Below are 115,343 nucleotides of genomic sequence, written 5' to 3' on the forward strand. Positions count from 1 at the left end.
AATCACAAGCCGCCCGGGACAAGACGGTGTCATCAACGGCATTTTGGTTGAAGAATAATTTTTTTAAATAAAAACTCCAAACTCTGTTTGGAGTTGCTTTTCTTTTTTGTTTCTCCTATTTGTTTTCATTTTGATTTTATTCTATTTCATCGCTCTTTTCATTTTGATTTTATTCTATTTTCGTTGTTCGCTTCATTTTGATTTTATTCTATTTTCGTTGTTCTTTTCATTTTGATTTTATTCTATTTTATCTTCCATTTTATTTTCCAAATTCGCATTATTTTCATCCAAATCATTGTCGTTTGGGTTTTTCATTTCGCCAATGAGATGACGGCTGTTTTTTTGAGTTTTTACTTTCCAATACCGTTCAAAAATTAAAATGACGGCCGCTGAAAAGAGAATTCCGATGATGGCACCACCGATGACATCGGACGGATAATGTACCATTAAATAAACACGGGCAGCCGCCGCAATAACAGCCAGTGCGACCGCCGGAACAGTCCATTTTCTAAAATACCAAATCATGACAACAGCCGTTGAAAAAGCGGACGCGGCATGGCCGGACGGAAAAGACATGTACGGCGACGCATAGACTAAAATGTCCGATTTCGGAATATTGAGTTCCACAAATGGACGTGGGCGGTCGACATAAATTTTTAAGAGAAAAACAATCAGATTGCTGAGCAGAAGCGCGAAAACAATGACGTAGGAATATTTCCGGGTTTCTTTGCGCATAAAAAAATAGACCGACAGAAGAATCGCCGCCAGACGAAGCGTTCCGGTATACGACAAAAAGACACACAATCTATCTAAAAATGAAGTGCCTCCCCAATTATAAATCCAAAGAATGACGGATTGGTCAACAGATTGAATGATTTCAAACATTTTTTTTCAGCCTTTTTTGATTTTTTGATTTTGCTCTTTTCGATTTTTTTTTGTCGATTTTTCTCGTTTCGATTTTTTTTGTCGATTTTTCTCTTTTCGAATTCACATTTTTCCATCAATTAATATCCATTTTCTCGTTTTATTTATTATTCTCAATCATTTATTTTTTATTTTATATTTGTTTCATTTTATTTTACTCTTATTCATTTTTTTTCTTTTTCATCCATTTTATTTTACTTTTTCAGCTGCCTGATATTTTCGAATGAATTTTCCATGAGTCTCCTATTTATATTTGAATTAATTATATAGTATCATTTCAAATTGGTTTAGCTCAACAAAAAAATTGTGATTCATATGAAAGCCGGCCTGATGACTTTAACGCATTGTCAAAACCCTGCGGGTTTTACAAAAACGTTTCGTCATCGAATTCTTTTAATAATCCCGCTTCAGCTTCCTTGAAAAACAATACGCAAAAACCTGAAAACCAATTCATGTTTTGTTTTTTAAAACGCGGAGAAGTGTTACTGTATGTTACGGATGAGTTCCGCCCGAGTCGAAAATAAATCATGAATTATAAAATTTCCAAAAATAAAGAACCTGTTGGAATTGAGTAGAATTTATAAGAATAAAATCAAAAAAGAATCCATTTAAGTTATCCGATTAATATTTCTCAAATTATCAGAATACCAAAATATGAATGGACGGTTTTTGAAAAATGTTTCAAAAACCAATATGGAGAGTGTATGTTATGGCAGACGAAAGACCCCGTGATTTTAAGAATCCTTCATCCGTTTCTTCCTTTGAACACAAAAAGCATGTCCATCCCAAGCCGGAGAGCGGCGAACGCGAAGAATGGGTTTGGATTTTAGATTACCTCCCGTACGGAAAAGAAGAGGACACGCGTCCGGTGTATATGAAAAAACCGTTGATTCAAGCACTGGGAAACAGCAAATTTATCTTATTCGACCTCATCCCGGTAGAAGGAAAAGTGCCACCCGTTCATATAAAAACGCATATCGGTTCCGGAAGTGAAGAATACGTCGAGCGGGTCAAGGCCCGAATTATGTATGAAGAATTATCCCGGGGCGCTAAATTAGAACTTCCATTGGCGATTTCTTCTGCCGTTAAAGAACAAGAAAGCCGATTCATCCAATTTTACAACGAAGCCCGGCCGGTTTCCATGCGCCAAAACAGCTTGGAACTTTTGCCGGGAATCGGCAAAAAACTCATGTTGGACATCTTGGGCGAAACCAAGAAAAAACCGTTTGACAACTTTGAGGATTTGAAAAAGAGAGTGCCGGCCATTCGGGACCCGGAAAAACATATCATCGACCGCATTATTGAGGAAATGAAAGGCGGACAAAAGTATTATGTGTTTACAGCGCCGCCGAAAATGAAAAGAGAATAAACTCTCTTTTCATTTTTTCCCGTTTCTTTGTTTTTTTTCTGCCGCGCCACCGCGCGCGTTATCGCAACACATTTTTTCGTTTTTGATTCAAAATTGCTCCTCTGCTTTTTGAAATGACGGAAAAAAACATCCGTAAAGTCAAATCAAATCTGAGCCATGGCACAGACCAACGTAAACCTCGATTTTTCCTATTCTTCCAATTCGATATTTTTCCAATTCCATTGGATTACCCTTATATCTTTTTGAACAGATTTCCTAATAATCCGGTGCTTCTCATGGTTCGACAAATTCTCAAAGATTATCATGTCAAAGGCGGTCGCATGGACCAGCATTTTCTCATTGATGCGCACGTGTTAGATTCCATTGCAGACGCCGCGTCGCTTGAGCCGGACGACGTTGTCCTTGAAATCGGCGGCGGAATCGGAAATTTAAGTGAGCGGATCGCCCCCAAAGTTCAAAAATTAATCATTGTCGAACTCGACCCCAAAATGATTGCCGTTTTAAAAGACCGGCTGTCCGTATTTTCAAATGTCGACATTCTTCACAAAAATGTGATGGATATCGATTTTAATTCCCTTCCTTTTAACAAAATTGTCGCAAATTTGCCGTATTCAATTTCCTCCGACATTACCCTCAAAATATTGTCGTCCGATTTTGATTCAGCCGTTCTCATGTACCAATTGGAATTTGCCAAAAGATTGGTCGCCAAAGAAGGCGGAAAGGATTACGGCCGGCTGTCCGTTCATACACAGTACAAAACGGACGCCAACTACTTATTTAAAGTTCCCAAAGGTGCGTTTGAGCCGGCACCGAAAGTGGATTCGGCAGTCATCCGGCTGGTTTCCAAATCCAAATCCGATCCGGCAGAACTTGGAAATTCAAATTTGAATTCAAATTTGAATTCAAATTTAAATTCAGTCCCTTCTTCGTTTTCGGTTCAAAATGAAGACTTTTTCTTCGACGTGACCAAGGCCCTATTCAGCCAGCGCCGGAAAAAAATAAAAAATACGCTGCTGAGCAATTCTTCTCTTCTCAATATGCCGAATTTAAAAAATATTCTGGGCAGGATTGGGCAAAAACCCTTTGAATCAGCCGGTTTTTTTGAATCCGAAAAAACCGTTGCCGATATTTTGGAAATGCGAGCGGAAGAGTTGGCGCCGGCGGCAATTGCACATCTGGCGGATTTGCTTTATTCTATAAAATCCAATAGTGATTCCGACTGCGAATCTAACAATGCGTCCGACCGTGAATCTAACAATGCGTCCGACCGTGAATCTAACAATGCGTCCGACTGTGAATCCAATAATGATTCCGACCGCAAATTCAATAATGATTCCGACCGCGAATCCAATAATGATTCCGACCGCGAATTCAATAATGATTCCGACCGCGAATCCAATAATGATTCCGACCGCGAATTCAATAATGATTCCGACCGCGAATCTAACAATGATTCCGACTGCGAATCTAACAATGATTCCGACTGCGAATCCAATAATGATTTCGACCGCGAATCCAATAATGAACCCGGCTGTGAATTCAACAATGTGTCTGTCCCCTATGTTGAATTTGACGTCGAATCTCAATTCCATCCGGAATCCTTTTCCGTTACGGTTTACGGAGAAGTTTATGAGCCGGCGGAAGACACTTATTTGATGGCCAAATCCGCTGCCGCTTTTATTCATCAATGTTTATCGGCCCCATCCGGCCGAAAATCCGGCTCCTTCTCCGGCTCCGGCTTTAAAGTTTTGGAAGTCGGCTGTGGAAGCGGTTTTATTTCCGCCTACCTGTTGTCCGAATTCGGATCCGTTCCCGGATTTTCTTTGACCGCCGTTGACATAAATCCGGAAGCGGTGGCTTGTTCCCGGGAGAATGGGGTTTTTGCACAGCAATCAGACCTGTTTGAAATTTTTGAGAAAAACGGGCATCCGGTCTTTAATGTCATTTTATTTAATCCGCCGTATTTGCCGACATCACCGGATGAAAAAGTGCCGGGATGGCTGAATTACGCGTTTGACGGAGGAATTTTCGGACGCGATACCATCGACCGGTTTTTAAGAGATGTGTCGGAGTATTTGGCGCCGGACGGCGCGTTTTTACTTTTAATTTCCTCTTTAACAGGGTCCGCCGAAGTAATTTCGGAAATGGAAAAAAACAAATATTTTGCGGAAATCACCGCATCGGAGAAATGTTCTTTTGAAGAACTGATGGTCATTTTAGGACGGCGAAAAACAAAATAAACAACAAATTTAAGAAAAAAATTAAAAGAACAAAAACAAAAGAATTATGAATTTTAAAAGTATTCAAATTAATATTTCAAATTCATTTTATTTTCGTTTCTATTCATTGATTTAAAGGGTGGCAGAGGGTGGAAAAGATGACAGAGAGCCGAAAAAAATCCGAGACGGTCCCGTCAAAAGTTTATTTTATGAATTTTCGGGCACATAAAACGTCTCAGAGCAAAGTCAAAAAAGTAGAGCAAATTTTCAAAAAAGCAGGCTTTGAGTCCCTGTTTTCAAACCGCGACCTCACCGCCGTAAAACTTCATTTCGGAGAGCGGGGAAATGACGGCTATATTAATCCTGTTTATGTGCGTGCGGTGATGGACTGTATCAAGAATACCGGTGCTCTACCCTTTGCGACGGATACCAATACGCTTTACGAAGGCTATCGCAAAAACGCAGTAGAACACATCGAAACCGCCATTCTTCACGGATTTAACTATTCCGTATTGGGAACACCTGTCATTATTGCGGACGGACTTAAAGGCGACAACGAAGTTTTAGTCGATGTCAACTTAAATAAATTCAAAACCGTTAAAATCGCGCGCGACATTGAAGAAGCGGATGCGATGGTGGTTTTGACACACTTTAAAGGACATATGCTGTCCGGATTTGGCGGCGCTCTAAAAAATTTAGCCATGGGATGCGCATCTGTTGCCGGAAAATGGGAGCAGCACTCCTCTTCCCGGCCGGAAGTTGACCAAGAAAAATGCACAAAATGCGGCGCGTGCATCAAAGCGTGTCCGGCACAATCCATCGTTATGGAAAAAGACGGTGCGCGCATTCTCCGAAAAACTTGCCTGAGCTGCGGTCACTGCATGATTTGCCCCCGCGACGCCGTCTTTTTTGATTGGAAAGATGTTCCTGATTTTGTTGACCGGATGATCGAATACGCATATGGCGCCGTTAAAAACAAAAAAGGAAAAGTGTGCTACATTTCTTTTGTCATGAATGTAACGCCGGATTGCGATTGTACACCGTGGAGCGACTCCCCGATTGTCCCTGACATCGGAATTTTGGCGTCGACCGACCCGGTGGCACTTGACCAAGCTTGTTTGGATTTGGTGAATAAATGCGTCGGTTTTTCAGACAGCAATTTGCGGAAAAATCATAAAGCCGGCGAGGATAAATTCAAAGGCGTTTTTGAAAATACAGATGGGGCCCGCCAACTGGAATATGCCGAAAAACTCGGGATGGGGACTCGAAAATATGAACTCATCGAATGAAATCAATTCATTGAAAAATAAAATGGATTCATTGAAAAATGAGATTGAAAGGATTTGAGTGAACTGAAAAATTGAGTGAGTGAACTGAAAAATTAATTGAATGAACTGAAAAATTGATTGAACTCGTGAAATGATTTTTTTCCGCAAGATAAAATTAAAATAGCAGCCCGGGAGTATAAAAAAGAAATGACGCGAAAAATTAAACGGTCGGATTTGGATAAAATTATCCGAAATCTTCAGCCGGCGGACGAAGAAATTGATGCGGACGCCCTTCTTTCTAAATTTAAAAGTACGGCACACTCTTTGGGATGTGAAACAGACAACGAGCTGAGCGCATCTATTCCCGTTTTTCCTTTAAAATTTCAAGTAAAACCGTTCGACACATTTCGTTTACCGGTGCAAGAGGTTGTTTTGGGCGCAACCCAAAGCGAAGGCGGAAGCCGGAAAAAATCTGTCACAATCGGTGGAGAGCGGACAATGCCTTACTTTTTTGACGCGGTGATGCCCAATCCCCCTCGAGTGACCATGGATGTTTTTGACATGCCGCTAAATTTGGCGAAATCCGTTCGTGAAAACTATGAAGATGTTATTGGGGACCCGGCCGAATGGGCCAAAAAGGTAGTCCGAGACTTTGGGGCGGACATGGTCACCATTCATTTGATTTCCACCGATCCGGCCATTTCCGATACGTCTGCCAAAGACGCCGCCAAGACGGTGGAAGATGTTTTGCAAGCGGTCGACGTTCCGATTGTGATTGGCGGAAGCGGCAACCCCAAAAAAGATCCGGAAGTTTTGGAAAAAGCGGCGGAAGCGGCGGAAGGCGAACGTGTTCTCTTGGCGTCCGCCAATTTGAATATGGACTACCGGCGCATCGGAGATGCCGCCAAAAAATACGGACATGTGATTTTGTCCTGGACGCAAATGGACATCAACGCACAAAAAGAACTCAACAGAAAGCTGATGCGGCAGTGCAATATTTCCCCGGACAGTTTGATTATGGATCCGACGACAGCGGCGCTCGGATATGGATTGGATTACGCGTATTCCAATATGGAACGCATCCGAATGGCAGGACTTTCGGGCGACAAAGAACTCGCGTTTCCGCTCTCGTCCGGAACGACCAACGCCTGGGGCGCGCGCGAATCCTGGATGATTTCTTCTCCCTTGCCGGATGATTCGGATTGGGGCGACCGCAAATACCGCGGTCCGATTTGGGAGATCACAACCGGCCTTTCGTTGGCGCTGGCCGGAAACGATTTATTTATGATGATGCATCCCAAAGCTGTTTCGGCACTTAAAGAAATGCTGAATCTTTTAAAAAACGCGCAACAAAAGCCGGAATCTTATGATTTTTCCGATTCCTCCGGTTTATTTTCGGATGCGGATCCAGACGGATGGATTTTGGAGGTGTATGACGCATGAGAAAAGCAAAGAGCCCGCTGGATGTGTACATGTATCTTCCGGCCGACAGCGAAAAGCGTTTTGGGAAATCTAAAATGGCGGTTGCGACGGATTTGGTCGGACGAAAAATGAAATTATCAGAAATAAAAGACGCTTTTCTCTCTCCGGATACAGATGGCGCCAAGCGGGACTTTCAAGCGCTGTCCGAACTTTTAGAGCCGTCCATTCGCGAAATTCATATCGGCGCAAAAGAACGCCAAGTCACCCTCGGTGGCGACGATGTGATGTTTCGGCACACGCTTTCCTTTTACAACAAAACCCCGATTGCGGTGGACGTTTGGGATACGATGCCCGAAGATGCACTTTTGGAGAGAATTCAAAAAATTCAAACGTTTCGGAAATTTTATGTCGGAGATTTTTTATATTTGGATATGATTGCGGTGCGCTGTGTTTCAAACGATCCGGACGTGTTTGGAAAATGTATCCAAACAATCCTCTCAAAAAGCAATCTGCCGCTTGTGTTGTGTACGAAAAATCCGACCGTGATGCGGCGGGGTCTTGAAGAATCTTTGGGACAAAAACCGTTGATGTATGCTTGCGATCAGAAAAACCGGATGGAAATGACAAAGCTTGCACTTGAATTTGAAGTTCCGGTGGTGATTTCTGCCGGCGGTAATTTGGATGCGCTCAAATCCCTGTCCGCCGCGCTTCAAAAGGACGGTGTTTCTCAAATCGTACTTGATCCCGGTGCCGGAAGGACGGATGCCGAAATCGGTCAAACGTTTTTAAATTTCATCCGGATTCGAAAAGCTGCGTTGGATGGAGATTCTGACCTCGCGTTTCCGATGATTGCGCTTCCGATTGCGTCTTACGGCAAAACCGGTAAAAAACATCAGGGAAATGGTGAAAAAAGAGCGGAAGAATCCGCAGAAGCGGCCTATTTTGAGACCATGGTTGCTACGGCAATGACGGTTCGGTATGCGGATTTAATGATTATTCACGGACTTGAGCCGTATGAAATTCTGCCGCTTGTTCACGTGACCAAAATGATTTACACCGATCCGCGAACGCCGGCATCTGTCGAGCCGAAAATGTATAAAATCGGAAATCCTGGACCTGACTCTCCGGTTCTTTTTACGACCAATTTCGCGCTGACGTTTTACACGGTGGAAAGCGATTTGGCGTCCTCCAATATTGATTGTTATTTGCTGTCGGTCAACACCGGCGGCCTGGGCGTTGAAGCGGCCGTTGCCGGCGGGCAGCTGACACCGGATGTGGTGAAGGCAGGATTTGAAAATTCCGGATTTGATCTTCAATCCACCACCCTGCAGACATTGATTTTGCCGGGACTCGCCGCCCGTCTTCAAACCGGCCTTGAAAAGGAAATGAAAATTTCAACATTAGTCGGACCGACGGATTCCGGGCGTTTGTCCAAATGGCTTTTGGAAAACTGGCCGCCGAAAAAATAAATAATCGGAGGCGGCAAAAAATTCACTCCTGATTTACGAAATTATGAATTTACGAAATTATGAATTTACGAAATTATTAAAATTATAATAATTTAGGAATAAAAATGACTTCTTTAGCACCCACACCTAAAATTCCGAAAAAATCCGGTTCGGAAAAAGGCAAAAAAACGGATAAAGAATCCGTTCTTTGTGATTTGATTTGCCCGGAATGCGGCAAAGAGACGGATATTTTGGTTAAAAATATTTGCCGGGATTGTTTTTCCCAAAAATTTAATTTGTTTGAGTTGCCGCTCGTGCTTCACGCGCGTGTTTGTCCGCAATGCGGTGCCCACTATCACAAAAGCAAGTGGAACGATTTTGAGAATATTGAAGAAATCGTGATGTTGGCCGCCCAAGAAAATATGCTGGTCCAAAGTGGTCTTCAAAATGTGTCTGTCGGCATGCATCCCCATCCGCGTTCCCCCTACATTTATGATGTTTTGGTGGACATGGAAGCGGAAGTGGAAGGCGTTAAACTTTATAAGGACGCGAAAACGGAAGTTCGGATTAAGCGGGAAGCATGCGATATGTGCAGCCGCCGCGCCGGCGGGTACTTTGAAGCCATCATTCAAATTCGGGCCGGCAACCGCATGCCGACCAAAGAAGAAGTCAATCAAAGCCTTCATCTGATTAATGAAACCATGATCCACATGCTGAAAAAAGGAGATAAATTGGCGTTTGTCACGGATTCAATGACGTTTAAGGATGGCGCCGATATTTTTATCGGCTCTACCAATGCCGGGCGCCACGTTTGTAAGCGAATTATCGAAGTGATGGGGGGTTCCGTTTCCGAATCCTACACGCTTGCGGGTGTTAAAGATGGGAAAGAAATTTTTCGAACAACCTTTGCCATGCGGCTTCCCGAATTTAAAAAAGGAGATGTCATCTTTGTGGATGGCAAAGTCGTTGAAGTTCGCAATTGCGCAAAAAGACTGACCGGGGTTTGTTTATCGGACTCGTCGAGTTATTTTACGGACAGCGAAAATTTAAAAGACGCGAAGCACTTGGGAAATGTTGCCGACGCGCAAAATGCCGTTTTGGTAGATGTTGAGGAAAACGCGATTTTGATTTTGGATCCGGTCACTTATGAAACGGTCACCATTAAAAAACCGATTTCCTTTAATTCGGTGCCGGGAAGCGAAATCAAAGTGTTCCGGACAGAATACGGAATTTTCGCGCTGTAATTTTTCAAGAGGTCACTTTATCTGTTGTGACAAATTTAATCTGTAATTATAAATATTTGAAAAATATCTTATGGGAAAGAATTAAGACTCAATTTTTGTTTTAGGATTTTATAGATTTGTTTATCGTTTTGTATGGATTTTATAGGCTTGTTATCGATTTGTATAGATTTTATCGATTTGTTTGTTACGATGATATTTTGAAAAAGAGGCTGTGATTGATTTGATTGATTTAGAAGATCCTTTAATTGCCGGTTATTTGAAGCGTTTGATTGGAGAAGACGGAATTACTTTAATTCAGAACATGCCGGATGGCGAAGTGACGGATGAGGAAATCTGCAACGTCTTAAACCCGTTAAAGACGGTTTCAAAAGAAGCGGAAGACAAAGTCAAAAAATTAAAAGCCGAAATGAAAGCTGTCGGCGACAATCCGACGGAAATTAAAAGGTTGGAAAAAGAGTTAAAAAAAGCGGAAAAAGATGCCGCAAAAGCCAAAGAAGCATCGGCGGAAGAATACGAAATTACGCTCAATACTGTCCGTAAGATTTTGTTCATTTTGTATGAGAACAAATTCACAATTTGCCGGCGTGAGCGTGACGCCAACAGCGGATGGCTGACGTTTCGGTGGCAAATCAATATGGATGGGATTGATTACCAAATTGAGCGGGAAAAGAAAAAATTGTACCGAAACCTGCTCAAAAGAAAAGCATATGAGGACACGAATATATTTTACGCGTGTCCGCAACACTGTCTCCGGCTGATTTTTGACGAAGCGGTCCAAACGGATTTTATCTGTCCGGTTTGCGGAGAAGACTTGGTGTTTGAGGACAACGAATTGTTCAAGCAATTGATTGATGGGCGCGTTGAGGAATTTGGAGAAATGCCGAAATAAATAATTTTGACATTTTGATATTTTTTCGTTGATTTTTCACTCTTCACTTTTTACTTTTCACTCTTTACTTCTCACTCTTTACTTCTCACTCTTTACTTCTCACTCTTTACTTCTCACTCTTTACTTCTCACTCTTTACTTCTCACTCTTTACTTTATTTTTTTCATTTAGTTTTTCATTCATTTTATTTTCATTCATTTCGATTGGTTGTGTTTTTATTTACCTCGATTCTCAATTTCCCGGAGGGATTCCAATGATTTCTCGTGAAAAGGCTTTGCAAATTTTAAAAGAAGAAGGTTGCGAAGAGAAAGTTATTGCTCATTGCTGTGTGGTTTCCGAGGTGGCTGTATGCTTGGCCCGAAAAAACATTGAAGCCGGGCGGGATGTGAATGTCGAATTCGTGGAAATCGGTGGATTGTTGCATGATTTGGGGCGTGCGCGTTCTCATGGGATGGATCATGCCGTGATTGGTGCCGAGTTGGCTCAAAAGTACAATTTGGACGACGCCATTTTAAAAATTATCAAAAAACATATCGGCGCCGGACTGACGCCGGAAGAAGCGAATTATTTTGGTCTTCCCGCAGACGATTACATGCCAAGGACATGGGAAGAAAAAATCGTTGCTCACGCGGATAATATTGTCAAAGGCGATGAAGTCATTTCGTTAAAAAAACGGCTTAAAATTCTGAAAGAGCGCGGTGTTGACAAAGAAAGCCGAAAGCGTGTCAAAGAATTGGCGCATGAAGTAGATTTTGAAACGTCGGATGAGATGGATGACAGAATAAAAGATAAATCCCCTGTGTTCATAAAAAAATAAAAAGAGTTGAAAAAGGGAAATTTATATATATTGAAATGAATATGGATTTAATCTGTCAGCGGTTAGAAATACCCAAGTAAACTTTTTTGAAAAAGATTTTTTTTCAATGAAATTTTTCCACTTTAAATTTTTCCACTTTAAATTTTTCAATTCTTCATATTGTTTTTCCAATTTATCTTTATTATTTATTCTTAAAATTTAATTTTCATTCTTACATTTTATCAAAATCGTTTCTTAAAATAATTCGTGAATTATCTTATTAACGCATGCAGACTTTTTCCAAAATATTTCGGGAAAAGACAATTCGAAACATTTATCTGATATCTATCGTTTTCCCATTTATTTTATGATTTTATTGATTTTAAATACAAATCAATTAACAAAACAACAATTTAACAAACCCCAGGTTTTCAAATTATGACCGAACAAAATAATTATTTGAAAGGAACCACTACCGTCGGCATCATTTGCGCAGACGGAATCGTCTTGGCCAGTGAAAAGCGCGCAACGATGGGAAATTTCATTGCCAGCCGCGAGGCGAAAAAAGTTTATCAGCTTGGCGACCGGATTGGTCTTACCATTGCCGGATCGGTCGGCGACGCGCAGCAAATTGTTCGCGGGCTGACGGTTGAATCCAAACTTTACGAGATGCGGCGCAAGGAATCTGTTACCATTCGCGGGCTGACCACACTCCTTTCCAATTTACTCAATTCCAACCGGTACTATCCGTATGCGGTGCAGTTGCTCATCGGCGGCGTTGACAAAAACGGTGCCGGACTCTACTCTTTAGACGCAATGGGTGGAACAATTGAGGAAACAAAAGCGGTTTCCACAGGTTCCGGATCTCCAATCGCGTACGGTGTTTTGGAAGATCATTACAAAGACAACATGTCGATTGACGAAGGTGCCAAATTAGCAATCCGGGCTCTTCACACCGCCATGAAACGCGACTCTGCGTCCGGCGATGCCATCAGCGTTGTTAAGATTACGAAAGACAGTTTTTTGAGAATGGATGATGAAGAAGTTCTCAAAATCCGGGAAAAGCTGAACTAAAAAAATTCAGCATTTTTCAAATATATTTTTTTTAGTTTTGTGTATGTTTTGATTGAAAACAAAACCGTTTTTCATCTTTTGTTTAAATCAAAATAAAATTTTAATTTTCTCCTCCCCTTCTTTATTTTCAACAATTCGATTTGTTGACCGTTTTACCCTTTAACATTTATTCTGAATTTATCTCAAAATTATCCAAATTTATCCAAATTCATCTCAAAATTATCCAAATTTATCCAAATTCATCTCAAATTTGTTTTAAATTTGCCAATCATTTTTCAATATCAGACTACTTAATTAGAAATTTAAAAGATATAATCTCAATCAACCATATGTGTTTTAACTCATTTTAAAAAAGGAAGTTCATTAATGGCAATCGATGATGTTTTAGCAGACCTTCGGGTAAAAATCGAAAAGAATTTGCCGCCCGGCATTACTATTTCCGGCGTCGGATTTGAGGGTCCGCAGCTTGTTTTATATACCGAGGAGCCGAAAAAATTTGCCGATGACGGCAATATTATCAGGAATTTGGCAAAAGTGTTGCGGATCCGCATCGCGGTGCGTCCGGACCCGAAAGTTTTGGCGGAACCGGAACGCTCTATTGAGCTGATTCATAAAATTGTTCCGACCGATTCCGTTATTTCAAATTGTTATTTTGATCCCGACTCGGGGGAAGTCATTATTGAAGCGGAAAAGCCGGGGCTTGTGATTGGAAAGCATGGGGACACTCTGCGCGAAATCACCAAAGAAATCGGCTGGATTCCCAAGGTCGTCCGAACGCCACCGATAAAATCCAAAACCGTGAAAAACGTTCGCGATTTTATGCGCAACAATCTCAAAGAGCGCAAGGAAATCTTAAAAGACGTCGGCCGCAAAATCCACCGTGAATGTTCCCATCAAGACCAATGGATCCGAATTACGGCATTGGGTGGCTGCATGGAAGTCGGACGCAGTTGTTATCTCTTATCTACGCCGGAATCCAAAATCATGATTGATTGCGGTGTGAACTTGGGCTCGGAAGACAAAACGCCCTACCTGTACGTTCCCGAAGTCAATCATTTCGATGAACTGGACGCGATTGTCGTCACCCACGCCCACATGGATCATCAAGGCCTTGTGCCGCTGCTTTACAAATACGGCTACGAAGGACCGGTATATTGCACGCCGCCGACGCGTGACATGACGATTCTTCTTCAATTGGACTACATTGATGTGGCGTCTAAGGAAGGAAAACGAGTGCCTTATGACTCCAACACCATCCAAAAAGAACTTTTACACATGATTCCTTTGGATTATGAGGAAGTGACGGACATTGCGCCGGACATCAAATTGACTTTCCACAACGCCGGACACATTATCGGGTCTGCGATTTCTCATTTCCATATCGGGGACGGTCTTCACAACATTGTGTTTACCGGTGACTACAAATACGAGCGTACTCGGCTCTTTGATCCGGCAATTAACAAATTCCCCCGGGTGGAAACCGTCATTACGGAAGCGACGTACGGCAACAACAACGGTTTTCAAACGCCGCTTCGGGATGCGGAAAAGAATCTTCAAAAGATTATCCGGACAACCGTGGAACGCGGCGGCTCAGTTTTAATCCCGGCATTCGCGGTCGGTCGAAGTCAAGAAGTCATGATTGTTCTTGAAGAAGCGATTCGTAAAGGCTTTATTCCCAACGTTCCGGTTTATTTGGACGGTATGATTTGGGAAGCCACCGCCATTCATGCGACCCACCCTGAATATCTGAACAGCGAGCTTAAAAAACAGATTTTCCAAAAAGGACAAAATCCGTTTTTGTCGGAGTCTTTCCGCCAGGTGGACTCAAAAGATATGCGGGACAAAATTTTAGAAGAGCCGCACCCCTGTGTAATTATTGCAACGTCGGGCATGATGACCGGCGGTCCCGTGATGAATTATTTCTATAAACTTGCGCCCGATGAGCGAAACACCTTGGTGTTTGTCGGGTACCAGGCAGATGGAACCATTGGCCGGCGCATTCAAAAAGGCTGGAAGGAAATTGCGGTGGGGAATAACAGCACGATTAAAGTCAACATGGGTGTGGAGACCATTGATGGTTTCTCCGGCCACTCAGATGTCAAACAGTTGATGGATTATGTTAAAAAGATGCAGCCCAAGCCGGAGCGAATTTACACGTCCCACGGGGATGAAAAATCCTGCATTGAATTTGCCGACGCGATTAAAAAGAAGGCCCGCATTGAAGCCAAACCGCTTGTGAATCTGGAAACTTTCCGGATTCTTTAAATTTTTATTGACCGGGTCTTCTATGTCTGAATTTAAAACTGTTTTGTCTGACGGGGATTTAATTTCCGGATCCTTTCACCGGTTTTTGCCGGACGGCTGCGTCTGCTGTCGGGAAGGAGCAAAAATGGTTCTTTTTGTTACCGGCCTTTGCCCGCGGGATTGTTTTTATTGCCCGCTGTCCGATGACCGGAAAAACCGGGATGTGACTTTTGCGAATGAGCGCCTGATTTTAAAAGGGTTGGACTCCGACATTTTAAAAGAAGCCGAAGCGATGAACGCCAAAGGAACCGGAATTACGGGAGGAGACCCGATTTTAAAAATTCAACGGACTTGTGGTTACATTTCTCTTCTCAAAAACCATTTCGGACAGGATCATCACATTCATTTGTATACGTCCCTTCCGGCGGACGCGGGACAAATTCAAATGCTGGCTGATGCGGGTCTGGATGAAATCCGATTCCATCCGCCGTATGAGATGTGGGACCAGTTGGAGGGTTCGGTTTTTGAAGATGCGATTCAGTTGGCAAAAAATGCGGGAATTATTCCAGGTTTTGAAATTCCGGCACTGTGCGGCGCGGAGCATGTGGCGGATTTTGCCAAAAAAATGGACTGTTTTTTGAATTTGAATGAATTGGAATTTTCGGAAAATAACGTGGCGGCCATGAAAGATCGCGGTTATTCTTTCATTGACAATGAATCTAATGCAGTTTTGGGATCTTTAAAAATCGCAAAAAAAATATGCCAAAAGGGCGGCAAAATTAATTTTTGTTCGTCTCGGTACAAAGATGCGGTTCAGCTTCGGCTCCGGCTGATTCGAACCGCTCAAAAAAATGCGCGATTGTTTGATGAAATCACATCGGATGGAACGGTTATTTACGGAAAAGTCCAAATCCGCAAATCTTTTTTAAAAGAGTTCATCACACTTTTATGTGATTTGGAAATTCCCATGGACGCATATGCCGTTTATGACGCGGAAGCGGGAGAAGATGACGGAGATTTCAATGAGTTTGATCATTTTTCAAGAGTGGAAATGGCTTTTGGGATTTTGGAAGAACTTTGCGATATTTTCGTGGAAGATAACATTTCAACTTTTGGGGACATTCAATTTTGGTATTTGGAGCGGTATCCGTTTGAAAATGGATTCGTTGTTGAGAGCAACCGCATTTTCTAATATATGAATCTTACGCGTAAAAATTTATAAAGGATAAATATGTATAGGGAATTCACAATTTTGAACAAAAATGTGTTTTTCATTCCCTCCAATGCCTTAAATTAAAATTAAAAACGTGATTGGAAAAAACGAAAAAGATGGGATGAAAACAAAAAAACAAAATAAAAAACGAAAAACAACGACGTTTAAAGATTAAAATCGGGGTGTCAGGGCTGCAAACAACAGAAGACAAAGTAAAGGAACGGCTGGAAAAGTATCTGGCCAGAGACGAAAATGGAATTCGTAAGATTGTTTTACATCTTTTTATTACGGGAGATAAATTTACAACCAATGACGTTTTCCGGTATCTGGAGCAAGAAAGCTTTGAGGTCAGTTACCGCTGGGTTTCGGCAATGGTCGGCCTTATGAATACGCGGCTTGGAATCCTCAGCATTAACGTAACCGGCGATCATAATGTTTATTCTCTTAAAGACAATTACAAGCCGGTTGTTGAGTCCATTTTGGAACTCGGCCGCAGTCAAATGAATTAAAAACTAAATCATTTGATTCGCTTCCTTTTTTTTATATTTTTTCAGTTTCTTTTTTAGTTTCTTTTTTTTCAGATTTCGCATTTATGTTGTTTTCCCATTCTGATTTCTGATTTCAAACAGTAAAATTGAGAGAGCAATGAAAAACCAACTGCCGGATTTTGTTGAAAAATTAAAATTTGTCACCGTAACGCGCGCGGCGGCAGCAATGCTCAAACAGCAAGCAGTCGCAGCAATGCTCAAACAGTAAAATTGAGAGAGCAATGAAAAACCAACTACCGGATTTTGTTGAAAAATTAAAATTTGTCACCGTAACGCGCGCGGCGGCAGCAATGCTCAAACAGCAAGCAGTCGCAGCAATGCTCAAACAGTAAAATTGAGAGAGCAATGAAAAACCAACTACCGGATTTGTTGAAAAATTAAAATTTGTCACCGTAACGCGCGCGGCGACAGCAATGCTCAAACAGCAAGCAGTCGCAGCAATGCTCAAACATAAAACAGATGCAATAATTAACCGGACACGGCCGGCAATTATAATTCCGATGCAATCGTTAAAATCCTTTTCTTTTTTAGAACAATTTGAAAATTCAGACGCGATTGCGCGTCCGAATTTTTGGGATGACTTTCTTGAATTGAGATTCTTTCATTTTATTCAATTTTTTTTACTCATCTTGTTCCAGATATTCGATGTTCATGCCGCCCATTTTTTTGACCAGATTCTTGGAAATCATGCCGTTTTCCAGCCAGACGGTGTTCATAACCAGCGTCGGAACAAAACAAGTCGGTGTTAACGGGCACGCTTTTCCTTTTTCTTCAAAGGTTTTGTTTTGAATATTCATCATGTCTTCCATCGGGAATACAAAATCCGTTCCCCATGATTGTATTTTGTGGCAGGATGTTGTAATCGTGACATGGGTTTCCATGCCATCGCTGACGGCTTTTACCGTGTTTGTATGTCCGCAAATTGTTGCCATTTTCAATGTTGCCATTTTTTCACCTTTATTTTTAAACATTTCAAATATTTCAAAATTTTCAACCTTTAATCTTTTTTTCAATTCACATTCAATTCAGGTATTTCAAATATAGTCTTCAAATCATAAATTCTTTATTCACATCTTTCGGATGGAGATGTTTTTCATTTTCCACACGCAGAGTTTGCAGCTTATTTTTTTCATTTTTAAACAGCAAAAGAGTTCTTTCAAATTCTTTGTCTTCTTCGTCCGGCTCGCCTTCTTCAATAATTTCAACCGGTTGCGTTGGCTTTTCTTTTTCTTCTTGAATTTCTTTTATTTCCAACGCCGGGTTTTGTTGGGAGTGTTGTTTTTCCAGAAGAATTTCTTCTTCTTTTTGAATCCGGTTATTTCTTTCCGCAAGCCAGCGGACATACGCAAAGGAGCGGGTTGTTTCATCCTTTTTCTTCAAAACACGTTTTTGAAGGTCCGCATCCGCTTTTTGATTTTTGAGTTCCCGCGCCGTCAGCCACGTTTCGTACCGCTGCGCTTTTCTTTTTGCCGCCGCCTTCTTTTGAAGTTCGGCTTTTTCATTTTGGATTTTAAGCTCACGCTCTTTCATCCACCGGTCATATTTTTCAGATTGAGCGGCTTTTTTCTGTTTTTCCAAAACACATTTTTTGAGTTGAGCGTCAGCAACCCGATTTTTACATTCCCGCTCAGCCAACCATTTTTCATATTTTTCAGCTTGAATGGCTTTCTTTTGTTTTTCCAAAACACATTTTTTCAGACGGATGTCAGCGATTTTATTTTTCTTTTCCCTTTCAAAAAGCCAAAGTTCATAACTTTCCGCTCTCTTTTTTGCCGCCAACTTTTTCTTTAAATCTTCATTTTCTTGCTGATTTTTCAATTCACGCGCTTTTAACCATTTTTCATATTTTTCAGCTTGAGCCGCTTTCTTTTGTTTTTCCAAAACGCATTTTTTGAGTTGAGCGTCAGCGATTTGATTTTTCTTTTCCCTTTCAAAAAGCCAAAGTTCATAGCTTTGCGCTCTTTTTTTGGAGGCCAGCTTTTTCTTCAACGCTTCATTTTCTTGTTGAATTTTGAGTTCCCGCTCAGCCAACCACTTGTCATATTTTTCAGCTTGCGCCGCTTTCTTTTGCTTTTCCAAAACACATTTTTTCAAATGGGCGTCAGCGATTTGATTTTTCTTTTCTCTTTCAAAAAGCCAACTTTCATGGCTTTGCGCTCTTTTTTTGGAAGCCAGCTTTTTCTTCAATGCTTCATTTTCTTGTTGAATTTTGAGTTCCCGTTCAGCCAACCATTTGTCATATTTTTCAGCTTGCGCCGCTTTCTTTTGCTTTTCCAAAACGCATTTTTTCAAATGGGCGTCAGTGATTTTATTTTTCTTTTCTCTTTCAAAAAGCCAACTTTCATGGCTTTGCGCTCTTTTTTTGGAAGCCAGCTTTTTCTTCAACGCTTCATTTTCTTGTTGAATTTTGAGTTCCCGCTCAGCCAACCATTTGTCATATTTTTCAGCTTGCGCCGCTTTCTTTTGTTTTTCCAAAATACGTTTTTTCAGTTCCGCATCCGCTTTTTGATTTTTTTGGTCCCGCTCAGCTTTCCATTCTTCATAACAAGAGCTGGTTTCAATTTTTGGTTTGCTTTCCGCCGTTTTTGTCTTTTCCGACTTTTTCTCATCCGGCTTTATAATTTTGATTCGAATCTCATCTTTTGAGGCGGAATCGGCTTCAATACTTTTTTGATTTGGAAATTCCGGCCAATCTTTTTTTGAGACAAATGGTTTTGAATCCTTTTTTTCAGATTCAGCAATGGCGCTTTGAATCCGGCTTCGCCAATCTTTGTTGGCGGCATAATTATCTTCCACCGGCGCCCGAATATCCGTATAAGCGCCTTTTGGACCTGATTTTTCTTCAGCCGCGCCCGGCCATGGTTTTTTAGAAATATTTGCCGGATTGGATTTGCCGGAATTATAATTGGAATTTTTATTGGAATTATAATTGTTGAAATTCGCATCCGGCCAAGAGTTTTTTTCGGATGGCGTCGGCTCGGCTGAATTCTTGGATGAATTTTTCAAAATGAAAAAGCGGTCTAAATTGCCGGTTGTCGCCGATTTATTCGGCTCCCCGGTAGAGTGGTCGGAGTCATTCCGACTCTCTTTTTTTTTGGCGGGCGAATTTTTTGAATTGGACATGCAAAGAAAATACTTTTAGAGAAATATAAAAGTTGCTCATGGAAATAAAATAGCAACGGATAAGCAAATCAAATAATTATAAATTTATATTAATCTATTATATAATAACTAACGTATCCGGAAAAATCGAAAAATTTTAAATTATATAAAAATGACCCGGGGATTTTGTCAAATTTTTAATAGTTACCGCCATAACGCCGTAGCGACGGCACCAAAAATTATGGAAAAAAAGAAGAAGGAAAAAAGAAGAAGGAAAAAAGAAGAAGGAAAAAAGAAGAAGGAAAAAAGAAGAAGGAAAAAAGAAGAAAGGAAAATGAAAAGTCATTTCATTTCGTTCATTTTTTCAATTTTTTGAGTTCGGCGGCAATAACCGGTGCCACGCTGATTCGGCTTTGGATCTTTTCCAGCGTGTCCGTCGCCATGATATCTTTAACGCCCGAATTCGCCAGCCGAAGAACCGCGTTTCGTGCCAAAACAGGATGAATGCACGCCACATAAACATTTCCGGCATGGTTTGTCCTTAAAATTTTCACCGATTCGGCCATCGTTCCACCGGTTGCGATCATATCATCCATCAAAATAACGTCTCGTCCGACAATGTCCATTTTCTTTTCTTGGATGGAAACAGTATCACCGCTCAGGCGTGTTTTGTCAAAAACATCGCATTCCAAATCCAAGCCGGATGCCATATCTCTCACCATTTTTTCCACGCCTTTGTCCGGAGCCACCAAAAGCGGCCGGTTGAGTTTCAAATCCAAAATGTATTTCGCGATGAGCGGGGACGCATCCAAATCCATTGCCGGACACGCAAAATGATTAAGAGTGTGTTTTTTGTGAATATTCATCGTCCAAACCGAATCTACGCCGGTCAGTGTTTTTGCCATCGCACGTGCGCTGACAGCTTCACCACTTTTGAAAACTTGATCCTGGCGCGCATATCCCATGTATGGAATCACGACGCGGATGGATTTGGCGGACGCGCATGCGTCAATCATCTGAAGCAGCATAATCCAATCAGAATCGGTTGCCGTGCTTTGGATGAGAACCACATCTTCTCCCTCAATCGGTTCGGAAATTTTTAAATATTGCTCATCATCCGGAAAACGTGTAAATTCAGAAACAGTCGGAAGAATATTCATTTCAGCCGCCACACGGCAGGCAAGAGTTTGGGAGGACGGGCCACCAATTATTTTCAATCTAAAACCTCTTCTTAATTTTTAGTCAGGTCACTTTTGTCATTTTTACAACTTTTTCAAGTTTGCAATGTTTTACAACTTTTTCAAGTTTGCAATGTTTTACAACTTTTTCAATGTCACAACTTTTGCAATTTTTTGCGATTTTGTAAAAATTTAAATTATTTTTTGTTATTTTATCAGTAAAAGGGAATGCAACCCCTTGTTCAATCATTTCATAAAAAGGTTCTTCTCCGGATTTGGATGTTTTGGCGGAATCTTCGATTTTTGACTTTTCGGCTTAATGCGTTTCATTATTTCCATGAGTTTTTCCTGCCGGTCTTCGTCCATTTCCGATTCTTCGGATATTTCGTTTTCGGTACCGTCTTTTGAATCCGAATCCGTGTTTTGTTTTGATGAATCCGTGTTTTGTTTTGATGTTCTCTTGTTTTTGCCGGATTCATTCTTTTTTTGTTGAAAATCAGAGCCGGATGCTTGAATAAAAACGTCCGGAATTTCTAAAATCACATCCGTTGCAAGCAATGAATTTCCGGCTTTTAAAAAGGCTTGATCTCCCGCACACCCGCAAACAAAAGCCGCGCATCCGGCCGATTCAAAAGCGCTGTTTTTTGTGAAGAGGCCGCCTGCGATTCCGGATAAAACATCACCGGTTCCCCCAACCGACATCGCCGGGTTTCCGGTCAAATTCCGGCGGATTCTTTTCCCATCCGAAATCAAATCTGTCGGCCCTTTTAAAAGCAACGTCACATCCAGCCGTCGGCAAACGTCCAAAACCAATTCTTCCAAATCGGATTCCTCGAACTTCTCCGCCTTGGGGAATTTCAGGTATTTCAGAATTCTTAAAAATTCACCCCGGTGCGGCGTTAAAATAATTTCAGTTTTTTCCATTCCTGCTTTTTCCGTTCTTGTTTTTTCAGGTTTTGATTCTTCCGACTCTTCTTTTGCCGGATCTTTATTTTTCGGAAGCTTTGTTTGAAGTTTTAATTTTTGGATTATTTCAAAAATTTCCGGTTGCAACGCATCGGCATCCGCAATGACTTTTTTGCACAACGGAATTATTTTGGAGACGGTGGAAATGGTTTTTGGGTCGGCGCCAAGACCTGGGCCGATAACGACCGCATCATGCGCCGCAATCAACACCGACAAAACAGGAAGGTCCGCGTCACACAAAATGTCCGCGGATAATTTTTTGACAATCAAGTTCGGAGAAAATGCGGCAACGGCTTCAAATGCAGGTTTTGGAACCGCAACGGTCACAATGTCCGCGCCGGCTTTTAATGCCGCCATGCCCGCCAAAGCTGGCGCGCCGGTATACGGCCCGCCGCCAATAATTAAAACTTTCCCGCTGTCACCTTTGTGGCTTTTTTTGTCCCGGACATAAAGATTTTCCAAGTTTCCCGGTCCAAAGCACACGTCTGCCGCAAAAGGAATTCCAATCGGTTTTACAAAAATTTTTCCGGTATACACCGCCGCGTCTTTCGCTTGCAAAAACGTTTTCATTTGATGGAACGTCACGGTCGCGTCGGCAACAACGATTGAATCTTTGGAACGGGAGTGACGGGCGGACTTAATTTTTGGTTCCGGCTCAAGACCGGACGGAATGTCTACCGACAAAACGAAGACATTTTTATTTTTCTTTTGTGAATGAATCAAATCAATGGCTTTTTTTTCAAGTCCTTTCGCTGGTCCCAAAAATCCGGTCCCAAAAATCCCATCCACGAGAACAATACGGGAATTGCCGCAAGAATCCGAACCGATGATTTTTTCATTTTCCAAAAAAAAGTTTTCCAATTCGGATTCCGACCGGATTTCAAATAAAGAAACATTCTTGTCATGTTCCAAAAGGGCGTAATTTTTTTGGGATTCTTCTGTTTTGATGTGCGCCTTTTCTCCTAAAAGAATGATCATCGACCGGATATCTTGACCGGATAAATGCCGGGCGGCGACAAAAGTGTCTCCGCCATTATTTCCAAGTCCCGCAAAAAAAATAACCCAATCATTTGCGGAATCGGCGGTTTTTAATATTTGAGATCGTCCGCCCGGATTTAAATAATTAAAAATGACATCTGAAACGCAAGCACCGGCATTTTCCATCAATTGGAGCGGACTCATTCCGAAATAGACGGCGTTTTTGTCAATGGCTTTCATTTCAGATGCGGAGATTGCTTCTGTTTTCATATCTATTCCTTCATAAACGCCGGCTTCTAATACTTACAAACTTACAAACTTACAATAACTTACAAACTTACAATAACTTACAATAACTTACAATTAAGCTTGTTCAGCTTTTTATTTATTTTTATTTATACAGTATTATACGACTTATCCAATTTCGGATTGAGTTCTTTTTTATATTTGAATTGCCTTTTTAAATAATAAATTTTGGGATGATTTTCTTCACGAGATGCTCATATAAAATTCATGATAATCCGTGAGTAAATGGATTTAAATAGAAGACGGCAAATTTTAAACATTACATTTTTATTTCAAATTTATGATTCAATTTCTGAGTTTTTCAAAATTATAAATTTCAAACGATTTTTCAGGTGAATGCATTATGCCTCCAGCTCAAAAGAGCGTCGACAGTGTCAAAAAGCTCAAGCCGGGATATTTAATTTTAGGCGGCGGGATTATCGGCTTTGCCGTCGCGAAAGATTTGCGCAAAAATGAAAAAGAAATTATTGTTTTCGACGTCGATAAAGCCCGGGTTGAAACTCTGCGCCAAGATGGGTTTAATGCGTTTTTGGGAGACATTTCTGACCCCACTCTCGTCAACTCCATCGATTTTAAAAATTTGATTTGCGTCGCGGTTCTGAGTTCGGACGACAACGCCAACATCAAAGCGGTTTCAAATTTTAAGCCGGTTGTTTCCGAATCTGTTCGTATTATCGCGCGCGCGTCAGACGGCCTGAAAAAAGAAGAACTCGTGGCGGCTGGCGCAAATTATGTATTTGTCCCGCCCAAAATCGTCTCCAATACCGTTGTCGAATACTTGGACATGATGGAGACCAAGCATTCCGGAAACCGTTTGGCGTCATGGCTGGAAGACCATCGCGGGATCAAACTCGGCATCATTCTTCACGACAATCCGGATCCGGATGCGATTTCAAGCGGGTTTGCGCTTATGGAAATCGCCAAAAAATATGGCGTCAGCACCGAAATTCTGTACGACGGAAAAATCGGCCACCACGAAAACAAGGCGTTCATCAATCTTTTGTCGATCCCGATGACCAAAATCACCGGTGTCGATTGCTATGACCGGTATGACAAATTGGCGATGATTGACTGTTCCATCCCGGGCGTGAACAATTCCGTGCCGGCCGGAAAACATCTCGGAATCATTATTGATCACCACTCTCATGGAGATATTGAACCCAATGCCGAATTTGTTGACGTTCGAACGAATGTCGGCTCTTCCGCGACGATTTTGACCAAATACCTCCAACAAATGGATGTCACGGTTTCGAAAGAATTGGCTGCTGCGCTTTTGTATGGAATCCGAACGGATACCAATGATTTCAGGCGCAACACCACATCCGCTGATTTCGCGGCGGCGTCTTTCCTCCATCCGTTATCCGATCACGATCTTTTGGCGCAGGTGGAAACCCCGTCCATGTCGGTGGAAACGTTGGATGTCTTAGGCGATGCGATTCGTAACCGTGAAGTCGTCGGCACCTGTCTTTTGTCCAATGTCGGCGTCATCCGCAACCGCGACGCGTTGCCGCAGGCGGCGGACTATTTGCTGACCATGGAAGGCATTTCCACAACCGTTATTTTCGGAATTATGGATGACAATATCTACGTGTCGGCCCGAAATGATGATATCCGCGTTCATCTTGGGGATGTCATGCGGCAAGCGTTTGGAGAAAACGCAGGCGGACACCCGACAGCTGCCGGCGCGAAAATCTCGCTGGGCGTTTTTAGTTCCGCCAAAGACAAGCATACGCTTCAGAAATTGGTCGAGGAATCCGTTGTCAAAAGATTTTTGATGGCCATGGGCATGGAAAGCGATGACGATGATGAATAATTTCGTCCTCATTCATCTTGCCGGTTGATTGCGGTGTTGACAGCTTGCGTTGTGGTGTTGACCTGCTTGATTATGCCGGCTGCTTTCGGTTGTGATGTCGGCCTGCTTGATAATGCCAACGGCTTGCGATTGTGGTGTTGACCTGTTTGATAATTCCGACTGCTTGCGGTTCTGATGAATCCACACTGAAAAACATCCCACAATTTTAATTTTTCGTGCTGCTCATTCTTTTTCAATATGGCCGGCTCATTTTGGTTGAAATTTTCAAAAAATTATATTTCCGGGTTGGACGATGTCGGATTGTGTTCATTGTAAAGGAAAAGGTTTATGTGGGCGCCCGTATTGCCCGATTCTGGAACGCTTTAAAAGCAACACCCGGATTACCAAATCTTTGTCCAATGTAACAAGTGTTTTTGGTCCTTCTCCTCCTTCTGTTTTTGTCGGCAGTTACAATTATCCGAATCTTTCCGGCGGTCCGCTCATTCCGCCATCCTTGGAACTTCCGGAATTAAAAGTCGGGGGAGCATCCGCCATCTTGCAGGAAAAAGTTGAAAAAAACCCCGGTATTTTGGAAGATTCCAGGCAGTGGCATGATTTGACCATGCAAGATGTTATTTCCATGCGAACGGCTTTGGTTCGCGCCAATACGGCGTTTAAACCGTCCGATGCCAAGACCAATAATCCCTTACTCATAAAAGCCCAGGAATTGGCGCTCTCAAAAAGCCCGATTGACACGGAAGCTTGGTTTAAAAAACCGGTTGTCGCGGATTTGAAATTTGACAGCATGATGATGCCGATGGGGCCGTCCGGTCAAATTAAAGATTTTCAAATCACGGAAAATCCGAAAGTCCCCAACGCTGTCGATCGGCTTGTTTATGACACCGATGCGCTTTCCAAAGACGCGATTTTGGAATTGTATTCGGACAATGTGTCCAGCGAACAAATCACACGTTTGATGTCCATCGGTCTTCTCGGGCGGGACCGCCGCTTGGTTCCGACACGTTGGTCTATTACAGCGGTTGATGATGTTTCCGGAAAAGATCTCATCGCGCGGATAAAAGATTATCCACACATTCGGGAAATCACGCTTCTGTCCGGTGAAATTTTCGGAAACCGGTTTGAAATCTTATTGCTGCCGGGCAGTTTTTCATTTGAGCTGCTTGAAATTTGGATGTCGCACTCGGTTTGGAATGGGGCGGAAACCTATATCGGTCAAGATCATGAGGATTTTTACGGGAAAAAAGAATATTCCAATTTGACCGGCGGATATTATGCGGCCCGACTTCCGGTATTGGAATATTTGGAGTCCATCAAGCGCCAGGCGTTTATTTTCGCAATTCGGGAAATTAATCAGAATTATTGGGCGCCGCTTGGAGTTTGGGTGGTTCGGGAAGCGGCTCGGGTTGCGCTTCAAAATAAGAAAATATTTGAAACAAAAGAGGAAGCTCTTTTGGATTTGTCCAAACGTATCATGACGCCAAGAGCGCAATGGGAAGCCAAAACGAAATTACTTTACAATCGCGCGGTTCAGATGCGGCTGGATTCTTTTTAAAAAAAACCGATGGACGGAATTTTAGCGGGCGAGCGGTTCCGGCAAAAGAGAAGGGCGGCTTTAACACATAAAATATATATAAAAAAGAATGCCAAAGTGAAAACACAAAAATAATAAAAAAGTGAAAAATGAAAAATAAAAAAATTAAATTAAAAAAATTAAATTAAAAGTTGATTGGATCAATCTTTAATTTGGTCGGCGCTGAATCCGCGTTGCATCAGCACTTCTTTCATGCGGCTGATGTGGTTTCCTTGCAATTCGACCGTACTTCCTCGAATTGTTCCGCCGCATGCAAATTTGGATTTGAGATAAGTCGCAAGATCGTGAATATCTATTTCGCTCGGGTCCAGTCCTTCAACAATGGTCACTTCTTTTCCGTATCTTCGCCGGTTGACTTTGACGGTGATTCGCTGCTGTTCTTTCGCAACTTCTTCACAAATACACAATTCTTCAGGCAAACCGCAAACCGAACACATTCCTGCACTCATTTCTCAATAAATCCTCCCTTTTTCAGGTATTTTTTTAAGATGACTTTGTCCATTTATTTTTAAGAATGTTATTTCTAATCTATTTTAATATTTAATGATTTTTAAATAGAAATCTCTCAAATAAATCATTTCTATTATTTCAATCACATCATTATTTCAATAATTGTTTCCGCAAATCATTTTTACAATTATTTAATAAATATTTCAATAAATTTCCGCAATTATTCGGACTTATCCTTCATAATTCCGACATATAAATCATTAACAACTTGATATTAAAGTCTAATGGTAACCCTGATATTTCAATATTCTTTTTTTAATAAAAATCCGTTTTCAAGGCTCTTTTATCTTTTTTGTTCTCTTTTGTTCTCCTTTAGTTTTTTATTCTCTTTTGTTTTTTATTCTCTTTTGTTTTTTATTCTCTTTTGTTTTTTATTCTCTTTGTTTTTTATTCTCTTTTGTTTTTTATTCTTTTCTTACCCCCACCCGAAAAAATAAAGCATGACCGGAAACAAAATTACGCCCATCAAATTCGTTTTTTTAACTTTTAAGACGATCGGCAAAAATCCGACCAGTGTGGCCGCCGCAAAAATGACACAGCCGTAAAATCTGGTCATCACGGCAACCAGAACAAGCAGAAAAATAAGGACACTGATAGATATTTTTTGATAATTGATATTCTTTAAAATATCGGTTGCGCGGTTACCGGCACAAATGGTTGAAAAATAAGACAAAAATCCGGTTAAAAGAATGGTTAGATAAAACAAAAAGAAAAGTTCTAAATTTCCGGCGGCAAGAACATTGCTGTCAATTGCCATTCCGGCATCGTTTAAAATTTGGCGGATCGAAACCACTGCGCCGCTTCTCGTCTTTCCGATGATAAAGTAAGCCAAAAGCCCGAAAAGAGCGTTTGCGGTACTGATGGCGGAAATTGTGACGATAAATTCTTTGGCGTTATTTTCCTCTTCTTCTTTAGATTCGATATATTTGTTGTTTTTAAAATTAATTTCATCATCCGTTTGATTCTTTTCATCGTCCGCTTGATTCTTTTCATCATCCGTCTGATTCTTTTCATCGTCCGTCTGATTCTTTTCATCGCCCGTCTGATTCTTTTCATCATCCGTCTGATTCTTTTCATCGTCCGTCTGATTCTTTTCATCGCCCGTCTGATTCTTTTCATCATCCGCTTCATTTTCTTCTTCCCTTTTCTTTCGCCCGATAAAAAATCCGGAAATAATGGCAGCAACCGATGATGAAACACCCGGAATCCACGCGACAAACGCGCCGGTAATCGTTCCGCTCAATATGCCTTTTATGAATTTGATTTTGGGAAATGTTTCCACGGATTTTTTTGTGTCGGGAATTGCGGATTCGGTCAAAAAACTCACAATCATCTGAGACGCGCCAAAAAGGCCGCTTAAGAGCGGCATAAGAACCGACGCTTGCGTCGCCGAAAAAAAGGCCAACGGGGATTGAATGCCGTCTTCTAAGCCAAACGCGAAATATCCGAGAAGTCCGGCCGCAAGGAATACAAAAAAGGCGGCAGCTTTTTTTTCTGTTCCTTTTTCGGTTGCGACCATTAAAACCGTAATTAAGAGAAGAATAAATCCCATATACGGATGCAAATGGGGGTAAGCAAAGTAAAAGAAAACCGCCATCGGGATCATGATGACGGGGGACAGCAAAATGGCGCCCGCACTTCCCATCGCCGACAAACGAACGGCATTAGGTCCTTTTCCATCAAGCAACAGCCGGTGACCGGGCAAAACTAAAAGTGCAGTATCTTCACCGGGCGCCCCTAAAAAAATGGCGGGAATAATGTTGTGAAATGTGTGGGAAACGGCGCACGCCAAAATAATGGTGGATACCGTTATGGGAGACAATCCAAATGTATAAAGGACAGGCGCGGTACTTCCAAGGAGAATCGCGAAATTATTGACATGAATCCCGGGAACGAGGCCGGAAATGAAACCAAAAATCCAGCCGAAAATCACGCAGGCGAAAAGTCCGGTGAGCGGGTTGGAAAAGAGTTGTGTTCCTTCAAATTCGATGCCGGATATCATAAACAGAAAAGAATAATCTTTTCTATTTAACTTCTCTGAAATTTTTAAAATCAGAATGTTTAAATGGATTGGAAGAATTATTTTTCAAAATTCATGACCATCAAATGCAAAAAATGCAGCACTCCGTCAATTATTTACCAGCCTTATTCCGGTCTTCATCTGTGTGAAAAACATTTTTTTGAAGATTTGGAACGCAAGGCGAAATTGACGCTCCGCCAGCGTTATCCGATTCGTAAAAATGATGTGATTGCCGTCGCGCTCAGCGGCGGAAAAGACAGCTCTGTTGCCCTTCTTCTGATGCACAAAATTTTCGGGAACCGGCCCGACATTAAAATTATCGCGGTGACAATCGACGAAGGAATCGCCGGGTACCGGAATGAGTCAATTGAGCGCGCCAAAGAAATGACGGCGCGTCTTGGAATTGAACATATTGTCCGGTCCTTTTCCGACGAATATGGAAAGACGATGGATGCGATTGCGTCGGAGAAAAGACTTTTGGAAAACCATCTCGGGGACGAAAAAAAAGAGTTAGGAGCTTGCAGTTATTGCGGGGTTTTGCGGAAAAAAATTCTCAACAAAGTCGCACGCGATATCGGTGCCACCAAATTGGTCATCGGACACAATCTGGATGATGAGGCACAAACCATTATGCTCAACCACTTTCGGGGCGATGTGGAGCGGATGGTGCGTTTTTCCGCCGCAAGTGAATTGAATGGTTTTATTGTCCGGGCAAAACCGCTTCGGAAAATTCCGGAAAAAGAAGTGGCACTTTACGCTTATCTTCATGATCTTCCAATGGAGCTCACGTCTTGCCCGCATTCTTTTGGCGCACTTAGAAAAGAAGTCCGGCGCATGCTCAACGGTTTTGAAGTCAACCACCCGGGAACAAAATATTCACTGGTGCGCGGGTTTGACAATATGGTGCCGCTGCTTGCATCGGGTCTTGCGGTCTCCGATCTTCAAAATTGTGAAATTTGCGGTGAGCCGTGCAATGATTCTGTTTGCCAAGCCTGTAAGATGCTGGAAAAAAATGTGTTGCAATCCTGATGGTTTTTCAATCGGCGGTGCTCTTTTGTTTTGTGAAAATTCAAGCAAAAATTTAAATCACAAAAATATAAAGGTAGGCGAGCGCCAATATGATGAATGTTAAAAGAAGATGCTGAAATTTGACAAAATGGTAGTATTGTTTGATTTCCAAGGTTTTGCCGTCCTTTGCTTTTTTGCTCTTAATCTTGTTTCTTTCTTTTTATATTTTGCGGCGACATCGCGCGCATTATGGTGGCAATTTTTAAAAAGATTTCAACAAAACCGGGGACGGATTTTTTAAAATTGAGGGATACGCCGAATCGTCACATTTAATTGATGGATTCGCTATTTTCCTTCCTATCCATTTAATTTAAGTAGATTGAAAAATTTTATTCTACCTTATTTTACGTATTTTTATTATTTTATTGAAATTTTGTTTTTCAGGTGAATTTATGTCTTTAAAAAGTCTCAGAACGCATTACGCGGCGGAAGTCAACCCGGCCGCCGAAGATGGAAAGTCGATTACGCTGGCCGGCTGGGTTCATGAAATCCGGGATTTGGGCGGCATTTGTTTTGTTGTCCTGCGCGACCGGACCGGTCGGGCTCAAATCACGCTTGTGAAAAAGAAAACGGAGCCGGAACTATTAGAAATCGCAAAGCGCCAAGTCCGGGAATCGGTCATTACCGTTACGGGAATCGTAAAAGCCGAGCCCAAGGCGCCCAATGGTTATGAAATAATCCCTACATCGATTGCGCTTGTCAACGAATCCACGTCTCCGCTGCCGATGGACACCACCGGAAAAGTGGACGCGGAACTGGACACCCGTCTCGACAATCGGTTTATTGATTTGCGGCGCGCGGAAGGAACGGCGGTTTTTTTGATTCGCAGCCAGGTTTTAAAGTCGATTCGCGAATTTTTCTATGAAAACAAATTCATGGAAACGGCGACCCCAAAAATTGTAGCGGCGGCGACCGAAGGCGGAACCGATCTATTCCCGATTCAATACTTTGACCGGGAAGCGTTCCTCAATCAAAGCCCGCAACTGTTTAAGCAAATGCTCATGTCATCCGGATTTGACCGTGTTTTTGAAATCGGTCCGATTTTCCGTGCGGAGGAGCATGACACTCGCAAACACCTCAATGAAGCGACATCCATTGATGTTGAAATGAGTTTTGCCGATCACGAAGATGTCATGGAACTTTTGGAAAAACTGATTGCTCGGGTGTACGAGGATGTTTTGAAAAACTGCGAGAAAAGCCTTGAAATTTTGGGCGTTGACCTTAAAGTTCCGAAACTGCCGTTTTACAAATATGCGTATGAAGAGGTTTTAAGTATTATCAACAATGAAATCCCGGAAATTGAAACCAAAATGAAATTCGGGGATGACATCGGAACTCAAGCTGAACATCTTTTCGGAGAATATGTGTTCCAAAAGACGGGTGAGTCCCACTATTTCATTACGGCGTGGCCGACCAAAACCAAGCCGTTTTACGCGATGCCGAATGCCGTGCGCCCTGAAATTTCCAACAGTTTTGACATGATGCACCGCACAATGGAATTGTCTTCCGGCGCGCAGCGGGCACATTTGTACGACATCCTTTGCAGCCAGATTCAAGCCAAGGGTCTGAATGTCGACAGCTTTGAATTTTATCTCAAGCCGTTTCTGTTTGGAATGCCGCCGCACAGCGGATTTGGTGTCGGCTGCGAACGGTTGGTCATGACCATGCTGGGTCTTGACAACGTTCGGGAAGCGGTTTTATTTCCAAGGGACAGAAAACGCTTGTCTCCGTAAGCGAATTATATTCAATTCAATTCTGAATTAAATAATCAATTCAATTGAAAAATTGCAAAAAAATTGTCAAAAATCGTCAACAAGAAATCAAGTAAAAATCAAGTAAAAATCAAGTAAAAATCAGGAGTCTTGAAATGTCGGACAGAAATCAATCGCAGGAATCGCCGGAAAAAAAGGCGGCCGGCATTTATGCCGCGTCGCTTGTCCAAGACGGGGATCGGGTCGGCCTGGGGACAGGTTCCACCGTTGCGTATACCATCCGCGAATTGGGCCGGCGTGTCCGGGAAGAAAATCTCAGCATTGTGGGTGTTGTCACGTCATTTCAGTCGGAGGCGATTGCGATTGAGGCCGGCGTCCCGCTCACGACGCTTGCGCAAACTCCCCGCCTGACGATTGCGATTGACGGTGCCGACCAATTTGACCAAAATCTGATTGCAATCAAAGGCGGCGGCGCCGCGCACACGCGCGAAAAAATAGTGTCGATGTCAGCGGATCGTTTTGTGATCGTATCCGATCCGAAAAAGAGATCGGATGTTTTGTCTGTTCCTGTTCCGGTGGAAGTGATGCCGTTTGGGAAAGAGTTGGCAGTCCGGCAGTTAAAAGAACTTGGCGCCAATCCGGTTCTTCGGGCGGCCGCGAAAAAAGACGGCCCGGTGATTACCGATAACGGTAATTTTGTTTTGGATTGTGATTTTGGGTCCATTCCAAATCCGAAAGAGCTGGCCGCGAAAATTTCACAAATTCCGGGCGTAGTCGAGCATGGAATTTTCATGAACGCCGATGAAGTTGTCATTGGAAAAACAGATGGCAGCATTGAAATTTTAAAGAAATGATTTTTTTCATTTCATTTGCTGTTGATTTTTTCATTTGTTTTTTCATTTTGCTTTTTTTTGCCTTTGTTTTGGCATTTTTTAATGCTTTTTTTTTGTTTTTTCATTTTTACCGATTGGTTTTGTTTTTTGTGTATTTGTTTTCCTATTTTGTTTTTAGTATCTCTTTTTTTTGTTCTTATGATTTGTGAATTGGGTTTTGATTCGTTTTTATTGTTTTTGTGAATTTATTGTTCCACTTTTATTTCCTCTAATAATTCCCGCATAATGTTTTTCAGTTCATTTCGGTAAAGACGAAGATCGACCGCATTCATTTTTTGAACCGGTATGAATGGACGGATTTCTTCCGATTCCGTATCGTTATAACCGTTTACGAAATCATCAATCGCCGCGCGGATGATCAATGATTTGGATTTTCCGGTCCGGCCGGATATTTTTTTGATTTCGTCATCCACATAAGGGCTGAGTGATATGGAAATTTTTCCTTTCGGTAATTTGTCTTCGGCGGCAAAATCCATCAGCAAACCGTAATCCCAATTCGATTCTTTTTTGTAAATCTTGATTTTTCCCAGAAATTCGCACACGGAGATGTAGACAATATCTGAGATGGAACCGAATTTTTCAGTGGCCTCCAAGTTTTTGAGTTTTGTGAGGGTGGATGGGCTGACCGAAAGTGAAATAGACATTTTTTTTCGATGGGCTTGAGACATAGGTCATATAATAGTAAATGATGGTTATTACTATTTTTGATGCATATTTGTCATTAAATCCTTTTATATGACTAAAATGTAGTAATTTTTGGTAAAATTTATATATCTTGACAACTATGTAGTGTATTTGCCGGCAAAAACAAAATGAACGATTCGGCAAAAATCAAGTCCCTTTGATTTTTGCTCCAATTTATTTGTCAAACCGGAGGGTTACGCATTGTTTTTCAGGGTGTCGCACGGGCGTTTTAAATATCACGCCGGGCGGCAAAAACGATGTGGCAACCTACGCGAAATATCAAACAGACATGTGTGGCAATGTATTGAATCAAAATGATTTCGGAATATAAAGTTTATGGGTCAAGATAAGAACAGAGGATTTATTCTTACAATCTTTAGAATAAGTAAGTATAAATTCTCATCCCTAAAATTATACCTAAATTCGCATTCCTTCAAATAAAGATAAAAATACTTTTTATTAATTCCTCTGTGTTTACTCATTCTGATTTTTGAGAATCCCCAAAAACCTTCAATCCCGTTAATGTGACTTTTTCCATTAACAAATTCATCCTTACCATGGTCTACACGATAGTGTTTACCATATCCCAAGTCCACCAAACCATCATATCCATGCCATTTATCCGAGTAAATAACGCTATTGGTATCTACTTTTCCCCGGATAATAGATTGCAATGTTGATTTGGAACAGTCCGGAACGATTTCTGTATAAACCTTCCCATTCCGTTTTATCAATCCGAAAACAATTGTCTTATTGCCGGCACCGCGTCCTCTCTTGCCTTTTACTCGTTTCGGGCCAAAGTAAGATTCATCAACTTCATATTCGACTTCAATATCTCCTTGAAAGGGTGATTCTGATTCACAAAATTTGGCAATCCGCTCGCGGATTGCCATCAAATATCTGTTGATGGTTACACGGCTCAATCCTACTATTTGGGATATTTGTGTCGCATCCAGATCTAAGGCAAATAGTCTCACAATTTGGCGAAATTTTGCCTCAGAAATTTTCGAACGGTAAACATATTTATTTTTCACTTGCATGATCATGATTTAAACACCATATTATTTGGCTGTTCTTGTCATGACCCTTCTATTTTTTTGATTTCAGTCTCATGTATCGTAAGTATACAAATGAATATCCGATTCCGTTTGGAATTTGAAGTTATTTTTAAAATCGGAATCGTCCGTGATGTAATTGAAACATCCGGCCTCGCATTTTGAATGAGCGGCGAAAAAGTCAATCGGGTCGTAAACATGGTTTTCAAAAGCAGAAACAAATTTTCGAATCTCCTCTTTCGTAATCGCATCTTCCTCAATTGAATAAGCTTGTTCAATCTGTTGAAGAATGAAGTCCAATTTATATTTCAATTTCAGCCGCCCCGATTGGTTTTGACGGTAACGTTTCAATTTTATATTTGGATTATTGTTTCTGCGGTAACGGTCAAATTCCCATTTTTCAATGACATGCAACACTTCTTGCAGATTTAATGTGGAGACAAATAATGTTTTTTCCATTTTTTTGAAGGCGTTTAACAAAATCCAAGTAAGTTCTTCGTTTTGTTATGTTCTGATTCGGATATTCTTCATCCACATAATAAACAAAAGAATATTCGAATCCAAAAAATAAATTTCATCCGGATTAATTTCAAGCAGATTCGATATTGTATAAATCATTAAATCAACCCCATATCTTCTAAAAGCTCTTCGTAACTTTCTGTTCCACTCCTCTTCCTTCCGGCGTCAGGCTGGAATATTCAACAGAATTCACGTAAGCCAGAGATCGTAAGCCCCTTGTCCGACCTTGGACAAATTTTCCACGAAAATCCGGGAATTAAATTCCTCCACTTTCATTTTATCCAGCCGGTCCATAAAAACCCGGTTAAAGAAAAAAGTTATAAAATATTCCATTTCGGAAAAGTCAACCGTTACGGTTTCATCAGTTTCCAAAGCTTTGTCGATGACCGTTTTAAGAATCTCGGCTTCCTCTCCGGAAAATCCTTCCTCGATGTAGTTTTTTGCTTTAATCGTACACATGTGAAAAACATCTCTCTTAATTTTTAGTATTATAAGATGATTTTTTTTCTCTATCAACTCTTTTTGAAAACATTTAAAAAAAACTCTAAATAAAAATTAAAAATCGATTTTTGTGTTTAAAACCACAACTATCTTTTTTTGAAAAAAAATAAAAAACGATTCCTGATCCTTTCCCGACGCGCGCCGCCGCCAAAAATAAAAAACAGATCAACAATAAATTCCTGAAAAAATAAATCCTGCAGCCGTTTTTTTGGAAAAATAAAAAAGAGATGAATAATAATTGATCTGAAATATCCCAAAAGTGTCGCGAAGAATTTTTATGAAAATACCTTTTCCATTCGAATCAATGCTTCTTCTATTCTTTCGACGGAAGCCGCATATGAAATTCGGATGTTGTTTTTGCCGGATTCCCCAAAAGCAATTCCCGGGGAGACGGCCACTTGTGCTTCTTCCAGCAGCCGGTCGGTGATTTCGGCCCCGGTTCCAAATTCGCTGACATCCGGATACGCATAAAAAGCGCCGTCGGGCATGTCACATTGAAGCCCGAGTTTCACAAGCCCGTCCACAAGAACGCTCCGGCGCTTCTTGAATTCCTTTTGCATATTCATAACGGTGTCTTGCGGACCGGTTAAAGCCTCGAGGCCGCCGTATTGAACAAAAGTAGTCACATTGCTGATGGAATGGCTCTGAATTTTTTCAAGACTTGGAAAAACAGATGCCGGCGCATTTAAATATCCGAGGCGCCAGCCGGTCATGGCGTAAGCTTTTGAAAAGCCGTTGATTGTAATCGTCCGGTCGGCCATGTTGTCCAAAGACGCAATACTGACGTGCTTTTTGTCGTAAATAATTTTTTCATAAATTTCATCCGACAACACAAAAAAATCGTGATCTATCGCCAAGTCGGCAATTTCCAAAAGATGAGATTTATCCAAAACGGAGCCGGTCGGATTGCACGGCGTGTTGACAACAATCATTTTCGTTTTTGGGGTAATGAATTCCGAAAGATCGTCCAACGGCTGATACTTATTTTTTGGGTCGGTCGGGATCCAGACAGTTTTTCCACCCGCCATTCGGATGCACGCGTCATAAGAAACCCAAGACGGGTCTGGCAAAAGAACTTCATCGCCTTCATCAATTAAGGTCATCATCGCTTCAAAAATACCCTGCTTCGCGCCGGGCGTAATCATAATATTTCCGGCCTTCGTGTCGATTTTGTTTTCCGTTCGAAGCTTTTGCGCCACCGCTTCCCGAAGAGCGGGAAGACCGACCGCCGGAGAATAATGCGTTTCTCCCGATTTCATGGCATCGATTGTTTTTTGCGTAATGTTGGCCGGCGTATCAAAATCCGGTTCTCCTAATGTAAAATTGATGACGTCGACGCCCCGGCTGATTAAATCTTTCGCTCTTTTTGAAGATTTCATCGTCGCCGATTCTTCCACCCGCTCCACCCGTGAAGATATCATAAAATTCATCCCGTTCAAAATCGTTATTACACGTCTATGTTTTGTTAAAAAGTGATTTGGTCCGTCCAACAATAAATAAAACAAAAATATTTAAATGAAATATTTAAATGAAAAATTTTTAAAAATCGAAAAGTCATCTTGATTATTTAATCCGCTGGCACAATTTGACAGCCGCTTCCACCGCTCTTTTGGCGTAATCCATTCTTTCCATTGCCTGCATGCGTGTCATTCCGGGACCGGAAATTCCAAGCGTTACCGGCTTTCCGTATTCCAAAGACAAGTCTGTCATTTTCCGGGTGACTTGCGCCACGACCACTTCATCGTGTTTGGTATCGCCTTCAATGACGCACCCGATGGTCACGACCGCGTCAATGTTTTTGTTTTCGCACATTTTTTTAATCGCAAGCGGCATGTCATAAGCGCCGGGGACGTAAATTTTCTGAGTGACTTTGGCCCCTAAGAATTTGGCGTGTTCTTCGCCCAAAATTTCCATTTGGTAGGTGATGTCGCGGTTAAATTCGGAAACAACAAAACCGATATTAATTGTCATAATGATTTCATCCTTTGATTTACAATAAAATTCAATAATCTACAAATTTATCTAAAAAAGTAATTTTTAAAAAATTTATTTTAAATATAACTGTTTGTACTTAAAAATGTTGAACATTTATATATGTTGTCAGTCCGCCCACTTTTGCGGCAAAATCACAAATAAATTCCGGACCCGATTTTTCCGGCCCCCCAGATTAAAGCGGGTTTGCGTCCGCAAATCCTTCCCGCTGTCCGGTTCCGGCTTCTTGAATCATTTTTTCCGGGCGCGTTAGCATTTTCACGACATTTTGCGCGTGTTCCCGGGACCGCTGTTCCATTAAAAATTTGAGCTCCTGGTCATCTTTTCCTTCATCCTCGTGGACAAAAACCTCAATGATATGTTTGTTAGTCATCAGTTGCGCCATCATGATTCCTTGAGATGCTTCATGTGCGCAGATTTTGTCTTGCGGCTGTTTTCCAGGCATTCCAAGAGCGATGACAATGTCGCAGTTTTGTTCTTCCAAAAGTTTTTTTGACGCCACCGGTAAATCTTTAATTCCGGGGACGGTCACCCGGATGAGTTTGGCGGAAATCGAGTTTTTCAATTCATCAATTGCGGCGGCGCCCATATTGTAACGGGCAAAAGTCGTATCTGCAATTCCAATTGTCGGCATGAATGAAAAGAAGAATGAAAAATAGATAAATGTTTGCAGTCTGTACAGTCACTCGATTTTCAAAAATAGAGTCAAATTTGACCGCCATAAAATTAATTAAAAAGCAATGTCTTCTTGGAAATGGATTTTGAAACGGATTTTGAAACGGATTTTGAAACAGATTTTGAAACGGATTTTGAAATGGATTTTGAAATGGATTTTGAAATGGATTTGAAATGGATTTTGAAATGGATTTTGAAACGGATTTTGAAAACGGATTTTGAAAACAGATTTTTAAAAATCATCTTTGGATGCGGGGTTTGGGTGTAATTTTTATGAACGTGATTATTTTGGACGGATATGTGGATGAGCCGGCTTGTTTTGGTGTTCCGCCCTACATTTCTCCTTACCCGCGTTATGTCGCCGGTGCGCTTTTAGAATGTGGTTTTTCCGCCGATAATATTTTGTATTTGACAATTGACCAAGTCCGAGCGACCGGAAAAAGCTGGACGCAAGCGATAAAGACGGCCGACGTTTTTATTGTTATTTCCGGAATGACGGTTCCCGGAAAATATCTGACCGGAACGCCGATTACGGATGAAGAAATCCGGGCGCTGTTCCGGCTCGCCGGCGGAATCAAAATACTGGGCGGACCGATTCGCCTGGGTTATTCACAAGAAGGCGGCAAAATCGCAACGGCGGCTGATTTATTTTTACCCAAAGATGTTCTTTTGGCTCAAAAAGATATTGAAAGCTTTGTTTTTGATTATTTTCAAAACACAAACGGTGCCCCTCAAAACCCCTCCAATCAACCCCCTTCCAGCCAACCCCCTGCGAATCAAAATTCCAATTTAATTGTCCACCGATACCGGAAGACTCCGGAAATCGCGCGTTGGTCCAAAAACGGCGCTTTTGTTGTTGGTCAGCACCCGAATTTTCCGGACATCATTTGTGAAATTGAGACGTATCGCGGGTGCGGCCGTAAAAAACATTGTTCTTTTTGCACGGAATCCTTTTATGGGCGCCCGGATTTTCGGGATGAAGAAGACATCGCCGCTGAGGTTCGGGCGCTTTATGAGAATCAGGCACGGCATTTTCGAATCGGCCGCCAGCCGGATTTATTCGCCTACAAAGGAATTGATGCCGGCTTTCCTTTTTTAAAACCAAATCCGGCGGCGATTGAAAATTTGTACCGCGGAATTCGGGAGGCGGCACCGGACTTAAAAACGCTTCACATGGATAACGGAAATCCGGTAACGATTGCCGCGTTTCCAAACGAAGCCGCCGAAATTTTAAGAACGATTATCCGATATCACACGCCGGGAGATGTGATTGCGATGGGGCTTGAAAGTGCGGACCCGGCTGTCATTTCCGCTAACGATTTGAAAGCGTCGCCGGAACAAGTCATGGATGCGATCCGCCTGGTGAATAAAATCGGGGCGGCCCGCGGCGAAAATGGAATGCCGGAAATTTTACCCGGCCTTAATTTTGTTCACGGGCTTTTGGGAGAAACCAAAAAAACATTCCAGCTCAATGCCGATTTTTTAAAACAAGTTTATGACGAAGGATTAATGCTTCGAAGAATCAATATCCGTCAAGTGATGGCTTTTCCAAAAACACCGATTTTTGAAAAATTAAATGCCGGCAGCAGCCATCCCCAAAATCAAAAAGCGGATTTGTCCCAAAAATATGTTTTGGACAAAAAATCAAATTCAAAACACATGCAAAAGAACGATTATTTCCAAAATTATAAGGAAAAAATCCGAAAAGAAATTGATTTGCCGATGCTTCGCCGTGTGGTTCCTGCTGGAACGGTTTTAAAAGATGTTTTTGCGGAAATTCACGAAACCACCTCCGCGTCCAAATCCGAAATAACATTTGGCCGTCAATTCGGAACGTATCCGCTCCTCATCGGAATTCCCGAAAAATTAGAACTTGGGCGGTTCTATGATATTGTTATTACCGGGCACGGTTACCGCTCCGTTTCCGGAATTTTGTATCCGGTCAAAATCAATTCCGTATCCGCGGCCTTGCTCAAGGAATTGCCGGGTCTCAATCAAAAGATGGCGGAGTCAATCCTTTCAAATAGGCCTTATGCCGACGAAAAAGAGTTGATTGAAAAATCCGAACACGGAAAAATGATTGTGCGGTTTGTGAGTTTTGAGGCGTGAATTTTTCAAAATTCTTTCTTTTAAAATTTTAACCTTTATACATTAAAATTTTGCCAATTCATAATTTGTGCTTCTGCCTCTGGCCGCCTCTTTTATTAAAATTCCTTTTTCGATTAAATCTTGAATGTCCCGAAGCGCCGTATCATTGGAACACTTCGCGATTTTTGCCCATTTGGAGGTTTGAAGCTTTCCGTCAAAACCATCCAAGAGTTTGTTGATCATCAGCCTCTGTCGTTCATTCATCAACGTTTCTTTATGAATGGTCCAAAACTCGGATTTTTTAAAAATTTGGTTCAAAACGCTTTCCGCAGATAATAGCGCCCGCTCCAAACAATTCAAAAACCATTCCAGCCAAAGTGTGATATCCAAATCTTTTGAATTTTCAAGAACGGAATAATACATTTTTCGTTCCTTTAAGATTTGAGTGGACATACTGTAAAACCGATCGGCACTGCCATCGGAGCGTGCCAGCAGCATATCTGAAATCGCCCGCGCCACCCGCCCGTTTCCATCGTCAAACGGATGGATGACGACAAACCAAAGATGAGCAACACCGGCCTTGATGACCGGATCCATTTCCTTTTGGCCGCTTTTGTGATTTGTTTCATGACTACTTTCATGACCACTCTCATGGTTGAGCCAATTCAGGAATTTTTCCATTTCCGCGGGGATATTGGCGGCGTCCGGCGCTTTAAAATGAACTTTTTGTTTGCCGGCCGGACCCGAAACAATTTGCATTGGTCCATATTCATCTTTTCGCCAATTTCCAACCGTTATCGGATAAATTCCACTTTTTCCAGCCGGAAATAAAGAGGTGTGCCAACTAAAAAGACGGTCGGTTGTCAGCTGCATTTGATAATTTTGGGTAGCATCCAGCATCATGTCCACCACGCCATCCACGGTCCGGTTGGAGGACATTTTTTCCGGAATATCAATTCCCAACCGTTTAGCAACAGATGAGCGGACTTGATCCGGATTTAAATATTCTCCTTCAATTTCCGAGGATTTGAGAACGTCAAGTGTCAGTGTCAAAAGAACAGCGTCCGCTTTGAGTGAAAAACCCAAGGAAATCATTTTTCCGAAAAGTTTTCCCTGCAAATTCCGGACGCGTCCGAGAACGGGAAGAAGATGCCCCTCATTCCAAGTAAAAGACGGCCAGTTCTTTTTTTCATAAATATACGATTCAAAAGACATAATTTTCATTCTTTTGCGGTAAATCAAATAAATTATTCTCCATTATTCACCGCACATTATGCGGTGAATATATAAATTATTTGCCGCATTTTGTGCGGTGAATAAAATGGACAGTTGCTATGATAACATTTGTCTGATTTTGAAAATGGGTTTAACAATTGGGTGGAGGCGTTCTTTAATTTCATAACTTCTTAGAAATCATGAAGTTCTGCCCTTCTTGGAAGCGAGATTGTGGGATATGTCGGCTGCCTTCGCGCTATTAAAAGATTTCTGATTTTATACCCAATCGGGTTCAAAAATTGAAAAATCATCAAAATTATACCTTTTTGGGTATATTTTGATGTGTATTCTGAAATCTACATCAAATCGGGTATAATTTAAAAAAGAAATACGAAAATGAAATACGAATATGAAATGTGAAAATGAAATACGAAAATGAAACTCAACCTCAAAAAAAGTTCTATTTTTGCAGTTTGCGGTAGCATGCGCACGTTATTGCAACAAATTTTAAAAAATAAAAGCAAAATCAGCAGGTCCAAATTGAATTGATTTTATGTGAAGTTCTGCACCCTGTTTTAGTTTTATAGTCGGCTGCACTCTGTTTATGATTATGAAACTGCTGCTCACTTCTCGCCTGTCCATCTATTCTTGTGAACAAATCCGATCTCAATCAGATGCGCTCGCGCATCTGATTGAATCGGGAGATTTTCTTTGAATTGGATTTGCAGTCCATCATTCAAAATTTTCGCCCTGAATTTTTTGGGGGTTTGTTTGAAATGAAAATAAAGGAATGAAAAAAAACGAATTGAAAAAAAATCAACCATTGGTTTTGAAAAACTTTAAAAAATCTGCTGTCATAACGCGCGCAGCGGCGGCATAAAATAAAAAGAAAGAAGGAATTGCTTTAGATCACTTCAATTCCCTGTTTTTTGCACAATTCCAAACTCATTTCCCGAAGTTTGTATTTTTGAATTTTTCCGCTTCCGGTCATGGGGAAAGCATCCAGGAAAAAGACATACTTGGGGATTTTGTAGCGTGCGATTTGACCGCGGCAGAAGTCTTGGACATCTTCCGCTTTCATCGTGACGCCTTCATGCAAAATAATGAACGCGCCAACCGCTTCGCCATATTTTTCCGACGGCACGCCCGCCACTTGAACATCTTTAATGCCGGGCATCTTGTACAGGAATTCTTCTATTTCGCGCGGATAAATATTCTCTCCGCCCCGAATAATCATGTCTTTGATCCGGCCGGTAATTTGGAAGTTGCCGTTTTCATCCATAATTCCCAAATCTCCGGAATGAAGGAATCCGTTTTCATCAACGGCTTCTTTTGTCGCTTCCTCGTTTTTGTAATAGCCTTTCATAATCAAATAGCCGCGACAACACATTTCTCCCTGAACACCCGGCGGACATTCTGTATTCGTTTGCGGGTCCAACACTTTGACTTCCGTAAATTCAAACGGACGGCCGACTGTTGTGTACCGCACATCGGCGGAATCGTCAATCCGGGTGTGTGTCATGCCCGGCGAAGATTCCGTCAGGCCGTAAACGCTTGTGATTTTCAAATGCATCTTCTCGCTCACTTTGCGCATGAGTTCAATTGGGCAGAGGGAGCCGGCCATGATTCCTGTCCGAAGGCTGGTTAAATCAAACATGTCAAACATCGGATGATTGAGTTCGGAAATAAACATCGTCGGAACGCCGTAAAGTGCCGTACATCGCTCCTTATGAATGGAAGCCAGCGTGAGAAGCGGGTCGAATTTTTCAATCATCACTTGTGTGCAGCCGTGCGTCAAGCAATTCATGGTCGCAAGCACCACACCGAAACAATGGAAAAGCGGAACGCAAACGCAAAGCTTATCGTTTTGCGTAAACCGCATGTGTTCGCCCGCCAAGTAGCCGTTGTTTGCGATATTGTGGTGGGACAGCATCACGCCTTTTGGAAAACCGGTAGTTCCGGAGGTGTATTGCATGTTGACCACATCGTGGCAATTCACTTCGGATTTGGCTTTTTCCAAAACAGCGTCCCCGACATTGTTGCCCAAAAGCAAAATTTCAGCAGTATTGTACATGCCGCGGTGTTTTTCATGACCGATGTAAATCACATTTTTCATGTGCGGGAACCGTTCGCTTTTCAAGTGCCCGCGTTGGCAGGTTTTGAGTTCCGGCAGCATGTTGTAGGTCATTTGAACATAGTCGCCGTCAAACGTTCCGTCAATAATGCACAGGGTATGCATGTCGGAATTCTCCACCAGATATTCTAATTCATGCTGCTTGTAGCTGGTATTTACGGTAATGCACACCGCGCCGATTTTGGCGCACGCGTACAGAAATGTCAGCCAGTCGGGAACGTTGGTTGCCCAAAGTCCCACATGATATCCTTTTTGAACGCCGATTGCCAAGAGTCCTTTGGCCATGTTGTCGACGCGCTTGTTAAAATCTTTCCAGGTAAATCTCAAATCACGGTCGGAATAGACAATATATTCTCTGTCCGGCGTTTCTTGGGCCCAATATTCGAGCCATTCTCCGAGCGTCCGGTCAGAAAGCATAAGCCCATTCTGATTTCTTGTGTCTGTCATATCTCATTACTCCGTCTGCTTTTTTGTGCCGATTTTTTGGGTGACGTTATTTTACATTGGAGCGTACACAACGGCCAAAATTTTCGCGCCGGTCTCGTCGGCCGCGCACACCAAATGGTTCACAATGGAATCATAATAGATGCTGTCGCCTTCTTCCAAAATGAACGTATTTTGACCGTAAATGATTTTGACAAATCCTTCCAGAACATAAATAAATTCTTCACCCTCATGGGCGGAAACCGCCAATTTGGATTCGTCCGCCGGATTGATTTCAACAATGAATGGCTCCATGCTGCGCCCGGTTTTTTGCGGGGCAAGCGCAAAGAAATTGTTGTGGGATTTGGCATGCTTTTCCGTATTGGAATTTGACGTTTGAATGCTTTCATTGGCTTTGTTTTTTCGGGTGATTGCGGGCCCTAAGTTGTCCGAATCATCCAAAAACGTGCCGAGGCGGACGCCGAGAACACGCGCAATTTTAATGAGCGGTGCCAGTGATGGAATGTTGGTGTTGTCTTCAATCGCCGTCACTTGAACCAAATCCAAACCACTTCTTTTGGCCAGTTCCTCTTGCGTTATTTTTTGCGATTCACGAATCGCTTTTATTTTTGTTCCGATATTTTCAGTCATAGTCATCCGCTGATTATTGATTTTTTTTTGAAATAATGTCTTTGAAAATATTTTACATTTAAGACTTGTATTTTGATTGTTGATGGATTGGTTGGGTTTTTCGCTCTCAAGTTCCGGCTTCCCAGTCATCCGTGTAGCATTTTTGTTTGTCGCTGAGCCGGTCAATTTCAACATCCATGGATCTTAATTTGAGAAGCGCGATCCGTTCGTCAATTTCCGCCGGTACTTTGTGGACGCCGTGTTTTAATTTATTTTCCGCAATGTACCGGACGCCTAAGGCCTGGTTGGCAAAACTCATGTCCATGACTTCCGCCGGATGACCGTCGCCGGCCGCTAAATTCACCAGTCGTCCTTCCGCCAGCACATTTATTTTTTTACCGCTGCCATTGAGTGTGTATTCCCTAATGTTTTTCCGGACGGTTTTTACGCCGGAAGATAATTTTTCCAGACCCGGTAAATCAATTTCCACATTAAAGTGGCCGGCGTTGGCTAAAATCGCGCCGGATTTCATGAGCGGGAAATGCGCGCCGGAAATCACATCGCAGTTACCGGTGGTGGTCACAAAAATGTCACCGATTTTGGCAGCGTCCGCCATCGGCATCACGCGGCAGCCGTCCATCCGGGCTTCCAGCGCACGCACCGGATTGATTTCCGTCACAACAACTTCCGCTCCAAGCCCGGCCGCACGCATGGCAATTCCCCGCCCGCACCAGCCATAACCGCCGACGACAACTGTTTTTCCGGCAACCAACAGATTGGTGGTTCGCATGATTCCATCCCAAGCGGATTGTCCGGTTCCGTAGCGGTTGTCAAACAAAAATTTGGTTTGTGCGTCGTTGACCGCAAGGACGGCCATTTCAAGCGCTCCTTCTTTTTCCATGGCCAAAAGGCGGTGGATTCCGGTTGTGGTTTCCTCGCATCCGCCGACAATTTTTGGGAGAAGGTCGCGCCGCTCTTTGTGAAGTTTAAAAATCAAGTCGGCGCCGTCATCAATGGTGATGTCGGGCGCAATGTCAAGTACCTGGTCGATCGCTTCATAATATTCGGATGTGCTGCAATCATATTTGGCAAAGCAGGAAATACCGGGAAGGTTCCCAAGTGCCTGCGCCACGTCGTCTTGGGTGCTGAGGGGATTGCATCCCGTAATTGCAACGGTTGCGCCGCCGGCTGCCAAAGTTTCAACCAAGACCGCGGTTTTGGCTTCCACGTGAAGGGCCATTGCAATCTTTTTTCCTTTCAGCGGTTTTTTCGCGGCAAATTCCTGCCGGATTTGTTCCAGAACCGGCATATGATTCTTTGCCCATTCCATTTTTTGGGTTCCGGATTCTAAGAGTTCCTTGTTTGATAACATCTTTTTCCCCTCAATAATTTGTAAATTTATTGTTGATTTGTTGTTAATTTGAGGGAAATTGTATTGATGATATAAATAATCCATGAACAAATTACAGGAATATAAAAAAGAAAGAATATTTTTTAAAAAATGAGGATACAAAAATAAACAAGAAAACAAGAATATAAGAATACAAGAATACAAGAATACAAAAAAATAACAAACTTTACAGTTTGCTGCATCTGTTTCTAATTATGCAACTTGCTGCGTCTGTCTCTGATTTTGCAGTTTGCGTTTATCTGTTTCTAAACTTTCAGTTGCTGCGTCTGTTTCTAAATTTTCAGTTGCTGCATCTGTTTCTAAATTTTCAGTTTGCTGCATCTGTTTATTAATTTACGGTTGCTGCAATTCACAACAATCTGCAAAATCAGACGCTTTAGCGTCTGATTTTGCATGACGGCATGCACGAAAAAATTAGAATTAGAATCGAAGAGAATTAGAATCGAAGAGAATTAGAATCGAAGAGAATTAGAATCGAAGAGAATTAAATTGAAAAGTAGAGTTAAAATGAAAGTAAAAATGAAAGTAAAAATGAAAAAAGAAAGAGGGAATTATTTGTGTTTCACAAATGTTCCGCGGTCAAGCTCGTAAAACGCAAATTCAAGTTCCTCTCTCGTGTTCATCACAATCGGTCCGCCCCACGCCACCGGTTCTTTTAAGGGTTTTCCGGTAAGAAGAATGAACCGGACCCCGGATTTGCCGGCCGTTACCTCAAAAATGTCGTTGTTGTCAAACAAAACAGCGCTTTTTTCCAAAACCGTCAGCTTGTTTTCGCCGGCATCCAAAAATTCGGCACCTCCTTCTAAAATATAAATGAAAAGCGTGTCCGTGGGATTCGTTTTCCATTTCCAAGATTGAGCGGGTGGAATAGAAACGTCCAAATAATTAATCGGAACATAATCCGCTTGCATCGCTCCCTTTTTGTTGCCGTATTCGCCGGCCAAAATTTTTACCGTCATGCCGTTTTCCACAACCATCGGAATTAAATCGTGTGTCAGATTCCGATATTTCGGGTCCGTCATTTTGTCCCGGGCCGGAAGATTCACCCAAAGCTGGCAGCCCAGCATCCGGTCAGCCGGTTTTGGCATCTCCTGATGAATTATTCCGCTGCCGGCCGTCATCCATTGACAATCGCCGCCGCCAATAACTCCTTTATTTTTCAGGCTGTCCTCATGCTCCACCTTTCCGGAAATCAAATACGTCACTGTTTCAATTCCGCGATGCGGATGATGCGGAAATCCCAAAATGTAATCGTCCGGATTTTTGGAATCAAAAGCGTCCAGCATCAAAAACGGGTCAAAGTCGGCAACATCCTTGTGTCCGACAACGCGAACCAATTTCACACCGGCCCCATCAATTTGATGGGTTCCCCGAATGATTTTCTTTATTTTTCGAACCGGCATTAGAATTCCTCCTCAAAATGTAATTTAAATTATTAAATAAATAAAACAAATGAGGGGCGGACTGGTATATATATATTTTTAATTAAATGATTTTTTGTAGATATTTATCGAAAATAAGGAGGATGTCAAAAAAAGAAAAAAAATAAAAAAGAAAAAAAGAAAAAAAGAAAAAAGAAAAAAGAAAAAAGAAAAAAAGAAAAAAGAAAAAAGAAAAAAACGAATCCCGGTATTTTATAATTTTTAAAAAAATCGGGCACCATAACGTGTGCGCAGGCCGCCTCCGTAAAATATGCAAAAGTCAATTTTATTCGTCTTCCAAATCTATTTCAAAATCAACTTCAGACTCAACATCAGATTCGGATTTAAACTCTTGCAATTCTTCTTCCGGCAATTTCTCCTCCTCCGGGAATTCTTCTTTTAACTGGTCGATGTCAATCGCCACGCCTTTTTTGATTTCCGCCACAGTTTCGTCAATATCGCGTTCGATTTGGTATTTTTTGGAAAAATGGTTGATGACGTTTTCGACGTCGCGCCGAAGAAGCTCATCCGCATGCGGGTGTGCAAGAGTGACGTATTGCGGCCAGTCGATGATTTGAATGCCGTCTTCCGATACGAAAATATTGTATTCGCTCAAATCGTTGTGAATAATTCCTTTGGCGTAGACTAATTTCATTTGCCGGAGAATTTCGTCCAAGTACCAATCCGGATCCAAGACTTTTGTTTTGGAAAGTTCGCTTCCTTTGGCCACTTCCATCACAATCGTGTGCCGGTTTTGGTCAATGGGTTTTGGCAGGGAAACATCCGGCCAGAGTTTTTTCATGATTGTAAATTCGCGGTCGGCGGAAAGCCTTGCGGCATAAATCCATGAGAAATGTTCTTTTCCCGCCAAGTGTTCCCGCGTTCTTTTGACTTGCTTAAAGCTGGTCCGGCCTTCGCGGTGAAGTTTTAAAATGAAAGTTTCGGGGTCGGCGGCGGCAATCACCGGCTCTTTTTGAACTTCCATGACAACCGATTCTTTTCCAACGCCGATTTCATCGCCGATTGCGGAAAATGTCTTTCGCTGAACATAAGTGTGAAGCGCAAGCGCGTCATATGCCTCAAAATAAATCTTATAGCCTTCGTAAGGGTCAAGCGTCCCAATGACCATTTTTTTCCGGCGAAGCCACTCCAGCCGGTAGCGGAGTTTGTCCAGCGGAAGGCCGGCAAACCGTTGGATTTCTAAAAGCGGCACCCATTCAAAATCCCGCATTCCAAGTTCGATTCCGGCCAAAATCCGGAAATCCTTTTTCGTGAATTCCTTGAAAATTTTTAAGGTATCGTCAATCATTTCAAAAGAGGAAGAAGCGGGATAATATATAGTTGTTTTTGGTGGAGAATAAAAAAACTGGAAAATGAGGGGAAAGGTGTTATGAAAAAATCCATTTCTCTTTTTTAAAAAAATTTTGCAAACTAAAACATGGAACCGAATATTCTTGACAGATATTCGGTATTTTGGGAGCATTTTCTTTAAATTTTTCAGTGGTAACGACAGTTCCTTTTATGGAATAGGCTTTTGCAATAATAAATGGATCCGCTGCCGGGAGACCTTCTAATATATTTTTCCGGTTGATTAATTGTCTTCCGGCTGGTTTTTTGAAAAGTTCCGCGATGAAATTAAACTCTTCCGGTATTGGTTCCAGAAAAATTCCGGAATTTTTGTGAATCCAATTCGTCATTTTCGGAAGGTTGTTATGTTGAAGAAGTTCGTTTTTTGCTTCGGAAACGCTGATGATTTTTCCGTCTAAAACATATTCATTTACTTTTTTCCAAAGCCCCGGGAAAGTTTCCGAATAATAATTCCGAAATAATTGGCTGATGATGCTTGTGTCAAAAACGTAGATGTCATCGGCATCGAGATCATAGGAACGAATGGTTCGCTGTTTTGCCGGCTTTACTTGCGCCATTTGTTCCACCTCAAAATGGCGGCCTCTTCCAATTTTGGAATATTGTCAATTTTTATGCCGCCAAGATAAAGAGAAGCTTCTTGGTCTGTAATTTTGTGGTCGTTGTAGGCGGACAAAACGGTTTTGAGGTAGGCGTCGCCGAGATAGACAGCCATGTTGCTGTAATAGTTCCCGCCTTTCGTTTTATCTTCTTTTTTGTTTTTGGAAAAATGAGCCCATTTCGAGATGAAAATTTCATACGTATCCGGTCCAATGATTCCAAAATCCAAAAACTTTCGAAGAATAACTTCCCGGCTGACATGATAGATTTCCGCAATTTCGGAAATGATCTCGCCAAACAACTCCGAAAGGCAATCTGAAAGCAAATCGGATATGCCGGCGTTTGTTTCACTTTCAATCCGACGGATTGTTTGTTGGAAATCATCATCCGGAACCAAAAGTTTGCCGGCGATTTTGTTGCACAAAATTTCAACATCACGAGCACTGGGTTCAAGTTCTTCGATGAAACCATCATTCCGGTCAACAATGCCGCTGGTTTGCATCGCCAGATGCGCGAATTCGTGAAACAGTGTGAAAATGCAGCGGTTATCGGTGTGTGAATTGTTGAGGCAAATCAAAGGATAGCGTTCATCGTATAGGCAAAATCCGGAAATATCGTCATTTAAAAAAGCGTCCCGAGTCACTAATATGCCCAAAGATTCAAATGCGAAGATCCAGGTTTCAAGCGCCTCTTTTGAGTCTTTCCAGCTTTTTTGTTCGTCCAAAGAAACGCCAAACAATGAACGGAATCGTATGTGATCAAGATTATTTTTTTGAACTTCAGATGATATCCAAGAAAAATTCTCAAAAAATAATCCCGGATTTTCGCTGCCCTTCAAAAGTTGGTCCAGCTCCTTCATGTTTTCCAAAATTGATTTTTGATTTCGGAACAACAGAATCATATGGGCATCCAATTTGTCATAAACAGAATCGGGAAGTGTCCGAAACGACGACCGGATTTTGTATTCTTCAGGAATCTCCGGAAATAAAAAGATTGCCAATGGGATTTTGTAAGCGGTCGCCAGCTTTTCCAGCTGAGCATAAGTCGGAAATAAAGTTCCGGCTTCCCACTCTTGAATAACTTCAGGTTTTTGACCGATTTTTCGGGCAACATCTTCGATGGTCATGTTGAAGGAAGTTCTTCCAAAAGCCAGAATTTTTGGGTTGACTTGGAGACCTGGATTGGTTTGTGACATGAAGAAATCGCCTGTTGTGATCGTCATGAAGAATTTGTTAAGTTGTTTAGGGATTTGAATCTTTTTAAATTTTTGGAGGGATTATAAAATTAGCAATTCGGCTCATCATCTAGATATTTGAGCATATTTTTTCCTTTTTGTGTAAGATAAATATTGGAGCTTTTTCCTTCTTTCTGAACTTCAATAAAATTCCATTCATTTTTTAACTTTTCAATAATATTTTGATTTAACCACGCATAATTTTTTGCTTTTTCAAGAACGGAAGATGATGAACTTTTTTCAAAATAGGGGTAATTAAATTGTTTTGCAGTTTCTTCGCTCTCTCCAATGTACAAAAGTAATTTTTTCTTTGTTATAGTTCCTTCTTTCTCCGAATTTATCTTTTTTAATACTTTGATTAATGGTAGCGTAGGTAATTTTGTGGGAAACGTAACAATGTCAACGATTTCTTTTACTCCAGTCGTTCTGAGTTTTGGAAACTGCCCATATTCTGATTTTTCATTTCGGATTTCATCACAATCAAGATATTTTTCAGGTTTCACATAGTAGGGAATAATATTGTAATCTTTATCAAACATCATAGAACTAATAGTTCCAGCAACAGCTGATAAATTGCTTCCAGATGAAATATTTATGTAAATCAAATTTTCTTTTTCCCTTTTAATAATATTTTTTAATTTGTCAAGTATACATATTATATCATGGACATCATCAATTAACTCAATAATGACAAAAATCCCTTTATTTTTTAAAATTTCTTCATTCTTTTTTAAATAAATAAGACCATCATCTTCTTCTTTTTTTGAAATGAGGTATACTTTATCTGCCCTATTTTTGATAGCTGCTTGACTAATCCTGTCTATTTCAAATCCAACAACAGCAATGTGTATTCTTAAAGGTACTAGATTCATATTTTATTGATAAGCTTTAATTATTATTTAAGCTTTTGAATGGTAATAAGGATAGTAAGTATGTAAAACTTACTATGTTAGCAACAATTATATACTTGGAATATAAATTATATTTATCTCTCTTTTAAAAAATGGAGAGATATATTATTAAAAAGATGTTGAAGAGAAATAAATATGAAAAAGAAAAAAAGTTACAAATATGCGTTAAAAAGAGGTAGCAAACCAGTTTATTATGGCATTACAAATAATTTAAAACGTCGTGAATCAGAACATCGAAAAATAAAAAAATTTGATAGGCTAGTTAAGATTGGTAGAGCTTGTAAAACTGAAAGTGCACGAAAATGGGAAAAAAGCAAGTTGAAAACTCATAGAAAAACCCATCATGGGAGAAATCCCATATATAACAAAAACAAAACAGGATAAAGATAATATGACTTCAAATAGAGATTATAAAAAATATGAACTTAAAGATGGACACAAAACTGTCTATCGCGGAATCACAAATGATATGGATCGACGTATGGTTGAACATACACAAGATAAGAAATTTACATCAATGGTCCAAATCGGAAAGTCCTGTACAGAAGAAAGTGCCAGATCATGGGAAGAAGGTTCACTTCAAACTTATAGAGATAATCATGGAGGAAAAAATCCAAAATATAATAAGAAAAAAAATGGATAATCAAAAGAAATGATTTGTTCAAATGAACAAATCATTCCAAAATATTAAACACTTCCTCGACTTGTATATTTTGTAAAATCAATCAAATCAGCAAATTGTTTCTTCCCTATTGATTTAATATCTTTAAAATCATATTTTCCATCGATATTGGATACAATCTTTCCAGACGGGGAAATCATCAGATATGAATTAGTCATATCTTCATTTGATTCAAATACAGGTAATATTCCACCTACGAGTCTAATATTTTTATGCATTTTTTGAAAATTCTTGAATTGGAAATCTGTTATCTGGAACCTTTCATTGAATTTATCATTTTGATTTAAAATGGGTAAATATTGGAATACTTTCCATCGTTGTGGTTGAATAAATTCGATAAAATTTTTCATATTTTCTTGATAGTTAAGAAGGGTGACAACTGTATTTATTTTCAAAGGAATTCCTACATTTTTGATTAAATTGATAGTGTCAAGAGTGTTTTGAACATGACTTCCACATCCTCTTCCCATTTTTAATTGAATTTGTTCATCTGATGAGTCAACCGATATTCCAATTAATTTCAGTTTTTCCGCCAGATAGTTGATGTTTTCAGCAGTTATCATAGACCCGTTCGTGATCATTGTCATCTCAAATCCCAAGTCGTTTCCAATTTCAAGCATATCATTGAAAAGAGGATGAAGCATTGGTTCACCTCCTGCTAAATTTATACGCTCAACTCCCATTGACTGAAGATTTTCAAAAACCTATGAAACTTCACACTTTGTTCTTACTTCATTATCCAATTTTGTGGCATAGCAAAATTTGCAATGGTAATTACATCTATCCGTTATGTGCCAATTTGCAGTGTTTTTCAAATCAAACACTCCTTCTGGGACCATGCTGAGAGTTTGTTTTCAAATTTGTACTTATTTTCTTCTTCGAAACAAAAAAGAACAAAACACTGAACAACAAGTGAACCACCATTCCAAATCCAAACATCATGATGATGAAATGAAGAGAAGCAGTGAACCAACCGCTTAAGAACAGCAAATAGACGATTCCATAATAACCGATGTTCACGATAATGGAAATCAAAAACAAATATTTTGTTTTTCCAACAGAAACAAAAACACTATCAAAAACAACAGCTAGCGCATATGCAACATAGAATGGAACTGCCAAATACAAAATGTTCAAAATTGTTTGCGTGTCCTGGGCATGAATAACATTATCAAACATAATTTTCCATAAGGGGACGCTGATAATCCAAAGAAGGACAACAAAAATCACAAACAAAATGTAGTTGTAAATTCTAGAATATCCCTTTACATAATCCCTTTTGACAATTTCGGCAATGACCATAATCGGAATCAATAACCAACCCCAAATGAAATTGTTCGCAAGCCAATAGACGCCGGCTGAAGAAACTTCATTAACCATTTTCATTACAATTAACATGTAAATGATATTATCAAGAACGATTTGAGAACCGGAAAAAAGACCAACTCTGCCCCATTTTTTCATGACATCCCAATCAAAACCAAATTTGAATTGAAGAAGACCGATTTTATACAACAGGATTAATGATACGGTTGCCATGATCAGATTGCATGTGATATTTGTCATAGCTAATCCGATGACTCCGTAACTTGGAATTAAAATCCAATTGCCAATTGAAAGAATGATAATTTTTGAAACCAACAGGGAACGAAGAGTTTCCACTCTCCTTTGACAACCAGCAAGACATAAATGAAAGAGAAAACAAATCCGACAATAAAACCAATGGTTTCAAGTTGGAGATAGTTAACACTTTCCGCTGGTGCGTTCATGTAAGCCGTCAAAGAACTGGCATACAGATAAATAATGATGGAAACCAGCGCATACAGGACAAATCCAACTGTCAGGATTTGAGCAATACGGGATTTAAGTGCCTTTTTGTCTTGAACAACCTCATTAAACAAGAAGTAGAGAGGCACTGTCAAAAATGCCAGCAATGTTTCATTAAACAGGTCAAACCATTCAATTTGGCCGGCAATATTCAAAACATGATTTTCCAGACCGGAAAGTAAGTGATCTACGATTAACTGATTGATGCCGGGAATAAAATAAAAAAGCATCAACGATGCGATTAAAAACCATTCTTTTTTCAAAAAACGTTTTTCTTTTAACTGATTTTTCAGAGCATTTGCCGGAGCAAAAACACTTATAGCGACTGCAGATGCTAATGGTAATTGTTTATTCATTTCTTATACACATCCTCTCCGAAGAGTTCTTTCATTGAAACGAGTAGTTTGAAGCAATTTGAAAAGACTTCAAGACAAATGCAGGTAATGTGTAGCACCAGCGTTTTACCGCTATACTGTTTCTGAAATACTTTTTAAGGGTACCTTTTTGATTGATTTGCAACCATGTCGTTGCAAATAATACCATAGGATTGTTTTGTATAAAACATTTTTTAAATTATCCTAAAAAAATAATAATTGAAAAATAATTAAATTATTAGATAAAATTCCTCATCAAACCCCTTTCCATCCCTTCTCAAACCCTCAAATAATATTCCTCGACCGTTGCAGAATCCAAACCCCCGGCATTTCAATGCATGCCTCAAATTCTCAAAAATAAAAAAACTGAAAGAATACCCTGAAGCTCAAGACTCTCAACGTTAGATTTTATAAGAAAAAAATTACTCACCGGCACAAGTTCGTCTAATGTACCATAAGCAAAAACTGCCAACGGCGAATCCTTATCAATATAATAAATTGGCGACACCTTCAAAAGTTCCAAAGCCGCACCACTCTTTCATTTTCCAAAAAAAGAATTCATCCCATCAGTTTTGTTAAAAGTATTGCAAAAACCGAAAAAACCTCTTTTTTCAAAAACCCTCAAAAAACCGCCCCCTTCGCGCGCGCATGCCATCGCACCGAAAAAACCGCCCCAAAAATCAATAAAAAAAGCCGAAAAGAAAAACTCTTTTCGGCTTTAATTTATGTCACAAATCCGGATCAGACCTTTTTCGGGCGTCCGCGTTTCTTTTTGGGTTCGGCGTCGCCGCTTTCCTCTTCGAAAATTTCTTCTTCTTCAAAAAATTCCTCTTCTTCCACGATTTCTTCTTCCATCATGTCCGCCTTAGAACTTTTCTTCGATTTTTTCTCCGGCTTCGCTTGAATTTCTTCATCCGCCGCCGGCTTTACTTCCGCGTCTTTGGACTTGGCCGCTGTATCTTTTTTCGGTCTTGCCTTTGGCTCAATTTTCGGCTTCGCCTCTTGATCCAATTTTCTTGAAATCAGCCGAATATCTCCCGTTCCCATCTTAATCGGTTGCCCGACAATGACGTTTTCCGTGACACCTGCCAACTCATCCACGTTTCCGCGCATGCCGGCGTCCAACAAATGGTTCACCGTCACTTCAAAAGCGGCTCTCGCAAAGACACTTGCCTTCTCACCGGAAATACCGTGACGGCCAATTTGCTTTACTTCCCCGTCGCTCGTCATCAAGTCGGCGACAAGCATAATGTGACGGATATCCACGTTTAAACCCTGTTCACGCAACGTGCTTGTCGCTTCCGTGATAATCGCGTTTCGTGCGGCTTCAATCCCAAGAACCGTGTAAATTTCGCTGATGTTGTTCGTCGTTGTCCGGCGCATGTCGACGCCCTCGATTTCAATCACTTCGCTTAAAGCCGAACCTTCTGTGTACAAAACATATTCATCGCTGTCGTTGCTCTTTCGAATCACGACACGCTTAATGTCATCAATGCCCTTAAGCGTAACATCATGAATCTTTTTCGCCAATTGAAGCAAATCCCGGTAGCGCTGGTCCTTAGGCGTTAAATCAATCTGGAATGTGTTTTCATTCTCCTCAATGACCGCATCGGAAATCTTGTCCCTAAAAATCGCGACAATATCATTGAAATTAATCTCACGCCGAAGCATATTCTTTTCATTGATATTGATCACAATTTTCATTTGCGCCAAATCAGTGGTTACCGAAGCGATTTGATTCACTTTCGTCGACTCAATCCGCCACGCCACCTTTTGAGCTTTGTCTCGGTCAAATGCGAAATCCATTTCCTCGTTGGGCAAATTCCGGTTGTTGCTCAAATAAATCGTCATCGTCGGCGTACTCGGAATTTTTCGGGCGTCCACAATCTCAATCAGACGCGGCAAACCAAGCGTGACGTTAATTTCCGCCACTCCTGCGTAGTGGAAAGTTCTCATGGTCATCTGTGTACCCGGCTCTCCAATCGACTGCGCCGCAACGACGCCCGCCGCGTCACACGGCTCAATCCGAGACAACTGGTATCCTACCACCACACGGTCGATAATTTCCAAGAGTTGCTTTTCCGAAACTTCCGTCGCGATTGCATCCTCACGCAGGGTGGTAAGGATGTTTTTCGGAAGAGGAAGCCCGCCAATCATACCATCGATTTTATCCAAAGATAATTTTGCCATAATCAGACCTCCTTTTTGGTCACAGCTCGGAAAATACGGTGAACCGCTTCGGCTTTTGCAAAGTCGCTCTTCGTCGGGTCAATTCCATCTTCACCGTACATGAATTGAACAATGACACCGCGCGTGTCCCGAACCGTCCAGTCGTGCTGAACCTCAAGATCCTGAAGCGCATTCACAAGCCGCCTTTGGAGGTAACCCGACTGCGACGTACGCACCGCCGTGTCGACCAATCCTTCACGGCCGCCGATAGAGTGGAAGAAGTATTCGGTTGGATTTAAACCGCTCTTGTAACTGGATTTCACGAATCCGTGCGCGTCTGCGCCCAGGTCCCCGCGCTCAAAGTGCGGAAGCGTCCGGTTGCGGTAACCTCTGTTAATTCGTGCTCCACGAACGGCTTGCTGGCCGACACAAGCTGCCATCTGCGTAATGTTCAAAATCGAACCACGCGCTCCTGACCGTGCCATCATAGCCGCCGGATTTTCAAGACCCATGTGCGCATCCGCAATCTTTCCGGATTTGTCACGCGCTTTACCGAGTTCCTGCATAATCCGCATTTCAATGGTTTCATCCAATGTTCTTCCCGGTAACGGCTCCAATTCTTCCGCTTCATACGCTCGAATCAGCCCTTTCACGGTTTCTTCCGCCGTTGTCAGCGCCATGTTGATTTGAGCCTTCGCTTCTGCCGGAATGTCTTCATCCGCAATACCAAAACTCAATCCCGTTCGCATAACCGCCCGAATCGCTAATTTAGTCACATCGTCGACGAACTGTGCGCCGCGGGTGGTTCCGTATTCTTTGATGATGGTGTCCAAAATTTTGCCTTTAAAGGCTCCCATCGCCATTTCATCAATGGTTCCGGCCAACAGCTCCCCATCCTCAATCATCACATAAGCATCGGTTTTTTTGTCTTCTTCCACATCTTTTGTTCCGACTTCGGAGGAGAACGACACATTGAGTCCTTCCGGCAAAATTTGACTGAAAATCTGTTTTCCGGTCCAGTACGGATTGCCGGCATCATCGTTTCCGGCCGGTGCCGGAAGCTCACGAATATCGGTTTTACGAAGCAAGTCGAGCGCATCGTCTTTGTTAATGCGTCCGGTCACAGGATTATCTTTTCGAGTCAGCAAGAACATACCTGAAATGTGGTCGTGAATGCCGCCGACAATCGGGCCGCCGAAACGTGGCGATAAAATGTTTTCCTGAACCTGAAGAAGGATTTTCGCTTCTGCCCGGGCCTCTTCGGTTTGAAGAACGTGCATGTTCATTTCATCTCCGTCAAAGTCAGCGTTGTATGGCGGGCAAACCGCCGGATTCATACGGAATGTTTTTCCATCTAAAACCTTCACGCTGTGCGCCATAATACTCATTTTGTGCAAAGACGGCTGACGGTTGAAAAGAACAACGTCCCCATCCCGCAAATGCCGCTCGACAATCCAGCCGAACTCTAATTTTTCGCACAAATCTTCCGTATTAATGTCGGAAATCTTGATACGGCCGCCATCCGCACGAATCACATAGTTCGCGCCCGGATAATTGGTCGGGCCGCGGCGAATGTGGTCCTTTAAGAAATCAATGTTGCGCTCCGTCACGTGTTCCGGAATGGTTAAAATGAGTGCGATTGGGAGCGGAACTCCAACCTCATTGATGCTCAAATCCGGGTCCGGAGAAATAACGGTACGGGCGGAGAAGTTGACACGTTTACCGGACAAACTGCCTCTGAAACGTCCTTCTTTTCCTTTCAGCCGCTGGGAAAGCGTCTTTAAAGGACGGCCGGATCGGTGGCGTGCCGGCGGAATTCCTGAGACCGAGTTGTCAAAGAAGGTGGTTACGTGATACTGGAGAAGTTCCCACAAGTCTTCAATAATGAGTTGTGGAGCACCCGCATCCCGGTTTTCTTGGAAGCGCTGGTTAATCCGGATAATGTCGACCAACTTGTGCGTCAAGTCGTCTTCACTGCGCTGTCCGGATTCCAAAGTGATGGATGGGCGAACCGTCACCGGTGGAACCGGAAGAACCGTGAGGATCATCCATTCCGGGCGGGCGTTGTCCGGGTCCATGCCAATCACACGGATGTCTTCATCCGGAATATTCTCAAAGCGGTCCCGAATTTCGGTCGGCGTCAAACGCTCGCCGTTTTCAATGTATTCGGTCGGCTTTTCGAATTTAATGTCGCCTTGCTCGGCGCCGCAGTACGGGCATTCTTTCGCTTTACTGGCTTCCTTATATACTTCGTTAATCAAGTCGTCCGGCATTTGTCCGATGTCTTTTAAAGAACCGAGGTAAGCCAAATAATCCGCTTTTTGATTCTCTTTTAAGAGGAGGCGGCTGCATTTGCAGCAAACCGACCGGAGCAATTTGCGGATGGTTTTGTTAAAACCGACGTGAATCACCGGGACGACCAACTCAATGTGGCCGAAGTGGCCCGGACATTCGCCGGCTTTGGAGTGGCAGGTTTTACATTTCAGTCCCGGGTCAATGACACCAAGACGGGTGTCCATCAATCCCATCTCAATCGGAAAACCGTCCTCATCATATGTATCGGCGGTAATCACGTTCGTCGCACTCATATTTCTGATTTCTTTGGGGGAAAGCAGACCGAATTTAATCGCAGAAACTCTTTTCGGAATCTGCTGAACTCTTCTCGTAGACGGAATCATTATACCGCATCCTCAAGTTTTAATCTCGGCGCAACACCGAGAGATTTAATTTCATCAAGCAGAAGCTTAAACGAATAACTCATTTCGACCAGGTAGATATCGGTGTCCGCGCCGCAGTTCGGGCAGACCGCCAAATTTCTCTGTTTGTCAAACGTCGCGATCATACCGCAAGCACTGCAAACATATTCTTCATCCTTGTCGGACTCTTCCAATAATCTTTCTTTTAAACACATGGCAGCTCCATGTCCGACCAAAACGTCGCGCTCCATTTCTCCGAAACGAAGACCTCCTTCACGGGCACGTCCTTCCGTCGGCTGGCGGGTGAGCACCTGAACCGGACCGCGGGACCGGGCATGCATTTTGGAGGTGACCATGTGGTGCAGTTTTTGGTACAGAATCACACCGACGAACACATCGGCCGGAATCATTTTTCCGGTGACGCCGTCATAGAAAATTTCTTTTCCGGTATGGGCAAATCCGTGTTCTTTGAGAGATTTGCGGAGTTTGTCTTCATTGTCACCGTTTTCCGCTGCCGTAAAGGCGGTCGCGTCAATCCGGCGTCCTTCCATGGACCCGACTTTTCCGCCAATCATTTCAAGAACGTGTCCGACCGTCATACGGGACGGAATCGCGTGCGGATTAATCATAAGGTCGGGAGACAGGCCCGATTCGGTAAACGGCATGTCGGCAATGTTCACTTTCAGGCCAATCACACCTTTCTGTCCATGACGGGACGCAAACTTGTCGCCGATGTCGGGAATTCTTTCATCCCGAACCTTGACTTTCGCAAGCCGGGTTCCGTTGATGGACTCGGTTAAAATAACGGTGTCCACAACTCCTTTTTCATTGGAGCGCATCGTGACTGAACTTTCCCGGCGCTGGTGTCCGAATCCGGCGTCAAGTCCCGCGTTTTCTTCCAAAAATCTCGGCGGGCTTGTTTTTCCGATTAAAACGGCATTTGGAGCGGCATATGTTTCCGGGTTGACCAAACCATCTTCATCCAGTTCGGCGTAGGCTTCATGGCTTCTTGCGCCGCGGTATTCCGAGTCGGGGATTTCGAATTTGTCTTCTTGTCCGCCCGGGTAGCGGCGTTCTTCGCCTTCAAACGTCCGGATAAAGTGGCTGCGGCCAAGGCCGCGTTCTATGGACCCCCGGTTGAAAACGAGTGCGTCTTCAATGTTGTAGCCCTCGTATGATAAAATCGCGACCACGAAATTTTGTCCGGCCGGCCGCTCATCAAATCCGATGGATTCACACGTTTGCGTGTAAGTCATCGCTTTTTGCGGGTAGTGCAAAATATTGGCGCGGGTGTCGGGTCGTAATTTGTGGTTTGCGGACGACACACCGATACACTGCTTAATCATGGCGGCGCCCATCGTACATCTCGGTGCCGCGTTGTGTTCCGGATATGGAATCATGCCGGAGCAAATACCCAAAATCAAATCCGGGGACAGTTCCAGATGCGTGTGTTTGGGGGTGAGGTCGCGTTCATGAATTCCAATGAGTGTGTTTTCTTCTTCTTCGGCATCTAAGTATTCGACAAAACCCATGTTGACTAAGTCGTCAAAGGTCAGTTCGCCGTTTTTTAACTTTTCAACATGGTCGTTTGTAACCATTGTTTTTCCGTTTTCCACGACCAAAAGCGGGCGTCTGGCCCGTCCGATGTCGGTGGAAATAATCACTTCTTTGGTGTGTTCCAAAAAGGCAACGTTGACTTGCCGGGAGAGACGTCCTTCACGCCGTGCATCCCGAATATTGGAGACCAACGCTTCCGGATCGTCATGCGTTCCGATGAGTTCTCCGTCTAAAAATATCTTTGATTGAATCATTCGTCCATTCCCCCATCGTAATCCATTCCGCCCAAAAAGTCATCGACATCATCAGCCGGCCGGGAAGGTCCGGATGTGTGTCCGGCATCGTCGTCGCCGAATTCTTCGGGTTTTTTGGTTCCGGCTTTTTCTTCAAATTCGCTTTCAAACTCTTCTTTTTCATGGTCAGCGTATTTGATTTCAACAACTTCCGGCTGAATGAACCGGAATTTCTCAACGCCCATTCCGTAAAGCAATTGTTTGATGGGTTCCACATCGTCGGTTCCGGTGGATAACTCCACCATTTCGGCAAAGTTTTTCACGAGACCGCAGTTGGGACCTTCCGGAGTTTCCGAGGGGCAAAGCCGTCCCCACTGGGTCGGGTGCAAGTCACGGGCTTCAAAGTGCGGTTGCGCACGGGAAAGCGGGGAAATCACACGGCGAAGATGGGAAAGTGTGGAAATGTGGTCGTTGCGGTCCAAAAGCTGAGACACACCGGTCCGTCCGCCGACCCAGTTTCCGGTGGCAAGCGGGTGTTGGAGGCGGTCGGTGAGAACGTCCGCGCGAACAATCGTGGCCACGTTTAATTCGCGGTTACGCATGTTGGCACGTTCGAGTTGGTATTTAATGTCGCGGGACAAGCGGTTAAAAGAGACACGGAAAAGGTCTTCCATAAGGTCGCCGGCGAGTTTGAGCCGTTTGTTGGAATAGTGGTCTTTGTCGTCTTCGTCTCGTTTTCCAAGCGCCAATTCAAAACAGGATTCGGCCATTCGGGCCAGGAAATTGGCTTTGGAAATGCGGTCGTCGGGCCGGTCTCCCAGGTGCGGAAGGAGGTAGCGGTCCAAAACGTAGTTCGCGCGTTTGATTTGATATTCTTTGGCTTGTCCGGCGGCAACGCGTGTTCCGATTTTTTCAATCGCGGCTTGCATCGAGTCGACTTCCGCCTCATCTAAGTTTTCAAGCATGAATTTAACAATTTCAGGGTCGCCGGAAACGGCAGTCACGATGTCTTGATCGGTGACAATCCCAAGCGCCCGAATCAATGTGATGAAATTGAGACGTCCGGTGATGGAGGGGAAGGATACCTCCAAGAGAGATTTGCGTCCGCGTTCGACAACAACGAGGGCACGGTAGCCTTTCTTTTGAGAGAAGACTTTTGCGACTTCGATTTTGTCGCCATAGCGTTCACCGTATTCGGTTAAAATTTTGTTGGGCGCTAAGTCCTCCAATGTCATGACGACACGTTCGGTTCCGCCGACAATGAAGTATCCGCCGCAGTCGAGGGGATCTTCACCATGCTTTATTTTTTCTTCGGTGTTCATACTGATTAAGTTGCAGACTTTGGATTTGAGCATAATCGGAAGCTGTCCGATATTGGCTTCGGTCGGCTCTTCATAATTTTCAATGCCGTCTCGAACCACCATCATCTGAAGGTAAAGGGGCGCGGAATAGGATAAATTCCGGAGGCGGGCTTCATTGGGGTAAAGCGGTTCAATCGCGCCGTCGGCTTCTTTGACAACCGGCACGCCCACTCGGATTTTTCCGAGTTTTAAATAAGTTCCTTCAATATCGGTTTCAATAATTCTTTGTTCATCGATGATTTTTTGAAGTCCCGAATCCAAGAATTTATTAAAGGAATCGATATGATGCTGGACAATTTTTTCCTGGGTGAAATAGTATTTCGCCAGGGTACGCGTATCTAATGTAATAGTGAGCACCTTCTTTGATTTTTAGAGATTTTCCCAAAAATTTTTTTGATTATATTTCTTTTCGATTTTTGAGATGTTTTCAAGCGTCGATACAGTATTGTTCCTGTGTTGTTTTTCTCAGCGGATTATTTTGACCGGCCGCAAATGTTTATTTTTGCGACAAATCAATTTTAAAAGCTGATTTTTGGAATTTTGTAAACGGGTTGATGTTCATTTCAGATTTGTTTTTTATGTCGATTGATTTTGATTATGTTTGCTAATATTTGTTGAATTATTTGTTGAATTATTTTTTAATTATTTGTTGAATCATTTGCTAAATTATTTTTATTAAATCATTTGTGTTATGATATGAATTCATTTTTTATCAAAAATTGATAAACAGGATACATTTTGATTGGAAATTTTGTTCAGGATTTTTCAATCATTCTAACCTGATTTCTGGGGCATTTCGCACATGTTTGGCTGCCCGGATGTCCGAATCGGACCTTTGAATTTTTAGTATTCATAAAAAGCGATTGAGAAACCGCAAAAGAGTGGGGGGTTATGCCCGGATTTTTCGCAAGAGACAAACATTTGTTTTCATAAACCGCATGCTCAAGTAAATGATCTGATTGCGTTTTATGATTTCGCGTTAAAAAAGAAAATATTGTTTCAACTCCTTGGAACAGAGCACCGCAAGCAGCGGAAAGTCTGTAAGCGTGAGGCGTTTTCAAACTATTTTGATGAAAAGCGAACATGTCAAATGTGTTAAATGTGGAAAATTTTTCAAACATTTATTTGTCCCGACACGGCCGGCCGCATCTAAATGCAAATCATCGCTCTTTTCCTGAAAATCCGCTGTTTGCAAACAATATGCCCAAAAAACATCTTCAGAACGTCTTTTTAAAAAAGGGGCGAAAGAGTTTACTTTTGCAGGATTTGAAAAAGTGAAGAACTTGAATTTGATTTGACCGATTTTGTTTATTCAATGATTCCGATAACGAGCCGATAGTAATAGGCTTCCGTCGCGGTTTGACTTTTTCTTGTAATCTTGACGACATCGCCGAGCTTGGCCCCGATTTCATTCACGATCGGGTCGTCGACTCGGATTTTGGGAAGCTGCTCTTTTTCAATCGAGTAGGCTAAAAGTAAATCGGCAACTTCATCGTCGTCTATGATTTCGTGATATGGGACCGATTCATGATCAAGCAGTTTAAACTTTGTCAAATCGTTCTCCTCCCGGAAAAATTATTTCTTTGGCACAAGAATTTTAAGAAAAATCATCCGTTGTCCTGCAATTATAATATCAGGTCTTATTATATGATCTTAATTATAATTGAGATAACACTCGGCGATGATTCCATCTTGTCCATCAAACATGTTAAAAAAATGGCGGGCCCATAGGGATTTGAACCCTAGGCCGACTGGTTAAAAGCCAGTCGCTCTTCCTGGCTGAGCTATGGGCCCCGAATGTTGATTTATGTTGTAGTTCTGAAGTAGAACGTAAAACATATTTGTCGTATTTATATGTTTTGGCTTGCGGATGGATGTCTTCAAAAAAAGGGGTGGTATATCAGGATAAATCATTTTAAATCGAAATCATTTTTTAAAAAATGTCTTGGGAACATATATAATCCATGACTTTTAGTTTAAACACGTTTTATCCTTTTTAATGATTTTTTCATTTTTTTTCGGAATTTACCCTTATTTCATTTCAAGTTTTATTTCAAGTGAGAATTATGTCTTTTAAAATACTCGAAAAAGAAGAGTTGGCCACCAGTGTTTTTAAAATGGTGATTGACGCGCCGGATGTGGCCCGTGCGGCCCGTGCCGGTCAATTTGTCATTGTCCGGACGTTTTCAGACAGCGAAAGAATTCCGCTGACAATTGCGGATTTTGACCCGGATGCCGGAACGGTGACGATGGCGGTCCAAGCGCTTGGGAAAGGAACCAAACAGTTAACTAAACTCATGCCGGGCGATTCTATCGCGGACTTTGTGGGACCTCTCGGAACGCCGGCCGATGTTAAAAAAATCGGAACGGTCATATTGGTCGGCGGCGGCGTTGGAATCGCGCCGGTTTACCCGCAAATTCAGGCGTACAAAGATGCCGGAAACAGAGTGATTTCAATTATCGGCGCCCGAAACCGTGGGCTTTTGATGATGGAAAAAGAGTTTGAGGAAGAAAGCGATGAATTTTATGTGACGACGGATGATGGTTCCAAAGGCCACCACGGATTTGTGACCGATATTGTTAAGCAATTGCTGGACAAAGAGCGGGCCGGCGCCTATGACGGTCCGAAAATCGGGCGTGTTGTCGTAATCGGGCCTCCGATTCTCATGAAAGTTGCCACCAACATGATGGCGGCGTATCCGGATGTGGAAATTATTGTCAGCATCAATTCCATGATGGTGGATGGTACTGGAATGTGTGGTGGCTGCCGGGTGATGGTGGGCGGCGTTTCGAAATTTGCGTGTGTTGACGGTCCCGAATTTGACGGGCGGCTTGTGGATTTTGACACCGTGATGAACCGGCTGATGATCTACAAAAAAGATGAAACGGAAGCTTCGCAAAAATATGACAAAGAATGCGAAGGCGGCGTTTGTTCCAAAATTTAAATTTTGAAAATTAAAATTTTCAAAATTTTATTTTCAAAATGTTTTTCAAATATAGATTTTTCAAGTTTGTATTTCCGAATCGTTTTTTCAAAATTTTTAATTGAATCAAAGTATGGATGAATTTTATGGTGGATATGAAAAAAGCGGGCAAAGCCGGACGTATGGAAATGCCTGAACAGCCGGCGGTTGTTCGAAGAAATAATTTTGATGAGGTGGCACTGGGCTATTCAAAAGAAGACGCGATGGCGGAGGCTTCGCGTTGTATTCAATGCCGGGTTCCGCGGTGTGTGGAAGGATGTCCGGTCAACATTAATATTCCGGTATTTATTGACTTGGTCGCAAAAGGAGAAGCAAACGCGGCGGCGGAAAAAATTTTTGAAACCAATTTGCTTCCGGCCATTTGCGGGCGGGTCTGTCCGCAAGAAACACAATGTGAGGAATTGTGCATTCTGGGCCGAAAGGGACAGCCGATCGCAATCGGTCGGCTGGAGCGATATGCGGCGGATGAGATGAGAAAAACGGGCAAAAGCTGCAAAATCGGAGACAGTTCCGAGAAATCGGCTGGTTGCAACAAATCGCCGACCGACAAAAATGTAGCGGTTATCGGTTCAGGTCCGGCCGGACTCACAGCGGCGGCTGATTTGGCAAAAATGGGACACAATGTAACGATTTTTGAATCCTTACACTTGCCAGGTGGCGTTTTAACGTACGGCATTCCGGCATTCCGTCTTCCTAAAGACATTGTCGGTGCGGAAATTCAAGATGTTTTGGATTTGGGTGTGGCGCTGAAAACCGATTACGTGGTCGGCCGGATTAAAACGCTGGACGAGATTGCGGACGCGTACGATGCGGTCTTTTTGGGAACCGGTGCGGGTCTTCCGAATTTCATGGGAATTGAGGGTGAAAATTTAAACGGCGTTTATTCCGCGAATGAATTTTTAACCCGTGTCAATTTGATGAAAGCGTATCAGCCGGATGCGAACACCATGATTAAAAAAGGAAAACGGGTCGTGGTCGTCGGCGGCGGAAATGTGGCCATGGATGCCGCGCGGTGCGCGCTTCGGCTGGGGGCGGACAAAGTCACGGTGGTCTACCGCAGAAGTGATGCGGAACTTCCGGCCCGGCGGGAAGAAATCGAGCACGCCAAACATGAAGGAATTGACTTTTGTTTCCTCGCAAATCCGACGAAAATCATTGGCGATTACGGGGATGGAACGCCGCAAAACCGGCGGTTTGACGCAAAAGCGGTGGAATGCATCCGAATGGAACTCGGCGAGCCGGACGAATCCGGACGCAGAAGCCCGGTTCCGGTGAAAGGATCCGAGTTTACGATGGACGCGGATGTTGTCATTATCGCGATTGGAACGTCCCCCAATCCGTTGATTTACAAAGGGGCTTCCGATGTCGGACAAACGAAGCGGGGAACGGTTGTGGTCAATGACAAATTGCAAACCACGCGGTCCAATATCTTTGCGGGCGGTGATATTGTCACGGGCGCCGCAACAGTCATTTCGGCCATGGGCGCCGGAAAAAAAGCGGCGAAAGAAATCGATGAATTTTTGAAGAAAAAGTAAAATGAGTTTATAAATAACAAAATCAGAAGAGATGGTCACAATTTTTTTGTGACCCCCATCTTTTTTAAAAAACGTAAAAAGCAGAAAGTGTAAAAAATGAAGCGGGTCAATCAAATAATTTTGCACGCTTCCTCAAAATTCAATCTCGGATCGCGCGGATGTAATTTGCTTTTCATGCCGTATCCTAAATTGCACAAGAAATTGGATGTCCATTTTCCGTCCGGGAAGAATTCTTTGTCAACGCCCGCGCTGTTAAATCCGCCCATCGGTCCGCAATCCAAACCAAGAGCTCGGGCGGCCATGATGAGATAAGCGCCTTGAAGGCAGCTGCTTTGAAACATTACATGCTGTGCGAGTTTGGGATTGCTTTCAAAAAGAGACATCATATCCCCGTGCGGGAAAAGCCGGGGCATGTTTTTGTAAAAGGTGTTGTCGCTTGCAATAATGACGGTCGCCGCCGCTTCTTGAACTTTTCGAACGTTTCCTCCGTCCAAATGCGGAATCAGCCGCGCTTTGGCTTCCGGGCTTTTGACAAAAATAAAGCGTCCCGGCTGGCAATTTGCATAAGTCGGCGCCAGTTTTAAGGTGTCATAAAGTTGAACAAAAACTTCGTCCGATATCGGTTTGTTTTCAAAATATGTATATGTACGCGCTTCGTTAAAAAGAATATCCATTGATTTTTTGTCAATTGTGAACATGATTTTACACCTCATCTAAATTGATTTTTGTATTTATTTAGAAATTTATATGTTTTATTTCATTCCCTCTTTCATTTTCTATTTCTTGGCGCCGCCGCGTGCGTTATCGCAACAAATTTTTAAGGAAAACCGGCGAAAATGGCGGGTGGGCTTTTGATTTATATTTGATGAAAGATACGCTGTAATCTTATTTTTAATTTTACAGTTTGCTGCGTCTGTTTTTTATTTTACAGTTTGCTGCAATCTTATTTCCATAACATATCTATTCATATTAATAATCCGAGAAATTCGGATGCGAAACGCATCCGAATTTTCGGGAGGGATTGCTTGGATTGGGCAATTGCAGTTTATTGCTTATTGTTTTTGGTTTGTTTATTTTTGGTTTGTTTATTTTTGGTTTGTTTCTTTTTTACTCTGTCCTTTTCCTTTCGGTTTCGCCGCCGGTTTTTTTGATGAAACGCTGACCGCTTTTTGCGCCGCGTCTTTTGCCGCCTGCAGAATTTCCGGCTTTTCTTTAACATCGCCTGCACTCCAAACGCCTTTTGCGACAACCGTGTCCAAAATTTCAACGCCGACATAATCCAAAGCGTCTTGGAACATTCCAACAACGTGTGATGCGGTTTTGTCATCCGTGTCTTCCATTGGAATCACCAATATCGCTTTTTTATTTTGGAAAATGGTTTTTGAAATTCCGTACCAGCGGTCCATAAACACTTTCATTTGCGCGGTCGGACCCCACCAATAAACCGGCGTTCCAAAAACCCAAATGTCGGCCTCCTTCATTTTTTGGGCAAGGGAATCCATGTCGTCATCCAAAATGCATTTCCCGCCCGGAACGTGGCAAGCGTCGCACGCCGAACAAAACCCGATGTCGACGTCCGCTAAGCCAACAATTTCCATCGAAATGCCGGCATCTTCCACCGTGCTTTGAATCATTTCCATCAATATTTCCGTATTTCCCCGCCGCCGCGGACTCCCGCAAAACCCAATCATTTTCATTTTAAGTTCCACCTCAAATTGATCCATCTTTTCAAACCATCTCTTTCAATTTTGTCGGTTTTTACGGATTGGATGAATTCATTCATGTCGGGACGTTATTTATACATTTTTATAAAAAATTTAAGATTTATAAATCCCGAGAAAAGAAAACTTTTTTTTAAAAATGAAAAATCGGACATTATTTTTTTTCAATCAATACTTTTTAATAGGACAATTGGCTTTCTATAATCCCGCAATGCCCGGATAGCCTAGTCGGTTGGGGCGCCAGACTCATAGGGAAAATAAATGGCGTCTTTTCGGACCTGAATATTTCGGTTCCTGAGACATCTGGAGGTCGCGTGTTCGAGTCACGCTCCGGGCACTTTTTTCTTTTTCAGATAATTGATCCTGTTTTTGCATTTTTTTACATTTTTTTACATTTTACATTTCCGTGAAGTTACGATAGAAATTATTTTGAAAAATTATGCAAAATCATAAACGAAACGCTAAAATGTTATGTATTATAGAAAAGTCAAAAAAGAGTTAAGGGACCCGCCAAGTGTGCATCGTTGAGAGGCCCGGCAGGTTCTGTTAAAATTTTTAATGTGTTTTTTAATATTTATAGGTTACTGATATGAACTTTCACATCACAGCCCCATCTTATATCTCAAAATCGCGGCAATTCCGCCAAAGGACGCCAGTTTTCGGCCCGGCTCAAACTCCGTGCTCAGAATAATCACTTTTCCTTGGGACCGCTCCACTTCTTGCATCATGCTTTCGATTTTGGTGTCGGTTTTGCCGTCGGCCGCTTCCCGCTCCTCTCTTAATTTTTCATCGGCAACCAAAAGCGTTTCTACGGCACCGAAATCAATCGCGTTTTGAACATCTGCAGGGCCGTAAGCCGCTTTTCCATCCAGGGAGACCTCTTTTAAAAATGCGTCCATGTAATTCGTTTCCCGGGAAATCCGGGACTCATGCATGATTTTATCAATTGAGCCTTTTTTGAGAACTTCCAAGAATCCCGAAACGCCGATCATCGAACTGTCTTCCGTAACGGACTTCGACGCAAGGTCCGGATACGCTTTTTTAAAATAAATCAAAAAATCATCCTTGGTAAATCCCGGGCCGCACAAAACAATCGCGGCACCGTCCTTGTATACGAAATTCAATTGGTCGGCGATTTCCTTAAAAAAAACATCCCGAAGACCGTTTTCACGTTTTCCGGACGATTGCCGGATGTGAGAATACGGCTCAACGCCGTAGTGGCGGACTAAACCAATGTCAGCGTCGCCCTCTTCAATCCCGACAATGACGACCGACGGACGCTTGGACGCTTCCTCCGCTTCGTTGATGCGGTCGAACTGGTCGTTTTTCCAAATCTCTTTCGCAATGGTTAGACTTGTTCCTTCCTCAATGTTGAGCGTATGATGCATACCCATGTCCATTCCGGAAACAATCACCCCATGAATGCGCAAGCGGTTTGCGAATTTGTGAAACTCCGTACTTTCCACCCGGACGCCGAGGCGGACTGTTACCTTTTCCAATTTTTCCGGACGGATTTTGTCATCCGCCCCTTCCGGCTTTCTCTTGGTGAGCGCAAAAACGACATCATTCGGATCAATAATGTATCTCAGATGCCACAAATCTTCCAGCGTGTCGGCAAGAAGAGTGATTTCGCCGGTCCGGCCCTTCATTTCTTTTTTCATCACTTTCATCCGACTCACGCTCCCAATTTTTTGATTATTCAGAATTTATTTGAATTCTGAATTTATTTGATTATTTTAGATTATTCCCCGCTCTCTTCCACCGGCATTTTTCCATCGGGGCCGCTCCTAATATCTGATTCTCCCGGCGGCATCGCCATCGCAATCAAATCCGGCGACGAAATTTGTTTTAAAAATTTCTGGTCTTTCACCTCATTCATGTACAGCCGATATATTTTTTTGGACAAGTCATTCTGATTGAATTTTCCCGGAATGACTTCAATAACATGCTTCGCCCGCGCTTTGACGGCGGAAATCGGGCCGCCGATTATACGCGTCTCATCGTCGAGTTCAAGCCCGACCGCCAATTCCAAAGCGACGTCATTAAAATACTGCCGCTCCCCTCGGATAATGAATGAACCCTTGGTGACATATTCCCCGCTCTCCGGCGTTTTAGACACCTGTTCCGCTTTAATCATGTAGCAGTCCCCGGATGCTTTTTTGCCTTTCCACAAACTGGAATGGGAAACCGCAAACGTCGCCGCCTCCATAAGAGTCGTAGGAGGAACCTCCCGCCCTTCCGTTTTAATGACTGTCAGCGGTGCTCCCGGCATCTGAGTGTGAAAGACCAAGTCCCGCTTTTCCATGTATTTCTTAAAAATTTCCTCATTGGTATCCGAATCCCGGCCGCCGACCACTAAAAATCCGTCGGAGGAATAAAACCATTTGAACCGGTCATACCAATGCTTTTTCCTCTTAAGAACATAAGTTGACGCCGATTTTTTATCTTTGTCCTTGTCCTTTTTGTCCAAAGCCGCCTGCGTATCCAAAATGGCTTTCTTGGCGCCCTCTTTCTTTTTCATGAATTTTTTCGCGGCATCGTAATACACATTCGCATTCTGCGGAATTGTTTTTCGAATATCCAAAACCGCTTTACATTCCTTTAAATCTAATGTCACAGACGCGTCCGCCGGCTGAATGGAGACAATCGACATGACAATATCGTTTTTCTTTTCTTTTTTCGCGTCGTTGATGATACGAATGATTTCATCCCAAGAATATCCCTTCTCCCGGGACGCCGAAAAAACAGAAAGAACCGACTCAATAAAAGAATAATGGGCATAAATGGTTTCCGCGATTTTCGTATTCTTTTCAATTTCACGGTCAAATTTCGCCATCGTTTCCGTTTGCTGCTTGAGCCGCCGCTCATAAACACCCAATTTTTTTTCGTGCTTAACTTCTTCCTTTTTCACGACAATGGCATTCAAAGACGCTTTTCCAAAAGTTTCATCGAGCGCTTCCGAAAAAGAAGCCATCGGAATTTGAGAAAACGCCTTGTATTGAACCAAATCAAAGGCAACCACGTCGAAAATTTCAAACCCGTCCGGCAAAACAAACGCCGGTTTTTCTTCTTTTTGAGCGGCGGTATCCGACACGGACGCATCCGGCGCGATAGCATTTTGGTGGATGGATTGAGGTGCGGCTGTTTGCGTTTGCGGTTCAGTTGTTTGCGTTTGCGGCATGGTTTGAATTTTTGAAATGGAAGAAGAATCTGTCTCCGCTTTTTTGTCTTTGGAATTTTTAATCTCTTTTAAAACCAGCGCCGGTTTGAAATTTCCGGATTGAATCGGTGCCAACATTTCCGAAATTGCCGCGTGGATTTGCTCAAATTCCGCGTCCGTCAACTCTTTGGCCGGTTTGGATTTGTCCACCGCGCAGCGTTTGAACACTTCCTCCGAATAAAGTCCGCCCAAATTGAAATTGTTTGCCAGTGTCCGGATAATATCTTTGTCCGAATCTCGGCAAACCATTTTGATTTCATCCACACTTGTTTTAAGCGGATTGTATTGCTCGGCGGGCAACTCATACGTTTCTCCCGAGCGGATTCTCCGGTCCTTAAACGTGACCGGCTTAAACGGCAGTATAATTTTTTCATTTTTGTCCAGCAAAATAATATTCCCGCGGGAAAACAGTTCGGCCACCAAAATAGTTTCTTCCCCGCCACGAATGATTCCGATTTTTACGATCCGGTCAAATTGATGCTGCTCAATAAATGTAATCCGTCCGCCCATAATGTGTTTTCGAAGGAGCATCGGAAAACCTTGAGGAATTTTTGGAGATTCTTTTAAATATTTGCTGAGATGAAGACGCTTACCGCTCTCGATGATTAAATCATCCCGCCCTCTTTTGTGAATGTAGAGGTTAATTCGAATTTCATTTTCAGCCGTTTGATAAATTTTTTCAATTTTTCCGTCGATGAGGGAATTGCCGCCGGTCGACAGTTCGGCAACGATGGCGGAAACATCGGCACTGGTCATTTCTTGCTTCATTGTGAGGAGATATAATAACAAAATATCTATAAATATTAGGAACATTAGAGATTTGTCAAAAATTTGAACATTTGATTTATGGATTAATTTGTAATTTTTATAATTTATTGATTCGTATTTTGTAATTTGTTGATTGGCATTTTGTATTTATTGATTGATTGATTGATGGATTGATTCGTATTTCATTGAATTATTCGGATTGCAACATTGAAATGGTTGGGATTGGGGGACACAGATCTTGGATGAATTAACCAAACGGTATTTGAAAGTCAAATTTCAATCCCATTATAAATCCTTAGACCTTCGCCTTCCGCCCTCCTTTCTTCAACGGGAATGGGGATTTATTTCCTTTGATCCGATGCCGGAAGTCGTCATGAAGCGGCACAAATCGTTTGGCTCGTCCAATGAAGTGTCGGAATATCTCATCGGCATGGCACCGGCGCATGCTTATTATTCTGTCGCGTATTATGAACGGCCGGGAGCGCCCCGGATGGACCAAAAAAATTGGCAAGGTGCCGACTTGATTTTTGACTTAGACGCCGACCACTTGCCGGGCGCGAAGCGGACATATTCCGATATGCTCGACCACGTCAAGCAAGAATCCATAAAATTATCCGACTTTCTCCTTCATGATTTTGGATTTTCTGAAGAAAAAATCGAACTTGTGTTTTCGGGCGGACGTGGATATCACTTCCACATTTATGACCCAAAAATCGCAAAACTTGACAGCGCCGAACGCCGGGAAATTGTCAATTATATCAGCGGCCGGGATCTGGATTTTAAATATTTTTTCCGGGAAGTCGGAATGGCCGGAGACGCCGGCGCGGGGACATCCGAATTTAAGGGAATGCGGAAGATTCCGACCAAATGGATTTTGGAAGGGTATGAAACCGGGTGGGGCAAGAGGATTTCCGGATATGTGACAGAGTATTTGCAGACCGAAGTGAAAAAAAACAAAAAGGAAATGTTTAAAGATTTAAAGGAAAATAAAATTGCCGGAGACACAACCTTGAAAAAGTTAGCGGCATTTGCCGCGGATGAAGCGCTTTTGAATGAAATTGCACAAAAAGGACGCCTGGATTTTCCGGTGAAAGATTTTAAAACCATTATTGAATATATTATCCAAAAAACCGCCGCTGACTTGGGCGTGGATGCCGGCGCCAGCGTGGATGAGCCGGTGACGGGCGATATTAAACGTTTAATCCGGTTCCCGGGATCGCTTCATGGCGGTTCGGGTTTTGAGGTTCAAACCATCCCGCTTTCCCGGCTGCCGGATTATGAACCGTTGACCGATTCGTTGGCCTTTGGGGACAAAATGACCAAAGTAAGGATTTTGCGCCCGTTTTCGTTTGAATTAAAAGGACAAAATTTTTCCGTGGAAGAAGGACCGGCGGAATTGCCGGAATATGCTGCCGTTTATTTGATGTGCCGTGGAGTGGCAAATTATGGATCTTGATAAAACGCTTGAAGAGATTAAACAAACCGCCCGACGTGAGCGGGGACGCGACTTAAAGCCGATTCCATCGGATTTTTATGAAACCGCCGCTGCCGCCGTTAAAGAACTGGAAGCGGAGATGATCAAAAACGGGCGGCCACGTTCCGTGGAATATAAAATGCTTGAAGATGAGTTGTCCAGCATTGTTTTTGATATCGAGACCGTTTTTATGAAACGGGTTGGAAAAATTGTGGAGCGGGCAACATCAACTGCTTTTACCAATTCCAAAACCGGCCTTTTGAAAAAAGACTACGACAAATTGCTTGCGCAAGAGCGGGTTCTTTATGAAAAAGTGTTGTCGGCGATTGGGGAGTCGCGTGACAGCATGATTTCGGAAATTACGGATGATCATGACGCAAGTGCCGCATCCAATACAAATTCTAAAGATGCCGACAAAAAAGCACCGCCATCCGACAAACCCAAAGACTTGGAAAAGAAAATGTCTTCCGGTCCGCAACCCGCTTCCAATTCGGGGGCTGCGCCACATCTGCCGGTGGATTCATCGGCAAATATGATGTCCGGATCTGTTTCCAAATCAGCTCCTCCCGTTTCTTCTCCGTCCCAAAAGCCGGAATCTTCCACAAATATTATAAATGAGAAATACGTTTCAGTCCGAATATTAAAGGATTTACCAGAATTCATGGGCGAGGACAAACGCACATATCGGCTGCATGAAAATGAGGTTGTACAGCTGCCTCATGCCAATGCGCAGTTGCTGATTAAGCGCGGTGTCGCTCTCCGTATTCCCGGCAGTTCCGAAGGCAATCCGGAGTCTTAATTGATTGCGGATGTGCGTCTTAAAAGAGTCAACCATTTTTTGGGAAAAATCAATTCATTTGATGATTTTTGATTTTTTTGTCTCTTTTTCCGGCAACGGATCCTTTTATTATTTATTGATTCCATGAGAGTTTATTCTCGTGAGAATATCAGGAATCGCAGGTGAAGTATCATGAAAATGCCAAAGAAAATTAACACTTATTGCCCGTTTTGCAAAAAGCATTCGGAGCATGTTCTTGAAAGAGTCAAGAAAGGAAAAGCTTCTTCCTTGACCATGATTGCCCGTCAGAAAAAAAGACAAACCGGTATTGGTAACGCCGGTAAGTTCTCCAAAGTCCCCGGAGGCGACAAACCGACCAAAAAGATTGCGTTAAAATACAGATGCAGTCTTTGTAAGAAAGCGCACCAGCGCCCGGGATTCAGAGCCAAGAAATTTGAATTTGTGGAATAAGGAGTTGAAAAATATGGATTATACAAACCGCCCAAAAAGCAGATTCTTGCGTGTCAAATGTAACGACTGTGAAAACGAGCAAATCATCTTCGGAAGTGCCAGCCGAAAAGTCGTCTGCAATGTCTGCGGCCGCACCCTTTCGGAATGCACCGGTGGAAAATCGGTCATTACAACCCACATTCTCGAAGTTTTAGAATAAAACTTTAAAAATTAGATTTAAAATCTTGTTTGAACCATTTTTTGGTTCAAACTTTTTTTTATTTACGGATACATTATCCATTTTTTTATAAAAAATCATTTTAATTGTGGTGCAGCCTCAATTCGCGAAGCGAATTCTTATCATCTTTTTCTATTTTTACTGAAAAATTCCGAAGCGAAGCGAAGGAATTTTTGAATTCACCGGTGGAAAATCGGTCATTACAACCCACATTCTCGAAGTTTTAGAATAAAACTTTAAAAATTAGATTTAAAAATTAAAATATTGTTTGAACCGATTTGGTTCAAACTTTTTTTTGTTTTTCCAAAACAGTACGATATTTTTTATTGTTTTATTTACTTTAGTCATGATTACAATTTCTGCTGTCATAATTCAGGCAGAGTATCAACAATATACGTATTTTTCATACGTTGCGAAGAAAAATAAAAAAAAGAAGATATTCTTCTTTTCTTTTTTTAAAATAAATTTAAAATCAAAATTTGAACCAAAATTCAAACCGGAAATTAAATCAAAATTAAAGTTCTTTGGTGTTTTTCCAAACACCGTGAATGTTGCAGTAAGCCAGCGCGCCAAGGGCTTTGAAGTCGTCGAGTTTGACTTTGAATTTGGCAGATGGGTCGGTAAACGTCGGCGCAAGATCTTGGCGGCCAAGGTAAATGACCTGATTTGTTTCTTTTTTGATACCGTAAAGCTCAATCCAAACGATATGATGCTCAACGGTGTTGGGGTGCGGAACTTCTTTTCCAACAGTGACAAGCACAAGCGTCTCATCTTTTCCACCATGGTTTTTCAAGATGTCAATTATCGGGACGTGTTTTTCCTTTCCTTCTGTTTCAGGCGCTTTAAAGAGAGTTGTAAAATCCATATTTTTTCCTCCATTTGTTTGAAAAAAAATTAAACAAACATTAAGAAATACAATTACTTATTAATAATGATTTCTATTAATAATATCTTAATTCATAAGCATGAAATAAATATCATTAATTATCTTATTTTTATTATATTAATTATGGAATCTTATTAAACCTTTTCATCTAAAATAAAATATATACAATCATTTCAATTGAGTTCATGTCCATTTCATGTGAATTCATGATTCACTTCATATGAATTCATGAATTTCAATTGAGTTCATGTCCATCTCATGTGAATTCATGATTCACTTCATATGAATTCATGATCCATCTCATTATAGATTTAACCCATTCAAATTTATCCCTCAAAGAACAATAAAAAATTAAAAAGAGGAAAAGTATGCGTGTTGGAGCTCAGGAAAAAATAATATTGGTTATTTCCATATTTGTGATTGCGCTGGCTCTTATTTTTACGGCTTTTTTGGAGACCGGAGTTTTAAATCCAAAACCGGCATTTGGTCCCGAAATGGTTCAAGTGAGGGCGCCGCCTGGATTTCATGATGTCAAAACGTCGGAATTTTTCATTGAAAATGAAACTTCCGGCGGTGGTAATAATGTTTTGGGATATTCCGGGTTTTATGCGTATGTGACTTATGAAGATCAACTCACCCCAACGGAATTGGAATTTTGGGAAATGCCGCTTTCCGATATTTTTCATTTTTTTCAAAAACCGGGGAATTGGATGAAACCGCCCGGGGACAATCCGAATAATGAGCCATCCGGCGTTGCTTTTATAAATGTGACGAACACAATTTCATCCGGCAGTGCCAATGAAATGGCGGCCGGTCTTGCCGACATGCATTTTATCCGGTCCGGCAACGACAGCCGTTTTGTTATGAAAGATTCCGTCAATTCCATGCCTGGATACCGCTACGCTTACACAATTCATGAATCCGGCAAGGATGTTTTTGTCTGCGGATACATCTGGACGGTCGGCAATATTGTGGTGACGGTGGACGGAGTCAATGTCGATTCCAAACCAATGAAACTTCTGGCGAAATGTGTCCGGTTTGAATGAAAAAAGATTTTTGTAAATGTTTGTAAATGATTTGTATATAATTTTATTAAATATTTAATATTTTATATTGATAAAAGATATATAACAAAACATATTTTTTTTATTTAAGGAGGTTTCTCAAATGTTTATCGTACTGGCTCAATTCAAAATAAAACCGGGAACGAAGGATGAATTTATCCGGCTGGCCGGCCCGCTCGTAATGGGAAGCCGGGCCGAAGTCGGCTGCCTCAGTTATGAACTCTTTGAAAGTACCGAAAGAGAAAACGTACTTATTATTGTTGAAAAATGGATCGACCGCGCCGTTTTTGAAAACCATGTCGCAACAGCCCATTTTGAAATTTTTGGAAAAACAGCAGGACCGCTCTTAATTGAAGAAAGAGATGTTCGAATGTATCCGGCCTATGAAGAATGCCAATAACAGGCAGGGATGTTTAAAATTAAAAATTGAAAAAAACAGATCGTTTTTGAAAATTATTTGATTTTACTTACTGATCAGGATTTCAAGGTTTTGACGGATTTTTTCGCTGTTTTTTTTCATTATTTTTTTGTCTTTCTCGTTTTTTTCATTTTTCTCAATTTTTTCGTTTTGATTTTTTTAATAGAAAGTGTTTGGCGTCTCTGTGACGTTTTCAAATGTTTTGGTCCGTCCGTCCGGATAAACTAAAGTCAGCAAATCTACCGGGCTTCTCAGCGGACAAGAATCATGAAGGTAATAAACTCCGCTCACTCGGGATGCGTTATACAATTCCACAACGGATGTGTTGCTGTTCACGGATTTAATTTCATGGTCCGGAAATCCGACCAAAAAATCTTCAATAAACGGATCCAAATTCCGGCTGCCGAAAAAGAAAATGTAAATATGGGTCAAAGCACCGACATTATATTTGATTTCAGCGGTAGCATCTGTTTCATGAAACGTGATGGTCATTTCGGAAACATCCAAATCCGTTTGAATATCCGCATAAATGTGATTGGATGCAAGAAAGATCAAAAGAACGGAAAGCAATAAAAAAAGAAGAAGAAAATGCGTCTGTTTCATGATGCCAAAACCGTCCTTTCAATCATTCCAATTCCGAAAAATTAAAAATTTTAAATATTTTTTCAAAAAACTCAAATTCCAAAGAAGTCACAATTCTATTTTAAGTTATTTTATCAAAAAATATTTTCCGGCAATAATCACATTTTTTAATTCATTCATTTTTACAATTCATTGTTTGTTTTTATTGTGTTTTTATTGAACTTTTATTGTGTTTTTATTGAACTTTTATTGTGTTTTATTGACTTTTATTCTTTTTCTTTTTTGCGGGGATATTTTCGCGTTACGGTCAATTTTTAAATTTTTCCACAAAAACCAGGAGACCGGCTTTTAATATTTCAAAAATTGCGGTTGTTTTTCTTTTTTTAAATTTGTTCTTTTGCCATCCGGTCCCCATCGTATTAAAAACAAGATGTTGCAGCATTATTTGATAAAGGGAGCGGAAAATAAAAAAGTTAAATTCTTATAGGGAATACTCTTTATTAAGTACACCATAATTATACCATAAATTAAAATAGATTTACGGATTTCAACTTTTTTTTAAAAATAATATGTGATAACAATGGATCGTTTCAAAGGACTCACAAAATGCATGGCGGAAGACGGGAACTCCACCGGCGTGCAAAACCCGGAAGAGAATCCTTCCAATTCCGAAAATGTTCAAATAAAAGACATTCCCAACGATAACGAAAATATTGAATTGGGCATTCAATTTAAAAACACGGGAGAAATTAATGTTCCGCCGCTTCTGATTGATCAAATTTTGGGACAGGAAGACGCGGTTGAAATCGTTAAAAAAGCGGCCAGCCAACGGCGTCACGTCATGATGATCGGAACACCGGGAACCGGAAAATCTCTTCTCGCAAAAGCGATGGCGGAACTTCTGCCCAAAGAGGAACTGGAAGACATTTTAGTCTATCCCAACGCCGAAGACAACAACAATCCGCGCATTCGCCGCGTGCCGGCCGGAAAAGGCCGTGAAATTGTCGCTGCCCACCGTGCTGAAGCCCACAAAAAATCGCAATCTAAAACCATGATCATGTTGGTTCTTATGGTTGGAATCATGCTGTATGCTGTTTTGACCAATTCCATTTTAATCGGTGTTTTCATCTGTCTTTTGCTGATGACGTTTGGACGGCAATTCATCGGGCGGGATGACGCGCTCATTCCCAAATTGCTGGTGTCCAACTACAACAAACAACATGCGCCTTACGTCGACGCAACGGCGGCGCACGCCGGCGCACTTCTCGGCGATGTCCGCCATGACCCATTCCAGTCGGGAGGTCTTGAAACCCCGGCGCATGACCGGGTGGAAGCCGGAGACATTCATAAATCGCACAAAGGCGTTTTGTTTATGGATGAAATCAATATCTTGGGCATTGAATCCCAGCAAAGTTTATTGACGGCGCTTCAGGAAAAAGAATATGCGATTACCGGGCAGTCTGAAAGAAGTTCAGGTGCCCTTGTCAAAACCGAACCCGTTCCCTGTGATTTTATCATGGTGGCGGCCGGAAACGTCGACGCGCTTGAAAAAATGCATCCGGCGCTTCGTTCCAGAATTAAAGGATACGGTTATGAAGTATACATGCGCGACTCCATGCCCGACACTCCGGAAAACCGTGACAAATACATTCGGTTCGTGGCGCAAGAAGTCATGCGTGACGGCCGGATTCCGCAGTTTGACGAAGACGCGGTCAAAGAAATCATCCGGGAAGCCAAGCGGCGTTCCGGAAAGAAAGGTCATTTGACGCTTCGTTTAAGAGATTTGGGCGGCTTGGTCCGTGTAGCCGGAGATTTAGCTGGCGCCGACGGCGCGCCTTACACCACTGCAAGCCATGTGTTGCGTGCCAAAAAGATTTCCCGGTCCATTGAACAGCAATTGGCGGACCGGTACTTGGAAAATAAAAAAGATTACGAATCCTTCTTGCGGGGCGGCAGCGAAATCGGCCGTGTCAATGGCCTTGCGGTCATTGGCGGCGATTCAGGAGTCGTCCTTCCGATTTTGTCGGAAGTCACTCCGTCGCTGTCCGGTTCCGAAGGAAACATCATTGCGACCGGCCAACTTAAAACAATTGCCCGCGAAGCCGTGAAAAATGTTTCGGCCGTGATTAAAAAAGTCACCGGAAGAAATATCGAGGCGATTGACATCCACATTCAGTTTGTCGGAACGTACGAAGGGGTGGAAGGGGACAGTGCATCCATTTCCATTGCGACCGCCGTCTTGTCCGCATATGAGAAAATTCCGGTGAATCAAACGGTGGCGATGACCGGATCTTTGTCGGTTCGCGGAGATGTTTTACCGGTTGGCGGCGTGACCTACAAAATAGAAGCTGCGGCCCAAGCCGGCATTAAAAAAGTAATCATTCCCAAATCCAATGAATTGGACGTGATGATTGAAGATGCTTACAAAGACGTGATTGAAATCGTGACGGTTTCTTCCATCACCGAAGTTTTGGAATATGCACTGGTGGACAGTCCCAAAAAGGACGCGTTCCTGAAAAAATTAAAGGAAGCTTTAAAACCGGAACCGGAAGAGTAACTCTTCCGGTCTTGTTTTTAAATACGGACTTTTTTTGTAATATTTTTAGAATCGGGTGCAAGTATGTGCAGCGATATGCTAAAAAATAAAAAACAAATTAATAAAAAAATATTTAATTAATTTAAAATCAAAAAACAATGATGAGATTCATTGTTTTATTTTATTCAAATTATTATTTTTTCAATTTTTTTTCAATATTTTTCATTTTTCCGTATTCTGTTTTTTTAAATTCATTATTATTTCATGTTCAAGTTTTTTTCAAAAAATGAAAAAAATATCGTTGTATTTGAATAGATAAATAAAAATTTGAAAATAAATAAATCAAAAATTGAAAAAATGAAATTGAAAAAAGCAAAATCGATATGATAAAATTGAAACGGTAAAATCGAAAAAAACAAGATCGAAAGACAAAATCGAAAAAAGCAAAATCGATATGATAAAATTGAAACGGTAAAATCGAAAAAAACAAGATCGAAAAAAGCAAAATCGAAAAGATAAAATTGAAAAAAGAAAAATCGAAAAAAATAAAAAACCAAAAATAAAAAATGGAAATATAAAAAAATAAAAAGGATTAAGATTGTGGTTTTGCAATCACATAGCTGACTAAGCAGATGGCAACGCCCACAAAAGTGGCGATAAACTGCTGTGTGTTGCTGGAGTAGTCAAAGTTGATGAAGTCCGTACCAAACGCGTACCAGGCAAAAATAATAATGGCCAAGATTGACGTTCCGACTAATGTGTAACCCATTTCTTTAAGTCCGATCATTTTGAATCACTGTCAATAACAAAGAGTCAAAATTTAAATATTTTATCCTATTTTGGGAGTAATTCAGGTTATGAATTATATAAAATTATACGAATATAATAAAAAACTGAATATAAAATAGAAAAACTATAAAAATAAGAAGATAGAATGACAAAGTTATAAGCAAAGAAAAGAATTAAATGCAAAACGTCTTTTAAACCTAAAACTTTTAACACTTTTCATTTTCAAACATATTCATGTAAAATTTGAATAAAATTTTACGGAAATGTTTTTTGCATTTATTAATTTATCAGTTTATGCATTACGATTTACACATTACAGTTTACACGTTATGATTTAAATATTACAGTTTACACGTTATGATTTACATATTAAAGTTTACACATTACAGTTTACACGTTATGATTTACATATTACAGTTTACACATTACAGTTTACACGGTATGATTTACATATTACGATTTACACATTACGATTTATTGCAGTTCATATTTTAAGTCACGCATGGTTACATGTAAATTTAATACGAATTGCATTTTTTTTCAATTTCATTTAATTTGCATCAGCATTTTAATTTGACAAATTGTTTCAAAACGGTTTTGGATTGAAAAATCCAAAAAAATAAATCAAAAACGAAAGGGGCAGATTTAAATTTATAAAAAAACGGGAGGACTTTGAGGATGAGAAACATCCAATTTTATGACTCGAACCGCGTTGAAGGGCGATCTGTAACCATTATCATCGATAACGGAAAAATTGAAAATATCGCCAAAAATTACACCAAGGGGACCGGCATTCGTGCCCTTTGCGATGGATCTTGGGGATATACATCCGTTGACGGCGACTCAGACAAAGAGGAAGAGTTCAAAAACGCGACCAATTTAGCGGTGTGGATGAATGAAAAGACACCGCGGGAGAAAATTGAACTCGAACCGATTAAGGCACCTTCCGTATCAAATATGCCGAAAGTAAAAAGCAATCCCGAAGATATCAGCATTGAGGAAAAAGTTGAATTTTTGCGCGAAATTGAGAAGCATGCCCAAGAAGAAGGTATCAAAAGCACACGCGTCTCATATTCGGAGGCCTTTTTAAAGACCCGGTACGAAAGTTCGGAAGGCGTCGAAGCCGAATACCATTTGGTCCGGACCGGATTTTCAATATCCGCCGTCGCATCCGAAAACGGCGCGTATCAAGTCGGCCGGGAAAGCCGGTTTAGCATTTCCGGCTATGAAATTTTTGAAAAATATGACCCGTTTGAACTGGCAAAACATGCTGCTCAGACTGCAAAGGAATTGCTGGGCGCAAAGACGCCAAAAGGCGGCCAAATGCCGGTGATTTTAGATCAGGAACTGGCAGGGGTTTTTACCCACGAGGCCGTTGGTCACGCATCCGAAGCGGATTTGGTCCTTCAAAACGACTCGGTCTTAAAAGGAAAATTGGGCACAAAAATCGGCTCCCCTTTAATTACCGTCGTTGACAATCCCTCCCTTCACGAATACGGCTTTTATCCGTTTGATGCGGAAGGGGTCGAAGCCCAAAAAACCGTCCTGATTCAAAAGGGTGTTTTAAACTCCTATTTACATTCTCGGGAAACCGGAAGCATTTTTAAAAGCCGCTCGGGAAATGCCCGGTCGCAAGGTTATTCCATTCCTGTGGTTCGGATGAGTAACACGTACATTGAAAACGGAGAATCAAAATTTGAAGAGATGCTTGAAGATGTCAAAAACGGCATTTACCTCGTCGGATCCCGAGGGGGACAGGTCAATACCGGAGAAGGTGTTTTCCAATTCAACGCCGAAAAAGGGTACCTGATTCAAAACGGTGAAATTACAACGCTTGTCCGGGATGTTTCCCTATCCGGGCGGGTTCTTGATATTTTGAATCAAATTACCCATGTCGGGAATGATTTGAAATTGAATGCCGGACACTGCGGAAAATCCGGGCAAACCGTTCCGGTGTCCGACGGAGCTCCACACATTTCCATCTCCAAAGCAACGGTTGGGGGCGCTTAATATGGATTGGTCTGATAAAGATATAGAATTTGAAGAGAAAAAGATGTTTGAAGACGCGGTTTCGGATATTGAAAACGCGTTGAAATATGCTGAACACATCGGCGCAGATGAGACGGAAATTATTTATGCGATGAAAAAGGCGACCATTATCAATTTCAAAACCGACGCGATTGAAACCGCCCGGTGCAGCACAAATGTCGGCTACGGCATCCGGTCTGTTTTGAACAAAGCGGTCGGTTTTTCCGGAACAAATATCAAATCCAGTTTAAACGATTGTGTGAAATCGGCGTTGGAATCCGCAAAAATTATGGGTCCGGACCCGAATTTTAAAAATTTGCCGCAATCGAGTAAATACACGCCGGTCGACGGCCTTTATGATGAACGGATTATTCAAATGTCCATTGAGGATTGCATTGAAAAAGCCATGGAAATGGTTGCGGGCGCTGAAGATGTAAAAGGCATCGTCCCGACTTCCGGCAGTTTTTCAAGGTCGTTGTCCTACGTTCTCATTATGAATTCCAACGGCGTTTTTGCAAAAAAACGCGGAACCGGATTTTCCGGATATGTGGATGTCATCACAAAAGAGGATGCAGGAAGTGGGGATGCTTCTACCGCCTATGATTATAAAGTTTCCCGGTCCAAAGATATTGATTTTTACAAAATCGGTCAAAATGCCGGTTTTTTGGCGCAAAAGTCCGCGAAAGGCGTGATGATTCAGCCGTCCAAATTGCCGGTCATATTCCATCCGTTCGCGTTTTCGGACATCATCGAAAATACGTTTGCGTCATCCATTGACGCCGACAATGTTCAAAAAGGACGTTCGGGGCTGATTGGAAAACTCCAAGAAAGGATTGGCACGGAGGAGTTGTCTATTATTGATGACGGAACGCTCCCCGGTGGAATCGGCAGCGGCTCCTTTGATGATGAGGGAACCGCCACGCAAAAAACAAGTGTGGTGGAGAATGGAATTTTAAAATCCTATTTGTATGACAGTTACACGGCGGGAAAAGACGGCGTAAAGAGCACCGGAAACGGTTTTAGAAATTCTTACGCGTCGGTTCCGACCGTTGACATCAGCAATCTGATTATTCAATATCCGAAGAGTGATATTTTGGCGGAAACCAAGAACGGAATTTATATTCATACCGTGATTGGAGCGCATACCGCAAATGAAATTTCGGGCGATTTCTCCGTCGAGGGCCGAAACGCGTTTATTATCGAAAACGGTGAACTCAAAACACCGGTGAAGTCCATCATGATTTCCGGAAACATCTTTGATGTGTTGTCCAAAATCGATGGGGCAGGGGCCGACGTGCAAAAAGTCGGGAACATCGTCACACCGTCTGTTCGGATTTCTGAAATGAGCGTTATTGGAAATTGACAGGCCGGAAATTAAAAAAAATGTGAATAAAAAATGAAAAGTTTATGAATAGAAAATGAAAAGTTTATGAATAAAATCCGCCATAAAAACGAAGATTGAATTAAATGAAAGGAATTGGAAAAAATGCCGCAAACGAATTTGGAAAAAAACGAAACTGCCGCTGAAATGAAGGCTGAAGATGTGATTCGATTGATTTCTTCAGCCTATCCCGGCTCTTGTCAAAATTTGAATCAAATCCAATCGTCCGGATTTGGTTCATTTTCAAAAAAAATCTCTTCTGCCGGTTTTCGTGTAGAATCTTTGGGACCGCGCCTGTCTTCTTTTGAAGGGGCCGGGCTGGACGCGAAAGAAGTATGCGTTCTTTCGTCAACCGATCCGATGCCGGGCGCAACTTTTGAATCTTTCGGAATTTCAAATCCGGCAGCTTGTCTTTTGGTGATTTTGGACGAGACCGGCCATGAAAATTTTGGAAAATGGATGCCTTCTTTTAAACATGATGGGCTTTCCAACGCGAATATTCCGAAAAACCCATTTGGTCCGGTTGTCGAAGTCTCGAATGAATCTGAATTGAAAAAAATGCTCGCCTTGATGAAATGCGGGACACTGATTGTGAAAGTGATGCCAAAAACAAAAACCGCCTCATCCATGATTGAATAAACGGAAATGGATCTGATTTTTTATTTCTTTTTTCATTTTTTTTGCGGTGATGGCGCGCGCGTTATAGCAACACATTTTTAAAAAAAGTTCGGCAAAATTCATTGGCTGTTTTTATCTTTTTTTGGATGATTCTTTGATGATTTTTCAGATGATTTAATGATTCTTTGGAGATTTTTTGAATGACTTTTCAGATGATTTTTTGAATCAATTTTTCCGTTTTTTTGACTTTTCTTTAAAAATCACCGAAAACATTTATAAAAGCACCAAACCGTTTTAAAGGAATAAGGCTTATAAAAATAAAATCCAAAAAATAAAAATATCTTTTTAAATGAGATGTTCTTTTTATTCACCAAAATTTAAAACCTACAAAAACACAAACAAAAGGCGTTACTTATGAAAGTCACCATGGACATTGAACTTCGGGACGAGCCGGGACAATTAATTCTTGCGCTCGAACCGGTTTCTCATTTTAAAGCGAATTTGATTTCGGTTTTCCACTATCATAAATCCAAAAACACTTCTCCCGGGATGGATGAAAAAGTCCAGGTGCGGCTGGTTCTGGACGCGAAAAACCAAATCATCCGAAATATCAAAGAAGAGATGGAGAAGAAGGGAATCCGTGTTTTGCGTATCGGAGAAGAAAAGTATGGGGAAACAATTACCGTCATCATGATTGGGCATGTCATTAACACGGACATTAAAGATACTATCAATCAAATTGATGAAACCGGTTACGCTGAAGTGGTGGATATGTCCCTGTCCATGCCCGAAATTATCAAGCCGACTTCTGCCGCCTTAAAAATAAACGCGATTGGAAGACAGGAACTCAAAGATGTCTTGGACCTGCTTAAAAGAATCGCCAAAGAAAAGGATTTGCTTTTGATTCTGCCGATTGAAGCGGATTAAGGTCCAAAAAGAAGTGAAAAATTTGGAAAAATGAAAAGAACAATTTGGAAAAATTGAGCCAATTGGGAAATCAAAATAATCAAAATTGGAAGAATCATTATGAAAGTTGTCAAAGCATCTATTATCGGGTTTGGATCCATCGGCCAGGGTGTCGCGAAATCCTTGCTCATGAAAAAAGATTATTTAAAAATGGAAGGTATTGAAATTGCGGTGGTGGCCGTCACCGACTCCAAAGGCGCGGTCGTAGATGAAAATGGTGTGGATTTAGATGCCTGCTTGAAGCGAAAAGCTGAGACCGGGACCGTCGCCGGCAAAAGCCATCTTGGCATGACGGGGCTGGATGTCATCCAAAAAATTCCTCATGATTTGGTCATTGAAGTGACGCCGACCGATATTGTCACCGGCGGCGCGGGACTTTTGAACATGAAAGCGGCGCTTCAAAGCAAAAAACACGTGGTGACATCGAACAAAGGACCGCTGACCATTCAATTCAAAGAATTGCAGGATTTGGCGAAGAGAAACAATGTGGAATTCAAATATGAAGCGACGGTCGGGGGAGCCATGCCGATTATCAATCTGATGACGGACATTATGGCCGGAAACGACATCAAAAGCGTTAAAGGAATCTTTAACGGAACTTGCAATTACATTTTAACCCGCATGTATGAAGAAAAATCCGGCTATTCGGAAATTCTCACCGAGGCGGTGGATCTTGGAATTGCGGAAACCGACCCGTCTTACGATGTGGAAGGAATTGATACGGCTTGTAAAGTGGTCATTTTGGCCAATTCCGTTTTTGGGATGAACAAAACCATTCAGGATGTGGAGCGGACCGGAATTACCCATGTGACATACGAAGCGCTTGAAATGAGTGCCCGTTCCGGAAAAACAATCAAACTCATTGGAGAAGTAAGAAAAGACGGACGGCTCAGCGTTGCGCCCCGTTTGGTTCCGATCGGTCACCCGCTCTCCGTTTCCGGAACGCTCAACGTTGCCGCGATTCAAACCGATTTGGCGGGAGAAATCACCGTCACCGGAAAAGGAGCCGGTTCTCTTGAAACCGCCAGCTCAATTCTCAGTGACATTCTCTCCATTTACAGAAACGATTGCGTTTCAAAAAATGTAAATTAATGAATGGAAGTCAGATCAAATTCATAATCAAAAATTTAATCAAAATTAATTAAAATTTATCAAAATTTAATCAAAATTCATAAAATTAATACTAAAAATCAGAACCGGAGGCCAAACAATCACCCGTTTTTCCAAATTTGCAAGCGTCTGCGCAGACGTGGAAAAAATTTCAAGTTCGTTGGAAATGACGGAGGTTTTTGCGGCTTTTCTCAAAGAATTGGATGTGGAAGAGCTTTCCGTTTCCTGCTACATGATTATGGGGGAAATTTTCCCGGCGTGGACCGGCAAAAAATTAGGATTGGGTCCGAACCTGCTTTATGCGGCACTTTCAAAGGCGGCCGGAATTTCTCCCGACAAAATAAAAGATTATCTCAAACAAACCGGTGATGTCGGCCAAACCACTTTTTTGGTTCTTTCCAATGAGAAAAAAAGCCAATCCACATTTTCCAGTTTTTTTGAGCCGGAACCGGCGACGGATGATGAATATTCAGATTCAACTTCCGATGTTTTGATTGCGGGTCAGCTGACCATCCGCCAAGTCTACGACCAGCTCAAAAGTATCGCGGGGGCTTCCGGAAAAGGTGCCCAATCTCAAAAAATTAAAAATCTTCAATCCTTATTTTCGGCGGCGACGCCTGAAGAAGCCAAATACATTTCCAGAATCGCGCTGGAAGAACTTCGAATCGGAATCGGAGAAGGAATTGTCCGTGATTCGATTGCGAAAGCTTTTGACGTGCCGGTTGACGGGGTTGAATTTGCGTTTATGGTGACCAACGATTTGGGTGAAGTCGCGGTGGCTTCTAAAACCGGCGGCATCGAGAGTTTGAAAAACCGGCAGATTCAAATCAACCGTCCGGTCAAAATGATGCTGGCGCAAGTGACGGAAAGCATCGAAAGTGCTTTTTCCGAATTAAAAAATGTGGCGGTCGAATGGAAATTTGACGGTGCCCGTATTCAAATCCATAAAAAAGGACAAGATGTTAAATTATATTCCCGGCGGCTGGAAGATGTGACGGATTCGCTTCCGGATGTCGCGGATGCGATTCTCAATGCGGTGGATGTGACGGATGCGGTTTTGGATGGCGAGGCTGTGGCGATGGATGACGCGGGAAAGCCGCGTGCTTTTCAGGACATTTTACGCCGTTTCCGTCGGAAATACGATGTGGAATCCACATCTCGGGACATTCCGATTCATGTGAATTTGTTTGACCTTTTGTATGCCGACGGGGAAAGCATGATTGAAAAACCGCTTCGGGAGCGGCGGCAAAGATTGGCGCAAATTGTCAAAAAGAATGCCAAAGGCATCAGCGTGGATGAGATGGTGGAAACCGACAATCCCGAGATTGCGTATGAGATTTATGAAAAAGCGCTCAAAGCCGGCCATGAGGGAATCATGATGAAAAATCCGGATTCGGCGTACTCCCCGGGAAAACGCGGGAAAAATTGGATGAAGAAAAAACCGGTGATGGACACGCTGGATCTTGTGGTCATTGGCGGGGAGTGGGGTGCCGGAAAGCGCAAAAACAAAATCGGCTCGTATATTTTGGCGTGTTCCGATCCAATCAATAATATTTTTTTAGAAATCGGGCGGGTTGGAACGGGATTGAGCGATGAGCTTTTGGATACTCTGACTGAAAAAATGATGACGCTCATTGAAGCGGAATCCGGGGTTGAAATAAAAATCAAGCCGGAAGTCGTTTTTGAAATTGCTTTTGAGGAAATTCAAAAAAGTTCGAATTATGCAGCCGGATACGCGTTAAGGTTCCCGCGGCTGATTCAGGTCCGAGATGATAAAACGGCGGACGACATTGATACGATTGAGAAAGTCGAGCGGATGTATTCCGGGCAAAAAGAAAATTGACCGATCCAGATTTTATTTGGATATATTCATCCTTCTTCTTTTCTTTTTTCTAACAGTGGAATCCATGCAAAATATAGGAAAAAATGTTTTTTTAAATCACTTATTTTTTCACCAATTCGCTTGCCCGAACCAAAGGAATTAATTCAACCCCGAGTTCCGCCAAAGATTCCGTCGCGCCGGATTCCCGATCCACGATGGTCACGACTTTTGTGATTTTCGCCCCGTCCTCTTTAAGCGCCTCAATCGCTTTTTTAACGGATCCGCCGCTGGTTGTGACATCTTCCATTAAAATAATTTCCTTGGACAAATCCAAATCCCCGACATAGCGGCTTTTTGTGCCGTAACCTTTCACTTCTTTTCGAATAATCAGAAGCGGATATTCCGTTTCCAAAGAAACGGCAGTCGCAATCGGAACGCCGCCAAGTTCTACTCCGCCGATTATGATTGAATTCTTTTGGGAATGTGAAATGACGGAGGGAATGAGTTTTCCGATATATTCGGAAATTATTTTCAGCGTTTTTGGGTCGGTGCTTGCTTTTTTAATATCAATATAAAAATTACTCTTCTGACCGGAAGACAACGTAAAGTCGCCAAATTTAACCGCATCGCAAGCCGTCAGGGCATCAATAATAATCCGATTATCCATAATCATCAACGAAATCACTCTTTTTGTAAAACGAAAAGTCGAAACGAAAGAATAGAATTAAAAGAAAAAACAAAAGCAGATGAGATTTTTCATCTCATTTGCTTTTAATTTAAATTTATAATTTGAATATTTACAAATTTAAATTTAAATTATAAATTTGTTTTTTAAATCAGTTGGCGGTCTTTGTGTGTTTTTCAATGGTTTTTTTCAAAGCACTGCTTTCCGACACGAAAGAAACTCCGTTGGTACTTTCCATGTAATACTTGAAAATGTCACCGTTGTCGGAAATTTTGTAAGACACACCGTTTTTACTCGCGTTGAGTGATTGGTTGGTCAGGTCTTGTTTTAAACCGGATGTCGCATTGAGCAAAACTCCTTCCATTTGGTATGTTCCGTTTGAAAACGAACTGGAGCGCTGGTAATATTGTTCATAGTCGCTTCCATTATTGGACCGGAAAACAATCATTTCTTCAAATGTGGAAACATCATCCGTTTTGGATAAAATATAATCGAAGTTCGTGGAAACTTTATTGCCACCGTCGGCCACATCCAAAGCACGGTGCGCTAAATCCACATTGTAGGACGCAAGCAAAAGCGGGTTTCCCGGAACGATATATTGCGGTGCCGTGCTTGCGATGAGCAAACTGTAATTGTTGTATTTATCGTATTGCGGGCCACGGGTGGCGTTTCCGGAAATATTAACGCTGCCGCTTTCATTTCCAACGGTGTAATATTCCAAAATGCCGGCTGGATATGAACCAATCAAAACTTGGGACACATTCGCGCCCGGAAACATTTGGGAAACCCGATCGGTCGGATATATTTTTGAAACCTGCGCGCTGAGCGTTCCTTCCGGCAGATGTTTCACCCCATCTTTTAAATTCGTATATGTGAAACTGATCTCTTTTCCGGGCATATCCGAAATCGGCACTTGAATCGCTGTTGTATTGTTAGTTGTGGTGTTGGTTGTATTGCTGTCCGAATCATTGTTTAAAAGATAGCTAATCGACACTGCAAAAAGTGACCCGATCATTAAAACGACAAAAAAAATCGCGCCAAATTTCATAATTTTACTTTTATCTTCATCCGCCATGTATTCACCTGGGTTGCTACTGAGTTTTTTCAAATTTTAATTCTTCAACTTAATTACGTGTTAATATAAAAATATTAATAATAAAAATGTAATGAAATTTAATGATAAAACTTAATGATGAAATTTAATGATGAAATTTAATGATAAAACTTAATGGAAGTGGGAAATTATGAGAAATTATTTTCCCTCATAAATCTTTAAAGCCGCATCGTAGTCGGCACCTTCCACCGTAATCGCGTAAACCGCGTTACACATCCGGATGGCTTCTTCCAGCGGTTTTTGATGAATGTTCCTACCGGTTGCGTTTCCGCAGACGCCGCCGATTTTAATTTGGTTGTACAGTTCTTTTAAAAATCCGGCGGTTGCGGCACTGGATCCGCCGGCGCAAACGACCTTTGTCCGTCCGGCTGCCGTCACCGCTTCTTTTAACAAAACAGCGGAGTCGGTTCCATCTTTGGATTTTGGAGCATTCACTTTTACGAAATCGGAATTCAAACATGCACCGACACCGGTTGCGCCGGCAATCAAGTGGCTGTCTTTTTCATCGGCCACCGCTTTTCCGCGGGGATAAATCCAAAGAACGGTGATGAGACCGTTTTGGTGCGCTTCGTAAATGAGCTGCGCGGCTTCCGTTAACATGTCGGCTTCGTATTCGCTGCCGAGGTAAATGGTGTAGCCGATTCCTAAAATATCAAGACCGCTGTTGTCTTTAAATTCCATCACTTGGTCGATGTCATAGAGTTGGCCGCTGTACGGGTCCTCTTGTTCCGTTTTGACCAAATGTGTTTTGGAATTCATTTTTATCAAATAAGGAAGTTGCGGGTAGTCCATTCCATAACGAGCGATGAGGCCGAGTTGGGTCGCAAAAACACCGATTCGAGATCCGGCCGCGATTTTAAACAAATGTTCCGGGTCGTTGTCGTCTGCCGGAATTCCTTTTCCGCAAAAGTCGTCATTTAAGTGTTCGATTTTTTGGTCGCCCGCAAAAAGCATCAAGTTGCCGCTGTTTTGCGTGATCTTCAGATAATTTTGAATATATTCGTCACGAACCGCGCGTGGAACATCCAAAGGAACTAAAACGTCTCTTTCACTGATTTTTTTCATAAACATCACCCTAAACACTCATTCCAATTAAAAAATAAAATCCTTGGAACTTGAATCACCCGTACCGGAGGTACGTATCATGAAACAAAAGAAGAATAAATGGTTAGTAAACTGACTCTTCATATTTATTCTTACTTATTCTGAAATACTCATTTTTTGAAAAATCATTACTTTGTCAACTTTGTCAATTTCCGATTTCGCTCAAACCGAGCGGATAAAATCAACGGCGTATTTTCCGTCCGGTGTTAAATCATATTTTCCGTCGCCATTTTTAAAAATCAATCCGGCCGCTTCCACTTCAGCAATGGTTTTGTCGGTCGTTGCCGGAATGCAACGCAGTGTTTTTGCAATTCTTTTTGCGTCCATGGCGCCTTTTGAATTGAGAACTTCAAGAATATGCCGTCTCAATTTATTTCCATTAATAAATCCTGCTGTTTCTTCCAATTTTATCCCTCATTTGCTCTATTTACTTATTTTTCCCTTCTTACTCTTTCCTTTTATTTTATTTCTTCCTTTCACTTTTTTTGATTTATCTAAATTATTCATTTAAAATTCTCGGGGTCATACCATCTTTGCTCTATTGTTCTTTCAAAACGTTTAAATATGATTGTATGCTTGAATGATTCGCTTCCTTTAACGTATAAAAGCCGCCTTAACTCAGATGGTAGAGTGTCTGGCTGTTAACCAGAATGTCACAGGTTCGAGCCCTGTAGGCGGCGCTTGTTTTTTTATTTATTCTTTTTCATTTTAAACATCTGACCGTTTTTATTTTAAGTTTTGAATTTGTGTCTCAAATTATCTTTTTCAATTCCAAACATTTTCGTTGCGGGCCTGTAACTTAGCGGTTAGAGTGCTCGGCTCATAACCGAGTTGTCACTGGTTCAAATCCTGTCAGGCCCATTCAAAAACTATATATATGATATTTCGTATCCTCAATTATAACTACAGGTAATATGCATCACAACTCCTGTAAAAGACGATTTTACGTTTTTTTAAAAACAGGTCCAAAATAAAAACATATAAGCCGCCTTAACTCAGATGGTAGAGTGTCTGGCTGTTAACCAGAATGTCACAGGTTCGAGCCCTGTAGGCGGCGTTTTTTAATTATTTACTTTTCTTCTGTGTTGATTTTTAACAAAATTGAAGCAATGTCGATTGTCTTTCCTTTTTTTCAATCCTCATCGGTTTTTCCGTATGTGTCCATCCTTCTACCCTTCTTTTTTCTTCATCCCTTTTTCTTCCTTCCTTGTCCACCCGCCGGTAATTGTTGGACAAATCATATTTTGCCGTCAAAGCATCCAGCTTTTCATAAAGTTCCGTTTTGTATTTTTTATCCAAATGTCCGGTTTTGTATAAATCCCGCATCCGGTTGGACAATTGCGGAAAATCGTTTTGAATAAATTCTAAATAGGATTTTTTCGTTTCTCCCCGCAAAAAGAGAGCGGCACCCAAAATATAATCCGCCCCAATCTCTTTTGTTTTTGAGAAAATCGCTTCCAGATTTTCGTCCGTATCCGTTAAAAGCGGCATGACGGGCATCATGTGAACGCCGATGGTCGCGTCCGTTTTTTTCATTTTCCGAAGCATTTCAAACCGGCGGGCCGTGCTGACGCAACCCGGCTCAATCTTCTTTTGGATGGAAACATCCGTCGCCGTAATCGTCGACGCGACATGCACGGACGCGACCTTGGAAAGCTCGTCAATTAAATCCAAGTCCCGCAAAATCAAATCGGATTTGGTGGAAATGACAACAGGATTTTTGTATCGGATCATCAATTTCCAAATATCCGGCATTATGGAAAATTCGGCTTCCGCCGGCTGGTAACTGTCGGATACGCTTCCAAAGTTAATTGTCTTGCATGCCAGCAACGATTTTTGTGTCTGTATTCGCGTCTGTGTCTGTGTCGGCGGTCGCGTACGCATCCGGCTTCGTCCCAAACGGCTGAGTTCTTTTTCCAATTGAAACGCGATATTGGTTTTGGCGTAAATGTGATTAAAATAAGACGCGTCAGCTCCATCTTCTTGAATGGATTTTTGTTCGCTTTTCAAATATTTGTGAGAATAAAGCGCAAAACAATATTTGCAGCCATGAGAACACCCGCGGTAGACATTGAGGTCCAATTCATAGGGATAGGTGCCGCCCACTTTATGAAGGGCGGTTTTGCATTCCATCGGGTGACAGCAAATGGGAGAATTGGAATTATCCATAAAAGTATCATGGGAATCTTTCCTTTTAAAAGAGGAGAGAGCCGGGTGAAAGTATGGACTTAAAAATAGTGAAAATTTCAATTATTTGAATTTTTATTAGTGGTATATCTTTTCTAAAATTTTATGAATATTCTCATCATTATAACCAATGTGTTTTAATTGCATTATATACAAAAATATCTTTACTGCAACAAATCCTGCAATTGCTTCATCTGAGATGTCTGTAAATCTTCCGTGAGCGAATCCATCTCGTGTTTTCTTAAACTCTTTTACTATAATGTCAATTGGAAATGGACTTGATGACAAATTAGGTAAATTTATTTTAAATAATGAGTTACCTTTAATTAATGTCTCATATTCCTTAAAACAGTATTCAAGTTTTTCTTTAAGGGTATTTTCTTGGTATGAAACACTTTGCATGAGCCTATCAAGTATTTCTTCTCCACTATTTGTGTTTTCTTTTTTTATTTGAATTATTATATCCTTTAACTATTTTTTTGTACGGTCATACAGTGGATTATTTTTACTAAGGTTTTGAGGATATAACATTTCAAAAATATATTCAAACCCAGAAGACATGCTAAGAAATGTTTCAGCATTTATATCATGTCTTACATCTTCATTTTTAGGAATTTGATCATAAAGCATTTTTTCATCAAGTATAAATGTCATCATTTTATCAAAATGACTTTCTAAATGATGAAATCTTAATGTGTGCAAACTTTCATTCTTATCTGGTAATTTTTTTTCCTCATTGAAAGTATATAAGTTGCTTATTTTTAAAAATCCTTTTCGTGTATCATCATATGCAAAAAGTTCGATACAATCAAATCCTATGTCTCTTCTATAATTTGAAAAAGAAAAAAGATGTTTAATTGCTGTATAATATGTTTCTACCACCTCAATGTCTTTATCATTTTCAAATTCTATGCGCAAATATGAATTAACATCAATGAGATTCTTTCCTGTATGAGCAAAAAAAAGTTTGGGATTTAATATATCAAATATTATTTTAAATTCATCATCTTTCCATTTTATTTTAATTTCTTTTTTATAATTTTCAGAGTCTTTTAAATAAATAGCTTTACCATCAGGTATTGTTTTTTCGTCGTCAATACATTGTTCTGGTGGATAAAACATATTAACAATTGTTCCACTAAATTGTATTGCTCTTATTTGTCCAATTTCTCTATGTTCAATATTGTTTTTGCCTACAATAACAGCGGCTGGGATTGAATGATAAGATGAACCATGTTGCCGAATATGCCCTTTTAAAAAACAAACATTTTTGTATTGTGCAGAGGTTCCCCAAAGAAAATCAAATGTTTTCTCTTGGAATCCAAGTAAACCAATTGGTTTAACTGGAATTATAATAAGAGTCCCGTCCTTAAAATAAAAGGTACATTCTTTTCCAGACCATTCCAAATAACCATTCAATTCTTCCACGAAAAAACCTCTTAATACTGAGATGATTTTTACAAGATAAATATTATTTTTCACACTTTTCTTTTTTGACCGTTCTTGATTCCCCGTCCGGTTTGTAATAGTATTCAATCAGTTTGAAGAGGAACATAAAAGCGTACCAGTTGTCGGTTTGGTCAAATCCTTTGCATTTTAAAATGTAGAGGGATTGGTTGTCGTAGACAAATTCCGCATAGAAATGACAATCGGTTTCTTCGGTATCGCAAATGAGCCCCGAGTTGTTTTCTTTGACAAAAACACCGTCCCCTTCCAACACAAAAACGGAAGTTCCGGGTTCGGGACTTTTGTAAAATCCGGTTGTTGTATCAACTTTGGATCCGGAAACCATTTCATTTTTTGATTCGGAAACCGTTTCATTTCCATCTCCGGTTTTGTGTTCCGGCTCTTGTCTTAATTCAGCTGATTCGGCCGGTTCCGCTGTTTTCTTTTGAAGAATCAGATTTTGAACCAAATAATCTCTTTTTTTGTACCATTCATTTTCCTTGCCCATGAAATCGACCCGGAAAAAAATATTTTCCGATGAAAAACAAGATCCGGATTCCATGTCACGAATCAGGCCGGACATGATTTTATCGGACGGAATGGTGTATTCGGAACTGGAAATGTAATCTTTGTGATTTTTGCTTTCCGCATCGAGTTTCCAGTCCAGCGGCGCGATTTTTTTATTTTTTTTACCGAGAAGTTTGTCGAATAAACCCATTTTAATCACACAACACACTTAATAAACAACACTTATAACACACTCTTGTCAGGCAGATATGGGCTTAAAAACGTTATTAATCTTTTCGTGAAAAACAAAAACTGTTTTTTCATTTGTCGTTGCCGCTGCCATCTGCAGCATCATATTCCGGCGTTACATTTTCGATCGGGTCCGAAGGACTGCCGCCATTGTAATCATTCGTGCTGTACGTTGTCGGATTTCTCCCTTTCGGATCTTCTCCATATTTATTTGGACCGGTGTTTCCGTCAATGATAAACATAAGCAAATCGAAAACAAATCCAATGATTGGAATTATTCGAATCAACAACCACCAGCCGGACATATTCAAATCGTGGAGACGGCGGATGGCGGAAAAAAGCATGATAATGAGACCCGTGATAATAACAAAAATATAAAACAGGCCGACAATGGCACCAAACGTTGTAGAACGTGTCGTCTCGGCAATCGTTGTAAAAAATGCGCAAACACAAATAGCGAATATAAAACCGATGTATCTTAAAAAGTAAGGCAGCCGATTCAATCGGCCGTCAAATGTCAAATATTTGCTCATGATGGAATTATTTTCGTCATTGTCTGTCATAAGTTTAAATTAAACGACAGAATATATAAATTTTGATAATTCCGAAAATATTATACACACACGATTATAAAATTTTGAAAATTTAATACTTGAAGATTTAATGATTTAATTTTCAAATTAAATTTTTAACTTTTAATATTTCCTCAACCGTTTGACCAATTCCGCCGAATTCAAAAACGCTTTTTCCGCGTCTTTGTCGGAGAGTCCTGCGCCTTGGAGAATTTTAAACGCTGTTTCCTTTGAAATCATATCTCCCGGATTGTGAGCATCCGTGTTGCACACGATTTTTGCGTGCGCGGCGGCGGCGACTTTCGCGACATGGCCGTTTGTCCGGTTGTGGCCGCTCCGTGCGGTAATTTCAATACAAACATTGTTCTCGCGCGCGAGCTCCGCTTCCTCAATTGTCAGAAATCCCGGATGTGCTAAAATGTCGACGTATTCGGATCGGACAGACGCCAAATTGGTTCCGGGCGCGACCGGCTCGACGATGGTCTCGCCGTGAACGACAACAATGTCGGCACCGGCTTCTTTGGCTTTTTTTGCGAGAAGGTCGATTTTAGACGGCGGAACGTGGGTAATTTCAATGCCGGAGAGGACGGTAATGTCCCATTCCTTTTCCAGATATTTCGCTTTTTCAAGAGAAGAAATTATAAATTCAAAGTTGGTAAAATCGGCATGGTCGGTCATGGCGATGGCGCGGTAGCCGTGAACAACGGCGCGGCGGACATGCTCGCTTGGGATGAGGACACCGTCGCTGAAAAGTGTGTGCGTGTGCAGGTCAATCATTTGAAATTCTCCGGTTTATTTTGATTTTTGATTTTTTGTACCTGTATTTTCATCCTTTTCAGTTATATTTAACCGTTTCTAAAATCTGATTTTTGGAAAAACAAAATTTATTCCCTTCTCCTTCCACTTTTTATAAAAACCGCCCCACTTCTTTCCGCTTTTTTCAAAAATGTGCTGCCATAACGCGCGCCCGCCGCCCGCCACCCGCCGTCCACCGCCGTCCACCGCCGTCCACCGCCGTCCACCGTCTGTCCGCCAAAAGTCTCAAAAAAATCCTTCTCCGGCTTTTGCCGGACGATACCGAACTATAACTTATAATTACCATGAACGCTTTTTCCTACCCTATGAAAGAAAGACTTTACCGTTACTATCCCGATGATTTTGGAAAACTGGAGGCCCGCGTTCTTCACATGGATCTTGAGTTTGACGTTTTTGACGACCACACCGTCGTCTCCTCCAAAATGTTCTTAAAAAGCATCGACCCGATTTACAAACTCTGCCTCAACGCCCGCGACTTGGAAATCCTATTGGTGGAAAGCGATCAGCCGATGAAATACAATTACCGGCAAAAAGACGCGATGTTGGACATTTCCTTTGAAACGCCGGTTCCCCGGCACACCGAATTTACGATTTCTACGAAAACCATCTGCCGGCCGACCAAAAACATCTTGGAAGGGCTTTACTACGACGAAACTCCGGCCGGAGCGCCGCCGCAGCAAATTACCCAGTGCCAGCAATGGGGATTTCAGCGCATCGTCCCCTGCCTCGACGACATGACCGCCAAATGCACCTACCGGACCACCATTCGCGCCGATTCCCGCTACACCAATATGATTACCAACGGCGACATAACTGTTCCCCGAAAAACAGTTTATTTGGGAGCAGATGGCTCGCGTGACGAAATCGTTTATGAAAATATGAGTACTCCAATGGCACCTTATCTCTTTTTCCTTGGCGTTGGAACTTACGCAACTTACAAAATGGAGTTTGAATATCCGGACGAATCTTGTTTTGAATTGGAACTTTTGGTGCCGCCCGGCTCCGATAAAAATGCGGCGACACAATCCCTGGATATTTTGCATGACGCCGTCATGTGGATTTACCTGTTTACCGGACCCGAAAGCCAAAAGCATTTGGACAAAAAACGGCAAATTTTCGAACTCACCAAACTGCGGGACCAACTCAAACACAATCTTAATTCCGCCAACGTTCTTTTGGAAAACGTCAACAAAACCATGAACAATTTAAATGCGATTCGGGAAAAAATCGATTTGCTTTCCGACGGGCTTACGTTCGGCTACAAATACACCGGAACCGTCTACCGTGAAATCGGCATGCAAAATTCGGATTTCGGCGGCATGGAAAACGTCGGCAACACGACCATTACCACCAACCGGATCATGCCGTCTAAAAACATGACCGATGCCTCCTTTGAATACATGGCCGACGTCAAAGCCCATGAATATTACCACAACATCAACGGCTCAGAAGTGACGGGAAACAGCCCGTTTGAGATTTGGCTCAACGAAGCCGTCACGGTTCACATCGAAAACGCGTTTCACGCATATTTTTTCGGGGACGATTACACCCGACTTCAAACGATTATTGATTTGTACGCGCCCGTTTCCGGAACATTTGCTTTGGATTCCGGCGCCGCCTCCATGCCGATTCTGCCGGACGGGTTTAACGACCCCAACGATTTAATCACCTCCGTCACCTATGTCAAAGCACCCGAATTTGTCCGGATGGTGGAAACGTGGATTGGAAAAGAAACGTTTGCTCATGCGCTGCATGCTTACCACCGGAAATTCAGCCATAAAAACGCACGCACCTATGATTGGATTCATGAAATGGAATTCGCGTCCAAAAAAGATTTATCTAAAATGGCGAACGTCTGGCTTCATCAAACCGGTTATCCGATTTTGTTTGTGACCAAAATCTACGACGCCAAAAAGTCGGAATTCCGCCTGAAACTCAAGCAAGCCCTGCCCCTCTCGAAACGTCCCTGGATTTTTCCGTTTTCCTTCGCGCTCGCCGATCGGAAAGGAAAAATCATTTACGAAGACATTATTCTGATTCAAAATGAGGAAGAAGAAGTGGTTTTAACGGTGGAGGAACCCGCGTTTGTGTCGCTGAATCGGGGCGGCTCGTTTTACGGAAAAATTGTCACGCAGGCCGACCAAAAAGAACTCATGATGCAAGCCCGCAAAGACAAAGATATTGTCAGCCGGTTTTTGGCATTTAATACGCTGACCGACCGTGAAAAAGAACGGCTGCTTAAAAATCCGGACAGCACGCCGTCCTGTGAATATGCGGATTTGTATCACGAACTTTTGTGCGACCACACGCTTTTGAATAAAACGGGCGGTCTTTTCTTGACAATTTTTGAGTCAACCGATAATGAAGAATTTGCCCACCGGTACGACCGGCTCTTTGAAGTCCGGCGGCAAATCCAAAACGAAATCGCAAAGCGTCATGAGATCTCTCTTAAAATTATTTATGAGGAATATTTCGACCCGGCCGATCCGGAAGACGAAAAGTTGTATTCCGTTCGTGGATCTTTGCGCCTTAAAGGGGAGCAGATTAAACGGCGTCAGGTTAAAAACAATGCACTTCGGCTTCTTTCCACGCTGGACACACCGGAAATTCATGGTCATATCAAGCGGCAATTTTTGACCGCGACAAACGCGACTGATCGGCTTGTTGCGTTTTCGGCTTGGCTGAACAGTTCGGCGCCGGAGAAAAAAGAGCTGACTTTTATTTACATGGAAGAATGCAAAAAAGATCTGGTCGCCTGGGAATCCTTTTTGGCAACGGTTGCCGGTACGGATTCGCCGGACTGTCTGGACATGGTTCAGTTGATTGAAAAAGATCCGGCTTTTAGAATTGAGCAGGCGAATGATCAGCGGGCACTTTACGGAACGTTTGCGCGGAACCGGAAATATTCGCTTCAAACGCCGGAAGGATTGGAGTTTCTTAAAAGCACAATCATTCGGATGGCCTCAATCAACGAATACAGCACGGTTGGTCTTCTCAATGCGTTTTCCGCGATTGATAAAATGGAAATCCAATATCATGTTCCGCTTGTCACCGCTTTGGATGAAATTGCCGAGTCGATTGACCCGGAAAAATCCCCAAGCGTTTACAACCGGATTAAGAAATTGCTGGTCGGGGCACCTAATGCTGTCCGCGCATATGAAATTGAACACAATAAATCTCGAGCCTTTCATTAATTGAAATATTCTCTTGCGGCAAGGATTTTATTTTTTTCATTTGCCGCAAACTAATATTTTATAAAATTATATATATTATTTTTTGGATGAAAAACTACAAATAATATTTTCGTATAACATACGAAAAAGTTCTCAAATTTATTTATTGAAAAATCCAATTCAAGACAATTTTATTTCTTTAAGTTGTCTTTTTGTTGAATTGCTTGGTTTTTCAATGTTACCATCTGCATTCATTCATGATGCAGTTATCATTAACTATTATTATCATTATAGTTAATTATCGTAATCATTATGGATTCTGGTTCCATTTTTTTTCAGTTCCAAAAAATTCGGACCCATTTCCTTTCATGTGATTTCCATCGTTATTGTTTCACCATTATTGTTTCGTCCTTGTCATTTCACCATTATTGTTTCGCCATTATTGTCATTCTTTCATTACGGAGCGTCATTCATGTTTCATAGTTCATTTCCGCCGTTTTTAACAATCGCCCTGACCGGAACGCCCGGAACCGGAAAAACACAAGTGGCCAAGCTTTTGGAGGCGGAAGGCTATCAAGTTCTTCATTTAACGGAATTCATTTGCTCCTGCAAAATTCCGGTGGAAAGAGATGACGAACGGGATTGCAACATTGTGGATATGGATTCTTTGGAAGAATCTTTTTTTGAATATCAAAAGGAAAAGCGTCACGATTTTGAGAATAAAATCCAAAATATGAGCTTGTCTGATGATGAATTTATTCAACATACGAAACAGCCAAAAAATTTACCGGTTCTGCTTGTCGAAAGCCATTTGGCGCACTGCCTGTGTGATTTGGCGGTTGTGTTGCGTTCCCATCCGGCGGTTCTCAAAGAGAGATTAGACGGCCGCGGCTATTCCGAAAAAAAAGTCCAGGAAAATGTTTTATCGGAAGCGATCGACATTATTTTATGTGACTGTTTTGATTATTGCCGGCGCGTCTATGAAATTGACAATTCGTCTCAAAAAATCAGCGACACGGTCTCTTGCGTGAAAGAATTGATTCATGCGCTTTACGAAGATGAATTTTTAAAATTCCGGTCGTTTGTTTCCCAAATGAATGAGAAAAACAAATGCAAATGTAAAAGCAAAAAGCAAAATATATCCGATTCCAATCCGGCTCAGCCGGTTGTTTCATCCGGTTTTGCCGCAAAATCCCGTCAGGATGTCAAAAACATCTCCGGTCAAGATTTGGAAGACATTCCGCTTGCGGAATTGGCCGGAACCATCTCCGTTATTGAAGAAGAAGGCGTGGTGGTTTATGAAGGAGATTACGATGACGCGCTCGATGAAACGCACCCGGTTTTGATGAAATACATTCCCGGGAAAAACGATTGGAGCGGTTTGGTGGATTAACTCGAAAAACGATATTAGGAAACTGTACACGAATGGCATCAAATTGTAATATTTCAACAAACCTCAAAATTTATTTTTTTAAAAAAAGCCGGCCCCTTTCTTTTGTTGAATATTTAAAAATTGGGTGCCATAACGCGCGCACGCTGCCACCCAAGAAGAATAAATAAAAACGATAAAAATTACTTGTGGTCATTTCCGGCCACGCGTTTGATGCGGCAAATGCCGTTCACTTCGTCAATGACTTCCATGACTGTTTTTGGGATCAAATCTTCCCAGTCTTGGCGCGCGCCGTGAATCATGAGTTTTCGAATCGCTGTTCCTGAATATTTGTCCCGCTCGTGCATCGGCGGGCGGCGCACCTCAATGCCGGCTTCCGTAAACAATTGGACAACCAGCGGGTTGTTGGAATACGCGACATCAAATTTGGGCGACATGGATTTGACGTGGGACACCCACAGCGAATTAAATTCCATATCCTGAAGCGGGATGATGTACGTTCGAATGGGAAAGTCTTCCAAGGCTTTTTTCACCATTTCCACCCGCTCGCCGGCCGTAAACGGATCCGTCACGCTGTGGCTTTTTTGAGCGCTTCCGATTCCGATGACGAGTTCATCGATATCGTTCGCGATCATTTTGATAATTTTGTCATGACCGAGATGGTACGGCTGAAACCGGCCGACATAAAACGCACGCTTCATTTTGTTCCCTGCTCATTTTTATGCTTTTAATTTGATTTGATTCGAGTTTAATTAACTTGATTTGAGTTTAATTTGAATTTGAAAGTATTTGAATTTGAAAGTGTGGATTTAAAAACATTTATAATTATTTAAAAGTCCCGTATGATTTCTCCGATGCCGGAAATTGTTTTTTCTTTGTCGGCTCCGATGGGGGACCCGACCACAATTTGAGTAACACCGGATTTTTCGAGCTCTTTCATACGTTTTTCGCAAAAACCGGCGTCTCCGGCAATTGCGAATTTATCTATCATTTTGTCGGAAACAAGACCGCCAAGAGCTTTGAAATTGCTTTTGGAAATCTCCGCCGCCAATTCTTTTTTAATTTCAGGGTTAATGCCGTGCCGGACAAGAATCAAATCCGGCGCGCCCACGACAATAAATGCGACAACAGGCGCCGCTTTTTTTATGGCGGCTTCGGAATCATCGTCCATTGAAAAGCATGTATATGCGGCAATGTCGATGTCTTTTAAATTCCGGTTCGCTTTTTTTGAGCCGTTTTCAATCAGTGGCAAAGCTGCTTTAAAATCATCCGGATGTGACGCGTTAATTAAAACACCGGCGGCAACCTCGCCGGCCATTTCCAGCATTTTTGGCCCCTGGGCACCGACATAAACCGGAATTGACGAAGTTGAAGAGCTCGGTGAATTTGGCAAAACCGATGAAATCTGCGAAACTTGCGCAACCGGCGAAGTTGATAAAGCCGGTAAATTTTCCATCATTTTTTTAGCAAAATCAATCCGGGCGCCTTTCAAAGAGACCATTTCCCCGTCAAATGAGACGGTTTTTCCCAAAAACAAATCCGAAAAGACTGAGACACATTCCCGAATGGCGGTGAGCGGCTTGTCTCCCGAAATTCCCAGCGTTTCAAATGTGGACTTGTCGCCGGGACCGATTCCAAGAACCGCCCGCCCGCCCGAAATTTCATAAATGGTGGCAATCGCAGATGCCGTCACGGCCGGGTTTCGAGTGTAGGGATTGGTCACGCCGGCGCCGACAAAAATGCGTTGGGTCGCCAGGGAAATGGCGGCAAGCGTTGCGTACACGTCCCTGTTGTTGGAATGGTCGGTTACCCAAACAAAGTCAAAACCGGCATTTTCGGCAATTTTCGCGTAAGAAGACAAATGCGCAACCGGCTCGTTTGGAACAAATTCAATCCCGAATTTCATTTTTTAGACTCCGATAATTTTAATTGTTTACTTTTTTCATTTCCTTCTTTTAAAGTGACAGAACTTATATATTTATTTATGAAATTTGCTTATTTTCGAAACGAAAAATAAAAACTAAAAAAGAGAAACTAGAAAAAAAGAGAATCGAAAAAAAAGAGAATCGAAAAAAAAGAGAATCGAAAAAAAAGAGAATCGGGAAAAAAATGAGTTATTCTGAATATAATGAATCGGATGAGCGGTTTAACAAAGCTTGCGTAGAGGTCTTGCAAGCCGTCCTTTTGGGAGAAATTAAGACGGAAAACGACCTCATGAAAGCCAAAAAGAGTGTCTGCAAAACGTATCATCTCAAAACGCTTCCCAGCAATGGCGACATTATTCTTCGGGGAACCCCGGCCGAACAAAAAGCGGTCCGCGACGTTCTCCAGCGAAAACCGGTCCGGACAATTTCCGGCGTTGCCGTTTTGGCGGCCATGACATCTCCCGCGCCTTGCCCGCACGGCCAGTGTATTCCATGCCCCGGTGGGCCCGATTCTGATTTTCACTCCCCGCAAAGTTACATGGGAAAAGAGCCGGCAGCGATGCGTGCTTTTGATTTTCATTTCGACCCTTATTTTCAAGTCAGCTCCCGCCTCAATCAGCTGGCAACGATTGGGCATGACGTGACCAAAGCGGAACTTATCGTGATGGGTGGCACATTTTCTGCCCGAACGCTGGATTATCAGGAATGGTTTGTTCAAAGATGCTTAGAAGCGATGAACGATCACGATGGGCAAATTTCGGCAAAAGGAACGGCTGAAGCGGCAAATACAAATGCGGTAAGCAAAAATGTGGTGGGCACTAATGCAGCAAATACGAATACGTCAGTGGCAAATGCGTCCCATCTAAATTTCAACTCCGGCGGCAAAATTACGGCGTGGCGGGAAATGGCACAAAAAATCAACATTCCGATGCCGGACGGCTCCGTTTATTCCTATATTTCTCTGGAAGAAGTTCAAAAAGCCAATGAAACCGCAAGCGTCCGCAATGTCGGAATGACTTTGGAAACCCGCCCCGATTGGGCGAAAGAAGAACATATTGACGAATTCTTAAAAATCGGCGGCACCAAGGTGGAACTTGGGGCTCAAAGTGTTTTTGAAGACGTTCTTGAAAAAATGAATCGCGGGCACACGGTGGAGGAAACAAAAGAAGCCAACCGACGCCTTCGGGACAGCGCTTTTAAAGTCGGGTTTCATATGATGCCCGGGCTTTTTGATACCGACCCGGAGAGGGATGTGGAAGGGTTTAAAAAACTCTTTTCCGATCCGGCTTTTCGGCCGGACTACATTAAAATTTATCCGACTTTGGTGACGCAAGGAACCAAATTGTGCGATATGTGGCAAAATGGCAGCTATGTGCCTCTGGACGACAAGGCGGGTCCAAAACTCATTTCCCAAATTAAGGAACTGCTTCCTAAATGGACGCGCCTTCAACGGATTCAGCGTGACATTCCGGCCGACCAAATTCTGGCCGGCATCCAAAAAAGCAATGTGCGGCAGCTGGCGGAGGAGCAACTTCATGCGCGCGGAAAAAAGTGCAAATGCATCCGCTGCAGGGAAGTCGGTCACAACATGCTTAAAGGAAATCCGCCTCTGCCCGAAAATATCGAATTGCTGGACGAGAAATATGAAGCTTGCGGCGGGATGGAGCATTTTATTTCCTTTGAAGACCTCACCGCGGATGTCCTCATCGGATTTATCCGGCTGCGGTTTCCTAAGTCGCCGCACCGCCCGGAACTAAAAAACGCGGCACTGATACGGGAACTTCATGTTTACGGTTCACTCACGCCGGTCGGAGAAAACGCAAATGATCAACTCTTAAAATCCAAAAAAGCGTGGCAGCACCGCGGATACGGACGCGAACTGCTTCAATCGGCGGAAGACACGGCAAAAGACGCGGGATATTCTAAAATATCCGTCATCAGCGGAATCGGTGTCCGGGAATATTATCGGAAATACGGATATGTGTTTGACGGGACATACATGACAAAAAAATTAGACTAAATCAAAAACAGCAAGAATCCAAACGATAGACGTAAAACAGCAAAAATCCAAACAATAGATGTAAAAACATCAATTCAAAATATTATTTCTAAAAAAATCATGTAACACACATTGATTCCGAAATATAATTTTAAATAAATACAAATCGGTTGGAAGAATTCTTATAGTTCGTGATTCTCTTAGAATCATCCAATTATCTTTATTACTTCAATTTAATTATCTTCAATTTTAAATTATTCAAATTACCTCAATTCAAATTACCTCAATTCAAATTATCTCAATTCAAATTATCTCAATTCAAATTATCTCAATTCAAATTATCTCAATTCAATTACCTCAATTCAAATTATTTTCAATTTTTCTTCTAATTTTATTTTTTCAAAGTTTGTCGGGGATTTTCATGAAAAAAAAGGTTGTTATGACAATTGCCGGGAGCGATTCCGGCGGCGGAGCCGGCATTCAAGCGGATATCAAAACGTTTTCGGCGCTTGGGGTCCACGGAGCATGTGTGATTGTTTCGGTCACCTCCCAAAATACGACCGGGGTCAAATCGGTTTTTGACATTCCGGTTCACTCGATTGAGTCTCAATTTGATGCGGTTTGCTCGGACATGACGGTCTCTTACGCCAAAACCGGCATGCTGTCCTCATCTGAAATTGTGAAATTTGTCACCAAAAAAGTGGTGGAAAATAAAATCATGCTGGTCGTCGACCCGGTGATGGCGGCGGAAGCCGGCGGAAGCCTTCTTCAAAAAGATGCGGTTTCATGGCTTAAAAAAACGCTTCTTCCGGTTTCGTATGCGGTCACGCCAAATGTTTTTGAAGCCGAAATTTTATCGGGAATCTCGATTCAAACGCCGGAAGACGCTCTTGCGGCGGCGGCGGAAATTGCGAAAACGGGTGTCAAATATGTCGTGGTGACCGGTGGTCATTTGGACGCGTCCGATATCATTTATGAATCCGAAACCGGATCTCACTTTATTTTGGAAGGAAAATTTATCGGCGGCGGCACACATGGAACAGGATGTACTTTTTCGGCGGCGTTGATTTCCTACCTGTCGCGCGGCTATTCTTTTGTTGCGGCCTGCCGGCTGACCAAAAAGTTTGTCACCGATTCGATTTCTTATTCTGAAAAAATCGGAAACGGGGTTTCTCCGGTCAGCCAATCCGGCCTGTTTAATTTAAAACGGGAACGTGCGGCGGTCATTGAAAATATTCTCTCCGCTTACGATCTTCTTAAAGATAATCCGGGTTTTCCGACCCTGATTCCGGAAGTCGGCTCCAATATCGCGATGTCGGTTCCGGATATTTACCGAAACACAAGCGATGAAACTTATTACGCGGCCGGTGCGTATCCGTCGGATTCGCATCCGTTTGTTTTGTGCGATTCGGATTCCTTTGGGACATTTCTCTCCACCGGCGCCGCTTTTCCGGGCCGGATTCACAAAGTCCGGGATAAAAAGGGAACGGGTTGGACAATGTCCGCCATCGGCTTTCCGGTGTTTGGCTCCGGCCTTCATTTGATGAAAGCGGTGGATGCCGCCCAAAAATTCGATCCCGGAATTCGGGCGTGTATTAATCTGAAATATTCTCCGCTCATTTTAGAAGCGTCGCACAAAGCCGGTTTTAGTTCTTACATGTTTAAGCGGGAAGATGAGCCGAAAAATTATGTTCGAAAAGAAGAATGGGGCTCGGTCAGTGCGATTTCTAAAAATAATGGTCTTGTCCCGGATATCATTTATGATACGGGCGGCGTTGGAAAAGAAGCGATCATCCGGGTGTTTGGAACGGATGCGGTCGACGCGGCACTGAAAATAAAAGTCATTTGTGAAAAATTGGAAGAATGATGGTGAGACGCATGCAACTTGGGGCATCAACGCAATCCTTTTTGAGATACGTTTAAATATCTTCATTTGTTTGTTACACAGATTCTATTTTGACGAATATTTTTGAAATTCAGAAGGGATTTATAGGATGAATGGCATGAAATAGCATGAATCCTGATGTTTACCCCTTTTTCTAAATCATAAATATATCATCAATTTTTAGTCAATCGTTCAATTATTGAATTTATCGAGGCAAAAAGTATGACAAGCAGACCTCTTGATGTTTTGAATGACGCTTTAAACAAGCCGGTCATTGCCCGCTTAAAAGGCGGCCGTGAGTTTCGTGGAGAATTAAAAGGATATGACATTCACATGAATCTTGTCCTTGACAATGCGGAAGAATTAAAAGAAGGCGTCTGTGTCAAGAAATACTCCAGTTTGATTGTCCGCGGCGACAATATTGTTTATGTGTCTCCCTAAATTTTAAATCAATTCATTTAAATATTAGAATTCAATTTATCAATTCAAATTTTCAAGATCAATTTTACATTTAATAATGAATAACAGGTGAAATAAATGGTTAAAGGAACGCCCTCCATGGGTCAGAGACAAAAACGTACGCACATGAGATGCAGAAGATGCGGCAGCACTTCATTTAACATCAGCACAAAACAATGTGTTGCATGCGGTTTTGGCAGATCGGCCAAACTCAGAGATTACAAATGGGTCAGAAAGTGTAACTTAAACGGCGGCTAATATTGCCGTTTTTGTGGATTGCATTTTTTCCGTTTCAATTTTTAATTTCAAATTTTAATTTCAAATTAAAAATTTTAAATTTCAAATTTCAATCTATTTGCGCATGAATTTTTCATGCGCTTTTTTTAGAATTGAGAAACATCCATACTTTTTTAATATATATTTTTGAAAGAGTTCTTCTTTTTTAAATGGTTTCTTTTTGACATGATTTTCTGTTTTTGACATGATTTCATAGGCGGCAACCATCAAACATATTCGTTCGTGATAAATCCGGCGGGTTCAATCTTTTTTCTTTAATTCAAAAAAATTATCCCTCTTTTTTGTTTATTTTCCGCCGTTTATTAAAAACAAAACTCAACACCCTTTTCATTTTATTTTTTTGACCCTTTTGGACGGATTGAAAATTTTCTTCCGTGCGAAATCGTTAAGTATTTTTTGAGGAAATGCTTATCGAACATTAGTGAAAATTAAATTAAAATAGGACAAAATATTATTCATCTATAGGCATAACATTCCATCGTGAAAGATGCCGTTTCATTATTATTATCTTGAAAAACGAGTCCAATCGTAGTCTTTGGAACCGTCAAAATCGGAATCGTCATCCAATGAGAAACCACAAGAAAACATATGAAACCGTCATTTTTTGGCGTCAAACCATATGAGCGGTGGAAATTTAAAAACTCATTTTCTCAACGGATAAATTCTCCTACTTAAAATGAATTAAAAATCATTTCCGGGTGGTACTCCTTGAAAGAAGAATGTGGTGTTGCGGGCGCTATTTTACATGACCCCGCGCCGCCGACAAATATTGTGGCGTTTAAGTTGTATTATGCGCTTTACGCCCTTCAGCATCGCGGTCAAGATTCGACGGGAATTGTTGTTTTTGACGGCTCCAAATCCAAATCTCTCAAACGAATGGGTCTGGTGTCCGAAGCCTATTCCAAACAAACGATTCAAGACATGGTCGGCTATGTCGGGGTGGGGCATGTCCGAAACGCAACCAAAGGAACACACAACATTGAAAATTGCCAGCCCTTCGTTTTAAATTTCAAACGCGGTACCATTGCCTTGGCACATAACGGAAGTTTGGTCAACGGCGCTTTTTTAAAAGATCAACTGGAATCGGAAGGCCGCATTTTTACAACCGATTTGGATGTTGAAGTCATTGCTCTTTTGCTGGTGAAGGAATTATTAAAACACAATGCTGTCGACGCCATTAAAAATGTCATGCGGCAGCTCAACGGTTCTTATTCTTTGGTGATTATGATTAACGGTGACCTGTATGCTGTTCGTGATCCGTTTGGCATTAAGCCGCTTTGTTACGGGGAAATCGATGGCGGGTACGCGGTTGTTTCGGAAAGTGTTGCCTTAGATACCATCAACGGTAAATTTATCCGTGACATCAAAAGCGGCGAAATTCTGGCGTTCACAAAAGAAGGCAAAGTGGAAAGTTATCCGACCAACAAAGAAGACGTTGCTGCCCACTGCATTTTTGAGTTTATTTATTTGGCCCGTCCCGATTCTACCATTGACGGCCAGCTGGTCTATGCCGCCCGGGAACGAATCGGAAAGCAGCTTGCGCTTGAACATCCGGCCGACGCGGACATCATCTCGCCGGTTCCCGACTCCGGAATTGCGGCTGCGATTGGTTATGCCCGCGAATCCAAAATTAAATATCTGGAAGGTTTGATGAAAAACCGTTATATTGGCCGCACTTTTATTCTGCCGTCCCAGGAAATGCGGGAAATGGCCGTCCGGTTGAAAATGAATACGATTAACGATAATTTAAAAGACCAAAGCGTTGTTTTGGTGGACGACAGCGTTGTCCGGGGAACAACATCGCGCCGGATTATTGACATGATTAAAAAAGCCGGCGCCAAAGAAGTTCATCTCCGGGTGGCGAGTCCGCCGATTATCGGTCCGTGCTATCTTGGAATTGACATGCCGACCCGGGACGAATTAATCGCGGTTCACAAAACGATTGAAGGCGTTTGTGCGGCTGTGAATGCGGATTCCATTGGTTACCTCAGCATCGACGGCTTGGTCAAAGCGATCGGAATCGATAAAAGCCGGCTCTGCCTCGGATGCGTGACCGAACAATATCCGGTCGACATTCCGGGAGAAAAATGCTGCCGCAAACAGTGCCGTGTGGATGATTTCTAAAAAGAAATGATTTTTATCCGCGATTGAAAAATTGCGGGTTTTATCATTCTATTCTTCTCGTTTTTATTGATTTATTAATTATTGTTTGTTTCACAGGCGGCCTACGCGCGCGTTATTGCGGCAAATTTTGCAGATATTTCAACAAAAGTGTCCGTTCACTTTTCTTCATTTTTCTTCATTCTTTTCATTTTTTTTTCATTTATCTCTTTTTTTTGTTAATTTGTTTTTTTCAGGCGGCGGCATGCATGAACGTCATGGTGCCGGTTTTTTCAATTGAACAAAAGCCGGAGTTGGTTTTTCTAACTTTTTTTTCAAATATCATCCATCCCTTTCCGAATTTCCAAGAAGAAAGGTGGTTTCTTCTTGCGGTAACTCCTGAATCTTTTGGAGTTTTTTGGAAATATTTCGGGTTTTAGAGTCCGCGTCATCTAACACACGGGCGGCTTCATCGAGTTTTGTCCGGGTTTTTTCAATCAAGATGCCGAATTTGCTAAATTCAGTTTTAACGGCGCCGAGAAGTTTCCAAACTTCCCCTGTTCTTTTTTCAACGGCAAGAGTCTGAAATCCCATTTGAAGGCTGTTTAAAAACGCAACCAAGGTCGTCGGTCCCGTAACTGTCACTCGGTAATCTCTTTGCAGGTTTTCAAAAAGTCCCGGCCGCCGGAGAATTTCGGCGTAAAGTCCTTCGGTCGGGATAAACATAATCGCAAAATCCGTTGTGTACGGCGGGTTGATATATTTGTCCCGGATATCCTTCGCATTTTTCTTCACCGCATTTTCAATCTGCTTGGCATAATATTCAATGTCATCCGGACAATTTTCATAAGCATCCAACAGCCGCTGGTAATCCTCAACCGGGAATTTGGAATCAATCGCCAGAAGAACCGGCTCGTTTTCATTTTTCTCTCTCCCGGGAAGACGGATGACATATTCAACCCTTTCAGAGGTTTTGGGCTGAGTGGTCGCGTTTTTTGTGTATTGTTCCGGGGCGAGGAATTGTTCCAAAAGGGCACCGAGCTGGATTTCTCCAAACGTTCCCCGGGTTTTGACGTTGGTTAAGACCCGTTTTAAATCTCCAACGCCGGCTGCCAGGTTTTGCATTTCCCCAAGCCCTTTAAAGACTTCATCGAGACGCCCGCTGATCCCTTTAAACGATTCATTAAATCGCTTCTCCACGCTTTCTTGTAATTTTTCATCAACCACGCATTTCATCTCATCCAATTTTTTGGCGTTGGATTCTTGAAGTTGCGTAATTTTTTGTTCCGTCAGATCCCGAATTTTATCTAAGCGTTCTTCCATGGTTTTGTTGAGGCCGGCGATTTGTTCAGCCCCCCGGGCGTCTTGCATTTGAAATTTCCGATCCTGCATTTCCCCATACGCACGCAGAGTTTCCATCATTTCGATACGGTTTTTTTGAAGCGCCGCCCCAAGTTCCTCCCGAACGGCCGCTAAATCTTCCCGGATATGCGCATCCATCCGAAAAATGTCCCGCCCGACATCATCGCGCAGGCGACCGCTTTCTTCCCGAAAATCTGAAGAGATGGCATCGGAAATTGAATTTTTCAAAATATCCAAGGAATGCCCATCCTTAAAATAAGGTTTACCGCTTTGGCTTTTGTTTCGGATTGTCAGCAAAATATTCACAAGCAAGAGAATACACAAAAATCCCAGTAAAATCAAAATAACCGTTTCTACGTCCATAATTTACAGCCTCAACAGACTTTAACGAAAAGAAGTTATAAAGTCCTCACCCGTGCGGTGTGAAAGTAATAAAAAAGAAGCGGGACAGAAAGAATCGACAGAAAGAATCGACAGAAAGAATCGACAGAAAAATCAAAATATGTTGGAAAATAGCGGGACAAATGTTGAAATTTTGTCGAAAAAATAAGAATAGATGCCGGATTTATTCGCCATCGATGTCAATCGCCTTTTCTGTATCCGTTTTCATCCACCAATTTTAATATCAGCGGCTTGGTACGTATTCCATATTTTTCCTTTAAAACAAAATGCGGATAAACCGGCAGACGTTCCCGAAATTCATATCCGTTCTCATTCAGAAGAGTCTGAAGCATTTCGATTTTCGGCCAAGGCGCTTCCGGGTTGATGTAATCTTTTGTCACCGGAGAAATGCCGCCCAAATCTGAAACACCGTATTTTATCAAATCCAACGGCGCAATTAAATTGGGCGCGACTTGAACCGCGACATCCGCCGGCAAAATTTTTCGGGCCGCGCAAATCGTTTCAACCATTTCTTCTTTGGACGGCGGACAAAGACCAAACCTATTCCCATCGTTTTGTCCCGGTTTTGGAGAATAATTTTGGACAATCACTTCTTGAATGTGCCCGTATTTGTGATGAAATTTTGCGATTTGTTCCAGCGAGTCCACACGATCCGCTTTTGTTTCGCCGATTCCGACCAAAATGCCGGTCGTCATTGGGATGCCTAAAATTCCCGCATTATTTATCATATCCAAGCGAACCTTTGGGTCTTTTCCCGGACAGTTTTTGTGGGCAGGAACGTCGGCCGTTGTTTCAAGCATCAATCCCATGCTGGCATTAAGCGGCGCGAGTTTTTCCAAATCTTTTCGGGTGAGTGCGCCACCATTGGTATGCGGCAAAATTCCGCAATCGATTGCCAGTTCTGATAAATGTGCCACATAATCGACAATGGACTCAAAACCCATCGCATTTAACTGTTTTTGAAAAAAAGGATGGGTTTCCGGATATTCCCCAAATGTAAAAAGTGCTTCGGTGCAGCCGTTTAAAACACCGTTTTGAAAGATGGGAAGGATTTCTTCTTCCGTTAAAAGAGAAGCACCGGGATGATCGGGCGCCCGCCAAAAACCGCAGTAAGCGCATTGATTCCGGCACACATTGGTGACCGGAATGAACACATTTTTCGAAAACGTAATTATGGGCATGCCAGTTGACATTTTACCGAAATCATCCTGACTTTCATTTCATTTGCTGCAGCCGTTATTTTTTCTGCGATTTTTCCCATTCCGCAATATCAGACATGGCATTTTCAACACCAAGCGCGATTCCTTCCACTTCAATTCCGCCGCGGCCTTTGGCGCCGTCACCGACAATGAAAAGGTTGGAAACCGGGGTTTTGTTTCCAAAGTCCTGTCCCGAAAAAGCACGATTGACCGGCCACCTTCCATGGTGAACCTGAATCATTAAAATTTCCGGTTTTTTGCCCGGGAACAAATCTTTTAAATCCTCAAGACCCAAGTCGATTTCTTCTTCAATGAAATCCAAGCGGTCCAAGGCGGTCCGCTGGTGCGCCATAATCAAATGCTTGCCGGGCGGCGCCAAATTCGGGTCGGCGTTTGTTACTTCGTTCATGCCGTTAATCCGGCGGGTGTACGGCGTCAATAAAATGCCGCCATGTTCAATGAGCGGCTCATCAATCGCAAAACAAATTTTTAATCCGGCTGATGGATTGACCGCTTTTAATTTTTCCGCATAAGCAGCGTATCCGTCTAATTT

General features: G+C 42.0%; 98 protein-coding genes, 5 tRNA genes and 3 pseudogenes (2 of these 106 running past the window's edge). 49 read left to right on the forward strand and 57 right to left on the reverse strand.

The genetic code is table 11. The annotated features are described in order from the left end of the window. On the forward strand, window positions 1-58 hold the 3' end of the coding sequence (locus tag MsAm2_RS02550) for a 30S ribosomal protein S8e (RefSeq protein WP_338098245.1). Its footprint begins 323 nt before the window's first position; 58 of the gene's 381 nt are visible here — the last part of the coding sequence; the start codon falls outside the window, past its left edge; the stop codon is at window positions 56-58. 179 nt (window positions 59-237) lie between these two features. On the opposite strand, the gene MsAm2_RS02555 is transcribed toward MsAm2_RS02550, so the two are convergent. Continuing rightward, window positions 238-885 (reverse strand): phosphatase PAP2 family protein, encoded by a 648-nt coding sequence (locus tag MsAm2_RS02555; protein ID WP_338098246.1) that lies wholly within the window; start codon window positions 883-885, stop codon window positions 238-240. 748 nt (window positions 886-1,633) lie between these two features. On the opposite strand from MsAm2_RS02555, the gene MsAm2_RS02560 reads away from it, so the two are divergent. The 13 genes and pseudogenes from MsAm2_RS02560 (at window position 1,634) to MsAm2_RS02620 (ending at window position 16,618) form a co-directional block, all read left to right on the forward strand. Then, the gene (locus MsAm2_RS02560) at window positions 1,634-2,293 is read left to right on the forward strand and encodes a DUF655 domain-containing protein (RefSeq protein ID WP_338098247.1); all 660 of its coding nucleotides are present in this window, start codon (window positions 1,634-1,636) and stop codon (window positions 2,291-2,293) included. A gap of 275 nt (window positions 2,294-2,568) precedes the next feature. Continuing rightward, window positions 2,569-4,533: a 16S rRNA (adenine(1518)-N(6)/adenine(1519)-N(6))-dimethyltransferase RsmA gene (rsmA, locus tag MsAm2_RS02565; RefSeq protein WP_338098248.1), complete on the forward strand. Its 1,965-nt coding sequence runs from the start codon at window positions 2,569-2,571 to the stop codon at window positions 4,531-4,533. Window positions 4,534-4,670: 137 nt separating this feature from the next. Then, window positions 4,671-5,801 carry a DUF362 domain-containing protein gene (locus MsAm2_RS02570; RefSeq protein WP_338098491.1) on the forward strand — a complete coding sequence of 377 codons (1,131 nt, stop codon included), beginning with the start codon at window positions 4,671-4,673 and terminating at the stop codon, window positions 5,799-5,801. Between the two features lie 345 nt (window positions 5,802-6,146). Beyond that, window positions 6,147-7,223 (forward strand): annotated as a pseudogene (gene cdhD, locus MsAm2_RS02575) (CO dehydrogenase/acetyl-CoA synthase subunit delta); the annotation flags it as partial. Beyond that, window positions 7,220-8,671 (forward strand): acetyl-CoA decarbonylase/synthase complex subunit gamma, encoded by a 1,452-nt coding sequence (gene acsC / locus MsAm2_RS02580; RefSeq protein WP_338098250.1) that lies wholly within the window; start codon window positions 7,220-7,222, stop codon window positions 8,669-8,671. The pseudogene cdhD and the gene acsC, both read left to right, overlap by 4 nt. 104 nt (window positions 8,672-8,775) lie before the next feature. Continuing rightward, window positions 8,776-9,894, forward strand: a complete 1,119-nt coding sequence (locus tag MsAm2_RS02585) for a 60S ribosomal export protein NMD3 (RefSeq protein WP_338098251.1) — start codon at window positions 8,776-8,778, stop codon at window positions 9,892-9,894. Window positions 9,895-10,114: 220 nt separating this feature from the next. Beyond that, window positions 10,115-10,228 (forward strand): annotated as a pseudogene (locus MsAm2_RS02590) (transcription factor); the annotation flags it as partial. 72 nt (window positions 10,229-10,300) lie between these two features. Next, window positions 10,301-10,783 carry a transcription factor gene (locus tag MsAm2_RS02595; protein ID WP_338098492.1) on the forward strand — a complete coding sequence of 161 codons (483 nt, stop codon included), beginning with the start codon at window positions 10,301-10,303 and terminating at the stop codon, window positions 10,781-10,783. A 252-nt stretch (window positions 10,784-11,035) separates the two neighbouring features. Further along, complete coding sequence (locus MsAm2_RS02600) at window positions 11,036-11,599, forward strand: HDIG domain-containing metalloprotein (RefSeq protein ID WP_338098252.1); 564 nt, start codon at window positions 11,036-11,038, stop codon at window positions 11,597-11,599. 417 nt (window positions 11,600-12,016) lie between these two features. Next, complete coding sequence (psmB, locus tag MsAm2_RS02605; protein ID WP_338098253.1) at window positions 12,017-12,652, forward strand: archaeal proteasome endopeptidase complex subunit beta; 636 nt, start codon at window positions 12,017-12,019, stop codon at window positions 12,650-12,652. Window positions 12,653-13,018: 366 nt separating this feature from the next. Continuing rightward, on the forward strand, window positions 13,019-14,917 hold the full coding sequence (locus MsAm2_RS02610) for a beta-CASP ribonuclease aCPSF1 (RefSeq protein WP_338098254.1): 1,899 nt from the start codon (window positions 13,019-13,021) through the stop codon (window positions 14,915-14,917). Window positions 14,918-14,939: 22 nt separating this feature from the next. Next, window positions 14,940-16,088: a radical SAM protein gene (locus MsAm2_RS02615; RefSeq protein ID WP_338098255.1), complete on the forward strand. Its 1,149-nt coding sequence runs from the start codon at window positions 14,940-14,942 to the stop codon at window positions 16,086-16,088. A 245-nt stretch (window positions 16,089-16,333) separates the two neighbouring features. After that, a complete protein-coding gene (locus MsAm2_RS02620; RefSeq protein ID WP_338098493.1) occupies window positions 16,334-16,618 on the forward strand; it encodes a DUF2551 domain-containing protein in 285 nt (94 codons plus the stop codon). Window positions 16,619-17,277: 659 nt separating this feature from the next. Here the strand turns inward: MsAm2_RS02620 and MsAm2_RS02625 are convergent. From MsAm2_RS02625 to MsAm2_RS02645, 5 genes are all read right to left on the reverse strand, one after another. Beyond that, window positions 17,278-17,604 carry a DUF6951 family protein gene (locus MsAm2_RS02625; RefSeq protein WP_338098256.1) on the reverse strand — a complete coding sequence of 109 codons (327 nt, stop codon included), beginning with the start codon at window positions 17,602-17,604 and terminating at the stop codon, window positions 17,278-17,280. A 100-nt stretch (window positions 17,605-17,704) separates the two neighbouring features. Next, window positions 17,705-19,780, reverse strand: coding sequence for a hypothetical protein (locus MsAm2_RS02630; protein ID WP_338098257.1), 2,076 nt, complete (start codon window positions 19,778-19,780; stop codon window positions 17,705-17,707). A 335-nt stretch (window positions 19,781-20,115) separates the two neighbouring features. After that, window positions 20,116-20,976 (reverse strand): ribose-phosphate diphosphokinase, encoded by an 861-nt coding sequence (locus MsAm2_RS02635; protein ID WP_338098258.1) that lies wholly within the window; start codon window positions 20,974-20,976, stop codon window positions 20,116-20,118. Between the two features lie 25 nt (window positions 20,977-21,001). Then, a complete protein-coding gene (locus MsAm2_RS02640; RefSeq protein WP_338098259.1) occupies window positions 21,002-21,187 on the reverse strand; it encodes a hypothetical protein in 186 nt (61 codons plus the stop codon). Beyond that, a complete protein-coding gene (locus tag MsAm2_RS02645) occupies window positions 21,184-23,151 on the reverse strand; it encodes an NAD(P)H-hydrate dehydratase (protein WP_338098260.1) in 1,968 nt (655 codons plus the stop codon). The genes MsAm2_RS02640 and MsAm2_RS02645 overlap by 4 nt, the downstream gene beginning before the upstream one ends. A gap of 379 nt (window positions 23,152-23,530) precedes the next feature. Here MsAm2_RS02645 and MsAm2_RS02650 point away from each other — a divergent pair, with 379 nt between their 5' ends. Together MsAm2_RS02650 and MsAm2_RS02655 are read left to right on the forward strand one after the other, a co-directional pair. Then, entirely contained in the window at window positions 23,531-25,000 is a 1,470-nt protein-coding gene (locus MsAm2_RS02650) for a DHH family phosphoesterase (RefSeq protein WP_338098261.1), read from the forward strand. Window positions 25,001-25,292: 292 nt separating this feature from the next. Continuing rightward, window positions 25,293-26,552, forward strand: coding sequence for an Nre family DNA repair protein (locus MsAm2_RS02655; protein ID WP_338098262.1), 1,260 nt, complete (start codon window positions 25,293-25,295; stop codon window positions 26,550-26,552). A gap of 179 nt (window positions 26,553-26,731) precedes the next feature. Here MsAm2_RS02655 and yciH read toward each other — a convergent pair whose 3' ends face one another. After that, the gene (yciH, locus tag MsAm2_RS02660; protein ID WP_338098263.1) at window positions 26,732-27,040 is read right to left on the reverse strand and encodes a stress response translation initiation inhibitor YciH; all 309 of its coding nucleotides are present in this window, start codon (window positions 27,038-27,040) and stop codon (window positions 26,732-26,734) included. A 476-nt stretch (window positions 27,041-27,516) separates the two neighbouring features. Continuing rightward, a complete protein-coding gene (locus MsAm2_RS02665; RefSeq protein ID WP_338098264.1) occupies window positions 27,517-29,103 on the reverse strand; it encodes a tripartite tricarboxylate transporter permease in 1,587 nt (528 codons plus the stop codon). A 93-nt stretch (window positions 29,104-29,196) separates the two neighbouring features. Between MsAm2_RS02665 and MsAm2_RS02670 the strand changes: the two genes are divergently transcribed. The 3 genes from MsAm2_RS02670 to rpiA all read left to right on the forward strand — a co-directional run bounded on the left by MsAm2_RS02670 (window position 29,197) and on the right by rpiA (window position 32,755). Further along, window positions 29,197-30,150 carry a TIGR00269 family protein gene (locus MsAm2_RS02670; protein ID WP_338098494.1) on the forward strand — a complete coding sequence of 318 codons (954 nt, stop codon included), beginning with the start codon at window positions 29,197-29,199 and terminating at the stop codon, window positions 30,148-30,150. A gap of 431 nt (window positions 30,151-30,581) precedes the next feature. Continuing rightward, complete coding sequence (gene aspS / locus MsAm2_RS02675) at window positions 30,582-31,922, forward strand: aspartate--tRNA(Asn) ligase (protein ID WP_338098265.1); 1,341 nt, start codon at window positions 30,582-30,584, stop codon at window positions 31,920-31,922. 134 nt (window positions 31,923-32,056) lie between these two features. Continuing rightward, window positions 32,057-32,755, forward strand: coding sequence for a ribose-5-phosphate isomerase RpiA (gene rpiA, locus MsAm2_RS02680; protein ID WP_338098266.1), 699 nt, complete (start codon window positions 32,057-32,059; stop codon window positions 32,753-32,755). Between the two features lie 224 nt (window positions 32,756-32,979). On the opposite strand, the gene MsAm2_RS02685 is transcribed toward rpiA, so the two are convergent. The 7 genes from MsAm2_RS02685 to ribC form a co-directional block, all read right to left on the reverse strand. Next, a complete protein-coding gene (locus tag MsAm2_RS02685) occupies window positions 32,980-33,438 on the reverse strand; it encodes a ribbon-helix-helix protein, CopG family (RefSeq protein ID WP_338098267.1) in 459 nt (152 codons plus the stop codon). Window positions 33,439-33,819: 381 nt separating this feature from the next. After that, window positions 33,820-34,518: an IS1595 family transposase gene (locus MsAm2_RS02690; protein ID WP_338098268.1), complete on the reverse strand. Its 699-nt coding sequence runs from the start codon at window positions 34,516-34,518 to the stop codon at window positions 33,820-33,822. Between the two features lie 69 nt (window positions 34,519-34,587). Continuing rightward, window positions 34,588-34,992 (reverse strand): hypothetical protein, encoded by a 405-nt coding sequence (locus MsAm2_RS02695; RefSeq protein ID WP_338098269.1) that lies wholly within the window; start codon window positions 34,990-34,992, stop codon window positions 34,588-34,590. 249 nt (window positions 34,993-35,241) lie between these two features. Further along, the gene (locus MsAm2_RS02700) at window positions 35,242-35,511 is read right to left on the reverse strand and encodes an STAS-like domain-containing protein (protein WP_338098270.1); all 270 of its coding nucleotides are present in this window, start codon (window positions 35,509-35,511) and stop codon (window positions 35,242-35,244) included. A gap of 317 nt (window positions 35,512-35,828) precedes the next feature. Next, the gene (locus tag MsAm2_RS02705) at window positions 35,829-36,974 is read right to left on the reverse strand and encodes a pyridoxal phosphate-dependent aminotransferase (RefSeq protein ID WP_338098271.1); all 1,146 of its coding nucleotides are present in this window, start codon (window positions 36,972-36,974) and stop codon (window positions 35,829-35,831) included. A 142-nt stretch (window positions 36,975-37,116) separates the two neighbouring features. Then, entirely contained in the window at window positions 37,117-37,524 is a 408-nt protein-coding gene (gene ribH / locus MsAm2_RS02710; RefSeq protein WP_338098272.1) for a 6,7-dimethyl-8-ribityllumazine synthase, read from the reverse strand. A 196-nt stretch (window positions 37,525-37,720) separates the two neighbouring features. Next, complete coding sequence (ribC, locus tag MsAm2_RS02715; protein ID WP_338098273.1) at window positions 37,721-38,179, reverse strand: riboflavin synthase; 459 nt, start codon at window positions 38,177-38,179, stop codon at window positions 37,721-37,723. A 120-nt stretch (window positions 38,180-38,299) separates the two neighbouring features. Here ribC and MsAm2_RS02720 point away from each other — a divergent pair, with 120 nt between their 5' ends. Both MsAm2_RS02720 and MsAm2_RS02725 read left to right on the forward strand, forming a co-directional pair. After that, entirely contained in the window at window positions 38,300-38,488 is a 189-nt protein-coding gene (locus tag MsAm2_RS02720; RefSeq protein ID WP_338098274.1) for a hypothetical protein, read from the forward strand. A gap of 5 nt (window positions 38,489-38,493) precedes the next feature. Next, window positions 38,494-40,329 carry a radical SAM protein gene (locus tag MsAm2_RS02725; protein ID WP_338098275.1) on the forward strand — a complete coding sequence of 612 codons (1,836 nt, stop codon included), beginning with the start codon at window positions 38,494-38,496 and terminating at the stop codon, window positions 40,327-40,329. Between the two features lie 42 nt (window positions 40,330-40,371). Here MsAm2_RS02725 and MsAm2_RS02730 read toward each other — a convergent pair whose 3' ends face one another. The 10 genes from MsAm2_RS02730 to MsAm2_RS02775 all read right to left on the reverse strand — a co-directional run bounded on the left by MsAm2_RS02730 (window position 40,372) and on the right by MsAm2_RS02775 (window position 51,613). After that, a complete protein-coding gene (locus tag MsAm2_RS02730; protein WP_338098276.1) occupies window positions 40,372-41,523 on the reverse strand; it encodes a Fic family protein in 1,152 nt (383 codons plus the stop codon). Between the two features lie 904 nt (window positions 41,524-42,427). Beyond that, window positions 42,428-44,104 carry an AMP-binding protein gene (locus MsAm2_RS02735; protein ID WP_420846977.1) on the reverse strand — a complete coding sequence of 559 codons (1,677 nt, stop codon included), beginning with the start codon at window positions 44,102-44,104 and terminating at the stop codon, window positions 42,428-42,430. 51 nt (window positions 44,105-44,155) lie between these two features. Beyond that, window positions 44,156-44,731, reverse strand: a complete 576-nt coding sequence (locus tag MsAm2_RS02740; protein ID WP_338098277.1) for a helix-turn-helix domain-containing protein — start codon at window positions 44,729-44,731, stop codon at window positions 44,156-44,158. Window positions 44,732-44,837: 106 nt separating this feature from the next. Further along, complete coding sequence (locus MsAm2_RS02745) at window positions 44,838-46,082, reverse strand: adenosylhomocysteinase (RefSeq protein WP_338098278.1); 1,245 nt, start codon at window positions 46,080-46,082, stop codon at window positions 44,838-44,840. 231 nt (window positions 46,083-46,313) lie between these two features. Beyond that, window positions 46,314-46,442: a hypothetical protein gene (locus MsAm2_RS02750; RefSeq protein WP_338098279.1), complete on the reverse strand. Its 129-nt coding sequence runs from the start codon at window positions 46,440-46,442 to the stop codon at window positions 46,314-46,316. Window positions 46,443-46,672: 230 nt separating this feature from the next. Next, window positions 46,673-47,524 (reverse strand): pirin family protein, encoded by an 852-nt coding sequence (locus MsAm2_RS02755; RefSeq protein WP_338098280.1) that lies wholly within the window; start codon window positions 47,522-47,524, stop codon window positions 46,673-46,675. Window positions 47,525-47,828: 304 nt separating this feature from the next. After that, on the reverse strand, window positions 47,829-48,851 hold the full coding sequence (locus MsAm2_RS02760) for an RIO1 family regulatory kinase/ATPase domain-containing protein (protein ID WP_338098281.1): 1,023 nt from the start codon (window positions 48,849-48,851) through the stop codon (window positions 47,829-47,831). A 79-nt stretch (window positions 48,852-48,930) separates the two neighbouring features. After that, on the reverse strand, window positions 48,931-49,467 hold the full coding sequence (locus tag MsAm2_RS02765; protein ID WP_338098282.1) for a DUF4411 family protein: 537 nt from the start codon (window positions 49,465-49,467) through the stop codon (window positions 48,931-48,933). Then, entirely contained in the window at window positions 49,455-50,729 is a 1,275-nt protein-coding gene (locus MsAm2_RS02770; RefSeq protein WP_338098283.1) for an ImmA/IrrE family metallo-endopeptidase, read from the reverse strand. The genes MsAm2_RS02765 and MsAm2_RS02770 overlap by 13 nt, the downstream gene beginning before the upstream one ends. Window positions 50,730-50,791: 62 nt before the next feature. Then, window positions 50,792-51,613, reverse strand: a complete 822-nt coding sequence (locus MsAm2_RS02775; protein WP_338098284.1) for an HFX_2341 family transcriptional regulator domain-containing protein — start codon at window positions 51,611-51,613, stop codon at window positions 50,792-50,794. Between the two features lie 174 nt (window positions 51,614-51,787). Here MsAm2_RS02775 and MsAm2_RS02780 point away from each other — a divergent pair, with 174 nt between their 5' ends. Both MsAm2_RS02780 and MsAm2_RS02785 read left to right on the forward strand, forming a co-directional pair. Then, window positions 51,788-52,036 carry a GIY-YIG nuclease family protein gene (locus tag MsAm2_RS02780; protein ID WP_338098285.1) on the forward strand — a complete coding sequence of 83 codons (249 nt, stop codon included), beginning with the start codon at window positions 51,788-51,790 and terminating at the stop codon, window positions 52,034-52,036. Further along, a complete protein-coding gene (locus MsAm2_RS02785; RefSeq protein WP_338098286.1) occupies window positions 51,996-52,295 on the forward strand; it encodes a hypothetical protein in 300 nt (99 codons plus the stop codon). Before MsAm2_RS02780 ends, MsAm2_RS02785 begins: the two co-directional genes overlap by 41 nt. 44 nt (window positions 52,296-52,339) lie before the next feature. On the opposite strand, the pseudogene MsAm2_RS02790 reads toward MsAm2_RS02785, so the two are convergent. The 9 genes and pseudogenes from MsAm2_RS02790 to MsAm2_RS02830 form a co-directional block, all read right to left on the reverse strand. Next, a pseudogene (locus MsAm2_RS02790) lies at window positions 52,340-53,020 on the reverse strand (viperin family antiviral radical SAM protein); the annotation flags it as partial. Between the two features lie 130 nt (window positions 53,021-53,150). After that, window positions 53,151-53,900, reverse strand: coding sequence for a hypothetical protein (locus MsAm2_RS02795; protein WP_338098287.1), 750 nt, complete (start codon window positions 53,898-53,900; stop codon window positions 53,151-53,153). Window positions 53,901-53,929: 29 nt separating this feature from the next. After that, complete coding sequence (locus MsAm2_RS02800; protein WP_338098288.1) at window positions 53,930-54,424, reverse strand: hypothetical protein; 495 nt, start codon at window positions 54,422-54,424, stop codon at window positions 53,930-53,932. A gap of 852 nt (window positions 54,425-55,276) precedes the next feature. Then, on the reverse strand, window positions 55,277-56,725 hold the full coding sequence (gene rpoA2 / locus MsAm2_RS02805; protein WP_420846978.1) for a DNA-directed RNA polymerase subunit A'': 1,449 nt from the start codon (window positions 56,723-56,725) through the stop codon (window positions 55,277-55,279). Window positions 56,726-56,727: 2 nt separating this feature from the next. Then, on the reverse strand, window positions 56,728-59,382 hold the full coding sequence (locus MsAm2_RS02810) for a DNA-directed RNA polymerase subunit A' (protein ID WP_338098289.1): 2,655 nt from the start codon (window positions 59,380-59,382) through the stop codon (window positions 56,728-56,730). Then, window positions 59,382-61,211 carry a DNA-directed RNA polymerase subunit B gene (gene rpoB / locus MsAm2_RS02815; protein ID WP_338098290.1) on the reverse strand — a complete coding sequence of 610 codons (1,830 nt, stop codon included), beginning with the start codon at window positions 61,209-61,211 and terminating at the stop codon, window positions 59,382-59,384. Before rpoB ends, MsAm2_RS02810 begins: the two co-directional genes overlap by 1 nt. Further along, window positions 61,208-62,899, reverse strand: coding sequence for a DNA-directed RNA polymerase subunit B'' (locus tag MsAm2_RS02820; protein ID WP_338098496.1), 1,692 nt, complete (start codon window positions 62,897-62,899; stop codon window positions 61,208-61,210). Before MsAm2_RS02820 ends, rpoB begins: the two co-directional genes overlap by 4 nt. A gap of 960 nt (window positions 62,900-63,859) precedes the next feature. After that, window positions 63,860-64,105 (reverse strand): DNA-directed RNA polymerase subunit H, encoded by a 246-nt coding sequence (locus MsAm2_RS02825; RefSeq protein WP_338098291.1) that lies wholly within the window; start codon window positions 64,103-64,105, stop codon window positions 63,860-63,862. Between the two features lie 163 nt (window positions 64,106-64,268). Further along, window positions 64,269-64,345 (reverse strand) — tRNA-Lys (locus tag MsAm2_RS02830). A gap of 272 nt (window positions 64,346-64,617) precedes the next feature. On the opposite strand from MsAm2_RS02830, the gene MsAm2_RS02835 reads away from it, so the two are divergent. Then, window positions 64,618-65,496 carry a sulfide/dihydroorotate dehydrogenase-like FAD/NAD-binding protein gene (locus MsAm2_RS02835; RefSeq protein WP_338098292.1) on the forward strand — a complete coding sequence of 293 codons (879 nt, stop codon included), beginning with the start codon at window positions 64,618-64,620 and terminating at the stop codon, window positions 65,494-65,496. Window positions 65,497-65,621: 125 nt separating this feature from the next. Continuing rightward, window positions 65,622-67,070, forward strand: a complete 1,449-nt coding sequence (gene gltA / locus MsAm2_RS02840) for an NADPH-dependent glutamate synthase (protein ID WP_338098293.1) — start codon at window positions 65,622-65,624, stop codon at window positions 67,068-67,070. Window positions 67,071-67,180: 110 nt separating this feature from the next. Here the strand turns inward: gltA and MsAm2_RS02845 are convergent, their stop codons facing one another. Further along, a complete protein-coding gene (locus tag MsAm2_RS02845; RefSeq protein WP_338098294.1) occupies window positions 67,181-67,768 on the reverse strand; it encodes a malonic semialdehyde reductase in 588 nt (195 codons plus the stop codon). 387 nt (window positions 67,769-68,155) lie between these two features. Continuing rightward, on the reverse strand, window positions 68,156-68,794 hold the full coding sequence (locus MsAm2_RS02850; RefSeq protein ID WP_338098295.1) for a flavodoxin family protein: 639 nt from the start codon (window positions 68,792-68,794) through the stop codon (window positions 68,156-68,158). 210 nt (window positions 68,795-69,004) lie between these two features. Between MsAm2_RS02850 and MsAm2_RS02855 the strand changes: the two genes are divergently transcribed. Next, window positions 69,005-69,128 (forward strand) — tRNA-Met (locus tag MsAm2_RS02855). A gap of 265 nt (window positions 69,129-69,393) precedes the next feature. Here the strand turns inward: MsAm2_RS02855 and MsAm2_RS02860 are convergent. Then, complete coding sequence (locus MsAm2_RS02860; protein ID WP_338098296.1) at window positions 69,394-70,461, reverse strand: mRNA surveillance protein pelota; 1,068 nt, start codon at window positions 70,459-70,461, stop codon at window positions 69,394-69,396. 71 nt (window positions 70,462-70,532) lie between these two features. Further along, window positions 70,533-72,779 carry a ribosome rescue protein RqcH gene (gene rqcH, locus MsAm2_RS02865; RefSeq protein WP_338098297.1) on the reverse strand — a complete coding sequence of 749 codons (2,247 nt, stop codon included), beginning with the start codon at window positions 72,777-72,779 and terminating at the stop codon, window positions 70,533-70,535. A gap of 238 nt (window positions 72,780-73,017) precedes the next feature. On the opposite strand from rqcH, the gene priS reads away from it, so the two are divergent. The 4 genes from priS to MsAm2_RS02885 all read left to right on the forward strand — a co-directional run bounded on the left by priS (window position 73,018) and on the right by MsAm2_RS02885 (window position 75,701). Then, window positions 73,018-74,235: a DNA primase catalytic subunit PriS gene (gene priS / locus MsAm2_RS02870; RefSeq protein ID WP_338098298.1), complete on the forward strand. Its 1,218-nt coding sequence runs from the start codon at window positions 73,018-73,020 to the stop codon at window positions 74,233-74,235. Further along, on the forward strand, window positions 74,225-75,052 hold the full coding sequence (locus MsAm2_RS02875) for a DNA replication complex subunit Gins51 (RefSeq protein WP_338098299.1): 828 nt from the start codon (window positions 74,225-74,227) through the stop codon (window positions 75,050-75,052). The genes priS and MsAm2_RS02875 overlap by 11 nt, the downstream gene beginning before the upstream one ends. Window positions 75,053-75,223: 171 nt before the next feature. Continuing rightward, the gene (locus MsAm2_RS02880; protein WP_338098300.1) at window positions 75,224-75,502 is read left to right on the forward strand and encodes a 50S ribosomal protein L44e; all 279 of its coding nucleotides are present in this window, start codon (window positions 75,224-75,226) and stop codon (window positions 75,500-75,502) included. Window positions 75,503-75,515: 13 nt separating this feature from the next. Next, complete coding sequence (locus MsAm2_RS02885) at window positions 75,516-75,701, forward strand: 30S ribosomal protein S27e (RefSeq protein ID WP_338098301.1); 186 nt, start codon at window positions 75,516-75,518, stop codon at window positions 75,699-75,701. Window positions 75,702-76,233: 532 nt separating this feature from the next. Here the strand turns inward: MsAm2_RS02885 and MsAm2_RS02890 are convergent. After that, window positions 76,234-76,584, reverse strand: coding sequence for a class II SORL domain-containing protein (locus MsAm2_RS02890; protein ID WP_338098302.1), 351 nt, complete (start codon window positions 76,582-76,584; stop codon window positions 76,234-76,236). A gap of 389 nt (window positions 76,585-76,973) precedes the next feature. Between MsAm2_RS02890 and MsAm2_RS02895 the strand changes: the two genes are divergently transcribed. Both MsAm2_RS02895 and MsAm2_RS02900 read left to right on the forward strand, forming a co-directional pair. Then, window positions 76,974-77,651 carry a hypothetical protein gene (locus MsAm2_RS02895; RefSeq protein WP_338098303.1) on the forward strand — a complete coding sequence of 226 codons (678 nt, stop codon included), beginning with the start codon at window positions 76,974-76,976 and terminating at the stop codon, window positions 77,649-77,651. A gap of 121 nt (window positions 77,652-77,772) precedes the next feature. Then, window positions 77,773-78,069 (forward strand): putative quinol monooxygenase, encoded by a 297-nt coding sequence (locus MsAm2_RS02900; protein ID WP_338098304.1) that lies wholly within the window; start codon window positions 77,773-77,775, stop codon window positions 78,067-78,069. A 177-nt stretch (window positions 78,070-78,246) separates the two neighbouring features. Here the strand turns inward: MsAm2_RS02900 and MsAm2_RS02905 are convergent, their stop codons facing one another. Beyond that, entirely contained in the window at window positions 78,247-78,690 is a 444-nt protein-coding gene (locus MsAm2_RS02905; protein ID WP_338098305.1) for a hypothetical protein, read from the reverse strand. 559 nt (window positions 78,691-79,249) lie between these two features. On the opposite strand from MsAm2_RS02905, the gene lonB reads away from it, so the two are divergent. Then, window positions 79,250-81,226, forward strand: coding sequence for an ATP-dependent protease LonB (gene lonB, locus MsAm2_RS02910; protein ID WP_338098306.1), 1,977 nt, complete (start codon window positions 79,250-79,252; stop codon window positions 81,224-81,226). Window positions 81,227-81,797: 571 nt separating this feature from the next. Here the strand turns inward: lonB and MsAm2_RS02915 are convergent. Next, window positions 81,798-81,992, reverse strand: a complete 195-nt coding sequence (locus tag MsAm2_RS02915) for a hypothetical protein (protein ID WP_338098307.1) — start codon at window positions 81,990-81,992, stop codon at window positions 81,798-81,800. 680 nt (window positions 81,993-82,672) lie between these two features. Between MsAm2_RS02915 and MsAm2_RS02920 the strand changes: the two genes are divergently transcribed. The 6 genes from MsAm2_RS02920 (at window position 82,673) to MsAm2_RS02945 (ending at window position 89,940) form a co-directional block, all read left to right on the forward strand. Next, complete coding sequence (locus tag MsAm2_RS02920) at window positions 82,673-84,004, forward strand: TldD/PmbA family protein (RefSeq protein ID WP_338098308.1); 1,332 nt, start codon at window positions 82,673-82,675, stop codon at window positions 84,002-84,004. Beyond that, entirely contained in the window at window positions 83,910-85,385 is a 1,476-nt protein-coding gene (locus MsAm2_RS02925; RefSeq protein ID WP_338098309.1) for a TldD/PmbA family protein, read from the forward strand. Before MsAm2_RS02920 ends, MsAm2_RS02925 begins: the two co-directional genes overlap by 95 nt. Before the next feature lie 123 nt (window positions 85,386-85,508). After that, a complete protein-coding gene (locus MsAm2_RS02930) occupies window positions 85,509-86,042 on the forward strand; it encodes a hypothetical protein (RefSeq protein ID WP_338098310.1) in 534 nt (177 codons plus the stop codon). A gap of 393 nt (window positions 86,043-86,435) precedes the next feature. Continuing rightward, window positions 86,436-86,948 (forward strand): amino acid-binding protein, encoded by a 513-nt coding sequence (locus MsAm2_RS02935; protein WP_338098311.1) that lies wholly within the window; start codon window positions 86,436-86,438, stop codon window positions 86,946-86,948. Between the two features lie 99 nt (window positions 86,949-87,047). Next, window positions 87,048-88,079, forward strand: a complete 1,032-nt coding sequence (locus MsAm2_RS02940; protein ID WP_338098312.1) for a homoserine dehydrogenase — start codon at window positions 87,048-87,050, stop codon at window positions 88,077-88,079. Between the two features lie 118 nt (window positions 88,080-88,197). Next, window positions 88,198-89,940 (forward strand): ATP-dependent DNA ligase, encoded by a 1,743-nt coding sequence (locus MsAm2_RS02945; RefSeq protein ID WP_338098497.1) that lies wholly within the window; start codon window positions 88,198-88,200, stop codon window positions 89,938-89,940. A gap of 100 nt (window positions 89,941-90,040) precedes the next feature. On the opposite strand, the gene pyrE is transcribed toward MsAm2_RS02945, so the two are convergent. The 4 genes from pyrE to MsAm2_RS02965 form a co-directional block, all read right to left on the reverse strand. Continuing rightward, entirely contained in the window at window positions 90,041-90,592 is a 552-nt protein-coding gene (gene pyrE / locus MsAm2_RS02950) for an orotate phosphoribosyltransferase (RefSeq protein WP_338098498.1), read from the reverse strand. A 163-nt stretch (window positions 90,593-90,755) separates the two neighbouring features. Beyond that, window positions 90,756-91,679, reverse strand: a complete 924-nt coding sequence (locus tag MsAm2_RS02955) for a hypothetical protein (RefSeq protein WP_338098313.1) — start codon at window positions 91,677-91,679, stop codon at window positions 90,756-90,758. Window positions 91,680-91,856: 177 nt separating this feature from the next. Next, window positions 91,857-92,783 (reverse strand): beta/alpha barrel domain-containing protein, encoded by a 927-nt coding sequence (locus MsAm2_RS02960; protein WP_338098314.1) that lies wholly within the window; start codon window positions 92,781-92,783, stop codon window positions 91,857-91,859. 201 nt (window positions 92,784-92,984) lie between these two features. Beyond that, a complete protein-coding gene (locus MsAm2_RS02965) occupies window positions 92,985-93,227 on the reverse strand; it encodes a transcriptional regulator (protein ID WP_338098315.1) in 243 nt (80 codons plus the stop codon). A 202-nt stretch (window positions 93,228-93,429) separates the two neighbouring features. Here MsAm2_RS02965 and MsAm2_RS02970 point away from each other — a divergent pair. The 3 genes from MsAm2_RS02970 to MsAm2_RS02980 all read left to right on the forward strand — a co-directional run bounded on the left by MsAm2_RS02970 (window position 93,430) and on the right by MsAm2_RS02980 (window position 93,879). Then, window positions 93,430-93,502 (forward strand) — tRNA-Asn (locus tag MsAm2_RS02970). 108 nt (window positions 93,503-93,610) lie between these two features. Further along, window positions 93,611-93,683: transfer RNA gene (locus MsAm2_RS02975), tRNA-Ile, on the forward strand. 123 nt (window positions 93,684-93,806) lie between these two features. Then, window positions 93,807-93,879, forward strand: a tRNA-Asn gene (locus MsAm2_RS02980). Window positions 93,880-93,914: 35 nt separating this feature from the next. Here the strand turns inward: MsAm2_RS02980 and MsAm2_RS02985 are convergent. The 7 genes from MsAm2_RS02985 to MsAm2_RS03015 form a co-directional block, all read right to left on the reverse strand. Further along, window positions 93,915-94,991, reverse strand: a complete 1,077-nt coding sequence (locus MsAm2_RS02985) for an SPL family radical SAM protein (protein WP_338098316.1) — start codon at window positions 94,989-94,991, stop codon at window positions 93,915-93,917. 96 nt (window positions 94,992-95,087) lie between these two features. Then, a complete protein-coding gene (locus tag MsAm2_RS02990) occupies window positions 95,088-95,411 on the reverse strand; it encodes a hypothetical protein (RefSeq protein ID WP_338098317.1) in 324 nt (107 codons plus the stop codon). 69 nt (window positions 95,412-95,480) lie between these two features. Further along, window positions 95,481-96,437, reverse strand: coding sequence for a hypothetical protein (locus tag MsAm2_RS02995; RefSeq protein ID WP_338098318.1), 957 nt, complete (start codon window positions 96,435-96,437; stop codon window positions 95,481-95,483). Window positions 96,438-96,480: 43 nt separating this feature from the next. Continuing rightward, window positions 96,481-97,182 (reverse strand): hypothetical protein, encoded by a 702-nt coding sequence (locus MsAm2_RS03000; RefSeq protein ID WP_338098319.1) that lies wholly within the window; start codon window positions 97,180-97,182, stop codon window positions 96,481-96,483. Between the two features lie 100 nt (window positions 97,183-97,282). Then, complete coding sequence (locus MsAm2_RS03005; RefSeq protein WP_338098320.1) at window positions 97,283-97,774, reverse strand: DUF805 domain-containing protein; 492 nt, start codon at window positions 97,772-97,774, stop codon at window positions 97,283-97,285. Between the two features lie 132 nt (window positions 97,775-97,906). Then, window positions 97,907-98,560, reverse strand: coding sequence for a histidinol phosphate phosphatase domain-containing protein (locus MsAm2_RS03010; RefSeq protein WP_338098321.1), 654 nt, complete (start codon window positions 98,558-98,560; stop codon window positions 97,907-97,909). Window positions 98,561-98,723: 163 nt separating this feature from the next. Next, window positions 98,724-98,885, reverse strand: a complete 162-nt coding sequence (locus tag MsAm2_RS03015) for a hypothetical protein (RefSeq protein WP_338098322.1) — start codon at window positions 98,883-98,885, stop codon at window positions 98,724-98,726. Between the two features lie 19 nt (window positions 98,886-98,904). Between MsAm2_RS03015 and MsAm2_RS03020 the strand changes: the two genes are divergently transcribed. Together MsAm2_RS03020 and MsAm2_RS03025 are read left to right on the forward strand one after the other, a co-directional pair. Beyond that, a complete protein-coding gene (locus MsAm2_RS03020) occupies window positions 98,905-101,793 on the forward strand; it encodes a DUF3458 domain-containing protein (protein ID WP_338098323.1) in 2,889 nt (962 codons plus the stop codon). A 451-nt stretch (window positions 101,794-102,244) separates the two neighbouring features. Next, complete coding sequence (locus tag MsAm2_RS03025; RefSeq protein WP_338098324.1) at window positions 102,245-103,165, forward strand: adenylate kinase family protein; 921 nt, start codon at window positions 102,245-102,247, stop codon at window positions 103,163-103,165. Window positions 103,166-103,344: 179 nt separating this feature from the next. On the opposite strand, the gene MsAm2_RS03030 is transcribed toward MsAm2_RS03025, so the two are convergent. After that, window positions 103,345-103,863, reverse strand: a complete 519-nt coding sequence (locus MsAm2_RS03030) for a nicotinamide-nucleotide adenylyltransferase (protein WP_338098325.1) — start codon at window positions 103,861-103,863, stop codon at window positions 103,345-103,347. A 128-nt stretch (window positions 103,864-103,991) separates the two neighbouring features. Next, window positions 103,992-105,068, reverse strand: coding sequence for a 5,10-methylenetetrahydromethanopterin reductase (locus tag MsAm2_RS03035; protein WP_338098326.1), 1,077 nt, complete (start codon window positions 105,066-105,068; stop codon window positions 103,992-103,994). Between the two features lie 203 nt (window positions 105,069-105,271). Here MsAm2_RS03035 and MsAm2_RS03040 point away from each other — a divergent pair, with 203 nt between their 5' ends. From MsAm2_RS03040 to purF, 5 genes are all read left to right on the forward strand, one after another. Beyond that, the gene (locus MsAm2_RS03040; protein ID WP_338098327.1) at window positions 105,272-107,107 is read left to right on the forward strand and encodes a tRNA uridine(34) 5-carboxymethylaminomethyl modification radical SAM/GNAT enzyme Elp3; all 1,836 of its coding nucleotides are present in this window, start codon (window positions 105,272-105,274) and stop codon (window positions 107,105-107,107) included. Window positions 107,108-107,507: 400 nt separating this feature from the next. Continuing rightward, on the forward strand, window positions 107,508-108,953 hold the full coding sequence (thiD, locus tag MsAm2_RS03045; RefSeq protein WP_338098328.1) for a bifunctional hydroxymethylpyrimidine kinase/phosphomethylpyrimidine kinase: 1,446 nt from the start codon (window positions 107,508-107,510) through the stop codon (window positions 108,951-108,953). A 240-nt stretch (window positions 108,954-109,193) separates the two neighbouring features. Continuing rightward, window positions 109,194-109,412, forward strand: coding sequence for an LSm family protein (locus tag MsAm2_RS03050; RefSeq protein ID WP_338098329.1), 219 nt, complete (start codon window positions 109,194-109,196; stop codon window positions 109,410-109,412). A 96-nt stretch (window positions 109,413-109,508) separates the two neighbouring features. Next, on the forward strand, window positions 109,509-109,688 hold the full coding sequence (locus MsAm2_RS03055) for a 50S ribosomal protein L37e (RefSeq protein ID WP_338098330.1): 180 nt from the start codon (window positions 109,509-109,511) through the stop codon (window positions 109,686-109,688). 747 nt (window positions 109,689-110,435) lie between these two features. Then, a complete protein-coding gene (gene purF / locus MsAm2_RS03060; protein ID WP_338098331.1) occupies window positions 110,436-111,851 on the forward strand; it encodes an amidophosphoribosyltransferase in 1,416 nt (471 codons plus the stop codon). A gap of 318 nt (window positions 111,852-112,169) precedes the next feature. Here purF and MsAm2_RS03065 read toward each other — a convergent pair whose 3' ends face one another. The 3 genes from MsAm2_RS03065 to MsAm2_RS03075 all read right to left on the reverse strand — a co-directional run. After that, on the reverse strand, window positions 112,170-113,552 hold the full coding sequence (locus MsAm2_RS03065) for a DNA recombination protein RmuC (protein WP_338098332.1): 1,383 nt from the start codon (window positions 113,550-113,552) through the stop codon (window positions 112,170-112,172). Window positions 113,553-113,770: 218 nt separating this feature from the next. Continuing rightward, window positions 113,771-114,784, reverse strand: coding sequence for a 7,8-didemethyl-8-hydroxy-5-deazariboflavin synthase subunit CofG (gene cofG, locus MsAm2_RS03070; protein ID WP_338098333.1), 1,014 nt, complete (start codon window positions 114,782-114,784; stop codon window positions 113,771-113,773). A gap of 43 nt (window positions 114,785-114,827) precedes the next feature. Then, a protein-coding gene (locus tag MsAm2_RS03075; RefSeq protein ID WP_338098334.1) for a phytoene desaturase family protein crosses the window boundary here: on the reverse strand, window positions 114,828-115,343 show its end. 864 nt of this gene lie beyond the right edge of the window; only the last 516 of its 1,380 coding nucleotides appear in the window; the start codon falls outside the window, past its right edge — the gene reads right to left on this strand; it ends in the stop codon at window positions 114,828-114,830.

It is taken from the genome of Methanolapillus ohkumae (assembly GCF_032594355.1).
Lineage (GTDB): Archaea > Halobacteriota > Methanosarcinia > Methanosarcinales > Methanosarcinaceae > Methanolapillus > Methanolapillus ohkumae.

Bases quoted from the DNA above. Each gene is read 5' to 3' on its own strand.
- MsAm2_RS02655 (WP_338098262.1), top strand. From the start codon at position 25,293: ATGTCGGATTGTGTTCATTGTAAAGGAAAAGGTTTATGTGGGCGCCCG.
- MsAm2_RS02600 (WP_338098252.1), top strand. From the start codon at position 11,036: ATGATTTCTCGTGAAAAGGCTTTGCAAATTTTAAAAGAAGAAGGTTGC.
- MsAm2_RS02695 (WP_338098269.1), bottom strand. From the start codon at position 34,992: ATGGAAAAAACATTATTTGTCTCCACATTAAATCTGCAAGAAGTGTTG.
- MsAm2_RS02960 (WP_338098314.1), bottom strand. From the start codon at position 92,783: ATGAAAAAAATCAGTGAAAGAGACGTTTTAGTTCCTTTGGATGTTCCA.
- MsAm2_RS03050 (WP_338098329.1), top strand. From the start codon at position 109,194: ATGACAAGCAGACCTCTTGATGTTTTGAATGACGCTTTAAACAAGCCG.
- MsAm2_RS02850 (WP_338098295.1), bottom strand. From the start codon at position 68,794: ATGGATCAATTTGAGGTGGAACTTAAAATGAAAATGATTGGGTTTTGC.
- ribH (WP_338098272.1), bottom strand. From the start codon at position 37,524: ATGACAATTAATATCGGTTTTGTTGTTTCCGAATTTAACCGCGACATC.
- MsAm2_RS03015 (WP_338098322.1), bottom strand. From the start codon at position 98,885: ATGGTAATTATAAGTTATAGTTCGGTATCGTCCGGCAAAAGCCGGAGA.
- MsAm2_RS02885 (WP_338098301.1), top strand. From the start codon at position 75,516: ATGGATTATACAAACCGCCCAAAAAGCAGATTCTTGCGTGTCAAATGT.
- MsAm2_RS02735 (WP_420846977.1), bottom strand. From the start codon at position 44,104: ATGACAGACACAAGAAATCAGAATGGGCTTATGCTTTCTGACCGGACG.
- MsAm2_RS02665 (WP_338098264.1), bottom strand. From the start codon at position 29,103: ATGATATCCGGCATCGAATTTGAAGGAACACAACTCTTTTCCAACCCG.
- MsAm2_RS02560 (WP_338098247.1), top strand. From the start codon at position 1,634: ATGGCAGACGAAAGACCCCGTGATTTTAAGAATCCTTCATCCGTTTCT.
- MsAm2_RS02760 (WP_338098281.1), bottom strand. From the start codon at position 48,851: ATGATTGACGATACCTTAAAAATTTTCAAGGAATTCACGAAAAAGGAT.
- MsAm2_RS02685 (WP_338098267.1), bottom strand. From the start codon at position 33,438: ATGTCTATTTCACTTTCGGTCAGCCCATCCACCCTCACAAAACTCAAA.
- rqcH (WP_338098297.1), bottom strand. From the start codon at position 72,779: ATGAAGCAAGAAATGACCAGTGCCGATGTTTCCGCCATCGTTGCCGAA.
- cofG (WP_338098333.1), bottom strand. From the start codon at position 114,784: ATGTCAACTGGCATGCCCATAATTACGTTTTCGAAAAATGTGTTCATT.
- MsAm2_RS02670 (WP_338098494.1), top strand. From the start codon at position 29,197: ATGACCATCAAATGCAAAAAATGCAGCACTCCGTCAATTATTTACCAG.
- MsAm2_RS02640 (WP_338098259.1), bottom strand. From the start codon at position 21,187: ATGATTGAACAAGGGGTTGCATTCCCTTTTACTGATAAAATAACAAAA.
- MsAm2_RS02920 (WP_338098308.1), top strand. From the start codon at position 82,673: ATGAGAAACATCCAATTTTATGACTCGAACCGCGTTGAAGGGCGATCT.
- rpoB (WP_338098290.1), bottom strand. From the start codon at position 61,211: ATGATTCAATCAAAGATATTTTTAGACGGAGAACTCATCGGAACGCAT.
- MsAm2_RS02925 (WP_338098309.1), top strand. From the start codon at position 83,910: ATGCCGGACACTGCGGAAAATCCGGGCAAACCGTTCCGGTGTCCGACG.
- MsAm2_RS02785 (WP_338098286.1), top strand. From the start codon at position 51,996: ATGGGAGAAATCCCATATATAACAAAAACAAAACAGGATAAAGATAAT.
- MsAm2_RS02810 (WP_338098289.1), bottom strand. From the start codon at position 59,382: ATGATTCCGTCTACGAGAAGAGTTCAGCAGATTCCGAAAAGAGTTTCT.
- MsAm2_RS02555 (WP_338098246.1), bottom strand. From the start codon at position 885: ATGTTTGAAATCATTCAATCTGTTGACCAATCCGTCATTCTTTGGATT.
- MsAm2_RS02645 (WP_338098260.1), bottom strand. From the start codon at position 23,151: ATGAAAACAGAAGCAATCTCCGCATCTGAAATGAAAGCCATTGACAAA.
- MsAm2_RS02940 (WP_338098312.1), top strand. From the start codon at position 87,048: ATGAAAGTTGTCAAAGCATCTATTATCGGGTTTGGATCCATCGGCCAG.
- MsAm2_RS02630 (WP_338098257.1), bottom strand. From the start codon at position 19,780: ATGTCCAATTCAAAAAATTCGCCCGCCAAAAAAAAAGAGAGTCGGAAT.
- MsAm2_RS02750 (WP_338098279.1), bottom strand. From the start codon at position 46,442: ATGCAGCAAACTGAAAATTTAGAAACAGATGCAGCAACTGAAAATTTA.
- MsAm2_RS02955 (WP_338098313.1), bottom strand. From the start codon at position 91,679: ATGGCGGATGAAGATAAAAGTAAAATTATGAAATTTGGCGCGATTTTT.
- MsAm2_RS02915 (WP_338098307.1), bottom strand. From the start codon at position 81,992: ATGATCGGACTTAAAGAAATGGGTTACACATTAGTCGGAACGTCAATC.
- MsAm2_RS02795 (WP_338098287.1), bottom strand. From the start codon at position 53,900: ATGACAAATATCACATGCAATCTGATCATGGCAACCGTATCATTAATC.
- rpoA2 (WP_420846978.1), bottom strand. From the start codon at position 56,725: ATGGCAAAATTATCTTTGGATAAAATCGATGGTATGATTGGCGGGCTT.
- MsAm2_RS02690 (WP_338098268.1), bottom strand. From the start codon at position 34,518: ATGCAAGTGAAAAATAAATATGTTTACCGTTCGAAAATTTCTGAGGCA.
- MsAm2_RS02935 (WP_338098311.1), top strand. From the start codon at position 86,436: ATGAAAGTCACCATGGACATTGAACTTCGGGACGAGCCGGGACAATTA.
- MsAm2_RS02835 (WP_338098292.1), top strand. From the start codon at position 64,618: ATGTCTTTTAAAATACTCGAAAAAGAAGAGTTGGCCACCAGTGTTTTT.
- MsAm2_RS03030 (WP_338098325.1), bottom strand. From the start codon at position 103,863: ATGAAGCGTGCGTTTTATGTCGGCCGGTTTCAGCCGTACCATCTCGGT.
- pyrE (WP_338098498.1), bottom strand. From the start codon at position 90,592: ATGATTATGGATAATCGGATTATTATTGATGCCCTGACGGCTTGCGAT.
- MsAm2_RS03065 (WP_338098332.1), bottom strand. From the start codon at position 113,552: ATGGACGTAGAAACGGTTATTTTGATTTTACTGGGATTTTTGTGTATT.
- ribC (WP_338098273.1), bottom strand. From the start codon at position 38,179: ATGCCGACAATTGGAATTGCAGATACGACTTTTGCCCGTTACAATATG.
- MsAm2_RS02990 (WP_338098317.1), bottom strand. From the start codon at position 95,411: ATGCAAAGTGTTTCATACCAAGAAAATACCCTTAAAGAAAAACTTGAA.
- MsAm2_RS02905 (WP_338098305.1), bottom strand. From the start codon at position 78,690: ATGAAACAGACGCATTTTCTTCTTCTTTTTTTATTGCTTTCCGTTCTT.
- MsAm2_RS02780 (WP_338098285.1), top strand. From the start codon at position 51,788: ATGAAAAAGAAAAAAAGTTACAAATATGCGTTAAAAAGAGGTAGCAAA.
- thiD (WP_338098328.1), top strand. From the start codon at position 107,508: ATGAAAAAAAAGGTTGTTATGACAATTGCCGGGAGCGATTCCGGCGGC.
- MsAm2_RS02775 (WP_338098284.1), bottom strand. From the start codon at position 51,613: ATGAATCTAGTACCTTTAAGAATACACATTGCTGTTGTTGGATTTGAA.
- aspS (WP_338098265.1), top strand. From the start codon at position 30,582: ATGTCTTTAAAAAGTCTCAGAACGCATTACGCGGCGGAAGTCAACCCG.
- MsAm2_RS02860 (WP_338098296.1), bottom strand. From the start codon at position 70,461: ATGAAAGTGATGAAAAAAGAAATGAAGGGCCGGACCGGCGAAATCACT.
- rsmA (WP_338098248.1), top strand. From the start codon at position 2,569: ATGGTTCGACAAATTCTCAAAGATTATCATGTCAAAGGCGGTCGCATG.
- MsAm2_RS03055 (WP_338098330.1), top strand. From the start codon at position 109,509: ATGGTTAAAGGAACGCCCTCCATGGGTCAGAGACAAAAACGTACGCAC.
- MsAm2_RS02650 (WP_338098261.1), top strand. From the start codon at position 23,531: ATGCCTCCAGCTCAAAAGAGCGTCGACAGTGTCAAAAAGCTCAAGCCG.
- psmB (WP_338098253.1), top strand. From the start codon at position 12,017: ATGACCGAACAAAATAATTATTTGAAAGGAACCACTACCGTCGGCATC.
- MsAm2_RS02700 (WP_338098270.1), bottom strand. From the start codon at position 35,511: ATGTGTACGATTAAAGCAAAAAACTACATCGAGGAAGGATTTTCCGGA.
- MsAm2_RS02595 (WP_338098492.1), top strand. From the start codon at position 10,301: ATGAAAGCTGTCGGCGACAATCCGACGGAAATTAAAAGGTTGGAAAAA.
- MsAm2_RS02985 (WP_338098316.1), bottom strand. From the start codon at position 94,991: ATGGATAATTCCAATTCTCCCATTTGCTGTCACCCGATGGAATGCAAA.
- MsAm2_RS02875 (WP_338098299.1), top strand. From the start codon at position 74,225: ATGGATCTTGATAAAACGCTTGAAGAGATTAAACAAACCGCCCGACGT.
- MsAm2_RS02890 (WP_338098302.1), bottom strand. From the start codon at position 76,584: ATGGATTTTACAACTCTCTTTAAAGCGCCTGAAACAGAAGGAAAGGAA.
- rpiA (WP_338098266.1), top strand. From the start codon at position 32,057: ATGTCGGACAGAAATCAATCGCAGGAATCGCCGGAAAAAAAGGCGGCC.
- MsAm2_RS02930 (WP_338098310.1), top strand. From the start codon at position 85,509: ATGCCGCAAACGAATTTGGAAAAAAACGAAACTGCCGCTGAAATGAAG.
- MsAm2_RS03010 (WP_338098321.1), bottom strand. From the start codon at position 98,560: ATGATTGACCTGCACACGCACACACTTTTCAGCGACGGTGTCCTCATC.
- MsAm2_RS02615 (WP_338098255.1), top strand. From the start codon at position 14,940: ATGTCTGAATTTAAAACTGTTTTGTCTGACGGGGATTTAATTTCCGGA.
- gltA (WP_338098293.1), top strand. From the start codon at position 65,622: ATGGTGGATATGAAAAAAGCGGGCAAAGCCGGACGTATGGAAATGCCT.
- MsAm2_RS02720 (WP_338098274.1), top strand. From the start codon at position 38,300: ATGGATTTTGAAACGGATTTTGAAACGGATTTTGAAACAGATTTTGAA.
- acsC (WP_338098250.1), top strand. From the start codon at position 7,220: ATGAGAAAAGCAAAGAGCCCGCTGGATGTGTACATGTATCTTCCGGCC.
- MsAm2_RS02900 (WP_338098304.1), top strand. From the start codon at position 77,773: ATGTTTATCGTACTGGCTCAATTCAAAATAAAACCGGGAACGAAGGAT.
- MsAm2_RS02585 (WP_338098251.1), top strand. From the start codon at position 8,776: ATGACTTCTTTAGCACCCACACCTAAAATTCCGAAAAAATCCGGTTCG.
- MsAm2_RS03035 (WP_338098326.1), bottom strand. From the start codon at position 105,068: ATGAAATTCGGGATTGAATTTGTTCCAAACGAGCCGGTTGCGCATTTG.
- MsAm2_RS02770 (WP_338098283.1), bottom strand. From the start codon at position 50,729: ATGACGATCACAACAGGCGATTTCTTCATGTCACAAACCAATCCAGGT.
- MsAm2_RS02845 (WP_338098294.1), bottom strand. From the start codon at position 67,768: ATGTTCACAATTGACAAAAAATCAATGGATATTCTTTTTAACGAAGCG.
- MsAm2_RS02880 (WP_338098300.1), top strand. From the start codon at position 75,224: ATGAAAATGCCAAAGAAAATTAACACTTATTGCCCGTTTTGCAAAAAG.
- MsAm2_RS03020 (WP_338098323.1), top strand. From the start codon at position 98,905: ATGAAAGAAAGACTTTACCGTTACTATCCCGATGATTTTGGAAAACTG.
- MsAm2_RS02625 (WP_338098256.1), bottom strand. From the start codon at position 17,604: ATGGCAACATTGAAAATGGCAACAATTTGCGGACATACAAACACGGTA.
- MsAm2_RS02730 (WP_338098276.1), bottom strand. From the start codon at position 41,523: ATGTCTTTTGAATCGTATATTTATGAAAAAAAGAACTGGCCGTCTTTT.
- MsAm2_RS02895 (WP_338098303.1), top strand. From the start codon at position 76,974: ATGCGTGTTGGAGCTCAGGAAAAAATAATATTGGTTATTTCCATATTT.
- MsAm2_RS02745 (WP_338098278.1), bottom strand. From the start codon at position 46,082: ATGTTATCAAACAAGGAACTCTTAGAATCCGGAACCCAAAAAATGGAA.
- MsAm2_RS03040 (WP_338098327.1), top strand. From the start codon at position 105,272: ATGAGTTATTCTGAATATAATGAATCGGATGAGCGGTTTAACAAAGCT.
- MsAm2_RS02755 (WP_338098280.1), bottom strand. From the start codon at position 47,524: ATGCCGGTTCGAAAAATAAAGAAAATCATTCGGGGAACCCATCAAATT.
- MsAm2_RS03025 (WP_338098324.1), top strand. From the start codon at position 102,245: ATGTTTCATAGTTCATTTCCGCCGTTTTTAACAATCGCCCTGACCGGA.
- lonB (WP_338098306.1), top strand. From the start codon at position 79,250: ATGGATCGTTTCAAAGGACTCACAAAATGCATGGCGGAAGACGGGAAC.
- MsAm2_RS02570 (WP_338098491.1), top strand. From the start codon at position 4,671: ATGACAGAGAGCCGAAAAAAATCCGAGACGGTCCCGTCAAAAGTTTAT.
- yciH (WP_338098263.1), bottom strand. From the start codon at position 27,040: ATGAGTGCAGGAATGTGTTCGGTTTGCGGTTTGCCTGAAGAATTGTGT.
- MsAm2_RS03005 (WP_338098320.1), bottom strand. From the start codon at position 97,774: ATGACAGACAATGACGAAAATAATTCCATCATGAGCAAATATTTGACA.
- MsAm2_RS02705 (WP_338098271.1), bottom strand. From the start codon at position 36,974: ATGATATCTTCACGGGTGGAGCGGGTGGAAGAATCGGCGACGATGAAA.
- MsAm2_RS02725 (WP_338098275.1), top strand. From the start codon at position 38,494: ATGAACGTGATTATTTTGGACGGATATGTGGATGAGCCGGCTTGTTTT.
- MsAm2_RS02610 (WP_338098254.1), top strand. From the start codon at position 13,019: ATGGCAATCGATGATGTTTTAGCAGACCTTCGGGTAAAAATCGAAAAG.
- MsAm2_RS02740 (WP_338098277.1), bottom strand. From the start codon at position 44,731: ATGACTGAAAATATCGGAACAAAAATAAAAGCGATTCGTGAATCGCAA.
- MsAm2_RS02765 (WP_338098282.1), bottom strand. From the start codon at position 49,467: ATGGCGCAAGTAAAGCCGGCAAAACAGCGAACCATTCGTTCCTATGAT.